We start from the raw sequence: 115,343 nt of genomic DNA, 5'->3' as shown, positions 1-115,343 counted from the left end.
TCGAGGAACTCTCAGACTATCTTGGAATTAGCTCCAGTTACTTCTGTCTACTGTTTAAGAACCATGTGGGTATCACTTTTGTTGAGTACCTAACGAAGCAGCGTATGGAAGCAGCCAAGTTTCTTCTAACGAACAGCGATAAAAATATCGCACAGATAGGTGCATTTGTCGGTTATCATGAACGGCGCTATTTCACAAAAGTGTTTCAGAAGGCTACCGGAATGACGCCATCCGAGTTCAGAGAAGTATGCGGCAGCTCTACTGCGTTGTAAGATGTTGTTTGTATCAATTATTAATGAAGAAGGTAGGTTTTTATGTTATGAATTGGAAGGTCTCAGATTTAACCCTAGAACAAAAGATCGGTCAGATGTTTATTTGTGGATTTAATGCACTAACACCTGATGAGCATGCTAAAAAATTGATCCAGGAGCATCATGTAGGTGGTATCGTATACTTCCGCAGAAACGTACAGAAACTCTCGCAATTATCTGAGCTGTCTTCATCCCTCCAGCAACTAGCTGCTTCTAGCGGTGAGCCGCCACTTATCGTTTCTATCGACCAAGAAGGTGGTATGGTTGCAAGAATTGATCATGAAGGGATCAACCGAATTCCAGGCAATATGGCACTAGGGGCGGCAGGAAGCACGGATTATACTTACGAGGTTGGAAAGATTGGAGCTAAGGAACTTAGAGCTCTTGGTGTTAATATGAATTTTGCTCCTTGTATCGATGTAAACAACAATCCATTAAATCCAGTAATAGGCGTTCGATCCTTTGGAGAAGATCCCAAAACGGTTGCTGCTCATGGTGTAGCTGCAATTAAGGGTTATCAGGAAGAGGGTGTTTCCGCGACGGCTAAGCATTTTCCAGGTCACGGAGATACAAGTGTAGACTCCCATCTAGGTCTAGCTTCTGTGCCTCATGATCGTACTAGACTTGAACAAGTGGAGTTATATCCATTCAAAGAAGCTATAGCAGGTAACGTAGATGCCATTATGACTGCACATGTTAGCTTCCCGGCAATTGAACCAGATCCTATTCCAGCTACGTTGTCGTATGCTGTATTAACGGGACTGCTCCGTGAAGAGCTAGGCTTCGATGGCCTAATTATTACGGACTGTCTAGAGATGCATGCGATAGCTAAAGAGTTCGGAATACCAGAAGGCGCTGTTCGTTCAATTGAGGCAGGTGCAGATTGTGTGCTTGTCAGTCATAGATTGGAACTACAAGAATCAGCAATCAAAGCAGTTGTTGAAGCTGTCAAGAATGGACGTATAACGGAAGAGCGTATTGATTCCTCTGTTGAACGGATTCTCTCTCTTAAGATGCGAAATGCAGAGAAGGCAGCGAACTTACCAGCTGTTGATATTGCAGAAATAAGCAGTAGTGCTGAAGCATTATTGTCTGAAATTGCAGCTAAAGGAATTACGCTTGTACGAGATGAGCAGCAGCTACCTTTAGACCGTGAAGTGTCGACACTTGTATACTGGCCGGAGTTATTAAAAGCGACCGAGGTAGATGAAGCTTGGAGTCGTTCCTATACGTTAGGTGACGCAATAGCTGCTAACCAAGGTAAGGTAGAGGAAATCCGCATCGGTACTGACTTGACGGATGAGGAAGTTGAGGCGGCTGTCCAAGAAGCGAAACATTATAAGCAGGTTGTCGTAGCGACTTATACTTCTGAGAGCAAGCTTTCTTCAGGTCAACGTAAGTTGGTCGAGAAACTAATGCAGCTTGGATCAGTGAAATTGATTGTTGCTTCAACACGTAATCCTTATGATTTGAATGAGATTTCTCAGGTCCCTACATATCTATGTTGTTATGAGAACACACCATTTTATATGGATGCACTCTCAGGAGTATTGTATGGAGAAGTGATACCGGAAGGGAAACTTCCGGTAAGTTTGAATGATGTTCAGGAATCAGGTTCGAAAGCGTAGATTGTTGAAATAATTCATAGATTTATAGAGTCGGGAGCCCTGTCAACAGAGGGAAATCTCCCGGCTTTTTCTTTTTTGGAAGAAATATAGCAACTTTTACCGGAAGTGGGCGTCTAATACTATGATGTTTAGATAGAGAGAATCAAAATCACACAGGAGTTGAAGGAGCAGAAATGAAACTTAAGAGAATGTCCATCATCACTGTACTTGTCATGGCACAGATATTATCTGTTGTGCCTGTGAGTGCGCAGTCTTCTGCTGTCATCGTACCCGGTCAAGATATGGTTCAATCCGAGGCGACGAACAGCGGACAATTAGAACAACAGCAATCTCTAAAGTTGCAATCACAAGAGGCAGATGCCTCAAGCCATGCGACTAAGTCACCATTGACACCAAATAACCCGTCGGAAGCCGTTGAAGATACTTCATCAGATAACATCAATAATAATGAAATGAATGACAAGGATAACAAACAAGAAGAAGTTGAACAACAAGAGCAATTGGAACAAGAACCGAATCAGCAAGATGAACCGGTAGTCGGTGAAGTAGAAGAGGATAAAGAAGATAGCGAGAAATCAGAGGACCTAAAGGGTCAGGATGAGAATGAATCTAAAAATACGGATAAACAGGAAACGAATACGTTAGCTGTGTCCAGTAATGAGCTTGTACTACTCATGAATAGTGCCGATATGTACCACAATGGCAAATACTATAAGGCGGCTCAGCCAATGGCTGTCAAGAGTGGGGTATCATATATTTCGATTCGAGCTATGGTTGAGCGGGCTGGTCTGAAACTTACATATGATAATTCTACGAAAGAAACTATTATTATTAAAGACGGCAATGAGCTTCGTTTTAAAACGGATAGCAGTATTTATAAGGTTAATGGAGAGTCACGGCAAATGAAGGGGCCTTCATATCAATACAAGAATACATTTATGGTGCCTCTCACTTCAATTACACAAGCATTAGGTATACCTTATAAAGTAAATCAGCCCGAGAAGAAGATCATTCTAGACCTTTCTTCTATAACCAGCGGAAGTGGAAACGGTGGTGGAGTAGTAGAACCTGAGCCGCCTATCCCGAATGAACCAGGTCTCATCCTTATGATGAACAGCGATAAAATGTACCACAATGGAAAGCTTTATATTGCAGGACAGCCGATGGCTGTGAAGAATGGTGTATCCTATGTGGCCATTCGTTCACTAGTTGAGCGTGTTGGGCTGAAACTGGCCTATGACAGTTCCACGAAAGAAACAGTAATTACTCGTGGGGCAGATACATTACGTTTTAAGACGGATAGCAAAGTGTATACCGTGAATGGTGTGAAAACTACGATGAAAGGTGCAGCTTATCAGTCCAACAATGTATTTATGGTACCGCTGACCTCAATTACACAAGCCCTAGATATCCCATATAAAGTGGATCAGACGAATAAACGGATTATTCTTTCTTTGAGTACTAAGCCAGTTGCTTCCTTCACTATCGAGAATGATGAGATTTTTGCAGGACAGACAAAGGTGAGGTATAAGACAAGTCCTTACTCTCCATCCGGCCTCCCAATTATTGATGAGAAGTGGGAAGGTAGAGAGGAAATTTTTGCAGAGCCTGGTGTGCGGACGATTACATATTCCGTTCAGGACTCAAGTGGTGAGTGGAGTGATCCATATTCGGTAACCATCGAGGTATTAGCTCCTAACGAACCGCCGGTTGCTATGTTTATCACGGATAAAGATGAGTATAAGATGGGTGAGAGAATCACCTATACCGATCAAAGTACGGATGACGAGAATGCGATTGTAAAATGGGATTGGGATAATAATGCTGAAGCATTTTTTACACCTGGACCCGTAAAAGTTGGATTGACTGTAACCGATAAACATGGTGCTACGAACTATTATGAGAAGACGCTTATCATTACATCTGAAACGTTATACACACGTGAAGAATTCAGTCAGCTATTCTCAAAAATCGGTGAAAAATACATCTTTGACGGCTCTAAGGTTCCGTCGATGGAGGAGTTTCCTTATTCAAGAACTTCTGAACCTACCACGCTCATCCGTAGTAATAGTCCAGAAACGGTATACACTGAAGGAATCGTATATCGCGAAACAGGTATCGGATCAACTAGATTTATGATCCATCATTTGAATGCTACAGGTAAACGGATGAAAATGTATGTCGTTGCGACTAATATTAATGACACCAACGCCTTGTTAACGACACAATATGTAGGATTTGGCGGTCCAATTAATATTCCTACAGCGACGGGTAAGGCATCTGTACAGAGATACTTAGAATCCATGCAGTCCGGTAAGGATTATCAGTCGATCTACCTAAAACCAGGTGAGAGCAGAGTCATTTTACAGGAACTGAGTGCGACCCCGATGAAGAATGAACAAGTAATTTCGATGTTCGCAGATCTTTATACGGATTCACCTGTTCGTTATAATATTGTCATGATTGAAGAGAACAAAGACCCTATTCAAAAGCTTCCTTTCTTAAGACTACATCCGAGTGACGGAGTCCATAACCGGGGTACTTATTCGGATGCTACACGTATTATTGAATCGAATGAACTAATTGGTAACACGCCTTCTCGTCTTGCAATTGGTGATAAGGTAAGTGATCCGAATCTAGTTGGTCATGACGGCATAACAGGTTATCAGACCTCTAATGCGGGTAACTTTGGTGTTGTCTATCGCATTAAGTTGAATCGAGTAGCTCCTAATACATTGATTTCATTTAATCCCCGTGGAGGTAAATACATGGGTGTTGTTATGGTCAATGGAAATATCGTAGGTGCACCTAACTCCGCTGCGTCTTCTGCGCCTAACGAGGCAAGTATTCTATATCGTACGGGCACCTATGAGCAGTCTGTAGAAATTACGTTTACAGCTGCACCTGGTAGCAGCTTACCAATCAACTTCCTATTCACGCCTTTGCCAGAATTGAAATCGAATTAAGGTTAAACCTGGCCCCAAGTGTCCGATTAAGAGGAACTTGGGGTTTTTTATGTCTATTGATCAGTTCCTTTGAGATGATTTTGAATTCGGGCGATGTCTACCTTAGACTTGTCTCGTTGACTAGGCACATTTTTTCATGCATTATTAATAGATGACATGAAAGATCTAGACATTTAAGCTATCAGGAGGTTAACTGCGTATGCTGACGACGGAACAGATCATAAACGGCATGTCCGAGAACGGGCTGCGCATTACCGATCAGCGTAAGACACTTGCCAAATTATTTGGAGAACATCCAGGGTATTTAACAGCTAAGGATGTATACGAATATATGGGTAAGAAATATAGTGGTCTCAGTTTTGATACGGTTTATCGTAATCTTAGAGTATTATATGATCTTGGTGTGCTAGAACAGGTTGTGTTTGAAGAAGGTATTAAATTTCGAGCGAGCTGTAATGAAGAACACCATCATCATCACATGATTTGTCTTCAGTGTCAGAAAACATATCCGATCAAGTTTTGTCCGATGCAAGTGACCGATGGACCAGAGGATTTCCAAGTGGTTCAGCATAAATTTGAAGTATTCGGATATTGTAAAGAGTGTGCCAAGGATACGACAGCGCTGAAGAAAAACACATCACCAAATAAGACAAATTCGTGTGAAGATGGAAAGACGGAATCTTTATCATGAGTAAAATTACGGCTAGTCGTGTTGTAAAGGTGCCTATCCACATATACCGTAAGTTCATCTCACCCTTGAAACCGGCTACATGTCGTTTTTATCCGACGTGTTCCGCATACGCCCTTGAAGCTATCGAAGTGCACGGAGCACTAAGAGGATCTTGGTTAGCAGCCAAGCGCATTGCACGTTGTCATCCTTTTAACCCGGGAGGAATTGATCTGGTTCCACCACGCAAGGGGGCTTCGAATGATGTGGAAGTTCAAGGACCGTGACAAGTAACCTTGACACCCTAAGGGTTCGTTGATTATATTGAAGTTATATATGCATTTCCGAGGAAGAGATAAGTACGAAAATCAAATCTTGTACAGAGAGCCGGGGGAGCTGAAAGCCGGTCAAGGTTATTTTTGGAAAATGGTCTTGGAGGAACCACTTTTGAGCGATCTAGTTCATCTGGACGTAAAGGAGTGGCGTGATCCAGCGTTAATGGACGGTCGTCTTTGAATAGGCGGTCGGTGAGCCTGTTGCCCGTAAGGGTACAGGGAATTTGGGTGGTAACACGTGAGATAACTCTCGTCCCATAGGGGTGAGGGTTTTTTGTTGTGTTTTCACAGACCAGAATAAACGATAAATTAATGAAAAGGATGGGTTAATCATGACAGACAAGAAGACATTTTATATTACGACACCGATCTATTATCCAAGCGACAAGCTGCATATCGGTCACGCTTATACGACTGTAGCAGGTGATGCTCTGGCACGTTACAAACGTCTGCGCGGTTTTGATGTTCGCTATTTGACAGGAACGGATGAGCATGGTCAGAAGATTGAACGAAAAGCAGCTGAAGCGGGTAAGACACCACAACAATTCGTTGACGACATTGTAGCGGGCATTAAAGATCTGTGGAAGAAGCTTGATATTTCGAACGAGGACTTTATCCGTACGACAGAAAAGCGTCACACGCAAGTTGTTCAAGATGTATTTGAACGACTGCTTGCCCAAGGCGATATTTACAAAGGGGATTATGAAGGTTGGTATTGTACACCATGCGAGTCGTTCTTCCTTGAGCGCCAGCTCGTAAATGGTAACTGTCCAGATTGTGGACGTCCTGTTGAATTGGTAAAAGAGGAAAGTTACTTCTTCCGTATGAGCAAATACGTAGACCGTCTCCTTCAGTTCTATGAAGAGAATCCGGACTTTATCCAGCCGATCTCCCGTAAGAACGAAATGATTAACAACTTTATTAAGCCGGGTCTTGAGGATCTTGCAGTTTCCCGTACTACGTATGAGTGGGGAGTTAAGGTGAAGAGCGATCCGAAGCATGTTATTTATGTATGGATCGACGCGCTTTTGAATTATATCACCGCGCTTGGCTATGGAACCGAAGATCGTTCTCTGTTTGATAAATACTGGCCGGCAGATGTACATCTGATGAGTAAAGAGATCGTCCGCTTCCATACGATTTACTGGCCGATCATTCTCATGGCTCTAGACCTTCCACTTCCTAAGAAAGTGTTCGCCCATGGCTGGCTCTTGATGAAGGATGGCAAAATGTCAAAATCCAAAGGGAATGTGGTCGATCCGGTAACCATGATTGATCGTTATGGCCTCGATGCACTCCGTTATTATTTGCTTCGTGAAGTTCCTTTCGGAGCTGATGGAACATTCACACCGGAAAGTTTTGTGGAGCGTGTTAACTCCGATCTTGCGAATGACCTTGGTAATCTGTTAAATCGTACGGTTGCGATGGTTGACAAGTATTTCGGGGGAGAGGTGCCAGCTTATCAGACCGGTGTAACAGCATTTGATGCAGCTTTGGAAGAAGCGGCAAAGGAAGTTTACGACAAGGTAGAAGAATCGATGGAGAATATGGAGTTTTCGGTTGCACTAACAGCTATCGGTCAATTCGTTAGCCGTAGCAACAAGTACATCGACGAAACACAGCCTTGGGGACTCGCTAAGGATGACAGCAAGCGTGAAGAATTAGCTTCGGTGATGAGCCATCTGGTTGAATCACTTCGGATTGCCTCGATCTTGCTACAACCATTCCTTACACGTACTCCTCAGAAAATCTGGCAGCAGCTTGGTATTCAAGAAGGTGAGCTGACAGCTTGGGATAGTGGACGTGAACTTGGAAGCATTCCTGCGGGCACGAAGCTTGTTAAAGGAGATCCGATTTTCCCTCGTCTGGATGTTCCACAAGAGGTTGCCTACATCGCTGAGGCTATGACAGGTGGCACGAAAGCTGCAGAAGAAGCACCGAAGCCTGAGGCACCTGCAGAGGATGAAGTGATTGAGCATAAAGAGGAGATCGGTATCGAAGATTTTGCTAAAGTTGAGCTTCGTGTAGCACAAGTTATTTCCGCTGAACCGGTTAAAAAAGCAGATAAACTGCTTAAGCTTCAATTGGATCTCGGTTATGAGCAGCGTCAGGTTGTATCTGGTATTGCAAAGTTCTATAAGCCGGAAGACCTCGTTGGTCGCAAAGTCATCTGTGTAACGAACTTGAAACCAGTCAAGCTTAGAGGAGAATTGTCTCAAGGTATGGTACTGGCGGCTTCAAAAGGTAGCGAGCTTACGCTCGCAACAGTACCGGATAGCATGCCTAACGGTGCGATCGTAAAATAAACCATCTCTTACTTGAATGGTTCATTTCAGAACGGTATACCCTGTTAATGGGGTGTACCGTTCTTTTTACATATTTAAAAGTATAAGAACATACTCTTAATAGTAATTTTTACGATTTAGTTGACAAGATCTTTCAGATGCTCTTATAATCTTGTTAGTAATCATTACGATTAAAACAATAGATCGGAGAGTAAACATAAGATGAAACATAGAATTAAAGCAGGTTACGGAATACTGATGTTAGCATTAATAATGGGTCTAACCGCTTGTGGAAGCCAAACAGATGGCGTTGTAGAGGGGAAAGTGAATGTCGTAACGACGATATATCCAATCTATGAGTTTACAAAAGAGATTGGTGGAGACGAAGTGAATGTTATCAATCTCCTTCCGACTGGGGTAGAGCCTCATGACTGGACACCGAAAAGTCAGGATATTATCAATACCTCGAAATCTCAGTTGTTCCTTTATAATGGTGCTGGTCTTGAAGGATGGGCTCCTTCATTTTTGAAAGGACTCAATAAAGATACGCAGGTTAAGCCGGTAGAAACTAGTCAAGGAATTGAGCTTATTGATTCAGAAGGGGACGACGGTCACGGACACGGAGAAGAAGGGGATCGTGGTCACCATGTAGACCCTCACACTTGGGTGAGTCCAAAGTCTGCTCTAGTTATGGCACATAATATTCATCAAAGTCTTGTAGAAGTCGATCCAGATCATGCGGCATATTATGATGAGCGTTATGCTGGACTTAAGGAAAAGTTAGAAAAATTAGATGAATCATTTACAACACAATTATCAGGACTTCCTAAACATGAAATTGTTGTGTCTCATCAGGCATTTGGGTATCTTGCACGGGATTATAACCTAGAGCAATATGCTATTATGGGCTTGTCTCCAGATGCTGAGCCTCGTGCACAGGACCTTGTTAAGCTGACTAAGACAGTGAAAGAGAAAGGTATACGCTATATTTTCTTTGAGGAACTCGTATCGGATAAACTAGCTAAAACTTTAGCTTCTGAGACCGGTGTGGAAACGCTCGTACTTAACCCTGTAGAAGGCTTAACGAAAGAACAAGAACAGAATGGTGATAACTACTTCACATTAATGGAGAAAAATTTGCAAAATCTCACTAAGGCTTTACAATAGTAAGGTGGATCACAAGGTTTTGAGAAATCTTATGTTTATTAGCAAAATAATGAGAAAGGCGGCCAAGGTATGATACCAGCACCACAGGATTGTCACGAATCGATTATACAACTGAGAAATATATCATTTTCCTACCGGGAGCAGCAGGTCATCAAAGATCTTGATTTTGCCGTCAAAGAACGCGATTTTGTCGGAATTGTGGGTTCCAACGGAGCGGGGAAAACGACCTTACTGCGAATGATCGTGGGTTTATTGCCAGCGACTGAGGGCAGTGTTGAATTATTCGGTCAGAAGGTACGTAAGTTCAGGGATTGGGAGCGAATTGGCTATGTTCCGCAGAAGAACGCCTTTAATCCACTGTTCCCAGCAACAGTGCGTGAAGTCATTATGTCAGGACTTTATTACCGAAAAAATATGTTCCGCCGCATCAGCAAAGAGCAGCAGCAGAAATGTGATGATGCACTTGAAGTCATGCGTATACAAGATATAGCACACAAACGGATTGGTCAGCTTTCAGGTGGACAGCAGCAACGTGTCTTTCTTGCGAGAGCGCTAATTAACCGTCCGGATTTACTCATTTTGGATGAGCCTACGAAAGGAATCGATTCGGAGACACAAGCAAGTTTTTTTGAATTGATCACCCATATGCACGCACATCACAATATGACCTTTTTGATGGTGACACATGATCTGGATATGGTAAATGGCTATTTAGGCACTTCGCCAGTGCAGCAGAATGGGAAAATTCAATTTTTTGTACGTCACTCACATGATATTGAAAATTGTACAAAACAAGATCTGCAACACTCACTCGTTTAATAAAATAAGATGATGTAAAGCTAAAGCTGCGAAGGAGACGTTTTCATTGCTTGATATAATACAAAGTGATTTTTTTCAGCGGGCACTCCTCGGCGGTATTCTCATCGGTGTTACAGCGCCGCTGATTGGTATCTTTTTGGTGCTGCGAAGATTGTCCATGATTGGGGATACACTCTCTCATGTAACGATTGCCGGTGTGGCTCTCGGTTTTCTTATTGAAGTATATCCGCTGGCTGCGGGACTTGTATTTGCCGTGCTAGCTTCATTCGCGATAGAGAAGCTTAGGAAAGCTTATAAAAGTTATGCCGAACTATCGATCGCCATTATCATGTCCGGCGGGGTTGCACTGGCATCTCTCTTTTTCACATTAGGAATGGGTTATAATACCGATGTAATGAGTTATTTATTTGGAAGCATCTATACACTTGATACGACAGATCTATATATGGTAGGCGGAGTTACAGTAATCGTTATCGTTGTTGTGAGCTTGTTCTTCAAAGAGTTCTTTCTGCTTAGCTTTGAGGAAGATGCAGCAAGTGTGAGTGGTTTACCAGTTAAACTGATGAATATGCTGATCACTGTGCTGACAGCGCTTGTGGTGAGTACCGCGATTAAGATTGTAGGCGCCCTGCTTGTATCAGCCCTGTTAACGATTCCAGTGGCGATTAGCTTGCTTGTGGCAAGAAGCTTTAAATCCTCTATGATTCTCTCGGTTATCATTTCTGAGATTGCTGTTATAGGAGGTCTTATACTGGCAGGAGGGTTCAACTTAGCACCGGGAGCGACTATTGTTTTGCTATTAATTGCTTTACTTGTAGTAACGTTGCTTGGTAAAAAGGGTTTTACAACATAAAGGGGGAGAAGATTGGCTGATATTAATGTCGGTATTGCGTTCGCCGCGGGTCTGGCTTCTTTTATATCTCCATGCTGTCTGCCGTTATACCCGTCTTACTTGTCTATTATTACAGGAATGTCTGTTAATGAACTCAAGACAGAACAGAACCGGAAGGAGGTGCGCACGCGTACACTTACGCATACGCTTGCGTTCATCCTTGGGTTCTCTGCTGTTTATTATTCACTTGGCTGGGGAGCTGGCATATTTGGTGAAATATTTATAGAATACCAGGATTTAATTAGACAGCTTTCTGCTCTTTTAATCATTTTAATGGGTTTAATGCTTGTAGGAATTTTTCAACCAAGATTTCTAATGAAAGACCGGAAATTTGATTTCAAATCAAAACCGACAGGATACATAGGCACATTTTTGTTTGGCATAGGATTTGCTGCAGGTTGGTCACCTTGTGTTGGCCCAATTCTTATGGCTATTATAGCGCTTGCCGCTACTGAACCAGGAACATGGTTCCCTTTAATCACATCATATTCTTTAGGCTTTGCCGTTCCATTCTTCGTACTTGCATTCTTCATCGGCTCTACTCGCTGGATCTTGAAATATTCAAGTGTTTTAATGAAAATTGGTGGCGTGCTTATGATTATTATGGGAATTCTGCTCTTCACGAATCAAATGTTCAAAATCACAATTTGGCTGCAGTCATTGACTCCAGATTGGTTGAAATTTTAAGTAAAGTAATCAATCTTAGCTTTAGGAAAATGTTCAAAAATCCGCTCTGTAATGAATTCACGCAGGGCGGTTTGTTGTTCTTGGGGATATACATATTTATATTGACCCCAGCGGCCCCATTTCTGTTTTCGCTTTGCAATATCCATCTCCAGCTTAGATTTCGGATATCTTTGTTCAATTAGATTTTTGGCTGTTTTGGTGAAACGGTGTTGAATCATCTCAAATGTTAAACCATCTGTTGCATCTTTCGGCAGTTTCATTGCCAGCCGCTCTAGAAGCTCAGCATAGCCCTTTTCCCAGCCGTCATACCATATAATTGGAGCTATGATGAATCCTAGTGGATATCCAGCGTGAGCGATCTTAGCAGCGGCTTCAATGCGTTCATCGAATCGGGAAGTGGCTGGTTCAAATTGACGTATAACATAGTCAGCATTGATGCTGAATCGAATTCTTGTATGATTGTTATGCTTAAGGTCAAGCAAAGGGCCAACATGATGAAACTTAGTGACGAATCTTAATCGGCCGAACTCTTCACCTGCCATGAATGTAATCAATTCTTGAAGGGAGTGGGTAATGTGCTCAAGCCCTACAGGATCCGAAGTACAAGCCGCTTCAAATGTTGTTATTTCAGGTGCTCGTTCCTCGATATATTGTTTAGCTGTGCGAAGAATATCTTCCGTATTAACATAAACACGAATGTAAGGTTTTGCCCCGAGTGTTGTCTGTAAGTAACAATAATGGCAATGTCCCATGCAACCTGTTGAAATGGGAATGGCATAGTCTGCTGAAGGCTTTGATTGATCGAATTTTAATGTTTTTCGCACACCCACAACAAGAGTTCGCTTTGCAATCCGGTATTTTTCTTGCTCGGTTTCACCTGGGAGATTTGTAATACGATTGTGGGATGTCGTCATACGATGCTCAATCCCTCTTGCTTTAACAAACTCCATAATTTCTTTACCTTTTGGATACTCTAAAGCTCCTGGTTCAAAATAAACAAGGTCTGGAATAAAAGCTTTAGTACTCTTTAAAGAGCGAGCAGGGCGTTCGATTGTTTTTACCGTCACGGCAAGCCATCCTTTCAACTCAGAGGTACATTTAGTCTGCTCACGCATAAGAGGTTCAACACGTGCCAATTATTCGAAGGAATCGGGCCAGGACTTGCCAAGTACTCTCTGAAACATGTATCATAACATGTGCAGGTAATAAGGTTTTTTAGTAAGACGTAATTTTTAGAAAAGAGGGAAAAAGATGCCGACACCCAGTATGGAGGATTATTTGGAGCGCATCTACAAGCTGATCGACGAGAAGGGATATGCGCGCGTTTCGGATATTGCCGAAGGCTTGGAAGTACATCCCTCATCCGTCACGAAAATGATTCAGAAGCTTGATAAAGATGAATATTTGATTTACGAGAAATACCGTGGTCTCGTGCTTACGAGTAAAGGTAAGAAGATGGGCAAGCGGTTAATGGCACGACATCAGCTTCTGGAAGAGTTCCTCGGATTAATTGGTGTTCTTGAAGAGAATATTTACAAGGACGTTGAAGGAATCGAGCATCATTTAAGCTGGGATTCCATTACTCGAATTGAAACGCTCGTTGAATTTTTCAAGCGAGATGAAAATCGCATTCAGGAATTACGTGACATTCATAATGAATTAGTCAGCGAATCTTAACAGGGCATCTGTCCGCTGGTGACAGATGCTTTTTTGCTTTTGTATGTTTACCTGCAAATCTATCAATGCTGGAGGATATGTGGAATGAAGTTTCGTAGATGGTTGCTTTTGTTGTTCATATCAGTACTATGTCTCCCGTCCTTTGCCCCCCCTGCCCAGGCCAAAAGCCCAGAGATTAGCATTATTCTGGATGGACAAAAATTAAACAGCGATATTTCACCATACATATTGTCCAAGGTAAACGTGACGATGGTCCCTACCCGTGTAATAAGTGAGGGACTCGGGGCATCGGTTCATTGGAATCAAAAAGAAAAAACCGTAACGGTTTCGAAAGATGGCTCAAAACTTGCAATGACTTCTGGGCGAAGCACTGCTCTAGTCAATGGCATTTCTATTCCTTTGGATGCCTCTGTTCAGATCAAAAATGGCAGAGTGATGGTGCCTCTTCGGTTTATTAGTGAAAATCTTGGTTTGACGGTAAACTGGAATCAGGCTGCACAGCAAATTACGCTAACTAGTGTACAGATTATTCCTCCACTAGAGCCTGAGAATCCACCTGTTCACAATGACAATAAGGTGCGTGGCGCATGGATCTCTACTGTATTTAATCTGGATTGGCCAACGACCAAGAACAACATGCTGAAGCAGCAACAAGAGTATACAGCGCTACTTGATAAGCTACAGGATACCGGGATTAATGCTGTGTTCGTTCAAGTTCGTCCTGCTGGGGATGCGTTATATCCATCAGCATTAGTTCCGTGGTCTAAGGTGCTTACGGGTAAGCAAGGTGTAGACCCCGGATATGATCCATTAGCATTCATGGTAGAGGAAACCCACCGAAGAGGAATGGAGTTTCACGCTTGGTTCAATCCATTCCGAGCGAACTCCGATTTATCAACGGCTACACTAGCTCCTAATCATGTTGCTCTGTTATACCCTGAATGGATGATTAAGGTTAACAACCAATTGATGATCAATCCTGGTATCCCAGAAGCTCGTCAACACATCATTGATACAATTATGGAAGTTGTAAATGGGTATGACATTGATGGAATACATCTGGATGACTATTTCTATCCTTCAAATACAACGATTAATGATTCAGCCGCTTATAAATTGTATAATATCGGAAAATACAAGAACGTGGGGGACTGGCGCAGAGCGAACATTAACACATTTGTGCAGATGCTTGGAGAACGTATCCACCTAGCAAAACCGAATGTTGAGTTCGGTATTAGTCCATTCGGTGTATGGCGGAATAAGTCGGTGGATCCGAGTGGGTCAGATACAACTGCTGGAGTGACGGCTTACGATAGTATGTATGCTGATGTACGGGCATGGATTCAGAACGGATGGATAGACTATGTGGCACCACAGATCTATTGGAGCATGAACTATGCGCCAGCGGATTATGACAAGCTTGTAGACTGGTGGGTAAAAGAAGTCAGTGGTACCACAGTAGATCTGTTAATCGGTCACGCTGCGTATAAGGTTGGAGATCTCACTCAAGAGAAGAGTTGGCAAAATGCATCTGAGATTATCGCTCAATTAAAGTATAATGAACAATACAGCGAAATTGGTGGAAGTATCTTTTTTAGAGCTAAAAACTTAATAAACAATCCTCTAGGCTTACTTGATCAATTGAAATTATATTATCAATCCTAAACCGCAAGTCCTAGAGGAATGAATGATCCCCTGCTTACATACATAGTCAGTAGACCATGTGAGCGGGGGATTTATTTATGCACATCAATGCCGTATTTGAAGGTGGAGGAGTCAAAGGAATCTCACTAGCAGGAGCTGTGAAAGCAGCAGAATTGGCTGGTGTACATTTCAGTAGAGTGGCTGGCACATCATCAGGATCTATAATTGCGGCAGTTCTTGCAGCAGGCTATACGGCAGATGAAATGAAAAAGATTATCGAAGAGACACCGTTTCAATCTTTGCTGAAGCGAGCACCAATCTTTAATGCTCGGGTGGTTGGGCCTGCACTTCGAGTGTTGATTAAGAAAGGTCTATACTCTGGGGAGGCGCTTGAGAATTGGGTTCGTCAAATATTACTGGATAAAGGAATCTTTACTTTCTCTGATATTCCTGCCGGAAAGCTGCATATAGTGGCCTCGGATATTACCAATAGCAAGCTGCTCGTCCTTCCGGATGATCTTCGGCAATATGGAATTAATCCACTTACATTTCCAGTCGCGAAGGCAGTGCGAATGAGCTGTAGTATTCCTTATTTTTTTGACCCTGTCATATTACGTTTAATCGGTGCACCCGCCCGAGGCAAATCCTTCAGTGAGCAGTTTGTTTACATTGTGGATGGTGGATTGCTTAGTAACTTTCCTCTGTGGCTATTTGATCGACACTCCAAAGAAGGACCAAGCTCGCTTCCTGTTGTTGGGTTTCAAATGGTGGGGAAGAATAAGAACGAACCTCATCAGATTGATGGTGCGTTTAGTATGTTGACAGCGATGGTTGAAACCATGTTGTCTGCTCATGATGAACGATATATTGAGCAGCACAACCGGGAACGTACGATTAAGATTCCTACGCTTGGTATCAGTACAACTCATTTCAATTTGACATTAGAGGAGAGTATGAGCCTATATGAATCGGGATTGTCAGCCGGGAAAGCATTCTTTTCTTCTTGGAAGCCAGATTGTGGTCATTAGTTATTTAATCTTCGAAAAAAAACCGCCCAAGTAAGCGCTAAGCGCTGACTGGACGGTTTTTTTAATGATATTTTGGCAAGTCATCAGACGAGTCATTCTTTCCTTTTTGACCGTCGATCACTTGAAATGGATATTGCTTACGTTTGGTTGGTGAGCTGCTTTTACGAATGCCATTAGGCTTCGCTGCCATTTTTGCTGCGGTTCTCTTTGAAGGTTTTACTTTAGGCCGTTTCGCTGTGCGATAACGAGTTGGTGGGAACTTATACAGCAGGAATACGATGCCAATAACGGCCAGCGGAATCAAAAAAACAGGAGAGAACAAGTTTCTCACAATTCCTAATACAGCTAGTGCAATCATAATCCAAAATACAATGTATTGAATTCTCAGCCTTTTCATGGCTTACTCATCCTTTCGCGGGATCCAAAACACTTCCTGCCAGAGGCTGTTGAACTGATACCTTTTCATATTGAGCATCCAGTTCACGCATCCGATTGAAGGAGGCAATGGATACTTCCACTTGATCATCGCTTGGTTCTTTTGTTGTCAAGAGTTGAAGCCAAAGTCCAGGATAACCCAAGTATCGGAGTACAGGCACTTCTCTAAGTGAATTCGTAAGCTTCAAGAACTCAAAGGATATGCCTAGCACAACCGGCAGAAGAGCAATCCTCTGGATGATCCGCTCTGTCATGGTATCCCAAGGAACGACAGAGTAAATCACGACGCCAAGAACAATGGTGAGCATCATAAAACTGCTTCCGCAGCGGTAATGAAGGCGAGTGTACTTTTGCACATTCTTAACGGTTAGCTCTTCGCCAGCTTCAAATGCTGATATTACTTTATGCTCCGCACCATGGTATTGGAATAGACGCTTGATGACAGGCGTAAGGGAAATCCCCCATAGATAAACCAAGAGTAAGATCAGTTTAATGACGCCTTCCACTAGATTATGAAGAACATAATGATCAAATGAGTCACCGAACAAAAAATCTTCTACAAATACAGGAACAAGTGTGAACAATAGCTTACCAAATATGAAAGATAATACGCTGACTGCCGCAACGCCAATAATCATGCTTAGACTCCAGCCGGACTCTTCCTTTTCTTTCTGCTGCGCACGTTCCTCTGGTTCAAGAGTATCATCAGCATAGGCATCTGCCGAAAAATTCAGATGTTTGGAGCCCTTAATACTCGAATCTATAAGGCTGACGATGCCGCGAAGAAGCGGAATTTTACGTAATTTACGAATCCAGGACTTGTCTTCACGCGGCACCTCTAGAAACTTAATTTCGTGGTTTTTTCTCCGTACAGCTGTAACGTTGACATGCTTTCCGCCGAACATAACGCCTTCAATAACAGCTTGACCACCGTAGCTAACCGGAGCTGATTTTTGGGACAACCATTTCACCTTCCTGTCTAATAGTAAGAACTTTAATCCTATTGTATCGAATTTTTGAAGTAATTTCTAGTTGGATTAGGCTTTCAAGAACGGAGCATAATAATGACATAAGAAGAAGCTTCTAAATTTAACATGGAATCTAATACCACTGAGAGGAGCTCTGGTAAGTATGAGTCAATCACATAAACAATCACAGAGAATCCATACCAATCGATTTTTCTTCGCTTTGGAGCTAGGATTCTACGCTGGATTTATCTGGGGAGGTATCCGTTGGATTTTTTATGCATTCCACTTTACCTCCATACTTCCTGGTTTTTTGTTAGAGCCGTTTTTTAAACATTCTTTTCTAGAGAGCACGGCAGGGCAAGTAGCTGGCTGGCTATCTTTTATTGCATTGTCTATCATTGCGTCGTTGTTATATGTGTATGTATTCCGCAGAGCTAAAGGGCCTTGGCCTGGGATTGCTTATGGAGTTGTATGGTGGGTTGTGCTTATGATTGTGATCGCACCGTTGCTGAATATGAGTTCGCCTATGAAACAACTATCTTGGGATACTCACATATCCGAAGCTTGCTTGTTTTTGCTGTGGGGATTGTTTATTGGCTATACAACAGCAGAGGAATACACGGATGAGAAAACACGCGAACCAGAAGAAGCATTGAGCTGATGCAAAAAAACTTCTCAAGAAGATACCGCCTATGGTAAAATAGCATTTGGTTATTTGACGAAAAGGTGGGGAACCCCATGAAATCCATATGGGTGATTAACGGACCGAACTTGAACTTGCTAGGCATCCGTGAGCCGGGGATCTATGGTTCGCTTAGCCTGCAGGGTATTGAAGATCGTTTACGCAAGGTGGCAGACAATGCCGGAATTGAAATTACCTTCTTTCAATCGAATCATGAGGGTGCCATTATTGATCGGATTCACGAGGCCATGGGACAGGCAGATGGGATTTTATTAAATCCTGGTGCACTAACTCATTACAGCTATGCGGTTCGCGATGCGATAAGCTCTGTGAAAGTTCCTACTGTTGAAGTGCATCTTTCTAACATTCATGCTAGAGAAGCTTTCCGTCATACCTCGGTCATTGCGCCGGTGTGTGTGGGTCAGATCTCTGGGTTTAGTGCTACTAGTTATGAGCTAGGTATACATGCACTTTTGGATGTATTGGAGCAGCCGAATTCGTAAAGTAATGTTTTGTTTTGAACGGGAGAGGAGACTGAAGTAAATGGCTAACAAACGGGTTGAACAATTGCGTGTAAAGTTACAGGAACAAGGCCTGTCGGCAATGCTAGTAGCAAGTCCGATCAACCGACGCTATTTGACCGGCTTTACTGGGTCAGCTGGGTATGTACTCATTACTCGCGATCAATCTTACCTCCTGACTGATTTTCGTTACATGACGCAGGCTCCGGAGCAAGCGATTGGTTATCAAGTCGTTGAGCATGGACCTAAATTGATGGACACGGTAAAAGAACTACTAGCATCTGAGGGAATTACGTCCCTTGGATTTGAGCAAGAGCATGTTACATATGCGGTGTTTACCAGCTATACGGAACAGCTTAAGCCGGTAAGTCTAGTGCCGGTTTCAGGTCTTGTAGAACAACTTCGTATATTTAAGGATCATGAGGAACTGCAAGTGATGCAGCGTGCTGCTGACCTCGCAGATGCAACCTTCAGTCATCTCTTAAATATTGTGGGTACAGGTAAGACCGAACGGGAAATCGATCTTCAGATGGAAATGTTCATGCGCAGTCACGGCGCGACTTCGTCTTCGTTTGATACGATTGTTGCATCTGGTGAGCGTTCAGCCTTGCCTCATGGTGTAGCTAGTGAACGAGTCATCCAAGGCAATGAATTTATCACATTTGATTTCGGTGCTCTTCTGGACGGATATTGCTCGGATCTAACAAGAACTATTGCCATCGGTACACCTGATCCGAAATTAAAGGAAATCTATGATATTGTTCTTGAAGCTCAACTGCATGCGCTCGATCATATCAAACCTGGTATGACTGGACGCGAAGCTGATGCGTTGTGCCGCGATATCATAACGAAGTATGGATACGGCGAGTACTTTGGCCACAGCACAGGTCACGGTCTTGGTATGGAGGTTCACGAATCTCCTAGATTATCTAAGGCTAGCGACGATGTGCTTAAGCCTGGTATGGTTGTTACAGTTGAGCCAGGTATTTATTTGCCAGGGCTTGGCGGAGTTCGCATTGAGGATGATATTGTGATTACCGAAACGGGTATTCATATTTTGACAAGCTCAAGCAAAAAGTACACCGTTCTTTAGAAACAACTTGTAAAGACATCAATGAACTTATTTTAGGAGGGAATCGAATGATTTCAGTCAACGATTTTAAAACAGGATTAACCGTAGAAGTGGATGGAGATATATTTACCGTTTTGGATTTCCAGCACGTTAAACCAGGTAAGGGTGCTGCGTTTGTTCGTTCCAAATTGAAGAACCTTCGTAACGGTAATACCGTAGAGAAAACATTCCGTGCTGGTGAAACCATTGGTCGTGCACAGATTGAGAACCGTGGAGTTCAATATCTGTATGCTAGTGGTCAAGAGCATGTATTCATGGATAACGAAACTTATGATCAGTTCAGCTTGACTAGCGAGCAGCTGGAGTGGGAACTGAACTTCTTGAAAGAGAACATGAACGTTAACATCATCAGCTATCAAGGGGAGATCCTTGGGATCAACCTGCCTAACAGCGTTGAATTGAAAGTTGTAGAAACAGAGCCAGGCGTTAAAGGAAATACGGCTCAAGGTGCTACAAAAACAGCTAAAGTTGAAACTGGACTGAACGTACAAGTTCCTCTCTTTATTAATGAAGAGGATGTTCTTCTGGTCGATACTCGTGAAGGTAAATATATTTCCCGCGCGTAATCTGCTTAGGAAATGCTAAGGAACTGCCTCAACAGTTGAAATTAACTGTTGAGGCAGTTTTTTTGTGGACTTTTTTTCCAATATAGTTATAAAAATAGTTATAATGCATGATATCTATATGTTTTTTGTCGAATTTTCAGATGTTATCTGAAAATTCTTGACGCAACCAAGCATTTTCGTATTATACTGTTTTAAAGCGAGAAACCAAAAGATACATAATTGAATAACTAGTGGGGAGTGAAGGAAGCGTTGTCACTGTATGTCATGAAATTCGGAGGCAGTTCTGTAGGAGATACGGAACGGATGCAGCGCGTCGCCCGAAGAATCGTTGAGAAGCAAGATGAAGGTCACCAATGTGTAGTTGTTGTATCGGCAATGGGAGATACAACGGATGATTTAATCGACCAATCTAAAGTATTGAATCCAAATCCTCCGGCTCGTGAGATGGATATGTTAATGACAACAGGTGAACAGATTTCGATGTCCCTGCTGTCGATGGCTATTCATGGATTAGGACGTGAGGCGGTATCATATACGGGTTGGCAGGCTGGTTTCCGTACGGAGCCGGTGCATGGCAAAGCTAGAATCACTGATATCTCTCCAATTCGTGTGAACAATGCGCTTGATGAGGGGAAAATTGTCATCGTTGCAGGTTTTCAAGGGATGTCAGACGATGGCGAGATCACAACACTCGGTCGTGGCGGCTCCGATACCACAGCTGTTGCACTCGCGGCAGCTATTAATGCAGACGTATGTGAAATCTATACGGATGTGGATGGTATCTATTCGACAGATCCACGTGTAGTGAAATGTGCGCGTAAGCTGAAAGAGATTTCCTATGATGAAATGCTGGAGCTTGCGAATCTTGGTGCTGCTGTTTTGCATCCTCGTGCTGTAGAGTATGCGAAGCATAACCAAGTTAAGCTTGTTGTTAGATCCAGCTTTAATTATAACGAGGGTACGGTTGTTAAGGAGGAAGCAAGCATGGAACAAGGTGTAGTTGTAAGTGGTATTGCTTACGATAAGAACGTTGCGAGAATCAGTATTTTGGGAGTAGGCGATTATCCGGGTGTCTTGGCTAAGATGTTCGGAGAACTAGCTAAAGAAGGCATTGATGTAGATATTATCGTTCAAAGTGGTGTAATGAATGGTGAGGCTGATTTCTCCTTTACCGTGTCTCTCAGCGATCGTGAGCGTGCACTTTCTGTCATTCATGGTATTCGTAATGATCTTCCTTTCCGTGATGTGACATCAGAGGATAACTTGGTGAAAGTATCCATCGTTGGTGCTGGTATGGTCAGCCACCCTGGTGTAGCTGCACAAATGTTTGAAGTGATCTCGAAAGAAGATGTCAGTATCAAGATGGTTAGTACATCTGAAATTAAAGTGTCTTGTGTCATTGAAGGGTCCAACCTGCAAAAAGTTGTTCAAGCTCTTCACACAGCTTACGGTCTGGATACAGATCAACAGGCAATGGTTGGTGGACCACAAGATCGTAGATAAACAACATAAACTATCGTTAAATCCTGGTCTTTCATAGGCCAGGATTTTTTGCGTTCTTTTTCTATGAGAATTAAAAAAAGTAGAGATAAATCAAGAGAGGGATGCATATTTTATCACATCACGTAAAAAAGGAGGTTTCAGCATGTTGGACAAGTTTGTAGCCGGGATGGCGTCACTTCGGATCTTCTCTGGTAGTTTAGAGATCATAGCTGCGCTAATCATGCTCAGGCTTAATCAAGTCGACAAGGCGCTTGCGGTTAATTCAGCATTGGCTTTTACAGGTCCTCTTATTCTGATCTTGACAACAACAATAGGTCTTGTAGGCATGGCTGATAAATTGTCTTGGGGAAAGATAGGCTGGGTATTGTGCGGCGTCGCATTTCTTTTATACGGGATATTAAAAAAATGATAGATTCGCTGCATAAATTCGGAGTACAAGCATACATATGTGAATAAGAAGTACTTCAAGAAAAGGACAGCTTGGGGGAAATTGAAATGACAATGAATTGGTTGGAGCTGTTTCCCGAAAACGTAAAACGGCTTCTGCTACATCTGCCGAAAGGTGTTCTTGAAAGGTTGGAAGAAGTTCGGATTCGTGAGGACCGTCCGCTAGAAATAAATGCAGGAGGCAAATTTCACTTCGTGAGTCCTGACGGAGAGCTGACTCAAAGGCCTCAAGAAGCGTACAAGCCGAGCCGGGAAGATGGTCACAGACTGCTGGATCTGATAAGTAATCACTCTCTCTACACGATGGAAGAAGAACTCAGAAAAGGATTCATCACAATACCTGGGGGACATCGGATCGGTCTGACTGGACGAACCGTGCTTAGTGGTGGAAGAGTTGAACACATCCGGGATATCAGCGGGTTTAATGTCAGAATTGCTAAAGAGATAAGAGGAGCAGCAGACGAGATATTACCATACCTGCTTGATATCAAGCGGAAAAGATTGTTCCACACACTCATCATGTCACCACCTCAACATGGAAAGACAACTCTTGTTCGTGACTTGGCAAGGCAGGTTAGCTCAGGGTTATGGGGAAGATCGAACGTTCACTGGCCAGGGCTAAAGGTTGGGATTGTTGATGAGCGTTCTGAAATTGCTGGCTGCAAGCGCGGTGTACCTGGGTTTGATGTTGGTCCGAGAACGGACGTGCTAGACGGTTGTCCGAAAGCAGAAGGCATGATGATGATGCTGCGTTCGATGTCTCCAGATGTCTTAATTGTGGACGAGATTGGCAGACCAGAGGATGCAGAAGCTGTCATAGAGGCACTTCATGCTGGAATCAGTGTCATTGCAACAGCTCACGGCTCCTCTCTCCAGGATATGAGGGGACGGCCTGCACTGGCTGCTCTAGTGGATAACCGGATGTTTGAAATGTATGCCGTGCTTATACGTGCTGGAGATGAGAGATCATTTAGACTTCACGATAGTGGACAGCGTACACTGCAGACAACAAGGGGTAGTCGATTGGATGGTGATGCATTTGCTTAAATTGATCGGGGCGGCGATTGTGCTAGTCGCTGGAACATTAGCAGGATTCTTTCAAGCCCAGCAGTTTGCGGCAAGACCCAGACAGATTCGTGAACTCATCTTAGCTCTACAGAGATTAGAGACAGAGATAAGCTACGGATTCACTCCGTTACCCGAAGCACTTCAGAGAATTGGAAACGGTCTGCGTGAGCCGCTAAAATCATTATTTACAGCTGCAGCGAGGTATATGAGTCCTGAATATGGTCTATCTGCTCAAGATAGCATACGAAGAGCATTAGATGCTTATTGGAGACGAACTAGCATGAAATCCGCCGAACGGGATGCGTTGGAGCAGCTAAGTGGTGTACTTGGCACCAGCGACCGGCAGGATCAAATGAAGCATATTGCACTCACCGCTAGCCAGCTCAAACATGAGGAAGCTGCGGCTAGAGAGGACCAAGCGAAGTATGAAAAAATGAGCAAAAGCTTGGGACTGCTTGTTGGAGCGTTGATCGTCATTTTGATCTTTTAGCGAGGTGCCAAGGAATGAATATAGAAGTGAATGCCATTTTCCAGATTGCAGGCATCGGCATCATCATTGCGATGATCCATACTGTGCTGAAACAAATGGGAAAAGAGGATATGGCTCACTGGGTTACGCTCATCGGGTTTGTTGTTGTCCTGTTTATGGTTGTGCGGCTGCTGGATGATTTACTCCAGGAAATAAAAACGATTTTCCTCTTTCAGTAGGTGGACTATGGAAATCATCCAAGTCGTAGGTTTTGGCTTATTAGCCACCATACTCATACTGGTTGTTAAGGAACAGAAACCACTTTTCGCCTTTCTCATCGCAGTAGCGGCAAGTGTAATGATCTTTTTGTTCCTTGTTGGGAAGATTGGGAATGTCATTCAGATGCTGGAGAACCTTGCAGAGAGCTCCGGTGTGCAGATGATTTACCTGAAAACGGTACTGAAAATAATAGGGATAGCTTACATTGCCGAAATGGGGGCACAGGTCGTAAGAGATGCTGGACAAGAATCCATTGCCTCCAAAATTGAAATGGCGGGAAAAGTACTGATTCTTGTTCTCGCTGTGCCGATCATCAGCATCATTATCGAAACGGTTTTGGAGCTCCTGCCGGCTTGAGAAAGCGGGGGATGACATGAATGAGCGACTGCATAATTGCAGGAGGCCCCTAATCAGAATACTGCTGGCCCTGTTTGTACTTTTGATAACTGGTTTAGGCTGTTATACGGTCAGTGCAGATTCACCTGCTGATCAATTTATTGAAGAGCAGACGAAAGTGCTTCCCACAAGTCAGGTTGAGCAGTATTGGGATCAGTTGATGAAGGACTACGGAGGTTTTTTTCCAGAAGGTAGGACCCCTGCACTGATGGATATGCTGCTTCCAGGGGGCGATGGATTAGGCTTTAAGAGCGTTCTGTCCGCAATTGGTAAGTTTATGTGGCATGAGGTGCTCTATAACGGCAAGCTGCTAGCTACCATTGTGATGCTAAGTATCATGAGTCTCATCTTAGAAAATTTACAGACAGCCTTCGAAAAAAGCACGATTAGTCAAGTGGCTTACACGATCTGCTACATGGTCGTCCTTGTTATAGCAGTCAACAGCTTTAACATTGCGATCGGATATGCACGAGAAGCGATCGACAGGATGATTGATTTTATGATGGCGATGTTGCCATTGTTGTTCGCGCTGCTCGCCTCTATGGGGAATATTGTTACTGTTTCAGTAACCCACCCTCTTATCATATTTATGGTTCATACCGTAGGGACGTTAATCAGTACAATCGTGTTCCCGTTGTTATTCTTCTCGGCATTGCTTCACTTAGTAAGTTCACTGTCCGAGAAGTACAAGCTGACACAACTTGGAAATCTGCTGAGGGGCATCGGAATGGGAGTGCTTGGGGTTCTGCTAACCGTGTTTCTTGGCGTCATATCTGTACAAGGCATCACGAGCTCGGTAACAGATGGTGTGACGATTCGGACAGCCAAGTATGTGACGGGGAATTTTGTCCCGGTTGTAGGTAAAATGTTCGCAGATGCGACAGACACCGTTATCTCCGCATCACTGCTTGTGAAGAATTCGATTGGACTTGCCGGAGTCATTATCATTTTATTCCTTTGTGCCTTTCCAGCCATCAAAATACTCACCTTGGCGCTCATTTACAACCTTGCTGGAGCGGTCATGCAGCCACTAGGAGACTCTCCAATTGTCACTTGCTTGCAAACGATTGGTAAGACGATGCTATTCGTATTTGCAGCTTTGGCAGCGGTCAGCATGATGTTCTTCCTAGCCATTACAATCATTTTAACAGCCGCAAATGTCACGGTTATGATGAGGTAGCGATGACTGAAAGGAGGAGATCGTAAGTGGAGTGGCTTGGCGAATGGTTAAAAAGCGTGATTATGATCGTCTTGTTCGCTGCCTTCGTCGATCTCATCCTTCCAGGAAAGTCAATGCAGCGCTATGCAAGATTAGTGCTGAGCATGCTGATCCTCCTGGCCCTGCTTCGTCCGGTCATCAATTTGCTGACCGTTTCTCCTGAGAAGCAGCTTGCATATGAGCTTGAGCGATTGGATAAAGGGAGAGATCTTCCTAAGGAAGCGGAGCTTGAGTATATTTTAGCCGAGGCCGAGAAGCTCAAGAACGTACAACAGAGCCAAAGTCTACAATGGGCTGGAGAAGAGGTTGCTAGGCAGATGAAGGATCAAATAGCTGCAGAGACGAAAGAGCAGGTTGGTGAGGTGAAAGTCGTTCTAGCCGCACCTAGTGAAGCTACGGGCAGTGCAGTTATCACATCTGTTCTAGTGAGCCTTAGAGAAACAGAAGACCCGAGTATTAATGCAGATACGACAACGAGAGACGAATCTAAAGGTGTAAAGCCGATTGATGCGGTTCGGGTAACTGTGGAGATGAACTCGAGTAGTTCCAAGAACGACAAAGCCAGGACGGAAGATTCCATAGAAGCAAACAAAGTCATGGAAGCGAGAGCGGGTCCAGTAAGGGATCTTTTAAGCAGTCGCTGGAATTTGAATCCTGATCAAATAGAGGTACAAACTTTAGGGAGTGACCCAAATACCAAATTATAACGGGGGTGATGAGGTTGGGGAAGTGGCTGAAGAAGGTTGAGCATTGGCTTGGTGGTGGTGCTGGCGGAATCAAGAGAATGCAAACATTCCGTTGGTTAATTATTTTAGGATTGGTTGGCGTAGCCATCATGCTGTTTAACTCCTTCGTTCATGTAAAGAAGCTTGATAATGAGAACATTGGCCGTGAACCGCCAGATACAGCAATGACAACGTCTGTCCAGTCACCTGCTGGAAACGGAGTCAGTGAGTTTGGGACGATCGAGCAGGAATTCGAAGAAAGAACGAAATCCATGCTTGAACAGATTGTTGGGGTTGGCGATGTGCATGTCATGGTGACAGTGGAATCGACAGAAGAGATTGTGGTGCAGCGCGATGTGAAAGACACCCAGGAACTTACGGAGGAAAACGATGCTAATGGCGGAAAGCGACATGTAACAAGCTACACTCGAGACGGAAGAATCGTTACTTATGATTCTGCAGGGGATCAGACACCTATCGTTACGAAAAAAGTAAAACCGCAAGTGCGCGGTGTGATGGTAGTCGCCAAAGGGGCAGAGAATGAGACAGTTCGCAATCTAATTATTGACGCTGTCCAAAGAGGTCTCAACGTTCCAAGCTACAAGATATCCGTTGTTCCTAGGAAGCAGGAATAGAATATCAATAGCGAGCCGATCGTTATTCATGCGTTTATTTAAAGGAGGAAGTATTCTAAATGAATAACAAAAGACAAACAATTTGGTTAGTTTCGATGTTAAGCCTAATGGTCATTCTCTCCGCGTATTACCTGTTTACTGACGACTCTGGTAAAGCGACGCCACCTGTTGCGGATAGTACACAAGCGAGCAACCAAAAGTCAGGAACAACTACAAGTACAATGGATGAACTGGTATTGAATGAAGTTACACCTGAGGGTATGGTGGGAGATTCCGGCGCAAGTGAAGTAACGGATAGTGTGGCAAATGATGAAGGCAAGAAGGATTCAAGTGAAGGCAAGAAAGATCAAACAACGAATGAAAAAGAAAACGAAAAAACGACAGAACCAAAAGAATCAAAAGAATCAAAAGAACCTAAAGGTGATGCAAAAGCAGGTGAATCAACAGGCGCTGAGGATACAGCCAAGACTGAAGAAGATATCCTTGGGGAAGTAGCTGCACAAGCGAATTCAGCAGGTAGCAAGATTGAAGCTTATCAGCTCGATCGTGCGAATAAAAATATGAAGTTGTATGATGAGTTGATGACAAAGCTTGGAAATCAAGAGAACACTGCGGAAGAGACAGCTCAAGTGACAGAACAATTGAAAACTTTGGAAGAAAGAGAGCAAATCCTTCTAAGTCTTGAAGAAGAGCTGCAACAACAATACGAAAAAGCAGTGGTAAAAGAAGAAAATAATAGATATAACGTTGTTGTTCTAGGTGATCAATTAGATGCCAAAGGAGCAGCTGTCATCGTAAATAAAGTGATGAGCGAATTGAAGGTTAGCCAAGATAAAGTAAGTGTGCAAATCGTTAAACAATAACATTTGAGAGCGTGTAAAGAGGATACTGTCTCCCTTCAGCCTTCAATATGAATGAGTCCGGGGAAACTCTGGACTCTTTCCATTTCTTTGGATTGTGATATAATACTCTAAGCTATTGACTGACTGTCCGAAGTAGGGCTTCTAAGAAAGTGAAGGAGTGAGAGTCTAACATGTTTAAATTAAGCGAGATTAAGGAACTGATTAAGCTAGTGGATCAAACCACTGTACAAGAATTAGAAATTGAAAGTGAAGGTACACGTTTATCCATCAAGAAACCTGGTACACCAGAGGTGGTTAGCTTCCAGCAAGCTCCACAAGCGGTTATACCTGCACCTCAGGTTCAATATCAGGCTGCCCAGCCGATTGCTACAGGAAATCAGCCAGAGACGGCTAGCAATGCTGCACCAGCTGCGGATGCATCAAGTTCACTACATAAAATTGTATCTCCGATGGTAGGAACTTTTTATCGTTCTCCATCTCCTGAAGCTGCTTCTTTTGTAAGCTCTGGTGATAAAGTGGATGAAAAAACAACGGTTTGCATTATCGAAGCTATGAAGCTTATGAATGAGCTTGAGGCGGAGATCAAGGGAGAAATCGTGGAAGTTCTAGCCCAAAATGGGCAATTAGTCGAATTCGGACAGCCTCTTTTCTTGGTGAGACCGGATTGATTTCCATACTCGCAGAGAATCAGAGCTAACTTGAGTCCGAAGGAGGTTACTTGCATGACATTTCAAAAAGTGCTAATCGCGAACCGTGGAGAAATCGCCGTTCGTATAATCAGAGCTTGCCATGAGCTTGGCATATCTACAGTAGCAGTTTATTCGGAGCCAGACCGTGAATCTCTTCATGTTCGCCTTGCGGATGAAGCTTATTGCATTGGTCCAACTCTATCGAAAGACAGCTACTTGAACTTTACTAATATTATGAGTGTTGCAACCTTAACTGAATGTGATGCAATTCACCCAGGATACGGATTTCTCGCAGAAAATGCAGATTTCGCTGAAATTTGTGAATCATGCAACATTACTTTTATCGGACCTTCCGCAGATGCGATAACGCGCATGGGCGACAAAGCCGTAGCTAAGCAGACGATGAAAGACGCAGGAGTTCCGGTTATTCCGGGATCTGACGGGCTTGTTGAGGATTTAAATGACGCGATTATCGTTGCGCAAGAAATAGGATATCCTATAATTATCAAAGCTACCGCAGGTGGTGGAGGTAAAGGAATACGGATCGCTGAAGATGAGGAATCACTCGTTAAACAGATTACAGCTGCCCAGCAGGAAGCACAGAAGTCTTTCGGTAATGCAGGAGTATATCTGGAGAAATTTTTAACTGGCATGAAGCATGTTGAAATTCAGATCATTGCTGACAAGCACGGGAATGCTGTTCATTTAGGCGAGCGTGATTGTTCAGTACAGCGTCGTCGCCAGAAGCTTGTTGAGGAAGCACCATGCCCGGTGTTGACTGAAGAAGTACGTGAGCGCATGGGAGCGGCGGCTGTTCGCGCAGCTGAAGCGGTTAATTATTCCGGCGCGGGTACGCTTGAATTTTTGCTAGGTCCTGATGGACAGTTCTACTTCATGGAGATGAATACTAGGATCCAAGTTGAACACCCAGTAACTGAGATGGTTACCGGTGTTGATCTCATTAAAGAAATGATATCGGTAGCAGAAGGTCATCCATTGTCCTTTACACAAGAAGAGGTCGTTATTAACGGATGGTCGATCGAATGTCGAATTAATGCCGAGAATCCAGATAAGGGCTTTATGCCTGCACCGGGAACGATTCAATTTTATCTGCCTCCAGGTGGTCCGGGCGTTCGTGTTGATAGTGCGGCTTATCCGGGATATACAATTTCTCCGTATTATGATTCCATGATCGCGAAGCTAATCGTGTGGGCTCCAACTCGTGAGGAAGCGATTTCCAAAATGAAACGTGCCCTAATGGAGTTTGATATTGAGGGAATTTATACAACGATACCATTCCATCAGAAGCTAATGAATCATCCTACTTTTTTGAAGGGTGACTTCGACATTAAGTTTCTAGAAGAAAATGAGATTTAATATGTCTTTTATCGTTTGTCATTAGCATGGGCAGATGATATAGTAAGTTTAATAATAAGAAGCGCATGCCTTGTATCGTCCTATGCATCCGCAAACTTATTTTGAAAGGTGTGTTGAGACATGGTAGATTCTTTACCGACAGAATTTGATCGTACGGATATTGGTCAGATTCAAATCGCTCCGGAAGTTATTGAAGTTATTGCAGGGCTTGCGACGGTTGAAGTTCGGGGCGTTGCTGGAATGAGCGGTGGATTTGCTGGCGGGATCGTTGAATTATTAGGACGTAAGAACTTGTCCAAAGGCGTTACCGTTGAAGTAGGCCAGCGCGAAGCGGCTGTAGATGTATCGGTTATTGTGGAATACGGCCACCGTCTTCCTGAAGTAGCTGGTGAAATTCAGCGTAACGTGAAACGCTCAATTGAGAATATGACAGGACTTACGGTTGTGGAAGTCAACGTACATATTCATGACGTTCATTTCGTAAAGGCTGCCGAGAAGAACGAAGAGATTGATATGATTCAGCGAGTGAAATAAAGCTATACCTTAGCCCCCGACAGATATGTCGAGGGTTTAATCTAATTTTAAGGAGGCTGTGCTGTTCGTGGCTAAAATAGTGGACAGACTTTTGCTGTTTATTTACAGCTTAAGTATCGGCGTGATTTCTGTAGTTGCCATCCTCCTCTTGAGCGGCGCTATACCTTATGAATTAACGTTTGCCCAAGAGCAGCGTTTCTTCTTAATAGCTATTATTGTGGCTGCTGTCCTGTTTCTGATCAGTATTCGTTTCTTCTATATCTCAATTCGCCGCGACCGTACAGTTACGAATTCGATCGATCAGCGAACTGAATTCGGAGATATCCAAATTTCGGTAGAGACAATAGAGAATCTGTGTCTTAAGGCTGCCTCAAGAGTACGTGGGGTAAAGGATCTAAAATCTCGTATCAAGGTATCCCAATCAGGGTTAGAGATTGCTATTCGTGCTGTGGTAGATGGTGAGGAATCTATTCCGACCTTGACTACGGACGTCCAGAAGCAGGTACATGACTTCGTTGAGGATACGACAGGAATTCCTGTTTCAAGTGTATCCGTATATATTGCTAACGTGGTACAGGCACCGAGCTTCAAGAGCAGAGTGGAATAGAGGTGAGTTTCCCAAAATGCCATGGAAACAAGTGTGGGAGAGTCACGGCGGACGTATATTTGGTGTTATAAGCGGCATTATATGCGGTGTGATTTATTTATTATCAGGTTTTTGGGATATGCTGTTCTTTGCATTAGTGGTATTTATCGGTTATACCTTCGGTAAACGAAGGGACTTACAGCAGGGCTCCCTGTTTCATTGGCAGGAGTGGGGGCGCTGGCTGTTTGAGCGTTGGCGGCCGTTTAAATGAACCCTGTGATATGCTTTCTCCGGAAAAATGCCGAGACATGCTGTATCTCGCCCGTTTTTGCGGAGAGAGCCGCTCACAGGTTTTTTTTTGCCGTAAATTATTACTCTTTGATCATACTAAACACAAAATGGATTTCAGACAGGATCCACAGGAGGAACATAATGAAAAGACGTGTACTAAGAGAAATTGCAGTTCAATGTTTGTACCAAATGGAGATGAACGAGGTGGACAGCGCAGAAGCTGTATCTATGCTTCTCTCTGAAGCTGCGGAGGAGAACGAAACCGAACGAGTGATTGGTGACGAAGCTAAAGTTAAAGAAATAGTACTTGAGCTTGTTAATGGTTCCTGGGCGGCTAAAGAAGACATTGACGCGGTGTTGACACATTATTTGAAAGGCTGGCAGGTTAGTCGTTTGTCTCGTGTAGACCGTCAAATCCTGCGTCTCGCTGCTTATGAGTTGGCGTTCCGTGAAGATGTTCCAGGAAAGGTAGCTGTTAACGAGGCGATTGAACTTGCTAAACATTTTGGTACAGATGAATCCGGTAAATTCGTTAATGGTGTTCTTGGACGCATGCTTCAGGAAGTGGACGATGTGAAAGCTAAGCTTAAGAAAGCTTAGGATAGATATCTTAACTTTTATGGATTCAATTCAAGTGTAACCATTACTTTCGGCTTAAGGGAGAGGTTGAAATGACAGCAGAAATCATCAGCGGCAAAATGGTATCAGAAGAAATTCGGGGAACGATTTCACAAGAAGTTCAAGAGCTTTTGAGCAAAGGGGTTCGTCCAGGTTTAGCGGTGGTATTAGTCGGTGAAGATCCTGCTTCTCATGTTTATGTGCGTAACAAGGAGAAAGCTTGTCATGATCTCGGTTTTTACTCGGAAGTACATCGTTTGCCTGAAACTGCAAGCCAAGAGGAAATTTTGATACTTGTGGACAAGCTTAACGCTCAAGAAAATATTCATGGGATTCTCGTTCAGCTGCCACTACCTAAACATATTGATGAAAAAGCAGTGATAAATGCGATATCAGTTGAAAAAGATGTGGATGGTTTTCATCCGATTAATGTAGGTAACCTTGTAATTGGTGATGACAGCTTACTCCCGTGTACTCCTGCAGGTGTTATTGAACTTATCAAACGAACAGGTATAGAGATGTCTGGGAAACATGCAGTTGTGATCGGACGTTCCAATATTGTAGGTAAGCCGGTTTCACTGCTCCTTCAAAGAGAGAATGCCACGGTAACGATGTGTCATTCCCGGACGGCCAACATGGATGAGATTGCTCGTATGGCTGATATTCTAGTCGTTGCAATCGGCAGAGCCAAGATGATTGATGCAAGTTATGTTAAACCTGGAGCTGTCGTGATTGATGTCGGTATGAATCGTCTAGAAAACGGTAAGCTTGCTGGAGATGTGGATTATGACAGTGCGAGGGAAGTAGCGGGCTATATCACGCCTGTCCCAGGCGGTGTAGGGCCGATGACAATTACGATGCTGATGCAGAATACACTGCTGGCTGCTAAGCGTCTGAATGGACTCGTCTAAGATGAAAACCTCAGATCAGCAGCATGTCTTATCCGTTAAGGATTTGAACCGATATATCCGTATGAAAATGGAAGGCGATACGAGACTGTCTGACGTGTGGATACGCGGTGAAATTTCTAATTTCACTCATCATTCCAGTGGACATATGTATTTTACGCTAAAGGATGAGGGAAGCCGAATTCGAGCGATTATGTTTGCTACTCATAACCAGAGGCTACCCTTTATGCCCAAAGAAGGCGCCAGAGTTATAGCCAGAGGTAACGTCTCGGTATATGAAAGGGACGGGCAATATCAATTCTATGCCGTTTCTATGCAGCCTGACGGAATTGGAAGTCTTTATCTTGCATATGAGCAGCTTAAGAAGAAACTGGAAGAAGAAGGCTTGTTTGCTATTGAACGCAAACGTCCTCTTCCACATTTTCCTCGAACAGTTGGTGTGATCACGTCCCCTACAGGAGCTGCAGTTCGCGATATTATGATTACAATCAAGAGACGCTTTCCTCAAGTGCGAGTTATTCTATATCCTGTACTGGTACAAGGTAAAGGAGCGGCACCATCCATCGTTAAAGCTATAAGGTCAATGAATGAAATGGCCGAAGCTGATGTACTCATTGTAGGTCGTGGTGGAGGTTCACTTGAGGAACTTTGGGCATTCAATGAAGAAATGGTAGCACGGGCTATCTATCAGTCTGATATACCAGTTATCTCGGCGGTTGGGCATGAAACAGACTTTACGATTGCTGATTTTGCCGCTGATGTGCGGGCAGCGACGCCTACGGCGGCGGCTGAGATTGCTGTGCCGAGTGCGATCGAGTTGAAATCGCGTATACTGCAGCGTGAGCGTCAGCTTAGACAAGGACTAGAACACAAGCTTCGCCGGAGTAGTGAACGTCTGCAATCATTACAGCGGTCCCCTGTACTGGTGTACCCTCGTCGATATATGCTACAGCACGCTGAACGCTTAGATATGTTGAAAATGCGCCTTCAGGGGGCAGTTAAAAATCAGGTTTCCAGAAATCATCAAAAGCAGATTACTTTGAAACATGGTTTAATGCGTCTTAGTCCGCATGTACAAGTTCAAATGGCATCTCGTAGGCATGAAAGTGCTCATCGTCAATTAACAGGCGCGATGCAAACGATGATGCGTGAGAAGTTACAGCATCTCCAGTCGGAAATGAGACATTTGGATGCTCTAAGCCCGCTCAAAGTTATGTCACGTGGGTATAGTCTTGTCTATGACGAACAGGAATCCAGACTTATTAAGACTCTGAGTGATGTCCAGCCAGGAGATCTGGTTAATGTGTTAGTTAGCGATGGGCGATTACAGTGTCAAGTGTGGGGAATGAAGGAGGATGACAATCGTGGCGAATGAAACGGAAATGAGTTTTGAGGAAGCATTGGCTCAGCTCGAAACGATCGTAGGCCAACTGGAAGATGGAGATGTTCCTCTTGAGAAAGCGATCGATCTTTTTCAAAAAGGAATGCATCTATCTCAAATGTGTAGTCAGAAGCTTGAGCAAGTAGAACAAAAAATCGAGATGATTGTAGAAGAGGGCGGAGAATTAAAGCGTCGTCCTTTCGGAAATATGCTCGAAGAAACGGGTGATACCAGTGAATAACACATACCCGCTTGATCAATATATGAATGAGATTAATGACCTGATCTCAACCGAATTGTCTGTAATGATGCCTGAGGAATGGGATGTTCCGTCTAATCTTAAGGAATCTATGCTCTATTCTTTAATGGCAGGTGGAAAAAGAATGCGCCCACTGTTAGTGATCGCAGCATGTGAGGCTGGTGGTGGAAAGCGAGAGGCGGCATTACCGGTAGCGTGTGCTGTTGAAATGGTACATACGTATTCTTTAGTACATGATGATCTTCCAGCCATGGATAACGATGATTATCGACGTGGTAAGCTAACCAATCATAAAGTGTACGGTGAAGCAGCTGCAATATTGGCAGGTGACGCTCTACTAACACATGCTTTTTATAAAGTTGTTCAGACAAGCCGTAAATATGGAATTCCAGCAGAACGAGTTCTTTCAATTGTGGAAGATCTAGCCGAATATGCAGGTCCACGTGGTATGGTTGGTGGACAAGTTGCTGATATGGAAGGCGAACAGGGATTGACTAGTCTTAAGCAGTTGGAATATATCCATCTACACAAGACAAGTGATTTGATTATGTTCTCTCTCATGGCTGGCGGAAGAGTAGCTGGAGTGACGGATGCGCAACTGGACGCACTTAGAACCTATGGACATCACATCGGTTTGGCGTTTCAAATTCAGGATGATATCCTTGATCTAACCGGAGATGAAGCCAAACTCGGGAAGAAGACACAGAGTGATGTTAAACAACAAAAGGTAACCTATCCTTATTTCATCGGTCTTGAGGCCTCTAAGCAGGAGGTCGAACGGCTGACAGCTGAGGCAAAGGCCGTTATTATGCAGGGTGGATTCTCGGATCCTCAGCGGCTTATCGAAATTGCAGATTTTCTAATGTCACGGGATCACTAATCCCGATATTACTTGTGGGCTGTTTTTTTATGATATAATGTCTAAGATAAATAAAAGCTATGAAGCTCAGAAGAAATGGTGGGCTGTACATGAATGACAAATCTAAACAAGGAAAGCGGGGAGATTCTTCGTGCTGCTTCCGAACATACAACAACCAGAACATTTAAAAAATCTATCAGTTGATGAATTAGCTGATCTTGCAGGAGAAATCCGGCAGTTTTTAATTGAGAAGCTGTCTGTAACTGGTGGACATCTCGCATCGAATTTGGGAGTGGTTGAACTCACGCTAGCCTTGCATTATTGTTTCGATAGTCCTCGGGACAAAATGATATACGACGTGGGTCATCAAGCTTATGTTCATAAAATATTAACAGGACGTATGGATCAATTTGATACATTACGCAAGTATAAAGGATTGTGCGGGTTTATAAAACGTAACGAGAGTGAGCATGATGTCTGGGAAGCTGGGCATAGTAGCACATCCTTGTCAGCGGCTATGGGCATGGCTTTAGCGCGTGATTTGAAAGGTGAGGATAATCGGGTTATTGCCATGATTGGTGATGGTGCATTAACCGGGGGAATGGCTTTTGAAGCACTCAACCATATCGGACATGAACAGAAGAAACTTATTGTTATTCTTAATGATAACGAAATGTCCATTGCTCCGAATGTGGGTGCAATGCACAATTACTTAAGTAAAATCCGTTCTGATCGTCACTACCTACGAGCTAAGGACGAAGTTGAAAGTCTGCTTAAGAAAATTCCAGCCATTGGTGGAAAACTGGCTAAGACAGCTGAGAAGATGAAGGATAGCTTGAAGTACATGATGGTCCCTGGCATTCTTTTTGAAGAGCTAGGATTCACTTATTTAGGACCCGTTGATGGTCATGATTTGAATAAATTGATTGACACGTTGCGTCAAGCAGATAATGTGGATGGTCCCGTACTTATTCATGCCGTGACAACGAAGGGTAAGGGCTACCGTCCAGCGGAATCGGATTCCCATAAATGGCACGGAATCTCACCGTATAAGATTGAATCGGGACAGGTACTTAAGGCAGTTGGCAATCCAATGTATACTGAGATTTTTGGCCAGACACTCATTGAACTCGGTGAGCAAGATGAACGTATTGTCGCTGTGACGCCTGCAATGCCAAGTGGATCTGGATTAATACCGTTTAGTGAAAGATTCCCTGATCGTATGATTGATGTGGGAATTGCTGAACAACATGCTGCAACCATGTGCGCAGCGCTTGCCATGGAGGGAATGAAGCCGGTATTTGCCGTCTATTCTACTTTTATGCAGCGTGCTTACGATCAGATAGTACATGATATTTGTCGTCACAATGCTAACGTCATGTTTGCGATTGACCGAGCAGGATTTGTCGGTGCTGATGGAGAAACGCATCAAGGCGTTTACGATATCGCATTTATGCGGCATATCCCCAATATTGTGTTGATGATGCCGAAAGATGAGAATGAATTGAGACATATGATGAAGACAGCGCTTGAATATAATGATGGTCCAATTGCATACCGATATCCGCGTATCAACGTCACGGGTGTTGCTATGGATCAAGAGTTATTACCTATCCCAATCGGAAAATGGGAGATGGTCCGGTCCGGAGAGGGATGTGCGATTCTTGCGATGGGTCCTATGGTTCAGGTTGCAGAAGAAGCAGCAGATATGCTTAAGCGTGAAGGAATTCAAGTTCAGATTGTAAATGCACGGTTCCTGAAGCCGCTAGATGAAGATATGCTTAATGAACTGGCTTCATCAGGTACAGCTATGATTGTGCTTGAAGAGGCATGTCAAGCAGGAAGTCTTGGAAGTGCGGTACTTGAATATTTTGCAGCTCAAGGCATGCACGAGGCTGTTGTATCCTTAATGGGCATTGAAGACCGTTTCATTGAGCATGGTAGCATCAAAGAACAACGAGCAGAGGTAGGCTTGACCACAGAAGCGGTATGTGCTGAAATTCGTGGGCTAATCTCATCCAGTTCTGCTCCGGCAGGTAAGAGAAGTTTCTCGTCCTAATGACAGATCAGGAGACCAAGATGGATTCAATACAAAAAGAACGCATTGATGTCCTGCTTGTGGAGCAGGGGTTTTATGAAAGTCGTGAGAAAGCCAAGGCGGCCATTATGGCCGGCCTTGTATACTCTGGAAGTGAGCGGATTGAGAAGGCAGGTATGAAAATACCACGATCCACCGAACTTAGAGTAAAGGGATCTGTTCACCCTTATGTTGGTCGAGGTGGATTGAAGCTTGAGAAGGCTCTCAAAACATTCGATATCGATATGACGGGACGAACGATGCTCGATATTGGGTCATCCACTGGTGGTTTTACAGATTGTGCGCTACAGCACGGGGCTGACTATGTCTATGCCATTGATGTTGGCTATAACCAGCTAGACTGGTCTCTCCGTAACGATGAGCGTGTCTGTGTAATGGAGCGAACGAACTTCCGTTATGTAACGCCTGAGGACCTGAACGGACCTCGCCCTAATTTTGCAAGTATTGATGTATCATTCATCTCCTTGCGAATTATATTGCCACCACTGCTTGCTTTACTCGATAGACCTGCGGATGTTGCTGCTCTTATTAAGCCACAATTCGAAGCAGGCCGTGAGAAAGTGGGTAAATCGGGGGTTGTAAGAGATCCTAAAGTGCATAAGGAAGTCCTTACTCAAGTACTCACTTTTGCGCATCAATTAGGTTTTGAACTAAAAGGTTTAACCTTCTCTCCCATAACTGGAGGAGAAGGAAATATCGAATTTCTGGCTCACTGGCAAGTCATGCCGGAGAGACTAGTCCAATCGGAAGAACCGGGGATGGATTCACAACAAGTTCCGGATCAGTTGGGCGAGTGGATTGACAGCACTGTACAGCAGGCAGCTCATACATTTACGGGAAACTCATCGAAATGATGGGTTTCTTTTGCTGAAAAAAAGGAGTTATTACTTGTATCTCGAATACAAAGTTCGAGGTGAATAGGGATGAATGAGCGTTATGATGGGTTTCTCATGATTCTAATCGGGGTTGTTGTCATTATACTGCTTGTATGGCGACTTAATCGCTGGCTTATATCACCAGGAATCAGTCAACTACCGGGTGTGCCCATCAATGAACGTGTTCAAGATCATCCTGCAATTGAGCTTATGGAACGTGAAGGATATGATGTAATTGGGGGGAAGGTAAAGATAAACCTGACCTTTGATTCAGACGAACTTACGTTACAAAGCCGACTTTTTATCGATTATGTTGTATCAGATGACAATGGAGATTTGTATTTGGTCAAGCTTTCACGTGACCGTTTGCCAATGGACTTTACAGGAAGTGGTATCAGAGACCGGTTAATGCCTTTTATGGTGATGTACCCGGAATGTGCCGGATTACTGTACATTGACCTGAATGAAAATGCTGTCCGGCGAGTGACCATGGAATGGTCAGACGAGGAATGGACCTTAAACGACGATTAAATCAGCTTAATAAATTCGGGAGGCTTCTTAATGAAGGGACAACGACACATAAAAATTCGGGATATTATTACCCATAGAGAAATTGAAACACAAGATGAATTAGTTGAAGCACTTAGATCAGAAGGCTTCCAAGTGACTCAGGCAACTGTTTCGAGAGACATTAAAGAATTATTACTTATCAAAGTTCCGATGGATGATGGACGTTACAAATACTCCATGCCGACGGATCAACGCTATAATCCAGTTCAAAAGTTAAAACGAGCACTTGTGGACAATTTCGTTCATATAGATCGGACTGGAAATTTGGTTGTCATGAAGTGTCTACCGGGTACAGCCAACTCTGTTGCTGTGTTACTCGATAATATGGAGTGGTCTCATATCATGGGTACAATTTGTGGAGATGATACCATTTTATTGATCTGTCGAACAGATCGTGACAGTGAGCAAGTCGTATCGCAGATTATGGGATTCATTTCATAACCCTACGGTTATTGAACAGTTAAGTCGGAGGTGCTGCATATGTTAGTGACGTTATCGATTCGAAATCTGGCGGTTGTAGAGGCAGTAGATGTGCATTTTTTTCCTGGATTTCATGTACTCACCGGTGAGACGGGTGCGGGTAAATCGATTATTATTGATGCACTTGGACTTGTTGCAGGTGGACGTGGGTCAGCGGATTTGATTCGTTACGGTTGCGAGAAGTCAGAAATTGAAGCTTTGTTTGATTTGCCAAGTGCACATCCCGTGTGGGGAACACTGGAGAGATTGGGTATTGAAGGTGCACCAGAAGAACATTTGTTAATACGAAGAGAACTGACATCTCAAGGGAAGAGCACTTCACGGATAAATGGTCAATTGGTTAATTTAAGCATGCTTCGTGAAATTGGTGAGCAGCTTATTAACATACACGGGCAACATGAACACCAGAGCTTACTTCGTTCGGACAGGCACCTCAGCCTTCTTGATACTTATGGTGACCAATTGATTGGACCGATTAAGCGAAAGTATCAGGACCATTATAGTCAATTTATCAAGGTAGAGAAGGAATTAAATGACTTGCTTGAATCCAGTCAAAAAGCATATCAGATGCTTGATATGTACCGTTTTCAATTAGAGGAGATTGCTGCAGCAGAATTGAAACCTGGGGAAGACGAAGTGCTTGCAGAAGAGAGAAACAAGCTTTCTCATAGCGAGAAAATGATGGATTCTGTGGGAAGTGCATATGAGCTTCTATATGGATCTCAGGGACTTGAATCAATTAGCCGCGCTTTAACGCGAATCGATGATGTATCTGGTTTTGATGAGAAAGGGTTGAAGCCCCTTGCAGAGCAGCTTCAATCGGCTTATTACCAGCTGGAAGATGCAGTTTTTCAATTGCGGGATTACCGAGATCAGATTGAATTCAATCCAGATCGATTGGATGAAATAGAACAGCGTCTAAATATGATATCCGGACTGCGCCGGAAATATGGGGATAATGTAGAGCAGATTTTGGAATACTACAAACGCATTGAACAGGAGACAGATCTGCTTGAGAATAAAGATGAGCATATTGAAGCGCTTAGAAATCGCAGAGATAAGCTCTTAGAAGGGTTATTAATACTTGCCAAAGATCTGAGCGCCATAAGAAAACAATGTGCCAATGATTTAGCGAGACAAGTGGAGCGGGAACTGAAGGATCTCCAGATGGAGAGAACTTCACTTGAAGTACGGCTGGATCTTCAAGATGACGCTAACGGTTATGAATACGAAGGAAGACGTGTCCGTCTCAGCAGACAGGGTCTGGATACTGCTGAATTTTTAATATCCCCCAATCCGGGAGAACCATTAAGGCCGCTTGCAAAGATCGCTTCCGGTGGTGAACTTTCGCGAATCATGCTTGCCATGAAGAGTATCTTTGCTCGTCACGACCAAATCCCAGTTCTCATATTCGATGAGGTTGATACGGGTGTCAGTGGACGAGCGGCACAATCGATTGCTGAAAAGCTGTATATCCTGGCCAAGACATGCCAAGTCTTCTCAATAACCCACTTGCCACAGGTCGCTTGTATGGCTGATCATCAGTATTTAATTGAGAAGAAGCTGTATGATGGAAGAACAATGACACAAGTTGAGTCTTTAAATGAAGATGGACGTGTAAAGGAACTAGCAAGGATGCTCGGTGGTGTCGAGATCACAGAAAAAACACTGCATCATGCCCAGGAAATGCTCAATTTGGCGGAAGCGCAAAAAGCATCCAGAACAGCATTGGGTCAATGATTGACAGTTATAAAAGCCTGAGGGCAGGGTTAACTTAAAGGTACGCAATTGGCGACCAACCTTTTCGTCAAGCGGAAGAAGAAAAAGGGAGCGTGACAGCCATTGAACCCCAACCTCAGGAAAAAACTGCTCGGTTTTATTCTTGCCTTCTTTCTTTGTTTCGTAGGAACTGCTGAACCTGTACAGTCTTTAGCCGCGTTACCTAATGAAATGAGGTTGTTTACTGGACAACAGGCGAATTTGAACTTGGCTGTGCCGGTTCAGGCACTCGCTTCTGTAGACCGTCCTGATGTGCTCCAATTGAACGGTTCCTCAGAGTCAGCGTTAAATATTTCTCTGAACCGTCCATTGCAGTTGAACCCTCAACAAAGTGGTAAGGCCGAGGTTACCCTGAAATTATTCGGTACAATTCCCCTAAAGACGGTGCATGTTAAAGTCATGCCTGAGCTCAAAGTATACCCTGGTGGCCAAACGATTGGTGTTAAAGTAAAGTCAGCGGGTATATTGGTTGTTGGTCATCATCTTGTGCATTCGAATGGAGCGAAGACTTCACCAGGAGAAGCCGCAGGTCTAAAATTGGGAGATCTGTTGACCGAGATGGATGGTACGTTACTTAGTGATGTAACTAAAGTAGCTCAAATCGTTGAAAAAGCTGGCACTAGCAAAAGACCTCTTGATATCACTTTTAAGCGAAATGGTAAGGAGTTTAGAACAAAACTAACACCGTCTTACGACGATGAAGATCGTTCTTGGCGTCTTGGTTTGTACATTAGGGATTCAGCAGCTGGTGTGGGTACTTTAACCTTTTATGCGCCGCACCAGAAGGTGTATGGAGCTTTAGGACATGTTATCACTGACATGAACACACAAACGCCAATCGAAGTAGGAAGTGGACAAATTTTACAGTCTAATGTAACTTCAATTTCACGAAGTGAACAAGGTGAGCCTGGTGAAAAGCGAGCGCATTTCCTAAAAGATAGCCGTATTCTCGGTAATGTAGAGCGTAATACACACTTTGGCATATTCGGTAAAATGCATGAGAAACCAACTCATAGTCTGTATCCAGAACCTATACCGGTTGCATTTGCTGATGAGGTTAAGACGGGGCCTGCAGAAATATTGACTGTGGTTGAGGGACAAGAAGTTGAACGTTTTAAAGTTGAAGTCATTCATGTATCACACCAGGATGCTCCCGCAACAAAAGGAATGGTAATTCGCATTACGGATCCTGAACTAATTAAGAAGACCGGTGGTATTGTGCAAGGGATGAGTGGAAGTCCAATTGTTCAGAATGGTAAGCTAATTGGGGCAGTTACTCATGTATTTGTGAACGATCCGAAATCAGGCTACGGATGCTTTATCGAATGGATGCTCCAGGATTCTGGAGTGCTTCCTTCGAGTCATAGTAAATCACACAATCTTAAGGCAGGTTAATGCCTTAAGATTTTTTTGTCGCAAAAAGCCGAAATATTAATGAATTTGAAATAAAATATTCATTATAAATCAAGATTAAAAAAAAATAAAGAAAAATAATTTTCGACAGAAGGAATTTAAATGACTGTGTCGAAAACTTTATTTACAAGAAATTTAACAAAAACAATTGATTTGATAAAGGAGGAGCACGAATTGCAAAAAAATTGAGGTTTTATTGGCAGACGACAACCGTGAGTTTACTAACCTGCTTGGAGAATATATTACGGACCAACCTGATATGGTGGTTTCCGGGATTGCCTACAATGGCGAGGAAGTTCTAAGTATGATTGAGGAAACCGGGAAGGTACCTGATGTGTTAATTCTTGACATTATTATGCCTCATTTAGACGGCTTAGGTGTTCTTGAGCGCCTGCGTGATATGAATTTATCTCCACAGCCAAAGATTATTATGCTTACAGCATTTGGTCAGGAGAACATTACTCAGCGTGCCGTGCAGTTAGGTGCTTCTTATTACATTTTGAAACCATTTGATATGGAAGTACTCGCCAGCCGTATTCGTCAGTTGGTAGGGGCACCTAACAGTATGTCCGCAAGTGCTTCATTTAGTACCATGAAATCAAATGTTGTTCCGATGGGCAAAGGCAAGAATCTGGATGCTAATATAACTTCTATTATTCATGAAATTGGAGTTCCTGCTCATATTAAAGGGTATCAGTACTTACGTGAAGCCATTACGATGGTTTATAATAACATCGAAATTTTGGGAGCGATTACGAAGACGTTGTATCCAGCAATTGCTGAAAAATTCAAAACGACTCCATCGCGTGTGGAGCGTGCAATTCGTCATGCGATCGAGGTGGCTTGGACACGTGGAAATATAGACAGTATCAGTCACTTGTTTGGGTACACAATCAATATTTCCAAGTCTAAGCCGACGAATAGTGAATTTATTGCTATGGTAGCTGACAAGCTTAGAATCGAACATAAGGTTTCTTGAAAGGGTTAGGAGTATTGAGTCTTCTTCAATATTAGGTGACCAATGCGTCACTTCTTTAGTGGATGATGAGTAGTCATCGATTCATTAAAGAAGTGACGTATTATTTTATAATATGCTCATTTTTGAATGGGCAGGGAATTACATAATCAATGAAGAAAAGAAGATATGGTGGCATTTAAGCCAGAGTATGACGTATGAATTAACCATTTCTTTCAGGGGGAAAAAGACAATGAAGAAAGTATTGGTACTTGGGGGTACCCGTTTTTTCGGAAAAAGATTGGTAGCGAACCTGATTGGCAGCGGAGCTGAGGTGACCATATTAACAAGGGGAAACAGTAAGGATGAGTTTGGTGAATCTGTGAAAAGGCTTTCAGCTGATCGTAAAGACTTTGATAGTTTGAAAAAGGCAGTCCAAAGTAGCGATTTTGATATCGTATATGATAATATTTGTTATACTCCAGAAGAAGCGGATTATACGGCTAAACTTTTGGCTGGGCGAGTAGGTCAATATGTACTAACGTCTACACTATCGGTTTATGATTTTGCAGATCATCCATTGAGGGAACAGGATTTTGATCCTTATCGGTACCCGATCATTACGAATGATCAAAGGGAGTACAGTTATAAAGAAGGGAAACGTCAGGCAGAAGCAGTACTCTTCAGTCGGCATGATCTGAATGTGGCAGCCGTACGTTTTCCAATCGTTTTAGGGATTGATGATTATACAAAGAGGCTGTTATTCCATATCGAACATGCGCTGAAAGGCGAACCAATTGGCCTACCTGCACCTGATGCGCGTATTTCCTTTATCCATGCGGAAGAAGCAGCGCAGTTTATGCAGTGGGCAGGGGAAGTTCGGTTCGAAGGTCCTGTTAATGCGTGCTCTAACGGAGAAATCTCAGTACGTGAAATCATGGATCTCATCTTACAGGAAACGGGAAGAACCTCCACATTGCAGAGCTCAGCGGGAGTGGATCATATGTCACCGTTCGGCATTCCTGGAGATTGGACAATGGATAACAGCCTAGCAGAAGCTGCAGGATTTTCGTTCTGGAGCTTGAAGGAATGGATGCCAGAACTTATTAAAGGGTATATGAAGATGATAAATTCGTAGTGTATAACAGCAGATTTATTAGAAAGGAAGATCAACATGAATGACACCATCGTAAATTTGACGAATCAGGCAAGAAAACTGCAGGAAGAAGGACAATTAAGTCTTGAAGCTGCAAAGCTCGTCGAGCAGTTGCTGGAGGAACTCGAAATCATAACCCGTCAAAATGTGAACCTACGGAAGGCGGCACTGAAATCCTCCTCGAAGCAGGCTCGAATGTCTAGTAAATTGAAGGATGCTCTGATGGAATAGCAGTTATAAGGTCTATATAGTGCCAGAGTGATGTATCTATGCGAAAACAAACACCGGAGGTTATGACCCCCGGTGTTTGTTTATGAATGGTGATACCAGTAAATTAAGTTTGCGCAGGTGTATCGGGTTTAGCCGGACGTTTCTTCTTGAATCTAGGACCTACGTAATTACGCTTCCGGTCGCGGAATAAAATCCATCCTCCCAAAAAGCTAATACCAATTCCAAATAGAAGAAGTCCACCGCCGAAATGGAGCCATTCAAATGAAGGATTTGTAACTTGATCGTCACCATGCACAGCGATATATGAGAAAAAGGCGTCTTTCATCATTAAAAAACCAATCATTGCCAAGAAGCCGGGTATAACCAAAATAATGATGGCAATGAATCGAGAGATCATAATTTTCATACAGGGTTCCTTCCTCTGTTGTAATATGAAAAATCTACTACTTATCATACCTTTTTCCACGGATGATGTCTATTTAAGAAGCTGAATCCGATTTGTAATACATAAAAAAGAGAGTACAATAATAGAGAAAAGAAGTACATAATGCGGAGGTGCCAACTATGGCGATTACATGTGATGTGGCGATTCTCGGTGGCGGTACCGGCGGCTATGTGGCTGCCATCCGAGCGGCTCAATTAGGAAAGAACGTAGTTATTATAGAGCAGGACAAACTAGGTGGAACATGTCTCCACCGTGGCTGTATTCCAAGTAAATCATTGCTGCGAAGTGCAGAACTATATGCAGATATGAAGGAAAGCGAGAGCTATGGTATAGAGGCGGATGGTGTTCGTTTGGCATTCGATAAGGTTCAGAAGCGAAAAGATAATATTGTGGAAAAACTCCATCAAGGCGTACAGTATTTGATGCGTAAAAATAAAATACAAGTTATTCATGGTGTTGGACGTGTAATCGGGCCTTCCATATTTTCTCCACGGAGTGGTGCTGTAGCTGTAGAATTAGCGGATGGTGAGATGGAAACGATTGTTTCTACACATCTTATTATTGCTACAGGATCGCGTCCTCGCCATTTGCCGGGGTTAGAGCCGGACGGTAAGTATGTAATGACTAGTGATCATGCATTGCTTATGGAAGAGCTGCCAGCTTCGATCATTATTGTTGGTGGAGGCGTAATCGGTGTGGAATGGGCGTCCATGCTTCATGATTTTGGTGTGGATGTTACGATAATCGAATCTTCTTCACAGATTCTTCCTGCTGAAGATGAAGAGATAGGCAAGGAAATGAACAGACTTCTTACGGGTCGAGGTATTAAGATCATGACGGGAGCAGAACTCCTAACAGAGTCATATGAGGTGAAGGACAATCAAGTTACGCTTCGTGTTAATTACGAAGGGCAGGAGCACCAGCTGAATTCGGATAAATTGTTGGTTTCTATAGGCCGAATAGGTAATGCTGAGAATATTGGACTTGAGAATACGGATGTGCGTGTTGACCGTGGACTGATCGTTGTTAACAAGTTTATGCAGACAACGGAACCGCATATTTATGCGATCGGAGATGTGATTGGTGGTCTTCAACTCGCTCACGCTGCGAGTCACGAAGGATTGGCTGCTGTACATCATCTTGCAGGTGAACAAGAAATGGCGTATCGCAAAGAATGGACACCTCGTTGTGTCTATACTAGACCGGAGGCTGCGAGTGTTGGCCTTACGGAGAAGCAGGCGCTGGCTCAAGGCTACGAGGTTAAGAGTGGTAAGTATCCGTTCTCGGCAAATGGGAAGGCGCTTGTATTCGGTATGAGTGATGGATTCGTTAAAGTAATTGCAGATAAAGCGACGAACGACATACTAGGTGTTCATATGATCGGGCCTCATGTAACTGAACTCATCGGTTCTGCCGCACTTGCTCAGGTACTTGATGCAACCCCTTGGGAGATTGGTTCTATGGCTCACGCACACCCAACATTGTCGGAAATATTAGGTGAAGCTAGTCTGGCTGTAGACGGAAAAGCAACAGGTATTTAAACTGCGAGAACCTATAATGAGCAATCCCTCATTTCTTTTTCGGGAAAAAGGGATTATAATAACATTAAGCCAAGTCTTAGTACCAGGTTTTAATACTAGATCCGTAAAAGGGGTTTTAGATCTGTATTTGAACGAAAGGTATGATTCGACGGACGGTTGGTGTGATGAATTAAGGAGGGATCTCCATGAAAGAGCGGGAAACAATACTCAAGAAAAACAGGCATGAGCAGCTTGGATTGACAGACGGTCAAGTACTGGACATGTACAAATATATGGTGCTGGCGCGAAAATTTGATGAGCGCAACATGCTTTTGCAGCGTGCAGGAAAAATTAATTTCCACGTTTCAGGAATTGGGCAAGAGACATGCCAAGTAGCGGCAGCTTATGCCCTGGACCGGGAGAAAGATTACTTTCTCCCTTATTATCGGGACTACGGGTTCGTACTAACTGTGGGCATGACGCTAAAGGAACTTATGCTCTCTGCATTTGCAAAAGCAGAAGATCCGAATAGTGGCGGCCGTCAAATGCCAGGACACTTCGGAAGCAAGAAGCTTCGTATTGTAACGGGTTCAAGCCCTGTAACGACTCAAGTTCCTCATGCTGTCGGATTTGCTTTAGCGGCAAAAATGCAGAAGAAGGACTTTGTTTCTTTTGTTACGTTTGGAGAAGGTTCGAGTAATCAAGGTGATTTTCATGAAGGCTGTAATTTTGCTGGCGTGAATAAGCTACCTGTCATTATTATGTGCGAGAACAACCAGTACGCGATTTCCGTTCCACTTCACAAACAGCTTAGTGGTAAGGTAAGTGATCGTGCACTCGGATATGGTTTCCCTGGAATCCGTGTAGATGGTAACGATGCACTGGAAGTGTACGCAGCTGTTAAAGAAGCTCGTGAACGGGCAGTGCGAGGCGAAGGTCCGACATTGATCGAAGCGATGATGTATCGTTTGTCTCCACACTCGACCTCTGATAATGATCTGGCTTACCGTACGAAAGAAGAAGTCGAGGAGAATTGGAAGAATGACGGCGTAGCTCGTTTCAGACAATACTTGACGGACTTAGGTTTGTGGGATGATAACAAAGAGCAGGATCTATTAGCTCAGCTGAACCTAGAAATTAAAGAAGCGACGGAATATGCTGACCGTGCTCCTTTCCCGAAGCCGGAGGATACACTTCGTCATGTGTACGCCGAGAACGAAGGAGGAGTATAAGATGGCTCAAATGGAATATATCGATGCGATTCGTTTAGCGATGAAGGAAGAGATGGAGCGGGATGAATCTGTATTTGTTCTTGGGGAGGACGTTGGCGTAAAGGGCGGCGTGTTCACGACAACAAAAGGGCTTATCGAACAGTTTGGTGAGATGCGTGTGATGGATACCCCACTTGCGGAGTCAGCGATTGCTGGTGTTGCCATTGGAGCTGCGATGTATGGAATGAAACCTATTGCGGAGATGCAGTATTCTGATTTCATGCTGCCTGCAACCAATCAAATTATTAGCGAAGCAGCCAAAATCCGCTATCGTTCCAATAATGATTGGAGCTGTCCAATTGTCGTTCGCGCGCCTATTGGTGGCGGGATTTTCGGTGGGTTGTATCACTCTCAGTGCCCGGAATCGATCTTCTTTGGTACACCAGGTCTTAAGATCGTGGCTCCGTTTACAGCCTATGATGCCAAAGGATTGTTAAAGGCTGCTGTGCGTGACCCAGATCCTGTTCTGTTTTTTGAGAACAAGAAGTGCTATAAGCTCATTAAAGGTGAAGTGCCTGAGGATGATTATATTGTGCCTATTGGTAAAGCGAACTTGCTTAGAGAAGGTGCAGACATCACCGTTATAGGATATAGCCAGCCACTGCATTTTGTACTCCAAGCTGCTGAAGAGCTTGAGAAAGAAGAAGGAATTACTGCACATGTACTAGATCTCAGAACACTGCAGCCACTTGATCAGGAAGCGATCATTGAGGCAGCTCGCATGACTGGAAAAGTTATGATTGTTCACGAAGATAATAAAACCGGCGGCATTGGAGCCGAGGTAGCAGCAATTATATCAGAGCATTGTTTGTATGATTTGGATGCTCCTATCATGCGTTTATGTGCTCCGGATGTGCCTGCGATGCCAATCAGTCCTCCGATGGAGAAATTTTATATGCTGAACAAGGACAAAGTGAAAGAATCAATGCGTCAGTTGGCGCTCTATTAAGATACAAGGAGTTGTGAGCATGTCTGAAAATGGGAAAATGACCGATGTGGCGATGCCGCAGCTGGCGGAATCACTCGTGTCCGCTACGATTGGTAAATGGTTAAAACAACCTGGAGATCAAATTGAGCAGTATGAGCCTATTTGTGAAGTGATTACCGATAAAGTAAACGCTGAAATACCATCAACGATGGACGGCTTCATGGGAGAGATTTTAGCGGAGGAAGGTCAGACGGTGGCTGTAGGAGAAATCATCTGCCGTATATCTTCTACTTCAGGGGGTACAGTTGTTGACACGGCAGCTCAGGTAGTTCATGAGCCCACGTCCAGTCAACAGGCTCCTTCAACGGATCAATCAATGCGCAGTCGGTATTCACCTGCAGTACAAACACTTGCTGCGGAGCATGGAGTTGATCTTAACCAAGTCGTTGGAACAGGGATGGGTGGACGTATAACTAGGAAAGATATTCTCTCGTATATTGAGCAAGGAGGGACAGCTAAACCTGCAGCAGAAGCAACTGCTGTTCCTTCAACATCAAACAATGCGTCCTCTACATCATCTTCTTCGCCATTTATAGGAATGGTAAGTCCACCTCAGGCTGAACCAAGTCCTCCTGTAGGAACGGCTATTCCGAATGTTAGACACTCGGGTCTCCATTTAACAGAAATGCCGAAGATTCCTACCATAGAAGTAGAGGGAGCCGGAAATGGTCGATCAGATTATTTTGTTGACGTGACTCCGCTTCGGAATACGATTGCACGCAATATGCGTCAAAGTGTATCGGAAATTCCTCATGCGTGGACCATGATTGAGGTTGATGTGACCAATCTTGTGCTGATCCGGAACAAATTGAAGGATGAGTTCAAGCGTAATGAAGGTGTAAACCTAACGTATCTTGCTTTTCTGTTAAAAGCGGTAGTGAACGCAATCAAAGATTATCCGATCATCAATTCATTCTGGGCTGTTGACAAAATCGTTGTAAAACGGGACATTAACATCTCTCTTGCCGTTGGAACCGAAGATTCGGTCATTACGCCGGTAATTAAGCGAGCGGATCAGAAGAACATTGCTGGTTTAGCCCGTGAAATTGATGAGTTGGCTCGAAAAACTCGTGAAGGTAAATTGAAGTTTGACGATTTACAAGATGGTACCTTCACTGTGAATAATACCGGTTCATTCGGGTCTATTTTGTCGTATCCAATCATTAATTATCCACAAGCAGCTATTCTAACTTTCGAATCCATTGTGAAGAAACCTGTTGTCATTAATGATATGATTGCGGTTCGGTCGATGGCTAACCTTTGTCTTTCATTGGATCACAGAATTCTTGATGGGGTCATTTGTGGTCGGTTCTTGCAACGTGTGAAGGATAACTTGGAAGGATACACACTTGATACTAAGCTGTATTAATGACTAACATCTAAGAAATGCATACACTCGCTCGTCTAAGGATTCTTAAGTAAAGTGATCTTTTTAGGGTATTCTAAGAAAGAAGGCGTAGTAAGATGATAAAAGCATTAGATGTGTCGTATACGCCACTGCTTGATTATGGAACAGCCTGGGATATACAAAAAGAGCGGGTGAAAAATATTGATCTGGGGGAGCGTAATGAATGTCTGATGCTCCTTCAGCATCCCCCAACGTATACGATAGGCTCGCAGAGGCATCCAGAGCATCTCCTTCTCAGCCGCGAACAGTTAGAATCCAAGGGGATTGGCCTGTTCGAAATTGACCGTGGTGGAGATATTACATATCATGGACCTGGACAATTGGTAGGATACCCACTGCTCCTTCTGGATGGTGGTAAGAATCTGGATCTTCATGGGTTCTTAAGAAATGTGGAACAGGTCATTATTGATTATCTTCTCCAATTCGGCATTGAATCCGGTCGCAAACCGGAGTATACCGGGGTTTGGGTTGGGGATAAGAAAATATGTGCGATTGGTATGAAGTTCAATAAATGTCGTCATCATCGTGGATTCGTAACAAGTCATGGATTTGCGCTGAATGTAAAAGCCGGTATCGAAAAGGAAGGGTTTACAGGCATTATTCCGTGTGGAATTCAAGAGTATGGCGTAACTTCATTAGAGGAATGTACGGGTAAGGAATTTCAAATAGAGGAAGTTGCCCGGGGGATTATTCCCTATTTCACCCGGGTTTTTCCCTATGAGATACAGCTGCAAGCAGCTGATGCCTAGTTCGGCCATATGTTAAGTTTTAGCGTAAGAGTAAAGGCTCTAAGACAATAAATAAAGTGGAACCGATCATAGCAGCGAGCATGAGATAAATAACGATACGAAACCATTTTTTACGTTGCATTGTGTTACTCCTTTGGTTTAAGTTTAAATGATGTACATAAGGACTTAGTCCTTTATACATTAATCGTACAAGCACATTGTAACTCATCTAAGAAGGAGAGGGAAGTCCAATGATTTCACAAGACCGTATTATAAATGAGTTTATGGAATTGGTTCAAGTGGATAGCGAGACTAGACATGAAGAGCAGATTTCTGCTGTGTTGAAAGAGAAATTTGCTAGTCTTGGACTGAACGTATTCGAGGACGATACCAAGGAGAAGACCGGTCATGGGGCTGGCAACTTGATTATTACTTGGGATGCGGAACAGGCTGAGGAAGCAGCTAAGCTTTTATTTACATGTCATATGGATACTGTTACACCAGGCAATGGTATTAAGCCTATCCTTGGTGAAGATGGATGGATTCGTAGCGATGGTACGACAATTCTAGGATCTGATGATAAAGCTGGGATTGCAGCCCTTCTAGAAGCAATACGTGTCATTCAAGAGAATAATATCCCACATGGTAAGATCCAGTTTGTGATTACTGCGGGTGAAGAATCGGGTCTTGTAGGTGCTCGTGCACTTGATCCTAAACACTTGGATGCAGATCTCGGATATGCACTGGATTCGAACGGGGAAGTAGGGGCTATCGCTGTAGCAGCGCCGACTCAAGCCAAGGTGACGATGATCATTAACGGCAAATCTGCCCATGCTGGAGTGAATCCAGAAGACGGAATCAGTGCGATTCAAGTCGCGGCTAAGTCAATTGCGAAAATGAGTTTAGGTCGGATTGACGAAGAAACGACGGCTAATATTGGAAAATTCCAAGGTGGCGGCCCGACAAACATCGTGTGCGATTATGTACAGATTGATGCTGAAGCTAGAAGTATTGTACAGGAAAAAGTAGAGAAGCAGATTAATCAGATGCGTGAAGCTCTGGAAACTACGGTTCGTGATTTTGGAGCAAAATGTGAGTTCCGTAGTGAGATCATCTATCCTGCTTTCAGTTACAACGAGAAGGATGAAGTTGTTCAATTGGCACAACGGGCAATTGGTGGTTTAGGTATGCCAAGCCGAACCTTCCCTTCGGGTGGAGGAAGCGACGCTAATATTTTTAATGGTTTAGGTATTCCAACGGTAAACCTTGCCGTAGGCTATGAAGAAATTCATACAACAAACGAGCGAATTAAAGCTTCAGATTTGGTCAAAGCAGCTCAAGTTGTTGTAGCCATTATCCAAGAAGCAGCTAAGGTTGATTCAAAATAACAAGCATTACGGTACGAAATCTTTAGTAAATCTTTTAATAGATCTTTATAAACAAAAAAAGCACCTCTTAGGACGGACATTGGAATAAACGTACAGTTTATCCAACGAAATCTAAGAGGTTCTTTTTATAGGGTCAATGAAGTGAGAATATTAGTTAAGTATGGATGATTGATCTAAACCGTACTTTCTACGCTTCTGGGCAGGTGTCCAGCTCGTATGCCACTTCGTGTTCTCAACAATATGAAGTGCAGCATTGATACTATGCATGTATTCCAATGACTGTTCTTTTACTGTTCTTGTGCTTTCAATACGAGTCATTCGTGATGAAAGGGAGAGGAGGGCTGAATGTAAGTAGCAGGCAGCTTCTCCAAACCTCGCATTCGTATGCTCGGCTTGAGATAATCGTAAATTTTCAAATATCGCAGAAGCTTTATCATATTCCCTCTGATCATATAATCGTTCAGCAGCGATAAAGTGAAGTTGATTACTATATGAAGTTGAGTTAATCCTTGGTAGTTCAACTATTTGCTTCAGAAGTGAATCAACGAGATCGATGTAACCTTCTGTATATAACATACAGATGAGGTTGTGTTTCTCGAGATCACCTTCCATGGATAGCATATAATCTGCTTCTGTTACCATTCCTACTGATAATGCAGCCTTGGCTATCTGAATGCGTTCTGAATCAGATGGAGGTAAATAGGGGAGTGTACCACTTAGTCTCCAGTTGCACAGAAAAATAGTATGGTTAATAAAACAGCGATCCCCTTCTGAGGGCCAATGAAGAATCGTACACTCATACTGTAGACGAGTCAATAATGTTAATGCTTCATTGAGACGACCATCGTTAATCAGACAGCGGGCATGTTTGATGCCTGATTCAGTGTCATTGTATTCGGCCATGTTAAAGCAGTGTACAGCCTCTTTGTAGGCTCCGATTTCTGTCAGTGCATTCCCAAGCTCTGAAGGTGGAATGGAATGTGTTGATAATTCAGCAAGGAGACGTGTGAGTATGTCCTCATCATTGATCCCTTGTTTGTGGAGCATAATAGCCCATTCTCTTAATGACGAAGAAGTGTAAGGTACACCGAAGCATAGTGCTTGTCTAAAAGAAGTTGTGGCTTCATCGCATTTATTCATTCTGGCGCTTAGACGCCCGTATTCAATCCAACTTAATGCGGAGCCGTTCTTTTCGGTTGGTGATGAAGGATTTACTTGGATGGCATTAATTGCTCCTTGTTTGAAGTACTTCAACGCTTCTTCAAAGTGACCACGAGACTCGTGCCATTTCCCAAGCTCATAATCTTCTGATGGTGGTTCTGTATGATGTTCGGGTTCTCTATTTATTAGATGTCGCATTTCGAAACCTCCCAATAATAGAACACATAAACAGGCATATTAGTCATGGTTCTTATACGAAAAAAATAGAAAAAAGTCGAATTTTGAGTCTAAAGACCTAGTTTGTTGCTCGTTTTTTGCATTATTTATTGGATTGAAGAAGTTCAGCAATCGTGACTTCTGGCCCCCACTGCTTTTGCCATTGTTTCAACATGACTTTAATCTGCCAAGCTTGTCCAACCATATGTATGGATTTTGTACCTTGATAGCTTTTCATTGTCACATACCTTCTCTCACATGAAGTTTGATATAATACACCTTATGCACTAGCATGGACAGACATGCCGTTTTTAAACAAAGGAGGCCATAATATGAGTGATCTTGGGAATAAAGAGCTCCATTCAATTAATAAATCTTTAGAAGAGACAACGGTATCTACAGAGCAGATTTTTGAAGGGAAGATTATCTCTTTACAAGTTGATACAGTGACACTTCCTGATGGCAACCAAGCAACAAGAGAAGTGGTTCGGCATCCGGGAGCTGTAGCAGTTCTTGCGCTGCACGGTGATAAAATGCTGGTCGTGGATCAGTACAGACAACCTTTAGGGCGTTGTGAAGTGGAGATTCCTGCTGGGAAATTAGAACGTGGGGAAGATCCTCTGGAAGCTGCTAAACGTGAGCTGCAGGAAGAAACGGGATATACTTGTGGTAAGATTCGAAAACTACATTCTTTCTATACTTCGCCTGGGTTTGCAGATGAGATCATCCACCTCTACTTGGCCGAGGATTTGGAGTTAGGGGAGATGAATCCGGATGAGGATGAATTTCTTGAAATGTCAGAAATCACGTTGGAAGAAGCATATCAACTTATAAAAGAAGAACGCATCAGTGATGCGAAGACAATCATGGCTGTTTATGCGTGGAATATGTACAAGCTTACAGGAGTTATCTAATATGGATAATACGTCTCATCAGGAAGTAACCGCGGACTTGCGAGAGTATTACTGTGATATGCACATTCATATCGGACGGACAGAAAGCGGCCAAGCTGTAAAGATCAGCGGGAGCAAAAACTTGACCTTTGAGAACATAGCTAAGGAAGCAGCAGAACGCAAGGGAATAGAAATGATTGGAATTATAGATTGCCATTCTCCATCGGTACAAGATGATATACGTGCATGTCTTGATGAGGGTTTAATGAAGGAACTTGGTGGCGGAGGAATCGCTTATCAGAATACGGTTATTTTGCTGGGCAGTGAAATAGAGATTAGGGGTACAGGGAAAGGGGCAGCTCATGTATTGGCATTCTTCAGAGACTTGGATACCATTCAAGATTTCACGAAGTGGATGTCACGTTACATGAAAAATGTCCAACTTAGCTCCCAGCGAATATACGTGGAGCCAAGAGAGTTACAACAGGAAATATTGGTACGGGATGGTATTCTCATTCCAGCACACGTATTCACCCCACACAAAGGTCTTTATGGCAGTATGGCAGATCGAATGTCTGAGGTCTTCGATTTAAATGGGATTGCTGCTATCGAGCTTGGACTTAGTGCCGATTCAAGCATGGCAGGTTATATTTCTGAGATGGATAACTATTCGTTTCTAACGAACTCAGACGCTCACTCTCTTGGTAAAATCGGGCGGGAATACAATTCGATCCAGATGGCTTCCCCCTCTTTTGATGAGTTTAGAAAAGCACTTGCACGCCAGGATGGAAGGTATATTGCAGCGAACTATGGACTTAACCCGCGTCTTGGAAAATACCACCGAACGTACTGTTCAAACTGTAATAGCATTTTGGATGAAGTGATGATTGTATCTTCGAAGGATAGATGTCCGCTCTGTGGAAGTTTAAAGACGGTACAAGGGGTCTTCGACCGGATCATGTCTATTGCAGATAGAGAAGAGCCTTACTATCCTCCTCACCGGCCTTCTTACCACTACCAGGTACCGCTAGAGTTTATTCCGGGTCTAGGTAAAGCAGTGATGTCCAAGTTACTTGCTGCGTTCGGTACAGAAATGGCAATTCTACATCGAACATCTGCTGCTGATCTTGCTTCCGTTGTGGGTGAGGGAATTGCTAATCGTATTGTTGAGGCGAGAAATGGAATCCTCGAACTTTCATCTGGAGGCGGAGGAAGCTATGGAAAAGTTGTTCGGGATTCGAAAACTATGAAATCTATTCGATAGTCATAGACGGTATCAAACTCACATAGTGTAGAAATAGGGACAGGAAAGGAGACTCTATTTCATGCATTCATTAAGGCAAAGTTTTAAGGAACAGATGCCACTATATGTTTTTGTTGCCGTTCTTTTTTTAGTTGGAGTTCTTTTTGGAGCTTTAATGGTTAATGCATTGTCACTAGAGCAGCAACAGGATCTTGCCAGCTATTTAGATCATTTTTTTCTGACAATGCATGAAGGGGCTGAAGGCCAAAGCGCACCTTCTTTTGGTAGTATCGCAGCACTTCACCTGAAATGGATCGGTTTAATCTGGATTTTGGGGTTATCTGTCATCGGTCTTCCGGGAATACTAATTCTGGATTTTCTCAAAGGGGTATTGGTTGGTTTTACAGTAGGGTACCTTGTAGGTCAATATTCTTGGAAAGGATTGCTGTTTGCTTTAGTTTCAATTGCACCACAGAATATGCTTATCATTCCCGTATTAATGATGAGTAGTGTAGCAGCAATAACCTTTTCTTTATATATCATCCGAAATCGACTTCTAGCACAGCGTGCGGGAAGTGTGACAAAACCATTTGTATCCTATGTCGGATTAACTTTTGTCATGGTTATGCTCATGTTGGGCATTTCTTCATTTGAAACATGGATTACTCCAAGTATGATGCGTTGGGTAGCGCCTATGTTACTTCCTGCAAGCGGCTTGTAGGATGTAGCAAAACCGTTTGACTTTGTTTGCAAAGTCCCCCTATAATGAAAGAAGTGAACAATTACGTGCAGTGATTTCCAAGGGGGAGGGAAACGATGGAAGCACGGATCGACAAAATCAAACAGCAGTTACAATCCCAAGGCTATAAATTAACGCCCCAAAGGGAAGCCACCGTCAGCGTATTGTTAGAGAATGAGGATGATCATCTCAGCGCAGAGGATGTTTTTATGCTCGTTAAAGAAAAAGCTCCCGAGATCGGTCTGGCAACCGTATACCGTACCCTCGAGCTTCTGAGCGAGCTGCATGTGGTGGAGAAGATTAACTTCGGCGACGGCGTTGCCCGTTATGATTTGCGGACAGATACGTCTAAGCACCATCATCATCACTTAATATGTACCCAATGCGGAAGCATGGATGAGATACGTGAAGACTGGCTCGGACCACTCGAAGAGCGGCTTGAGAGGGAATTTAATTTCACGGTTCATGACCATCGTCTTGATTTCCATGGCATCTGTTATCGGTGCAAAGAAAAGGGAAAGCAAGATAATAACGAAACTTAAAGCAATAGCAATAATCTGTGTTTGATTACGCAGGTAGCCCTCTTACGGAGATACAAGTCTCCGGGAGGGTTTTTTCAACTTTGAAGGTTCAGTTACATAGGATTGGTTTACTGTTTCTATACAGCAGCTATATAACATTTATACATTTTCAGAGTTAATTCATGTGATCAGCTTTTTCACGGGCGTCATAATACATGGAATAAGCTCATAGGCTTGGGTGACAGAACTTTTTCAAGTTATCTCATGAAAGAGAGGCGCCTTGCTTATGATTATTTCTATAAGAAGAGTTGGAGCTTTTATAAGGTTTATCCTTATGTTTAGTGTTCTGACATTGTTTTTTTACTATACTCTTGCTCTCGTTAATGAATGGGTGATGCCGCATGATCCATATCGAGTGCCAGTGGGGCATGCTGTAAAGGCTTTTCAACCTGAAAATTCAATGGACACTTGGGTAACACCTCGAGACAGACTTCGCTTATACTATTGGTATGGTGAATAAATGTCTGCTGAGGATGGAAAAGCAGTGATAAGGAGCAGAAAATCTCATGAAGCAGTATTTGGACGATTATATCTCTTTCTTAACGGAGGAGAGAGGGTTGTCACGCAGTACTACAGAGTCTTATCGCAAAGATATCGCGTTGTTGATCGAGTTTGCCGAGCAGCGTGGTGTGATTGAAGCGGCGGATGTGAATCGTACGCTTCTTAGTTTATACCTTGGAAATCTGAGGCAACGAGGTAGAGCTCCGTCCACGATGATGCGATGCACCGTTTCCATACGATCTTTTTTTCAATATTTGATGCGTCGTTCTATTATTGTGCAAGATCCTTCAATTCATCTTGAAGCCCCGAAGCCGGAGCGTAAGGTTCCTAAAGGACTTTCTATTGATCAAGTAGACAAGTTGTTGAATGCACCAGATGGGTCTACTCCTCAAGGAGCTAGAGATAAAGCAATGCTGGAGCTGCTGTATGCGGCAGGTATTCGTGTCTCAGAACTGGTGAATCTGGGTGTAAATGATGTGAATACAGACATGAAGTTTGTACGATGCACCGGAAGCTCGGGTAGAGAGCGAATCTTGCCTATTAGTCCACTTGCTGCACAAAGTGTGGAATGGTATGTAAACGGGATGAGGCAGAAGCTACTAAAGAAAGATGAAGAAGAAGAGGGACTATTTCTGAATTCATTAGGAACTACGCTAACCCGTCAAGGTTTTTGGAAGATCATTAAGAAATATGGTAGAGAAGCAGGGATTACAGAAGATATTACACCGCATACCCTTCGACATTCCTTTGCTATCCACATGCTTGATAATGGTGCGGATCTTCGTTCCGTACAAGAAATGCTTGGACACTCTGACATTTCTACAACACAGATGTACCAGACGCCGAGGAAAAGTATGAAAGAAGTATATGAATCTCACCATCCACGAGCAGGAAATTAATGAATATATAAGTTTCCGTCGTAATGGTAGTCCTAGAATCAAAACTAGATGAGTTCCTACCAATAATCAAGGAGTGATCAACATGTCAGACAACACCAAACATCGTTTCGAGCGAATCTGTTTTATTGTACTTGACAGTGTGGGGATCGGAGAAGCACCGGATGCTGCAAAATTCGGAGATATTGGGGCTCATACCCTTGGGCATATTTTGGAACATAATCCTGATTTGACTTTATCAAATCTTCAGAAGCTTGGTCTAGGTAACATCACTTCTTTACCGTCTGTTGCTCCTATGGACGCACCACTAGCTTATTATGGTAAAATGCAAGAGCAGTCCGTAGGTAAGGATACGATGACGGGCCACTGGGAATTGATGGGTCTGAGGATCAATTCACCTTTTAATTCGTATCCGCAAGGCTTTCCATCTGCACTTATAGCTCAGTTTGAACAACAGACTGGACGTAGAGTCATTGGGAATAAACCCGCCTCTGGAACAGAGATCATTGAAGAGCTTGGGGAAGAACAGAAGAAGACTGGAGCATGGATTGTATATACCTCTGCTGATAGCGTGTTTCAAATTGCAGCTCATGAAGAGGTAATACCACTCGATGAGCTTTACGCAGCTTGTGAAATCGCGCGCCGGCTTACGCTACAGCCTGAATTCTCTGTTGGGAGAGTCATTGCCCGTCCTTATATTGGACAACCTGGGAAGTATATTCGCACATCGAATCGTCGTGATTACGCTGTGAAACCTCCAGAGCCAAGCGTGATGAATGCACTTGAGCATCATGGGTTGGATGTGATATCCATTGGTAAGGTGAATGATATATTTACAGGAGAAGGCATTACGAAATCGTATCCGACCAAAAGTAATGAACATGGTATTGAAGTAACGCTTGCAGAACTAAGTCAAGATTTTAAAGGCTTGCTGTTTGCAAATCTGGTTGAGTTTGATTCGCTCTATGGACATCGGCGTGATCCGATGGGATATGGACAGGCATTAAAAGTCTTTGATCAAGCACTTCCGGATATCATGGAGCGATTGAATGAGAACGACTTGCTTATAATTTCAGCAGACCATGGTAATGATCCGACACATAAAGGCACGGATCATACTCGGGAGTTTGTGCCTTTACTTGCTTATAGTCCGGGTCTTAAAGCCCCAGGAAGCCTAGGAGTGCGGACGACCTTTTCAGATGTTGGTGCAACCATTGCAGACAATTTCGGGTCGAAACCGCCGGAATACGGCAAAAGCTTTTTATCACAACTTAAATAATGATGAATTGGGAGAGGTGCTTGAATGAGTACATTAAATCAGGGGATTATTGAAGAAGCAGCAGCTTTTATTCGTGGAAAAGGCGGTGTGAAGCCAGAGGTTGGACTTATTCTAGGTTCTGGGCTTGGGGTATTAGCTGAACTCATGGAAGATGCCGTTTCTATTCCATATACGGATATTCCACATTTTCCAGTTTCAACGGTAGAAGGTCATGAGGGAGAATTGTTACTTGGGAATATCAAGGGCCGTCCTGTTGTTCTCATGAAAGGGCGCTTCCATATGTACGAAGGATACGGTCCGGAGTTGACTGCATTTCCAGTGCGAGTGATGAAACAACTTGGTGTCAAAAGTCTGCTAGTTACGAATGCAGCAGGTGGAGTCAATACAGATTTCGAACCAGGTGACTTGATGCTCATCACAGATCACCTTAATATGACGGGGCAAAACCCTCTAATTGGACCGAATGATCCGGCGCTAGGTGTACGTTTCCCGGATATGTCAGAAGCTTATAGCCGTCGGCTGCGCAAACTGGCTTTGGATACTGCAGAGAGCCAAGGCATCACTCTTCAGCAAGGTGTGTACGCAGGTTTACTCGGTCCTACATATGAAACGCCTGCTGAAATTGTAATGCTGCGTACTATTGGTGCAGATGCAGTTGGAATGTCCACGGTATCAGAAGTCATCGTTGCGCGTCATTCGGGATTGGAAGTGCTTGGTATATCCTGCATTAGTAATATGGCAGCAGGTATACTAGACCAACCTTTGTCTCATGATGAGGTGATGGAAACGGCTGAGAAAGTGCGGGAGAAGTTCCTGGGTCTTGTGATGGCCATTATTCCAGGTATGTAAAGATCATAAGATCACGATTGAGGTATTGATGGATGAGGTCACTTCCGGGCATGCTAGTTGTAAACAACTTGGGAGTGAAGCTAATGGCAAGAAGAAATAGAAGATATGTGGTGCCCGGGGCAGCTAAGCAGATGGGAGCCTTTAAAGCAGAAGTTATGAAACATGAGGGCTATGTGACGGACCCAGGACATCCTGATGATGTAAAGTATGAGGTAGCCAAAGAACTTGGAATACCTCTAAAGCCCGGTGCAAATGGTGATCTGACAACAGAAGAAGTAGGCCAGATCGGTGGGAGAATCGGCGGTTCCATGGTCCGTGAAATGATCCGTCTTGCTCAGCAGGAGCTGGTGGACCGTGAGACCCACAAATGACTGGATTCATTTGAATGGGTATCTAGTCGAGTACATGTAAATTAACAAATAGAGAATGGTTACTCCATATGACAGCCATTTTCCGTAACTTTTATCCTGAGCAGTTGGCACTAAGCACTTCCATAATTTCTCTATTCATAAGAAATGGATATAATCACCATATGAAGAGTAGTACTTTTGGATAGACCCCAAATATCTGTAAATACAAGTGAGCCCGTCCTTTAAGGATATGGGCTCATCTTTTTTTTGATTATCAATGCTATAATTAACCCCGTTTACTACAGGAGGATACGAAAACCTCACTGGGGAATGGAGGGAGATTATGATTACTAGAACATACAAAATGAATGCTGGAATGTTGTTTGTGGTTGCTTTGCTTTTAATAGGATTTCAGTCTCCGGCTTATGGAGAATCGACAGGGAAAAAGGCAACATGGCTGTGGCAAACAGAATTAATATCGGATGGTGGGGAACAAATACTTAATTTCGCTCGTGAAGAAGGCATTAATCTGATTTATTTACAAATCAATCGAAAGTTACCGAAGGAACTATACGAAACATTTATTGAGCGTGCTCATAATGCACAAGTGGCTGTACACGCATTGGGGGGGGACCCGCGTTGGGCTTTACGAGAACATCAGGAGGATATGTATGGTCTTGCTAACTGGGTTGTTGATTATAATGCTAGTGTATCATCTGAGGGGCGATTTGATGGTATCCATCTTGATATAGAGCCTTATGTCCTTAACAGATGGGCAACAGAGCAGGGAGAGATCATCTCATCTTGGAAGGAGAACATTGAAGTCTTCCTGAGTATTGTGTCAGGGTCAGATTTAGAGCTTGGGATCGATATCCCATTTTGGTTTGATTCGATTCAAATGGCTGATGGACAATATTTAAATGAGTGGATGATCAGGTCGTTTGACCATATAACGGTGCTTGCATATCGAAATCAAGCGGATACCGATCACGGAATCATTGCTCAATCGAAACATGAACTCGAACTTGCAGATCGTCTGGGAAAGCAAGTTATTATTGGTGTAAATACGATGGAAATGCCAGGTGAGAAACATACAACATTTTATGAAGCTGGCAAAGAACGAATGGATCAGACACTTGAGTATGTAGCAGAGGCACTGAGTTCACACCCTTCTTTTGCAGGTCTGGCAGTGCATGATGTACTTCACTGGCAGAACATGCCCTCTAATGGGGATGGGGAAGATACAGGCCCTGGGGAAGAGGTTCCACCTGTTGAACCTGACCCAGATCCGGGTGAACGTGTCCCAGATGCTAATCCGGTTGCACGTGATTCTATGGTAAGAGGGACTTACATATGGGAAGCAAAAGAGGTTATCAATAACAGCGAAGAAATACTCCAATTCGCCGAAGAGAAAAATTTAAATTGGCTTTATGTTCGATTGGATTTAGAGCAACCATTTAGTGCGTACCGTGCATTTGTTAAGCAAGCAGCTGAATCAGGGGTTGAAGTTCATGCTATGGGTGGACACCCGATATGGGCGCTTCAAGAGAATCGTGCAAAGATGTTAAGACTTGTAAAGTATGTGAAAGACTACAATAGATCGGTTCAAGGTAATGAAAGGTTTCATGGTATCCATTTGGATATTGAACCTTATGTTTTGCCAGAATGGAGAATGGATTCACAAAGGGTCATCTCAGAATGGACCTCAAATATGGAGGTTTTTGTGCAAGAGCTTAAAAAAGATTCTAATCTGCAAGCAAGTATGGATATGGCGGTATGGCTCGATAAGTACACCGTTCCAGGTACCGAAACGTCTCTAAGTAAATGGATGATTGATCAAATGGATCACATCTCTCTCATGGCATTTAGAGATACAGCGGAAGGTTCCAACGGGATTGTTAAAGTGACAAAGGAAGAGATCGCTTTTGCAGAGGAATTGAATAAACCACTCATCATTTCTGTGGAGATGAAAGAAAGTCATGAAGGAAATCATATTACGTTTTATGAAGAAGGTTCAGCTTACATGGAGGGTGAACTTGCGAAGCTCCAAGACATCCTGAAGGAATCTACCTCTTATACGGGAAATGTAGTACACGCATATGAATATTGGAAGAATGGTAAGCCTTAATCTAAATATCTCTTTTTTTTATTAAGTATAGGAGATATCCGTTATAATCTGGAATAATTTACTTCCAACCTGACAACAATGGGAACAGACCCGTTTATTGAGAAGCGGGATATGTCATTACGATTGTCAGGAGGGGACGGAGTTGAAAAAGGCGTTTATTGCCGGGATACTATCACTTAGTATCGTGTTTTCACTGGCGTCAGCAGGCTATGCTGATGAGAAGAAACCTAGCGGGGCATCTGATAGTGAGCTTGCGCCAAGCGCTAGGTCTGCAATTTTGCTGGATGCGGATACCGGAACTATCATTTATGAGAAAAACAGCCATGATAAGTTGCCTCCGGCCAGCATCACGAAGATTATGACGATGCTGCTTACGATGGAGGCTATTGAGGACGGCAGGCTGAAAATGACGGACAAGGTGCGGACTAGTGATCGTGCCGCTTCGATGGGAGGATCCCAAATATTCCTTGAACCGGGTGAAGAGATGACGGTCGATGACATGCTCAAGGGCATCGCAATGGCCTCTGGTAACGATGCATCCGTAGCCATGGCAGAGAAACTGGCTGGTTCTGAGGAAGAGTTCGTGAAGATGATGAATGAGAGAGCTGCCGAACTTGGGATGAAGAACACTCATTTTGCTAACTGTAATGGACTCCCGGTTGAGAACCACTACAGCACAGCTCATGACATTGCATTGATGAGCCGTGAACTGCTGAAGCACGAACAGATTACGAAATATACAGGAGCATATCAGGATTATCTACGTAAGGAGACGCCGAAGCCCTTCTGGTTGGTAAATACAAATAAGCTGGTTCGCTTTTATCCTGGAGCAGACGGACTTAAGACCGGTTATACTTCGGAAGCAAAATTCTGTCTTTCTGCAACGGCAACTAGGGACGGCCTTCGAACGGTAGCTGTTGTACTTGGGGCCCCAGATACGAAAAATCGTAACAATGAAATCTCTCGCATGTTCGATTACGGCTTTGCTCAATACAGCAAGCATGCAATTTATAAAAAAGGTGAAATGTTAGGCAATATCCAGATCTCCAAAGGGACTGTGCCACAAATGCAGCTTCAAGCCGAAGAGAACTACAGTGTTCTCGTTAAAAAAGGTGGAAAAACGGCGGATTTACGTCATGAGGTGACCATTCCTAAGAGCATTAAGGCACCTGTAACGGCTGGACAGGTCGTAGGTAAGCTGTCCGTTTATCAAGGAGATCTGCTGGTGAAGGAATTTGATCTCAAAGCACCTGCAGATGTGAAGAAAGCAGGATGGTGGAAACTATTTAAAAGAACGACAGGAAAGTTGTTTCATGTAGATTGATAGGAGTTTTCTTCTAGTTTTGTCGGGGGGCAGGAATGTCTTTCGCAGGTGTAGAAATCTTTGTTCATGTAGGGAGGAGAGTGAGCAAACATGAATCTGCATGTTGAAATGGAGCACCAGCGGCATGTGTTGATCGTCAGACTATCAGGGGAACTGGATCATCACACGGCTGATCACGTCCGGATGCAGCTGGATGAAGCCATCCAGCGTCGCCAGACGGAGCATCTTGTGCTCAGCCTTAAAGATCTTGAGTTTATGGACAGTTCGGGGCTGGGTGTTATTCTCGGGCGGTATAAGTTCATCAAGCAAAAAGGTGGGAAAATGGCTGTATGTGATGTTAACCCACCTGTGTATCGTTTGTTAGAAATGTCAGGGTTGTTTAAAATCATGCCCATTTATGAGAACGAGGGTACTGCACTCTCGGGTTTGGAGGTTGTGTCATGAGTGAAGGGAAAACGCAGCATAATTTCATGACTCTGGAGTTTGCCGCAAGATCGGAGAACGAATCCTTTGCCCGAGTGGCTGTGGCTGCGTTTATATCTCAGCTTGATCCGACGATGGATGAACTCAGTGATTTGAAGACTGTTGTCTCAGAAGCAGTTACTAACTGCATTATTCATGGTTATGATAGTAATCCGGATGGTGTAGTAAAGATTGAGGCTGAGATTGACGGTGATATGATTTCTCTTGTCATTCAAGACAATGGACACGGCATTGAGGATCTGGAAATGGCCAAACAGCCGCTCTACACATCAAAGCCTGAGCTTGAACGCTCCGGAATGGGATTTACGATTATGGAGAACTTTATGGACGAATTTGATGTCATTAGTGAGCCGGGAACCGGCACATCGATCAAAATGAAAAAAAGGATCGAATCCAAGAAAGCTTTATATAATTAGGGGTTGGACAAATGGATGCCGATGTGAAGAAGACTTCGCAGACTTATTTGGACGACGCGGAGGTTAAACGTTTAATAGCACTTAGCCAAAGCGGAGACACAGTTGCCCGGGATACGCTCGTTAACTGTAATATTCGTCTTGTCTGGTCGGTTGTGCAGCGGTTCATGAACCGGGGGTACGAGCCGGAGGATTTATTTCAGATCGGTTGTATCGGTCTTCTGAAATCCGTAGACAAATTCGATCTCAGTTATGACGTGAAGTTCTCGACGTATGCCGTACCGATGATTATTGGGGAAATTCAGCGTTTTTTAAGAGATGATGGAACACTTAAGGTAAGCCGTTCTTTGAAAGAAATGGCTAACAAAGTAAGGAAAAAACGGGACGAGCTATCCAAGACGCTTGACCGTTTACCAACGATTAAGGAAGTTGCTGAACAGCTAGGAGTAACCCCCGAAGAAGTGGTATTTGCCCAAGAAGCGAATAAACCTCCAACTTCCATTCATGAAACGGTATTTGAGAACGATGGAGATCCGATCACTTTGATGGATCAGATAGCTGATGAGTCACAAGAACGATGGTTTGATAAGCTGGCTCTGAATGAAGCTATCGGTGGCTTGTCTGAACGTGAACGACTCATCGTATACTTACGTTATTATCGAGACCAGACCCAGTCTGAGGTAGCAAGTCGTCTCGGCATATCACAGGTTCAGGTTTCCAGATTGGAGAAAAAAATACTTCAAAGCATTCGTAATCAGATTGCGCAGTAGCACAATCTTTACCGAATCGTCTAAAACGTCGTCCCTTTAGGGACGGCGTTTTTGCATTGCTTGAATTCGGATCTAAAGAGAGATTGTAATAACTACTCCCTGCATATGGAAAGGTAAATAAGAGTAAGGAGAGCTTTTATTTCCCATACTAACGGTAATTTAGCAGTAAAGGAGTGTTCCGGATGAAGGTTAGTCCCACTCCGACGGTGTTTCTGCAATTAAGGAGCCGTATTCGCCTACCCAGAGATCAGACCGTCAAACTCGGAGATGTTGCTTTTATTATTTGTGATCCTGAATGGGAAGATCCATTGCGTAGCCTACCTCTTGTTCACCCAAAGGATGGGGATGGTAACCGGCTTCTGATGGATTTAATTCTGATCATTCCAAAGATCCGTCAATTGATTCCGAACGTTCAGATTGAGCCAATGGGAAATCACCATACTTTAGTGGAGTTAGTTGGTCCCTCAGCTAAACCGTCCCGCTTTTGGTTTCCGATTGTTTGGTTGCTGTTGTTCTTTGGATCAGCTTTAACGATTATGAACTTTCATGCCGATGTCAACATGCTGGAGGTGCAAATTCGAATCGTTGAGATGGTCACAGGGCACAGGGATGAGCATCCCTATTTGTTCCAGATTGCCTATTCACTTGGGCTCGGTTTTGGGATGACCGTATTTTTTAATCACCTGTTCAAAAAGAAATGGAACGAGGAACCCACTCCACTTGAGGTTGAGATGTATTTGTATCAAGAAAATCTCGATCAATTCGTTGTCGCAGAAGAATATCGAAAGATGAAAGTGGCAGAGAGTCTTTCGCAGGTATCGAATGTGAAATCGAAGGGGAAAACATGATTACGATCGTGCAGCAAATGATTTCCATCCTTCTCGGAATAGCTGGTGGAATTGCCGTAGGTGGGGGTGTCATTGCGCTCATTATTGTACTCGATATTATTCCGAGGCTATCCCAGTTGACCTGGACCTATGACAAAGTCCACTGGTATGAAGGCGCTCTGATTGCAGGTTCCCTCATAGGGACAATCGCTGATTTCTGGATGTGGAAAACATCCTTAGGTCCTGTAGTAAGCACACTTATTGGTTTGTTCTGCGGTGTGTTCATTGGAATGCTTGCAGCAGCTTTAACTGAAGTGTTAAACGTTCTACCGATTTTGTCCAAGCGGCTTAAGCTGACGCAATATCTGTTTGGCTTGTTGATGGCTATGGTCGCTGGAAAGGTCGCTGGTTCTTTGTTCGATTGGTTTATTTATCGACAGTAGACTAGCGAGGGTAGCGAGAATTAAAGGGGGTAAAGTAGATGGATGATAAGACGGAGCTTACTGGAAATAAAGTAGAAGATATACCAGCCGTTCCACCTTCCGAGATAAAGAAGTTGGATGAGGAAGCTTTGATTAAGAAAAGAGACAGTGAAACTTCGGACAGTACCTATGAGTCTATTTTGTATTGGCAAGGTTCAGATGAAATTCCGGGACGAATGAAGGATCTGAAAGCCATATTAGGTGAAGTCATGGGGCTTGGAGTTTCCTTTGATATTGTATTTAGAGAAATGACCATCGGAGGAAAAGAGACCGGTCTTTTATTTATGAATGGCTTTATTAACTCAGGGGTAGGAACAGAGATCCTAAAGCGGTTAACTTATTTAACACCTGAGGATATCGAAAATCATGCTTTTTCAAGCATCAAGAATAAGTACATTCCATATGTACAAGTGGAGTCTACTTCAAAGCTGAGTGAAGCAATTAGTAAGGTCATGACCGGAATGAGTGCCTTTTTCATTGAAGGCGAGCAATCGGTCATTATGCTCGATACAAGGGTGTATCCTTCTCGAAGTCCGGACGAACCGGATACGGAGAAGGTCGTAAGGGGAGCCAGAGATGGTTTCACTGAAACATTGCTTACCAACATCAACCTGGTACGGCGGCGTGTTCGTGACCCGGGGCTTCATAGTGAAATCATGCAGGTCGGAAGACGTACTCAGACGGATGTCAGTATCTTATTCATTGATGACATTGCGGATCGTGAACAGGTTGAGGCGGTAAGGCATAAAATTCAAGAGCTTGATCTTGAAGGTTTACCTCTAGGAGATAAGCAGCTTGAAGAAGCAATCGTAAATAAAGGCTGGCATCCTTATCCTCTTGTACGATACTCGGAGCGGCCGGACGTTGTTGCATCCCACTTACTTGAAGGAAGAATTGTTGTAATGGTAGATACCTCGCCAAGTGTGATGATTATGCCATCAACGTTTTTTGATTTGTGTCAGCATGCGGAGGAGAATCGGCAAACGCCTTTTATGGGCACCTATCTGCGTTGGGTTCGATTTGGGGGCATATTTGCTTCCATGTTCCTTTTGCCGTTGTGGATGCTTCTGGTTATACATCCTGAACTGAAACCGCCGTATTTAGACATTCTTGGTCCTCAGGAAAATGCAAAAATTCCGATCATCGCTCAATTCTTGATCGTCGAATTTGGGGTTGACTTGATGCGTCTGGCGGCTGTCCACACACCTACGCCACTAGCCTCTGCGATGGGTTTGATTGCGGCTATCCTTATCGGGGATATAGCCGTAAAGACCGGGCTGTTTGTAAACGAAGTGGTACTTTATATGGCTGTTGCGGCAATTGGTATGTTTGCAACGCCAAGTTATGAGCTGGGGCTTGCTAACCGAGTTGTTCGACTTGTGCTCTTAATCGCAGTCGCGTTGTTCGGAGTCAAAGGTCTAGTGATCGGTACAACGATGCTCATCTTGATACTGACCACCCATAGATCCTATAACTCGTCCTATCTATGGCCGTTCATACCATTTAGTGCAAAGGCTATGGGCGAAGTATTATTCCGTAAGCCAGTACTGTATTCCAGAAGACGCCCAGCTTTAAACAAGACTCGTGACAGCAGTAAAATGGGTCCTGAAATGAATCCTAAACGAAAACAATAATAAATAACACAAAGGTTATGTTGAAAAATCCATTTTATTACGATTCGTTGTCTGCTATACTGTGAACAATTATTCGATTATCAAACTTTTTAAATATCGATCGGAGGAATTGTGAGCATGTTTTTACACGGTACTAGCAGAATTAATGATCTCGGACATCTTGAAATTGGTGGGTGCGATACAGCTGATCTTAAAGCTCAATATGGAACCCCTCTTTATATTGTAGACGAGCAATCGGTAAGAACCCGTTGTCGTGAATACATCGATGCTTTTAAAGCCTCAGGTCTTAAGTATCAAGTTGCTTATGCAAGTAAAGCTTTTTGTGTCATGGCTATGTGTCGTCTTGCTGAAGAAGAAGGTATGTCTCTTGATGTCGTGTCTGATGGCGAGCTGTATACAGCACTGGAAGCAGGTTTCCCAGCTGAACGTATTCATTTTCATGGCAATAACAAGACCCTGGATGAAATCGAAATGGCATTGAATGCTAACATTGGTTGCTTCGTTGTGGACAATGAGATAGAGCTCCATTTGCTTCAAGCTGTAGCAGCTGAGAAAGGCCGTCAAGTGAAGATCTTGCTTCGTGTAACCCCTGGGGTAGAAGCACATACCCATGAATACATTTCAACGGGTCAGACGGACTCTAAATTTGGATTCGATATTGGAAATGGTTCTGCATTTGAAGCTGTTAAGTTAGCAGCAGCACAACCCAATCTTGAACTTCTTGGATTGCATTCACACATTGGATCACAGATTTTTGAGGTTGAAGGTTTCCAGATGGCCGTGCAGCGTGTTGCAGAATTTGCACGTTCGGTGAAAGAGGAACTTGGTGTAACATTTAGTGTTGTGAATCTTGGAGGCGGATTTGGTATCCGTTATGTCGAAGGAGATACACCTCTTCAAGTATCCCAGTATGTTAAAGCCATTACAGATTCTGTGAAGACTCATTTCGCAGGGATCAGCGCTGAACTTCCAGAAATCTGGGTTGAGCCAGGTCGGAGTATTGTGGGTGATGCAGGAACAACACTTTACACCGTGGGAACTAGTAAGGATATTCCTGGTGTGCGTAAGTATGTTGCTGTAGATGGCGGGATGACCGATAACCCACGTCCTGCCTTGTACGAGTCCCAGTATGAAGCCATTCTAGCTAACCGTGCGAATGAGCAGAATGAAGAGAAGGTATCTATTGCAGGTAAATGTTGTGAGAGTGGCGATATGTTGATCTGGGATGTAGAGTTGCCTAAGGTGAAATCAGGTGATTTGCTCGCAGTTGCATGTACAGGTGCTTACAACTATTCCATGGCTAGCAACTATAACCGTATTCGTAAACCAGCGGTTGTGTTTGTTAAAGATGGTGTAAGTGATTTGGTTGTTCGTCGTGAAAGTCTAGAAGATATTGTTAGACATGATGTTGTTCCTCAGCGAATCCAGAATAAGCAGACAGTATTGAGCTAAGGTTAATATTAGGGCAAGGGTCGCACCTATACTTCGGTATTAGGCTGAGACCCTTTTTTCTTGTTATCTTTGTTTGCATGAGATGTTGCAAATGAGATACAATGGGAACGTAATCAAGACATGGAAATGTAATGGATTGTATATCAGACATTTCGATTAATCGACTAAGGAAGTGAAGAGAAAATGAAAAAAGGTACAATTGAATTAGAAAACGGCGGTATTGTGGAAATCGACTTTTTCCCTGAAGAAGCACCGAACACTGTTGCCAACTTTGAGAAATTGGCGAATAGCGGTTTTTATAACGGACTAAGCTTTCACCGTGTAATTCCAGGCTTCGTAGCTCAAGGCGGATGCCCTACTGGCAACGGTACTGGCGGTCCTGGGTACACGATCAAATGTGAAACTTCTACAAACACAACGAAGCACGATGTAGGTGTGTTGTCCATGGCTCATGCAGGTCCTAACACTGGCGGAAGTCAGTTCTTTATCTGTTATGGTCCTCAGCCTCACCTTGATGGCGTTCATACTGTATTTGGTAAAGTAACGAGCGGTATGGAGCATATTAACAATGTGAAGCAAGGCGACAAAATGAAAGAAGTTAAAGTATTCGAAGCGTAATACTTTAATATAGGACAACCTTCTCTCGTTATCTTGATAACGAGAGAAGGTTGTTTTTTATTATGAAATCAATGATTTAAATGGTATACATTAGAACGATTCGTAAGTGAGTGTGTATTATTCACTTGCTTTTTGTTTTTCTATTTGTTAATATGCCATTAACTTAATACAGCAAGATCCTTCGGGGCAGGGTGAAATTCCCTACCGGCGGTGATGGACGTGATGAGATAGTCGAAACAAGCTATTCGTCACGTACTTAGTCCGTGACCCGGATATACGCTAGAGGCATTTTGATAATGCTGAGTATATACGGTGGACCTGGTGCAAATCCGGGACCGACAGTATAGTCTGGATGGGAGAAGGAGAGAAGACATATCATTTTATGTGGTAGGTCTGATAGAAGTAAAGTTTATTTGGTGTGCGTGCATATTTTCACAAAGGATTACAGCTGATTAGAGCCAGCTTTTTTTGGCTTATAGTCAGATTCTGTTTCTTTGGTAATATTCGGCATATCTTGTTTGCTTCTGTCTGCAATATTTAATCTCCCAATTTAAGTTAAGCCCTGTTTGGATTTAATCATCCAGGCAGGGCTTTTTTGTGCCGAATGAAGCGATCCGCAAGGAGGTTTCATGTTCGATTCTGATCTCAGCATTTAAAGCGGAATGTAAGATCTTGAGGAGGGGAGATTTTACTTGAGAGAAATAATGGATGATGAATTTTATATGTCATTAGCGCTTGATTTGGCTGAGCGTGCACAAGGTCAGACTGGAATCAACCCGGTTGTCGGCTCTGTCGTAGTGAAAGATGGCATGCTGGTTGGTATGGGTTCCCACCTTGAAAGAGGAACACCTCATGCGGAAATTCATGCAATGCAAATGGCTGGCAATAAAGCACATGGTAGCACAGTATATATTACACTCGAGCCTTGTAGTCATTATGGAAAGACACCACCATGTAGTGAGAGATTGATTGCAGAGCGAGTTAAACGAGTTGTTATCGCAACTGAGGATCCTAATCCACTTGTTTCTGGCAAAGGAGTTCAGATGCTAAGAGAGGCTGGCATTCAAGTCGATGTAGGAGTACTAAAGAATCGTGCTAACAAGCTTAATGAACCGTTCAGAAAGTTTATAACTACGGGTAAACCCTATATCACACTAAAAACCGCTAGTACCCTAGATGGCAGGATCGCAACAAAAGCGGGGGATAGCAAATGGATTTCTAATGAAGCGGCAAGAGCAAGAGTGCATACGCTTCGCCATCGCCATCAAGGTATTATGGTTGGAGTATCGACCGTAATCGCTGATGATCCTCTCCTAACGACCAGGCTTACTGTAGATGGACTGAATCCGATTCGGATTGTGGTTGACTCTAGGCTAAGAATACCTTTGGACAGCAAGATGATACAGGATCATGCCGCTTCGGTCATTATTTTGACGACAAGTCATGGGGATAAGATTAAGCGAATTGAGCTTGAGAAGAAGGGGATTGAAGTTATTACTTGCGGTGATGGCCCTCAAGTTGACCTGCAGCTTGCAATGACCTTGTTAGGTCAAAAAGAGATTGGATCCATTCTTTTGGAAGGGGGAGGCACGCTAAACGGGTCTATGCTAAAGGAAAGGCTTGTGGATTGTATTGTTCTCTTTCTGGCTCCGAAAATCGTAGGTAGTATGGGTGCCCCTTCAAGTTTTAACTTTAGTGGTGCGGAGCTAATGAGTGAAGCGTTAACTTTGACAGACTTAGAGATTGAACAACTTGACAATAATTTATGTATTCGTGGAATACCGGTCTATTCATAATCGTATTCTTTTAAGTCGATTTCCTATTTGAATCAAGCTAAGGAGAAGAGGTGTTATATGTTCACAGGACTGGTAGAAGAAATCGGTGAGATTCGACGGATTAGTCGAAAAGGTGAAGCTATGGTTCTTAGCATCTCAGCATCTTTCATTATGGATGACCTAAAGCTCGGGGATAGCGTGGCTGTAAACGGCGTTTGTTTGACGGCAACGTCGATCATAGATAAGAAGCAATTCACCGTAGATGTGATGCCGGAAACATTTCGAAGTACCAATCTAAACGAGCTTAAGGGGGGGAGCAAAGTCAACCTGGAGCGGGCGATGGCTGCTAGTGCAAGATTTGGTGGTCATATTGTCCAAGGACATGTTGATGGCACTGGAGTGATCCGCAGTGTTCAGAGAGACCAAAACGCGGTTGTCTACGAGATTGCTCCTTCGAACACAAACTTGTTTAAATACATTATTCCTAAAGGTTCGGTCACTTTAGATGGCATTAGTCTCACCATAGTTAAGGTTTATGAAACTTCTTTTACCGTATCGATTATTCCACATACGCTTGCTGAAACAGTTCTTTCATTCAAGCTGGCTGGTGATACGGTGAACATAGAGAATGACATTTTAGGTAAGTATGTGGACCATCTTTTACATTATGGTTCACCAGAGACAGATGATAAGAGATCAAATCGTGGAATAAGTCATGAATACTTGTCTGAGCATGGTTTTGCATAAGGGAGAATGTAGGCTCCATGAGAATGAAGGAGGATGAGCTATGGATGATCAATTCGAGTTTAGCAGGGTTGAAGACGCGATTAACGACCTAATGCTTGGAAAAGTTGTTATCGTTGTTGATGATGAGGACCGCGAAAACGAAGGAGATTTTATTGCTCTGGCGGATAAAGCAACACCAGAAGTCATCAACTTCATGATTACAGAAGGTCGAGGCTTAGTATGTGTGCCGATCACACAGGCGAGAGCACTGGAATTAGATTTGAAACCGATGGTAACTCAGAATACAGATGCTCACGGAACAGCTTTTACGGTATCTGTTGATCACAAGGATACGACAACGGGTATATCCGCTTTTGAGCGTGCACTTACCATTCAAGGGATATTGGACCCGAACGCCGTGCCGACAGATTTTCGAAGACCAGGGCATATGTTCCCACTGGTGGCGAAAGATGGTGGTGTTCTCCGCCGTGCTGGCCATACCGAAGCAGCTGTGGATCTGGCCAGATTATGTGGTTCTTATCCAGCAGGCGTGATCTGTGAGATCATTAAAGAAGATGGTACGATGGCACGTTTGCCTGATCTAGTTCAAATCGCCAGAAAAAATGACCTGAAGTTGATTAGTATTAAAGATCTAATTCATTATCGTAACGAAAAGGAAATGCTGGTCAATCGTGAGGTTTCCGTGCGTATGCCTACCGATTTTGGGGAGTTTCAAGCGATCGCTTATACCAATGAGGTGGATAACAAAGAGCATATTGCACTTGTTAAAGGTTCGATCAATGGTGATAAACCTATTCTCGTACGCGTCCACTCCGAATGTTTAACGGGAGATGTGTTTCATTCGCATCGTTGTGACTGCGGTCCTCAGTTCGAGGCAGCGCTTCGACAGATTCAAGAAGCGGGAGAAGGCGTTCTTTTATATATGAGACAAGAGGGGCGAGGGATTGGACTTATTAATAAATTGAAAGCCTATAAGCTTCAGGAAGAGGGACTAGATACAGTTGATGCTAATTTGAAGTTAGGTTTTCCAGCAGATCTGCGGGATTATGGGATAGGTGCACAGATTCTGAAGGATCTAGGTATTCGTCAAATTCGTCTCTTAACCAATAATCCACGTAAGATTAAAGGACTTGAGGGATATGGTCTTGAGGTTGTAGAACGTGTACCGATACAAATGCAGGAGAATAAAGACAATTCGGGTTATCTTCATACGAAGCAAACCAAACTTGGTCATATGCTGAAATTTTAAATACTACTATTCCAATTTGAAAGGTTGATGATTTAGCATGGCACATTATTTTGAAGGAAATCTTGTATCCGAGGGTTTGAAGTATGGAGTCGTTGTTGGGCGCTTTAATGAATTCATTACAAGTAAGCTATTAGGAGGAGCGCTTGATGCACTGAAGCGTCATGGTGTTCAGGACGATGAGGTAGATGTGGCTTGGGTACCAGGAGCTTTTGAAATCCCGTTGATTGCCCAAAAAATGGCGGAAAGCGGGAAATACGATGCAATAATTACACTAGGTACTGTGATTCGAGGATCTACCACACATTATGACTATGTATGTAATGAGGTCGCTAAGGGAGTATCTGCGATTAACTTGAAATCGGGTGTACCTACCATTTTTGGAGTTGTGACTACAGAGAATATTGAGCAAGCGATTGAGCGGGCAGGGACGAAAGCGGGCAACAAGGGTTGGGATTCCGCAATGGCAGCGATTGAGATGGCAAACTTGACGAAACAGCTAAAATAGTGCTTATTTAATGTAGTGCCCTTTTTTTCAGGGCACTACATTTTATTTTTTGTGGCGGGAGGATTCACCGTGACCGTATTATACAAGCTGGAGACGTTTGAAGGACCGCTCGATCTATTGCTTCATCTTATAGATAAAGCGGAAATTGACATCCAGGATATCCCCGTCAGTGAGATTACCGAACAGTACATGGCTTATCTACAGAATATGCAGGAGTTGGAGCTGGAGATTACAAGCGAGTTTTTAGTTATGGCTGCCACACTGCTTTCGATTAAGAGTAAACTATTACTGCCAAAACCACCGGTTATTGAAATGGACGAGTTTGACTATTATGAAGAAGATGATGTTGACCCACGAGCGGAACTCATTCAGCGATTGATTGAATACCGGAAATATAAAGGGATCGCAGAGCACCTTCACGAACGTGAATGGGAGCGAAGTCTCATCTATTCGAAGGAGCCTGAAGACTTAACGCCATTCATGCCTGTGATGGAAGAGAATCCAGTTCTGGGATTGCATACTTCGGATCTAATTGCCGCCTTCCAAAAGGCGCTTAGCAAAGCGGTCAAGCGTACTTCATATGCCCGCATACAAAGGGATGAAATATCGGTAAAAGACCGGATTGGACAGGTGATACATACTCTGGAAAGCGCTGGCCCAGGCGGAAGAGTATTGTTCTCCAAGCTGCTGCATGAAGAGATGGTAAGACATGAAATTGTCGTTACTTTTTTGGCGATTCTGGAGTTAATGAAGATGAAACAAATATGGTGTTTTCAAGAAAAGTTATTTGATGACATCGTAATGGAGTGGAGAGGGGAAGTAAAGTTTGATGGATTTTCCGAAGCTGAAATCGATTATTGAGGGACTGTTATTCTTATCTGGCGAGGAGGGATTGTCGGTAAAGCAGATGACAGAAATTACAGAGCAACCGGCCGACATCATATTGGACGCTCTGAACGAGATGAAGAGAAACTGTGAAGAGGAGCATCGGGGAATTCAAATTATTCAAATTGCAGGTAGCTATAAACTAGCAACTTTGCCTGATCATGCGCCGTACTTTGAAAGGCTGGCCTATTCTCCTTCTCGTTCGTCTCTATCGCAAGCCGCGCTCGAGACATTATCTATCGTCGCTTACAGGCAGCCAATTACACGCGTCGAGATTGAGGAAATTCGCGGTGTAAAAGCTGAACGAGCCATTCATACGTTAACAAATAAGGGACTCATTGAAGAAGTTGGCCGTGCAGAAGCGATCGGGAGACCGATCCTGTATGGTACGACCAAAGCATTTTTGGACTATTTCGGATTGGCAAATATTAAGGATCTTCCAGAGCCTTCACAATTTGAAGCGGATGCGGATAGCTTGGAAGAAGAGACACAGATGCTATTTGATAAGTTGGATAATAAACAGCTAACATTTGACGATGTGAATTAGAATGAGATGAAGAAGCCGAAGGGGGATCCCTAGGCTTCTTTTTTGTTATCCATTCTTTTTCGAATCATTTTACGGATTATTTGCCATACTAAGCCAGAGAGTTGTTTACCAACGTTTTTGGGGGTTACAGTGTGGGGATATGGCTTATTCTATTAATATTGGTCGTGCTTATACTGGTTACTCTGCTGATTCTCGTCTTGGCGTCCACCGTTACATTTCGAATACACATCATACTTCGGAGCAAAGAATATAGGATGATGGTAAACATTCGATTGTTGTACGGAATGATAAATGTTCAGTATGAAGTACCTTTTAAACTGACGGATAAGGGTGTGCGATATACAGATAAATCACTTTCATCTGACCGATCGAAAGGAAGAATCGACGAACCGGAAGAGGAGTCAGAGAATAAGAGAGAGTTCAGTTTCAGTAATTACCAAGTCTTGGTTCAAGCGACGAAAGGTCTCAAAAACTGGTTTCTCAACACACTTTCCATTGTTAGGTTATCTGAAGTACACTGGGCAACATCGCTCGCCTTAGATAATGCAGCGGAATCAGCAGTAGCAGCCGGTATGGTTTGGGGAATCAAACATACCATTCTAGGTCTGTTGTCCTTTCACTTAAAATTAACGAATACACCGAAATTACAAGTGCATCCGGACTTTAATGGACCGCCCCAAGTTTCTACAGATCTAAGCTTTGTTATTCGAATCACCTGTGCAAGAGCTATATTTGCAGGGCTAATGTTAATGGTTAGGATCGTATCGATTAAAGGTGGAATGAAGATTTGGAGGAGGACCTTGTTCCGTGCATGATATGGTCAGGATATGTGTGGCTTAAGGAAAGATAAAAGACATACATATTACATGCACCATCCGAGCAAACTGAACATAGTGCAGGGATGCCCTTATTTTTATAAACAGCAGAGGAGGAGTCATCATGTCAGATCACCCCATTCAAGGGTTAATGCAAACCGCAATGGAAAATATTAAGGCGATGGTGGATGTTAACACCATTGTCGGCGATCCTGTAAATACACCGGATGGAACCGTCATTCTTCCGATCAGTAAAGTCGCTTTCGGCTTTGCAGCGGGGGGGAGCGATTATAACGCCGATCATGGCGGTGGACGTTCAGGGGATACTCAAAACAACAATCCACGTTCACTTCCTTTTGGTGGTGGTAGTGGTGGTGGTGTTTCCATTCGCCCAATCGCATTTCTTGTCGTTGCTAAAGAAGGCGTTCATATCGTTCCACTTGATAATCAGACACATCTGTTCGAACGTATGATCGATGCTACACCTTACTTGCTTGAACAAATTCAATCCATGTTTCAAAGCGGAACGGGTGCTTCCAATTCAAGCCAAAACGGAACACAGCCATCACATTGATCTGCTTATGAGATCCCTTCCGGTTTACCGGAAGGGATCTTTACTTTGCTGTTGGTTGCTTATTAATGAGCTAATAATGAACTCTGACAACGGAAGGGACATACCCTCAAGCTTTTCCGCATATACTTGTACAAGATTTTAAGATCACCGGAGGCTAAAATCATGAATCGATATTACCGCTTCACCTTAATTGGATGTATTACCGCTTTTCTGATGGTATTTAATTCAGTGTTACCTGTTCAAGCTGAGCCTCAAAATGAACCTTCTGGCGGACCTTCTAACCACGCACAAGCGGCAGCTTTGATTGATGTAACATCAGGCCGGTTGCTCTATAGTAAGCGTGGAGATGAACGTATGAGAATTGCAAGTTTAACCAAAATCATGACAGCTATCGTAGCCATTGAGCGAGGGGATTTGAAAGATTCAGTCAAAGTTACCAAGAACTCATTCGCCAAAGAAGGGTCATCTTTGTTCTTGAAGCTGGGTGAAGAAATGTCACTGGAGAACTTACTCTATGGTTTGATGCTTCGCTCAGGGAATGATGCGGCCTCAGCCATTGCTGAGCATGTAGGGGGATCTGAGGAAGGCTTTGTGCTCATGATGAATGAGAAAGCTGCAGCTCTTGGGCTAAGTAACTCTCACTTCATGAATCCACATGGATTAGATCATGACGAACACTATTCATCGGCTAACGATTTAGCCAAGTTAACAGCATACGCGTTGAAGAATCCAACATTTAAGGAGATTGTAAAGACACCGGTTAAAAAGGCACCGAATCCGAATGAGAAATGGGATTACAAATGGGATAACAAAAATAAAATGCTCCGTTTCTATGAAGGCGCAGATGGTGTTAAAACCGGCTATACGAAAAAAGCTTTCCGCTGTCTAGTCAGCTCAGCTACAAGAAATGGACAGCAGATTGCAGCTGTTACTTTAAATGATGGTAATGACTGGAATGATCATTCCAATATGCTCGACTACGGATTTGACAATTTCCCACTCCATCAGATCGCCGCAAAAGGGCAAAAGCTGCAGGGTTACTCACTTGTAACGGGTACAGGTTTTTCATATGCCCTTGCAAAAGGTGAAGAAGAACGCGTATATAAAAAGCTTGTCCTAGACAAACCAAGAAATCCAGATTTGAGTTTTGGTCTTAGAGGTTTTGTAGAAATATCACTTGACGGTAAAAAGATTGGACAGGTTCCGGTGTTTGTAGAAGGAAGTCGTTTACCGGAGGATACCCTTCAGGATCAGCCCGAGAAGACGACGTTCTCACATCAAACCGACAATGAAACCCTATGGCAGTCAGCTGGGCATATATTAAGGCATATGTTTGGTGGTGCTAAATAATCGTATAAGCTTTTGGGAGAGAGCCTTGGGCGAGGAGAACAGGGGGAAGAAAGATGATCAATGTGATTTGGATGGGAATGATTCTGATTGGCTTTGTATTCGCGGCTGTGAGCGGAAATATCGACAGCGTGACCAAAGCGGCATTTGATGGCGCCCAGACTGGTGTGACTGTCTCGTTTGGGCTGATCAGTGTACTAGTATTCTGGCTTGGAATGATGCGACTTGCAGAAGATTCAGGCATGCTAGCTAAGGTAGCTAAGTTAATGGGGCCTGTAGTTCGATTTTTATTCCCAGATGTACCTAAGAACCATCCAGCAATGGGATATATATTGTCCAATATGAGTGCTAACCTGTTCGGATTAGGAAATGCAGCCACTCCAATGGGGATAAAAGCGATGCAGGAACTTCAGAAACTTAATCCAAATAAAGATACAGCGACACCGGCGATGTGTACTTTACTTGCATTAAATACGGCTAGCATTACGATCATTCCTACCACACTTATAGCGATTCGGATGAATTTTCAATCGGCTAGCCCGACGGAGATTGTAGGTACAACGCTTTTAGCCACTGCGGTAGCAACAATGGCTGCTATTCTAGCTGACCGGTGGTATAGAGCACGAACAATACGTAAGAACAAACCACCTGGTGCAGGTAAAGGGCTAAGTAGTACCACGGTAAGCGGGGAAGGGTGAGTTATAGGTGCTGACGTGGATTAACACGATATCCGCATGGTCAATTCCGATCATAATCGCTTTTATTCCGCTTTTTGCCTACACCAAAAAAGTGCCTGTGTACGAGTCTTTTGTAGATGGAGCCAAAGACGGATTTTCTACGGCAATATCCATCATCCCTCATTTAGTTGGCATGATGGTCGCTATCAGTGTCTTTCGCGCTTCTGGTGCATTGGAGTTTATGGTGGGGTGGACGGCTCCTTTCCTGCAATGGCTCGGTGTTCCGAGTGAAGTATTACCCTTAGGGATTCTAAGGCCATTGACGGGAACTGGCTCTTTAGCTTATACCACCGAGCTGATACGTGCCTATGGTCCTGATTCTATGATTGGCCGGATTGCTTCTACCATTCAGGGAAGTACGGACACTACACTTTACGTATTGACTGTATATTTTGGAGCAGTAGGTATTCGGAATGGTCGGTATGCGTTAAAGGTGGGGCTTTTTTCAGATGTAGTTGGTTTCATCGCGGCTATTGCTGTATGCTTGTTTGTCTTCGGATAAACGAGCTTTTTTATTTTTTGTAGGACAAATGACCATATCCATAGTAAGACACATGCATATACTGTTGCATTCAGGGTACATCAATTCGAGGTGATGATATGGTGTTTGAAGGCTTTGTGATCCATGATACTGCATGTGATAAGGAGACGAAACCGGAAACCGTAGATTTTACGATTCAAAAAGATGGATCGGTATCCGCTGCACCTGTATTACTTGAATCGGAGTTTATCCACATATGTCTTGTAGGGAATTTCAACCGTGACTATGATGCCATGAGTAAGGAACAGAAAATGCAGCTTTTTGCTGCTAGTAAAATCATTTCAGAGTTGTCCAGACGCTACTCTATCTCCCCGCTTTACTTATTTCCACATTCTGAAACTTGCCCGGGAGAACATTTTCCATGGAACGAGCTTGTGATTTATCCTGTAGGTGGGTATCATTAGACTTGAGGTGACCTATCGAACATGGAGAGATTACAAAAAATTATGGCACAGGCTGGGATAGCTTCCCGTCGCAAGTGCGAAGAATTGATTTTGCAAGGAAAGGTGCAGGTAAACGGGGAGGTCGTAACCGAGCTCGGTACAAAAGCGGATCCCGATCAAGATATGATCACGGTTGCAGGCAAACCGATCAAGAATGAGAAAAAAGTTTACATTATGCTAAACAAACCAAAAGGTGTTATCACGAGTGCTTCCGATCCGGAAGGCCGTAAAATCGTGTCGGATTATCTAAAAGGCGTGAAAGAACGCGTATATCCGATCGGACGGCTTGACTATGATACGGAAGGTCTTTTGTTGCTTACGAACGATGGTGAATTTGCGAATCTGCTTAGTCACCCGAGGTTTCATGTACCAAAGACGTATCTTGCAACCGTTAAAGGTGTTCCTCATGGAACAGAGCTGGACAAGCTACGTCAAGGTATTATGCTGGAAGACGGTATGACCTCGCCTGCAGAGGTGGAGTATAAGGATGTTGATCCGGATAATAAGCAATCCGTTATTGCGATTACAATACATGAAGGACGTAACCGTCAGGTTCGTCGTATGTTTGAAGCGATATCACATCCAGTTACCCGCCTAAAACGTGTTTCTTATGGAGACTTGTTACTTCAGAACTTGAAACGTGGTTTGTTCCGTCATTTAACTGCAGATGAAATTAACACACTCAAGCAGCAGGCGAAATCAGCTAAGCCTGAAGGAAGTCCGCGCAAAAAACGTTAAAACCTGACACATAATATTCAAATTGGAACGCAGCATTTATGGCAAATATCGTTATAATTGTTCATAGGATGTTCACACCTCCTTCGAACAATATGATGGATGTCATAGAAAGGATGCTGCTTCTTTTATGGGCAAATCAAAAAAAACAGTTCAAATCATCATACTGTTAATTGTTGTTCTATTAGGTGCTTATGCTGTGGCAACCGTTGTTATGGGCAATGACGGGATCCCCAGAGAAGGCGATAAAGCCCCTGACTTTCAATTGCTTGGATTGGACGGTAAGGTACATACCATGAAGGAATACGAAGGTAAAGCCAAAGTTATAAACTTCTGGGGTACTTACTGTCCACCATGCGTGAGAGAGATGCCAGCTCTTCAAGCTCAGCGGGAAAAATGGAAGAGTCAAGGAGTCGAAGTTATTGGCATTAACGCCGGCGAAGATAAAATGACCGTCGAGAATTTTGTTGCTCAGACTGGCGTGGAGTTCCCAATCCTAATGGATCCGGATCGAGATGCGGTAGGAGCTTACAAAGTTGGCGCAATGCCGGCAACCTATTTTGTGTCGTCTAAAGGCGAAATCGTTCACATCAAGATTGGAGAACTAGATTTAAGTACCTTAGACAAACAAATTGAACAGTTGGTGAATGCAAAATGAGTCAAGGATCACAACCTTTAATAACGAACACGAAATGTGAGTGCGGACATCAAAACCCTACAGGTACGGTATTATGTGAAGCCTGTGGTAAACCGTTGACCGAGGACGCAGAATCTCAGACCGTTTTGGAAATGCGATATGATGGCATAGCTCGTCGTTCGCAGAAAAGTAATCCAGGATTTATTGACCGAATATGGAACTTTTTTTCGTCTGTAAAAGTAGCCATCTACTTAATTATTCTGACGTTAGTTGGTTCGATGCTCGGGACAATTTTCCCTCAGGAAAGCACCTTTTTGAACATTGATGCATCCACTTACTACAAACAAGAATACGGGAAATTAGGACATGTATATTATTTACTAGGTCTTTCCCATACATACACATCATGGTGGTTCGTTCTTCTTCTCGTTATGATCGGTGCGTCGCTAGTTATTTGTAGCTTAGACCGGGTTCTGCCGCTTTATAAAGCTCTAAGCAGACAACGGATTCCCAAACATATGTCCTTTCTAACTCGTCAGAAGGTAACCTATCAGACATCGATTGCTGAAGATGGGGCGAAGTGGGTGGAGCAGATAACCCCGCTTATACGCAAAAAAGGTTATCGAGTTCGGACTGATGGTGGTACGCTGCTTGCTGAGAAACAGCGATTTAGTCGCTGGGGACCCTATGTGCTTCACATTGGACTTATCGTATTTTTGCTTGCAGTGCTTGCAAGAGGATTGCCCGGAATGCATATGGATAAGCATATCGGCTTCCCTGAAGGTGAGATTAAGAAAATTCCGAATACAAGTTATTATTTGAAAAATGATGGTTTTCGGGTGGAGTTTTATACCGAAGATGATATGCCAAATGAATTTAAGAACAAAGGTAAAGTGCTGCCTAAATTGTTCGAAACTAAAGCCATTCTGTATATGTGTGAAGCAGATTGTGATGATTTGACGAAGGAGCCGAAGTTAGTCGAAGTCGATCGTCATAATATTCAAGTGAATGATCCTATGAATTACAAAGGACTTATGGCGTATCAGTTCGACTATGATCTGAATCCCGTAATTCGCTCTGTCTCACCCGTATTGGTAAATGCGAAGAGCGGTGAAGAATATGGCAAGTTCACCTTGAACATAAGGGATCCAGAACGGGAGTATAAGGTTGGAGATTATACGCTCAAGTTAACAGAGAAGTACTCTGATTTTGGGTTGAATGATCAAGGCCAACCGGCTAATTTATCCTCAAGTCCCAATGCACCAGCCTTTTTATTCCAGATTTTTGGGCCTGATCTGCCAGAGACTGGCGTTCAGTATTTTTACTTCCCGAAACAAATTGACAAGGAACGTTTTCAGCAGGATGCACTTAATGCACAGTTAGCTGGAGGCACGGTCCCTCTCAATCTGGATGTGACGAGTATGGAAGATGTCGATTTGTCCAAATCAACCACCTACTTGAACATACGTGTTGATAAGGTTATGCCTTTCATATGGATCGGAGCCGCAATAGGTATGCTTGGTCTGATCATGGGCTTCTATTTCCAGCATCGCCGGATCTGGCTTCGGATCGATAATGAGATGTTAACTTTGGGAGCGCATACGAACAAGAATTGGTTCGGATTGCGACGGGAAATATCGGCTGTACTCAAGCAAATGAACATCGAAGTAGATGAGAAGTCACTGGAGAATAATAGGGGGAGTAAGCCATGACGTTAGTGGATTTTAGTAGCGATGTGTTTATTGCTGCGTTCTTACTTTATTGTTTATCGTTTAGCTTTTATGGTTTGGCGGTGTGGGGTAAACGTTTTAGAAAGACGAATCCTGAAGCTCATGTAGCGAAATGGGGTAAAATTGCTTTCGTTACGGCGGCTATCGGCTTAGTCTGTCATCTAGTTTATTTCTTTACACGCTGGGCAGGTTCTGGACATGTACCTGTCAGCAATATGTATGAATTTATGACGTTCTTATCAATGGCTATCATGATTGCATTTCTGGTCTTATTCTTTCTCTATAAAAAATCAATGCTTGGTTTATTTGCACTTCCACTAGCCATTATAATCATGGCGTATGCAGCGGTGTTTCCTCAAGAAGTTCAACCGCTTATTCCATCCTTGAAATCATACTGGCTTGGAATTCATGTAACAATGGCTGCACTAGGTGATGCGTTCTTTGCTATTGGTTTTGTAGCCGGGTTTATGCACTTGCTGAGAACGGTTGATTTCAATAATAAGGACAAGCAGTCTAGCCGTGAACAAAGATGGCTTGAATTATGTATGTTTGCTGTTGTCGTATTAATTGGTTTTATCGTATCGGTCTACAGTTTCCGTGCTGCGGGGTATCATGCTGAATTCAATCAGACGAATGTTGACCCTAAAACAGAAATTAGTAAAATAGTTAAAGTGGATTATAATATGCCTCCACTTGTTGCACCATATAACAGTGAAACTGTTGAAATGCAGTCTTTTCTGGGAATGAAATCCCCACTTTTTGAAGCACCATCTTGGATGCATGGTATCAATGCAGGACGTAAATTGAATACCGTTATATGGTCTCTCGTGAGTGGTTTGATCTTATACGGATTAATTAGACTTGTGTTACGTAGACCTATAGCGAAAGTGATTCAACCCGCTCTCAACCGACTTGACCCGGATGACTTGGATGAAATCAGTTACCGTGCAATTGCAATCGGTTTTCCGATCTTTACGCTAGGTGCACTCATCTTCGCTATGATCTGGGCACAAATTGCATGGGGCCGTTTCTGGGGTTGGGATCCAAAAGAAGTTTGGGCACTCATTACATGGTTATTCTATAGTGTGTACCTTCACCTACGGTTATCCAAAGGATGGCAGGGCAAGAAATCATCATGGCTTACAGTGATCGGCTTTATCGTCGTTATGTTTACACTCGTTGGCGTGAATTTGATTATTGCAGGTCTCCATTCCTATGCCGGAACAGAATAATATGATAATGTTATACAAGTAAATTAGATTTTGATAAAAATCAGAAGGGTCCTCGAACGAAATGGATGAGGGCCGTTCTGATTTTCCCTAGAATGAAGGAGATGTTACCGATGACAGAGCATGGAAATCGCATCCTCGTGGTAGATGATGAAGAACGCATTAGGCGACTACTCAAAATGTATCTGGAGAAAGAAGGATATGAAATCGATGAGGCAGAAGATGGAGAAACAGCGCTTCGGAAGGCGACGACCGAAGATTATGGGCTGGTTCTTCTTGATGTTATGTTGCCTGGAATTGATGGCGTAGAGGTGTGTTCGCGCTTGCGTCAGGTGAAATCAACACCGATCCTTATGCTGACTGCAAAGGGTGAGGAGATTAATCGAGTACAGGGTTTTGAGGTTGGTGCTGACGATTATGTTGTGAAGCCATTTAGCCCACGTGAAGTTATTTATCGGGTGAAAGCAATTCTTCGCCGTTCTTCTGCGACTGCTTATTTATCGAAGGAAACTACACCAACGAATAGCATTGTATTTCCTCATCTTGTTATTGAGCATGATGCTCACCGTGTCACTGCGGGTGGACAAGAAATTAGTCTTACACCTAAGGAATATGAGCTGTTGCATTATTTGGCATCTTCCCCGGATAAAGTTTTCTCGAGAGAAGAACTTCTGAAAGATGTATGGAACTATGAATTTTTTGGTGATCTCCGTACTGTAGATACACATGTAAAACGTTTACGTGAGAAATTGAACAAGGTATCGGGCGAAGCAGCGGCTATGATTACAACCGTATGGGGAGTAGGTTACAAGCTGGAGGTTCCTAAGTAAGTGAACTTTTGGAGATCGCTTGTCGGAAAGCTGTGGATAACGATAACCTGCCTTGTAGCATGTGTCCTACTGACACTTGGCCTGTTTCTGCTTCCTTATATCGATACTGTATTTACGAATTCCGGAGATATTAAACGGTTATTTACCTATGCGTCGATTATCGGATTTTCGATGACGACTTTCTTTGGTTTATTTCTTCTTACAAAGATCACACAACCGATGCAGAAACTTATCCAAGCAGCGAATGCGATCCGTAAAGGGAAATATGGAACACGACTCGATCTCGTTACAAGTGATGAGATTGGTGAGTTGGCTAATACTTTCAATCATATGGCAGCGGAGCTCGAAACAACGATCCGAAGTCTGAATCATGAGAAAGAGCATTTGGCTAGCGTGCTACGCAGTATGAGCGATGCTGTAATTACTTTTGATAATAATGGTGATGTTGTACTAGCCAATCCCCCCGGTCAAGATGTGATGAAGACATGGCAGGGGTTACATTGGGATGATGATTTAGAAGGTGGGGGCTGGGCAGCTGATGTGATGCCAGAACCTCTAAGTGCATTGTTCTATAAAACGATGCATGAAGGTAAAGATCAGAGTGCCGACTTACATGTTAAACAAGGGGTCTGGGAGGCCCATATGGCCCCCCTCTACTCGGATGATGTTATTCGAGGTGCCGTTGTAGTTCTGCGTAATATAACGGAACAAGTGAAGCTAGAGAAGATGCGGACAGACTTTATCGCGAACGTCTCCCATGAAATACGTACCCCGCTGTCCATGATGCAAGGCTATAGTGAAGCGCTTCTTGATGGAATGGCTGCGTCTCCTGAAGAGAGTGAGGAGCTTATACAGGTGATCCATGAAGAGTCGCTTCGAATGGGTAGATTAGTCAAAGACCTTCTGGACCTAACAAGAATGGAAGCGGGACATTCTGAACTCATGTGTCGTAGTGTGGACGCCGAAGATTTGTGTGAGCGGGTTTACCGTAAGTTCACAGTTCGGGCAAAAGAGCGGGACATCGACCTTCGACTAACGAAATTGAATTCGAATCTCTTACTTGCTTCAGCAGATGAAGATAAGTTAGAGCAAGTGATGACGAATTTGCTCGATAATGCTTTTAGACATACGCCTTCTGGAAAGGTTATAGAAATTACAGCGGATCGTGTTCAGAATCAACTTGGACCTGCCGTTAAAATCGTTATATCCGATCAGGGGGTAGGCATTCCGTCAGAGGATCTGCCGTTTGTGTTTGACCGTTTTTACAAAGCCGACAAGGCCCGTGTACGCGGCGAATCCGTTGGTACGGGGATTGGTCTTGCCATTGTTAAAAACATCGTAGAAGCACATAAAGGTGCGATCTCCGTTCATAGTGTTGTTGGTGAAGGTACTGATTTCACCTTCTACATACCGGCGGAATGAGTAAAATAACAGCAAATATTTACAAAATACAAAAAACACCTTCGATGAAGAAGGTGTTTTTTGTTGAACGATAAACATTAATCTTGTTCTACGTGGAACAAAAGCCCCCGAGTTCGGCACTAGCAGCTGCTAGTACTTGGTACTCGGAGGCTTCATTATTTATGATATGAATTAAGGAAGTACGATTTCTTGAGCTGTGTTCAGATCAGTGAGTCCCGTAAGCTTAACAAGAACATCCTTTGGAACGTCCTTATCAACAGTTAGGAACATGATCGCTTCACCGCCGATAACTTTACGGCCCACCTGCATGGATGCGATATTGACATTGTTCTCACCCAGAAGGGTTCCGACGCGTCCGATAATACCTGGCTTATCGTTATGGGAGATTAGGATCTGGTGTCCTTCCGGTGCAATATCAACTGGGAATTTGTCCAGACGTACAATTCGCTCGCCATAACCGTGAAGTAGTGTTCCGGCAATCAGACGTTCGCTTCCGTTTTGAGATTTCAATGTAACCGTCACGAGGTTCGTGAAGCCTTTTGTCTTAGGTGTTTGTGAAACCACCACATGAAGATCACGGCTCTTCGCAAGGTGCATTGCATTAACAATGTTCACTTCATTACCAAGATGACGCTCGAGGATTCCTTTTACGATGTAACGAGTCAGGGCTTGTGTATCCACTTCCGCAAGATCGCCAGCGTAATCAACATGAATCTCGTTTACGGCATGGGCTGTAATTTGTGCTACTGCACTACCAAGTTTCTCACCAAGTGGGAAGTAAGGTTGAAGTTTATTCATTACATTAGCTGCCACGAGAGGGAAGTTAACCGCATTCTTAAACGGCTCATTCCGCAGAATGTGGAGAACCTGTTCAGATACATCGATCGCTACATTTTCTTGAGCTTCCACAGTGGATGCGCCCAAATGAGGAGTAACAATAACTTTTGGATGCTTCAGGAAAGGGTGATCCTCTTGTGGTGGTTCATGTTCAAATACGTCAAATGCAGCTCCAGCTACAATTCCTTCGTCAATCGCTTCAACGAGTGCTTGTTCGTCGATGATTCCACCGCGAGCGCAGTTAACGATACGCATACCAGGCTTCATGATTTCGAATTGCGGCTTTGCAATCATATGACGAGTTTCAGGAGTGAGTGGTGTATGCACAGTTATGAAATCTGCATTCCGGATAATCGTGTCTACGGAAGCAAGTTTTACTTCAAGTTTATCAGCACGCTCCTCAGTGAGGAAGGGGTCGAAAGCAAGGATGTTCATGCCGAATGCTTTTGCACGCTTAGCAACTTCGCTACCAATGCGGCCCATCCCCATAACGCCAAGAGTCTTGTTACGCAGCTCTACACCTAGGAAGGATTTACGATCCCAAGTACCAGATACTGTCTTCGCATAAGCTTGAGGAATATGGCGCGCTAATGCAATCATCATAGCAAAAGTATGTTCAGCCGTTGTGATTGTATTACCATCTGGAGCATTGATAACAACAATACCGCGCTTAGTAGCTGCTTCTAGGTCGATGTTATCTACACCAACACCAGCGCGGCCGACAACTTTAAGATTTTTACCTGCATTCATAATATTTTCTGTTACACGAGTCTGACTTCTTACGAGAAGTCCGTCATACTCACCAATAATAGCAATAAGCTCATCTTCTGTAAGACCTGTCTTTTTGTCTACTTGTACGTCAGGTGCATCCATAAGCTGCTGGATACCCAAGTCACTAATCGGATCCGATACCAAAACTTTAAACATGGTTTCTCTTCCTCCTCAGTACTCTCTAATTATAGTTTGCTAGTTAATATAGAATAAGGACTGTGCTGAAGCACATTCCGTTACACCCAACTTAAGCGACGCGGTAATGCAGCAAAGGGAATAGGATATAAAAAAAACCCCGATCCGCATACTACTTCCGTAGTAAGGGACGAGAGTTATTCGTGGTACCACCCTTATTCACTGCCATATAGGCAGCCTCAAACGGCCTATCTAGGCCTTGATTGGTAACGGATATCATCCGATTACGCCTACTGAAATTCAGCGGAATATCTCAGGATCGCTCAAGCACACTTTTCGCCGCCGATTTGCACCCACCATCGGCTCTCTGTAGACGTAAGAAGCGTCTTTTTTCCATCATCGGTTTTAGTCGATTAATTTTTTCATAATGTATCATGGCTTTTACGATCATGTCAATAGGTATTTAGGGATGTATCTAAAGTTATGATCAGTGCTTTATCAAGGCGTTAGCCTTGTAATACGGGCATTTTTTTTGCTATGATGCTTATGCCCACCTATTTTATGACTGCCCATAGACTTAAGGTTAGTATCATAATTTTCACTTCAGCATTTTGCATAATGCTCACTTATAAACTTTTATTTTTTTAAAGAATAAAGAGACAGGCAGGCTAACATGAAAAAATTCAAAATCAAAATCAGGAAGATTGAGCCGCATCAACTAAATGACCGGCTGCTGTTGATTAATCTATATTTAACCCAAGGATTGACACTGATCATCGGCCTAATCTGGATTCTGTTCCAGAAGCAGAATCCCATTCAATTGCTTACTCTACCACCCAATAACCATTTTATTCTTTGGGGGTTAGGTCTTGCTTTAACAATGTTAGCCATTGATTTTGTTCTATCCCGCATTGTACCGGAGAGCAGCATGGACGATGGTGGAATCAACGAAATGCTGTTCAGTAAAAGGCCCGTATGGCATATCATTCTTATTGCATTCATCGTAGCAGTATGTGAAGAACTGTTATTCCGAGGAGCTATTCAACATGCTTTTGGTCCTTATTGGACGAGTATATTGTTTGCCGTTATTCATGTTCGTTATTTGAGGCATTGGATTCCTACGGGTTGGGTGTTTTTGAGCAGTTATGGTCTTGGGTACATCTATATAGAGTCTGGATCATTATGGGCACCGATTATTTGTCATTTTGTCATTGATTTAATATCAGGTATGATGATTCGTTTTCGGAGGAAGGAAGATAATGAACGAGCTTAGCAGAATGGATAGACATCGGAGCCGAAATAAAGGCCGGAAAAATAATAAGGCTGCATCGAAGGATTCAGTTTTTCGTTCAAAAGAAAACAAAGAAAATCTAAATTCAAGGTTGGATTCAAGATCACAGCATAGAGCCCCTGAGGATGATGTGCTGCGTAGATCAAGATCTAGAAGAGAGAACAATGATGCTCAGTTAGATGAGGAATCAGCACCGTCTAGAAGCAGCACACATCCATCACAAAAGGTTAGAATGAGCAAATGGTTTGTTAATTCACTTATTATTATTTTTATCCTGTTGATGGCCGGTCTCCTCATTTGGGGACTGATCGGTGCACCACCCCTGGAGGAAATACTTTGATCTTATGGATAAGTTTAATCCTACTGATTCTTGCTTTATCTACTTTGCTATGGATGAGAATGGAAGCGACAGGGTACCGTGTAAGAAATGAAACTGTTGAATCCCAGTCGATCCCTGGATGCTTTGATGGCTATAAGATTCTACTCATTACTGATATTCATCGTCGTAAGTTAACAGATGAGAAGTTACTAGAACTCAATCTTAAACCGGACTGCATCTTGCTTGGTGGCGATATTACGGAGAAGGGTGTCCCTTGGGAACGTGTGAGTTCAAATCTAGAGTCTTTAAGCCGAATTGCACCTGTCTACGGGGTTTTAGGTAATCATGATCTGTATGCAGGTAAAGAGAAGCTTGAAGCTTTATTTAATAAATTTGGACTTACGCTACTTAAAGACAAGACGGTTAGATTAGAGAAAAATGGGCTTTCCATCGCATTAAGCGGTGTTATGCAGCCTGCAACACGCAAACATCCATATAGCAATTTTAAAGGTCATGCCAAAAAAGATCAGTACCACATCATGTTAGTTCATGATCCGATTTGGGTGATGGGGAAGTGGAATATTTCCGCAGACCTCGTCTTAGCTGGGCACACTCATGGAGGACAAATTGTTCTCCCTCTATTTGGAGCGGTTCGCTTAGAAGGTTTTTATAAGAAATATAGTGCAGGTTGGTACAATTTAATTCAAAAATCTTCTGCCGCGGTACCGCTGCTTATTAGCCGAGGATTTGGTACTTCTCATATTCCTTTACGTTTAGGCTCTCCATCTGAACTACACCTTATCACGCTTCGAAAAAAACCTTGATCCAATCCGCATATGCGGAGGAGGGTCAAGGCTTTTTTGCATCATATTAATGCCCAGCAATACCTGTTATGTAAGCAGCGATTAATTTATCTCATCTTTAGCTCAATATTCTGCGGATCCACAAATTGATAACCTTTTTTCTCAAGTTTGGTTAAAAGTTTGTCTAAAGCTTCGACTGTCCATGGAAGCTCATGCATGAGGATATTACTACCCGGATGAAGTTGATCCATGACGTTGTTGATTACGGCTTCAGGGTTGTTTTTACTTTTACTTTCCCAATCTAATGAACCATTAGACCATGTCATGAACAACAGATTATTATCATTGGCGATTTGCTTAACATGATCTCCGGCGGAACCGAAGGGAGGTCTGAAGAACTTAGGCTTTTCTCCGATTGTATCCATAACAATCTTCTGGACATCTTCAATTTGTTTTTTGGCTTCTACTTGACTTTCTTTCTTGAGATCGATATGGTCCCAGCTATGATTTCCAATAATCTGTCCACGCTCATGAATTAATTTTAATAAATCCGGGTTTTGTTTAACGCGATATCCATTCACAAAAAAGATGGCTTTAGCTTCATGCTTTTCCAGTGTATCGATCAAACTATTAATCATCTTTTCATCTTTAGGTCCGTCGTCGAATGTTAGCAACACGACCTTTTCTTCAGTAGCTTTATCATTAGGTACAATATTAAACACTTTGTTCATGTGATACTGTGGCTGAACAGGAGTTTGTTTGGATGGTTGTTTTTCCTTTGTATCTTCTTTACTTGTATCTTCTTTGTCATTTGAAGAGTCAGATGAACCGTTACTATTTGTTGAGTTATTGGCGTCCGGAGTGACTTCTTCCTGATTGGGGTCTTTGACGCTTTGGTCTCCATTTGTGGGTGTCTCAGTCTGAGAGCCTGTTTCCGGAGCTGGATTAGCCCCTTCTTGATTTTGTCCGCAAGCGCTTAGTAGTAAACTTGCCGCGAGTAATAACGTAGTTGTCTTTTTAACCATGATTCCATCTCACTTTCCTGTTTTTATGCCGCATGAGTTGTTACTTACCCGAGAACACTACATATGAGTTTATCATAGAAGGAGGTAATATTTGTGAGAACTTCGTCGTTTATATACGGAGCTATTGTCGGTATTGCTGTCTACCGTATGTTCTCCAGTAAGGGCATTATGTCATTCTCTTCAATGGTGAAGGGCGCAGATATTGGCCAGCTGGCAAGTACTGCGAAAGACATGATGAAAGACTATAACGGTAGTTCAAGTAATTCAAGCCGCTCAAGCCATTCGTACAGCACAAACCAAGGCAATAAAAGCCAAGAAAGCGTGCGTCCCAGTTCAAGCGGGGCTGCCATATCTAATCAATCCACTGGAAATCAACATGGGGAGCAGGCATCGTCTAATTCGAAGGCTGCCAACTTAAAGCAGCTGAAAGAGTTTATTCGCACGAACCCAGATATTAAACAAGAAGTTGAACAAATACTAAAAGAAACTCATACGGTCATACCGGGTTTGTAAACATTTGAACCGGATTCGAATCATTCTAAGGAAGTCTATTCCTTAGAATGATTCTTTTTTTTATAGGTACATATTTACGTGCATTTGTGGGTATTAAATGATAAAATCATTGTATAAAACTATTTTTGGAACGTCATCATCCAAGAATCATAAATTGTTATAACTTTTTTTGTTTATAGAGGAGGATCCTGTCATGAAAATAGAACGCTTGAGCCAAGATAAGATACGGATTTTCCTCACGTTTGACGATCTGAGTGAGCGTGGGATCCAGAAGGAAGAAATGTGGCAGGAAATACCCAAAGTGTATGACCTGTTTACAGAAATGATGGATCAGGCTTACAGTGAACTCGGATTCGATGCCACAGGTCCTTTAGCGGTTGAAGTGTTCGCTCTACCCGCACAAGGTATGGTGGTCATTGTAACGAGAGGAAAGTACGATCACCATTTCGGCGGCTTATCTGAAGATGAGATGCCAGATGAGATTTATGAAATGGAAGTAACATTAGAACAAAGCGGCAGCATCGTTTATTCATTTAACGACTTCGAGATGCTAATTGAAGCCGCCCATATGTTGAACGATTTAGTCGACGGGGCAGGCACGCTCTATCACTATTTGGATAAATGGTTTTTATGGATGGATCCCGATCAACTGAACAGTGAGAAGCAGGCAGCTGTTATTGCCTTGCTTGCTGAATTTGGTCAGTCATCTCCGGTAACAGACGCCGTTCTAGAGGAATATGGGAAGACAATCATGCCGCAACAAGCGGTAGAAAACATCTGCCTCCATTTTGATCGCAGTAAATAAGCAAGTGTGGGCATGTGAGGGCGGTGGCCGGACTACAGGCCCGCAATTAACAGAGGGGGAATTCGGTGCTGGTGTTCTCGATCATTGCGTCTGCTTTGGCGCCGGGTCTCGCTTTGCTCACATATTTTTACCTGAAGGATAGGTATGATCAAGAACCGTTGCATATGGTTGTCAAAGTGTTTTTGCTCGGATTTCTGATCGTGTTTCCCGTGATGATCTTACAGCGGGGAATGATATTATGGCTTGGCGATAACCCGGTGGTTGAATCTTTGATCATTTCAGCGGGTGTAGAAGAGTTGTTGAAGTGGTTTGTATTATATCACCTTATATTTAATCATACGGAGTTTGATGAACCGTACGATGGCATACTGTACGCAACAGCAATATCACTTGGTTTTGCAACGGTAGAGAATATCATGTACGCCTGGTACAGCCAAGCAGCTTTCGGACCCATGTTGATCCGAGCGTTACTGCCGGTGTCCGGACATGCAATGTTCGGCATTATAATGGGGTATTATTTCGGGCATGCTAAGTTCCCAGGAACTAAATCAAATCGAGTCTTCTTGGTACTATCCTTGCTTCTACCATGGATGTGGCACGGACTTTACGACTTGATCCTCAATATGATGACTAACTATTGGTTGTGGTTTATTATTCCTTTGATGGTTCTCTTATGGTATGGAGGAATGGGTAAAATCTCACGCGCAAACAACCGCTCTCCTTTTCGCTTTATTAAGCGAGATGAAGAGGTTAAGACTTAACAATATGGGACACACTTCATCGTAGAGCCCCTTGACTGTCAGTCAGGGAATGAACGATGGAGGTGTCTTTTTTGTTGCGTGTAAAAGTGAAAATACGTTGTAAAGCATGTGGGGAGAGATACATATTACGGGGGCGTAAAGAACATGGACGTATAGAAACAGGCTTTAAACAATGCCTTTGCGATAATCAGAGCCAATTTGAAATTGAGGAAGATTTGTAAAGGAAAACTGTAATAGGTATGTTTTATAAACAATGCATAAGACTTCTTTCTTCTACTCAAACTAACGTCAGTGAATAGAAGAAAGGAGATTTAGCCACATGTATAAACGTATTAGTGCCGTATTGTTCCCGGTGGTCACTATTCTATTGGTTGGCTCACTTATGTGGGGGAACCAGGTTAAGGAAGATCGGAACAGTATTCAGATTAAAGCGGAGAATCAGTATCAACGAGCTTTCCATGATTTGTCTTTTCATATGGACCGAATTCACGGAGAAATTGGTAATACATTGGCGGTAAATTCAGCATCTCAGGGCATGCATCGTAAGGGCTTGATGAATGTCTGGAGACTTGCTAGTGAAGCCCAAAGTGAGATAAACCAACTTCCACTTACGATGCTTCCTTTTAGCAAAACGGAGGAGTTTCTTTCACGGATCGCAAACTTTACTTATAAAGCTGGCGTTCGTGACATGACCAAGGAACCACTTAACGAGAATGAGGTTAAGACATTAAAGTCGTTGTATGCGAATTGTGGTGAGATTACGAAGGATTTGGAGAACGTACGTAATACTGTTCTGGCAAAGAACCTTCGCTGGCTTGATGTAGATACTACAATGGCTAAAAATCATCAGCAGGCAGGCAATGCGATTATTGATGGGCTAAGTTCCGTTAATAAGAAGGTCGAGACATACCCTGAACTTGATTGGGGGCCATCGGTCACTAGCATGTATGAGACACGTTCTGTAAAGATGCTCTCTGGAGTGCCTGTAACGGAAAAAGATATTACCCGTAAAGCGTTGAAATTCGCAGATGCCGGGTCAAATGCGAGTTGTAAGGTCATAGAGAACGGGAAGGGGACCGATTGGGAGTCCTATACTGCGACTGTGCAAGCACCAAAAGGAAGTCCACTAACGATGGATTTTACTCGTAAAGGTGGCTTACTCACTTCTTACAGAGATGATCGTCAAGTGGGGCCCAAAAAAGTATCTATAAATGATGCTATGAATAAAGCTGAAGAATTTCTAGCGAAGAAGGGTTACCGAAATATGAAGGCAGTTAATGCTGATCCATATGATAACCTGGTAAACTTCACCTTTGTTCGGAAACAGGATGATGTGCTCATCTATCCAGAGAAGATGACAGTTAGATCTGCACTTGATAACGGTGATGTTGTTGGTTTCCAAGCGAATGAATTTGTGTACGAGCACAAGGATAATCGTGATATTCCAGAACCTAAGCTGAGCCTCTCTGAAGCTAGAAAAACATTGAATACAGATTTTGAGGAAGTGTACAATCGCAAAGCTTTGATTAAAAATGATCGCTCTGAAGATACTCTCTGCTATGAGATAGGTGGAAAAATCAATGGTGCCCAGTATCGTCTCTACATTAACGCAGATACCGGCCTTGAGGAAAGCGTTGAGATTATTAGAGATGCTGAAGCAGATGTACACTAAAATTTGATTATTCACTTGAAACGAGTCTCCAAATTGGAGGCTCGTTCTTTCGTTCTCTGAAGATTTTATATCTTTAGCAACTAAACTGCGTGGTATAATGATTTTTGTTGATATTATCTAGGTAGAAGGTGGAAGGTTTGTATCTTAAAATTAATGATATCTTGTTTATCCAGATGGATACGGGAGACGAAAAAGAATCAAAAATTGTTTACAAATCAAGAATTTGCGAAATTACCGAAGACGCTATTTTTATGGAGGTACCGATCCAGGAAGGCACAAATCGTCTGAAAAAACTGTACATAGGTGACGAACTATCCACTTATTTTTTGACAGAGGGTGGTATTAAAAATTATTTTAATACGTATGTTTTGGGTTTTCATGAGGATGTCATTCGTCAAGTTAGGATTCGAAAGCCTGATCCAGAGGAAATAACGAAAATTCAAAGGCGCAGTTTTCTACGGGTTCAAGCCGAATTAGAAATAGCAGTTAGTCATAAGGATGGCAGACGCTATGTATCCACAACAGAGGATGTTGGAGGTGGCGGAGTATCTTTTTATGCAGGGCCTGATGAAATGATTAAAGAATCAGACCTGTTATCCTGCTGGCTGCTAGTTCCTTATAAAAACGGTTCAGTTGAGCATGTTCCTTTCGAAAGTGAAGTTGTACGGGTCAAAGAACTTCTTAATGGTCGAAAACTAATTATGCTTAAGTTTAACAGCATTGTAGATATGGAGAGGCAGAAGTTGATTCGTTTTTGTTTTGAAAGACAATTCGACTTCAGAAATCGATAGAATAAATTAGAAGTGAGAATGCCATCCTAACCGGAAAAGATAAAAGGTGGTTATGTCTCATGACTAGAGTAGATGTGAGAGAGATTGAGGATGGGACTTTAACTGAGGTTAAGTTAGATCCATTAATAGAGCGTGTAGACTTTCTTGGCAACCTAATATTGAGGATTCTGAAGTGGTTGGGAATCAGTCTCCTTGTGATACAGATGCTGTTACATATTGATGGAATTCGGCCTTATCTCTCACCAGTCTATCGAATGGAAGGAGTACCCATAGATACACGGAATGTAAAGGATTGGATGGATGTAAAAAAGCCTTCTTTTTTGCATCACTCTAGTTAGTGTGGTATAATTTTCACGTCGCAGGCAATGCCTGCTTTTTTCTTGAGGCTCATGTTTGAGGAGGAATGCCCCGTTGGTTATGCAGGGTACTGAGAAGAATGACAGAATAAATATTGCCATCGACGGACCTGCAGGGGCGGGCAAAAGCACGGTTGCCCGGATGGTGGCGAACAAGCTCCAGTATATTTATGTAGACACCGGAGCCATGTATCGGGCTGTCACTTGGTATATGCTGAATGAAGGAATTTCTTCAGAAAATCCCGATAAGGTGCTTCAAATCGCGCAAAATATGGTGATTGAATTACAACCGCATGAAAATGGACAGTTGGTTCTGTTGAACGGGGAGGATGTAACACCATATATCCGCTCTCATCAGGTCAGCTCAGAAGTATCTCGTTATGCTCAAATCGAAGGCCTTCGTAATCAGCTCGTTGATTTACAGCGACAAATGGCATTGCGTAAAGGTGTCGTAATGGATGGACGAGATATCGGAACAACTGTATTGCCTGATGCAGAGGTCAAAATTTTCATGACGGCAAGTGTCAAGGAACGTGCTCTCCGCCGATTCAATGAATTGGGTACTGCGGAAGGAGTATCTTTAGAACAACTTGAATTGGATATCGCGACGCGCGATCGCTTGGATCAGGAACGCGAAGTGTCGCCACTGCGCTGTGCCGAGGATGCTATTGTTCTGGACACAACACAGATGAGCATTGATCAGGTTGTAGAAGCGATACTTTCTTACTGCACAACTCAAAAGGATGGGGAGAATTAGACATGATCTATGTGTTCTGCAGAGCGGTAGTTCGCGGGTTGTTCGCCGTGTTGTACCGGTTTGAATCCGTTGGCGTACATAACATTCCTGCGGAAGGCGGCGTGATGATCTGCTCCAATCATATCAGCCTTAGAGATCCAATATCTGTAGGCATACATGTGAAGCGACAGGTCAAATTCATGGCCAAAGCCGAATTATTTAAGATTCCGGTATTCGGCTGGTTAATTCATAAGCTAGGAGCGTTTCCTGTGAAACGCGGTGGTGTAAGTAAAGAATCAATTAAGACATCACTAAACATCCTACGCCAAGGTGAAATAATGGGAATCTTCCCTGAAGGTACGCGGAATTCGGATGCAGAAGCTGCCAAGCGTGGTGCCGCAAGCTTTGCGCTACGTAGTGACGCTACAGTAATTCCGGCTGCTATTATTGGGGATTATAAGCTTTTCCGAAAAACAAAGATTATTTACGGAGCTCCTGTAGATTTATCGCGATTTAAAGGGGATAAATCACCTGAGGCTTTGAATGAAGCCACTGCACTTATTATGAAAAGTATTAATGAAATGCGGGCTACAGGAAAACCTACCGTAAATTGATGTTTTTAACAAGTCATGTATAAAATACATGAACATTATGGAAAGCTATAACAGCAATTATGTTTTGAACTTCGCATAAGCGGGTTTAAATAAATGGGGTTTGAATTGAGGAGGTTATTGACATGTCGGAAGAAACAAAAAATGTTGAAACACAAAGCCAAGATCAGCTGGACCAAATCGTATCCTTGAAAAAAGGGGACACCGTGAAAGGGACGATCGTCAAACTGGAGGATAACCAAGCTTATGTAAGCATTGGATATAAATATGACGGAGTAATTCCTGTTCGCGAATTGTCTGCTGTTCAATTGGATAACGCATCTGATGCGGTTCAAATTGGCCAAGAAGTAGAATGCAAAGTTGTCAGCATTAACGACGACAAGGAAAGCTTGGTTCTTTCCAAACGTGCGATTGATTCTGAAAGCGCATGGGATGCACTTGAGAAGCATTTTGCAGATCAAGATGTTATTGAAGTTGTTGTAGCTGATGTTGTAAAAGGCGGTTTGGTTGCTGACGTAGGTGCTCGTGGATTTATCCCGGCTTCTATGGTTGAGCGTCATTTCGTTGAAGACTTCAGCGATTATAAAGGTCGCACTCTTCGTGTGAAAGTTAAAGAACTGGATCGCGAGAACAACAAAGTTATCCTTTCCCAGAAGGATGTTTTGGAAGCTGAATTCGAAGCTAACAAGCAAAAAGTTATGGCTGAGCTTCAAGAAGGTCAAGTGCTTGAAGGAACGGTTCAACGTTTGACTCAATTTGGTGCATTTGTTGATGTAGGTGGCGTGGACGGATTGGTTCATGTATCCGAAATCGCATGGAGCCATGTTGAGAAACCAGCTGATGCTCTTTCCGAAGGCGATAAAGTGACTGTTAAAGTTCTGAAAGTTGATCCTGAAAAAGGAAAAATCAGCCTCAGCATTAAAGCAGCTCAACCAGGTCCTTGGGAAACAGCTGCTGAAAAATTCCAAACAGGTGACGTTGTTACGGGTCAAGTTAGACGTCTCGTGAACTTTGGTGCATTTGTAGAGTTGGCTCCAGGGGTTGAAGGTCTGGTGCATATCTCTCAAATCTCTCATAAACATATCGGAACTCCACAAGAAGTTCTAAAAGAAGGTCAAGAGGTTCAAGTTAAGATTCTCGACATCAACGCTGACGAGAAGCGTGTAAGCTTGAGCATTAAAGAGACTGAAGAAGCACCTGCTACTCCATCTCCAAGACCTGAAAAGCAGTCAAAAGGTCCTAAAATCGACCTGAAAGACAATCCTAACGTATCTTTGAATAACCAAGGTATGAGTGTAACGCTCGGAGAACGTTTCGGCGATAAACTAAGCAAATTCAAGTAAGGCCCCGAAACGAATGACCGGTCAAATGACCTATCATAATTAAGTCGGCGGACCCAGTATTGGGTTCGCCGTTTGTTTTTTAAGACTTACTGCATACAGATGCAGTAAATTGGGAATGAAACTATTAGAAACTGAAGATGAAACGTTAGCCAATTGTAACGTTTTTTGCTATGATGATAATCGTAAGCATTGACAGGAGGAGTGAATATGGCAAGACCCGTAGTGGCTATTGTCGGCAGGCCGAATGTCGGTAAATCGACAATCTTTAATCGCCTCATTGGCGATCGGCTAGCCATCGTTGAAGATAAACCCGGGATTACACGTGATCGAATATATGGCGGTGCTGATTGGAATGGCAAGCTATTCAGTGTGATCGATACCGGTGGAATCGAGATTGACGGCGATGATATGATTTTGAGATCTATTCGCGTACAAGCGGAATTGGCTATTGAAGAAGCCGATGTAATTGTGTTCATGTGTGACGCGAAGTCGGGAGTTACCGGCTCCGATGAAGAAGTTGCACAAATATTGTTCCGCTCTGGGAAGCCAGTCATTCTGGCAGTAAACAAAGTGGATAATATGAAGAGAGCAGAAGATATTTATGAATTCTATAGCCTTGGTTTCGGGGATCCTATAGGTATTTCAGGAAGCCACGGTACCGGTATAGGGGATTTACTCGATGCTGTTGTTGAGAACTTACCTGATTTAACAGATGATGAGTATGATGATGATGTTATCAAGGTAGCTCTAATCGGGAGACCGAACGTTGGTAAATCCTCACTCGTAAATGCTATTCTCGGTGAAGAGCGGGTAATTGTAAGTGATATCGCGGGTACAACCCGTGATGCGATTGATACTCCCTTCGAGAAGGACGGTCAGCGTTACGTATTAATCGATACTGCGGGTATGCGTAAACGTGGTAAAGTTTATGAGACAACGGAGAAGTACAGTGTTATGCGTGCAATGCGTGCGATTGAGCGTGCAGATGTAGTTCTTGTGCTTATTAATGGAGAAGAGGGCATTATCGAACAGGACAAACATATTGCAGGATATGCTTATGAAGCGGGTAAAGCTTCATTGTTTGTTGTGAATAAATGGGATGTCGTGGAGAAAGACGACAAGACGATGCAGAATTTTGAGAATAAAATTCGCGATCATTTCCTATTTATGACTTATGCTCCAGTTGTGTTTCTATCTGCTAAGACAAAACAACGTTTACAGAAATTGCTGCCTGTAGTGAAGCATGTTGCTGAGCAGCATACGCTTCGTGTACAGACTCACTTGCTTAACGATGTTGTTTCTGATGCAGTAGCGATTAATCCTCCACCAACAGATAAAGGACGGAGATTGCGAATTAACTATGTAACTCAGGTTGCCGTTAAACCACCAACAATGGTTGTATTCGTAAATGATCCTGAAATGATGCACTTTTCATACGAACGGTACTTAGAGAATAAGATACGTGCAGCATTCAACTTTGAAGGGACACCTATTCGTATATTCACAAGACGAAAGTCTGATGAGAGTTAGGGGAGAGTAGCTTGATTCTTAAGATCGTAGCGATTATTTTATGTTACCTGCTGGGCTCGGTGAGCTTTAGTGTACTGCTAGCGAAGATTCTTAAAGGAATCGATATTCGTCAGCACGGCAGTGGAAACGCCGGAGCAACGAATACGCTCCGCGTTCTCGGTAAAGGTCCAGCTATTCTTGTACTAGTACTCGACGTTCTAAAGGGTGTTGCAGCTGTTTGGATTGGTAAGTGGCTTGGTGGGGACAATGTATGGATGCCTGGATTATGCGGTATTGCAGCGATAGCTGGACATAATTGGCCTTTATACTTCCGTTTTCGTGGCGGCAAAGGCATAGCAACTGCTATTGGTGTGTTAGTGTCGCTATGTTTCCTACCGGCTCTGTATGCAGGAATTATTGCGATTCTATCTATCGTATTTACTCGCTATGTTTCGCTGGGATCGCTCATTTTTGTAGTGTTGACACCTGTTTTCATCATGATTATGAATTTTCCTTGGTCTGTATTCTGGACAAGCCTGATCATATGCATTTTTGCTATTTGGCGCCACCGCACTAACATTGAGAAACTTGTGCAGGGACGGGAAAACAAACTTGGATCTGGTGGTAGCAGAAAAGGGGGGAAACGCGTTGTCTGACAAGGTGGCTGTTTTGGTCGCTGGCAGTTGGGGAACGGCCCTAGCCAGTGTGCTGGCTTATAATAATTTAGAAGTGGTTGTATGGACGCGTAGCGCAGAACAGGCTAGAGAAATTAACGAGGAGCATACGAACAACCGTTATTTACCGGGTGTGGAGTTATCGCATCGTTTACGAGCAACAACCGATATGAGCGACGCGGTTGCTAATGCAATGGCAGTATTGATTGTTGCTCCCTCATCGGCTATGCGCGAAGTTTCCAAGCAACTCAAGACCTGCTGGACTGAAGAAATGCTAATCATTCATGCAACAAAAGGTTTTGAGACAGAATCTTTGAAACGAATGTCTACCGTCATCTCTGAGGAGCTTGGGTGTAATGAAGGGGACATCGTTGTTCTTTCGGGTCCGAGCCATGCTGAGGAAGTGATTAGGAAGTGTCCTACAACTGTCGTGGTGGCTTCTTCAAGTGGTAGAGCTGCAGCAGCACAAGATTTGTTCATGAACGCTTATTTCCGCGTTTATACAAACCGAGATATGATTGGTGTGGAACTAGCAGGTGCTCTGAAGAACATCATTGCACTTGGTGCGGGCATGTCTGATGGATTGGGCTTTGGAGATAACGCCAAAGCAGCACTGTTAACACGTGGTCTTGCCGAAATCTCTCGTATAGGTGTGGAGATGGGGGCGAATCCTCTTACCTTTGCTGGTCTTGCAGGGATTGGTGACTTAGTTGTAACAGCAACGAGCCGGCATAGTCGTAACTGGCGCGCAGGATCACTCCTAGGTCAAGGTAAAGGACTGGATGAAGTATTGGAGTCGATGGGCATGGTTGTAGAAGGAATTCGAACGACCAAGGCGGCATATGCGATCTCTGATAAGCTTGGTGTTCAGATGCCGATCGTTAATCAGCTATATCATGTGTTGTTTGAGGATAGAGATCCGAGGGTTGCAGTTGAAGCCCTTATGGGTCGTGATCCAAAGACAGAAATGGAAATGATGCCTCAAGAAATATGGGAGCAGTGGCATACCTAGCTTATTCACCATTCAACCTTCTACCTCATATATTGATGTGAGGATTGCTGGAGGAGGGGTGGAAATGAGCAAAAACTTTCCCAAAGATGTACTGAACGCTATCAATAAAAAAAGCGGCAAACAGATATCATCAGGGGCTGTCAAGAAGCTAGCTGGAACGGTTAAGCCGTCTACGATGCAGAACGAAGCCCAGCTCCGTCAACTGATTAAGCAAGTATCAGCTATGGCTAATGTGCCAGTTAGCGAAGAGACTGTTCAAGAAATTGTCAGTGCCGTTAAGAAAAGCGGTATGAATCCAAGCAACATGGAAGCACTGATGAAGATGATGATGAACAAGTAGGACATTACCTGTCCTGCAATTAGAACAAAAGGTGTATTCCTTCTTGGAATACGATCTTTTGTTCTTTTTTTTGATGTGAGAGATAGATGAATTCGTGATATAATGGGTTGAAATATTTTGTCGATAGATTGGAGCGGGTTGTCGTATGGATCCAATGCAAAAAATGTGGTTGTCTATGATTGCTTTGTTGATTATGGGAGTATCTGTCGTCATAGTGACCTTTGCTCGAAGTAAGACGAAAGGTGCTATACGGATGGGGTTATCCACCGTTGCTTTTTTCATGATGATCATTGGTTTTATTGCTGGGCTAGCCTCTATCACCTAGTTGACTATTCATCAAATTGATCCGTTGTGGTTTAAAAGAAGAGGTGGAGCATGATACATAACTTATTGCCCGAAGATTTAAGAAAGTCACTTGTCATGACAGGGAAATCATTGAATAGAACTGATTTATTCTGGCTGTTAGGCGGAAGCTGTGGTCTATTTCTGCAAGGCGTTAATCTGAATAAGGATCCGCGTGACATAGATGTGTATACCGATATCGATGCTGTATCAGCGTTGCATCAGGAACTTGCACTATGGGCGGAGGATGCGCCTCATATCGATGAAGAGGGAATATATAAATCTGTACTAAGTCATTATGAAATTGATGGGTACACGACTGAATTAGTAGGTGGATTTAGGGTTACTTCCCAGGAATCGGTTTATCAAGTTAAGGTTAAGGATTTACTCTATGCTTATGCTCCAGAAGTGTCAATAGATGATACATCATTTCGGTTAATGCCACTGTCTCATGAGCTTGTGTTTAACATTTTAAGGAACAGAAGTGAACGGTACGAAGCGATTGCAGAAGTGATAAGGCAGCAACCAGAGACTCATGAAGAGCTATTAAAAAAGATCGTGTCACAGACTCAATGGAGCAGTTCGCATCTATCCTTAATTAAGCAATTGACGAGAATATCACTATAGAGACTTATTTATAATATCATCCGGAAGGAGTGGATACGGTGGACTATGAAGTTACTTTTCAACCCGAAGGTAAAAAAATAAAGGTTCGCCCGAATACGCATGTTCTGGATGCTGCACGACGGGCTGGAGTGAGGATTCCAACGCGATGCGGTGGTAAGATGGGGTGTCTGATGTGTAAGGTACACATTGGAGATGAAGAGAAGTCTAATTGTATTCCCCCAACAGAAGCAGAGCGTAGAAAGCTTGGTTCGCTTATTGATCAAGGCACAAGACTATCCTGTCAGACTGTAGTTACAGGTGATCTCGTGGTTAGTGTTCCCGAAGATCCACTTAAAGCTGCGGTTAGAAAGAAACTTGAGGCTGCCAGAAGAGGGGAAGCTGACGATTTTATTTAATGTAGATAAGGATGATGTGAATTGAAGTCGATTTTCTCTAATGATAAGAAGAGGCCGGTAAGAAGAAGTAAAGTTATATTTTCATCTTTCCTTCTCAGTATTTTGACTATTATTATGTCGGGATGTATGTATCAGAGTGAGGCAGAACAGGAGAATCCGGTTTCCTATCGTGAAAGCGTTAAGCGTATACAATCAGCAGTTGATGACTTTTATAAAGAACAATCGATTCTTCCCATTATAACGGCAGATGAGCAAGTTCCAAGGTATGAGAAATACAGAATTGACCTTAATAGGCTTAATAAGCTGGGCTACATAGACGAAATTCCGAAGACAGCTTTCGAGAATGGCGGCGACGGGTATTTTCTCATTATTAACGAGGAAGAAGATCCTAGTGTTAAAGTGATGGACTTGAATACACAACAAAAGGTGAACGAGGTCCAAATGTCTGTTAATAGGTATAAGACGGCGAATAACGGGGAGCTTCCGAAAGGAACTGAGCTGTATCCTGGATTCTCAACAGTAGATCTATCCAAGACCGATGCTAAGAATGTGAAACTAAAAAGTGTATTTTCAGGTCAGGAAGTTACTTTTATGATGGATAACAATGGAGTAGTTTATATCGATTATGCTTTTGATATCATGCAAGCCATTCAGAAAGAAGAGTCAGAGCCTACCAAAGATGAAGATTTAAGAATCTATCTTGAGCATGCCTCTTATTTTGTTCCTGTGAAGTCAGTTCCTTATTCCTGGCAGGATAACCAACCTGTAGCTAAATTATAAAACTAGCAAAACCCGCTGAGAAGCGGGTTTTTTGGTGTCTATATTCTGTCAAAATAACTTGTAGGCATATTAGAATGTTTCGGAGCATATCCATAACCGGAAAGCACAGTTCGGGTTTCACTGGGTGCCCGGCGGGTTTTACAAAAAAAAGGACGGACATATCCGGGCAACCGTCATATTTTGATTCCCGGTACATATGATGTTACTAGTCCAAATGCATGTACGAGTTACGCCGCTTTGCCGTTTCCATGTCAATCGGATACCGGCGGCGGACTGCTGGCGGCGTGGTAAAGGCTGCTCAATTGTTGCAATGGCTTTGGCTGTGAGATGGAACACGAAGCGGATGCTCTTAAAGCATTTTTCCTTCGGAGTAATTTGAGGAGGGGATCTCTTTTGGAAAAAGTGGACATTTTTAAGGACATAGCCGAACGAACTGGAGGGGACATATACTTAGGTGTCGTCGGTGCTGTCCGGACGGGAAAATCAACCTTCATCAAGCGGTTCATGGAAACGGTCGTGCTTCCGAACATAACGAACGAAGCTGACCGAGTAAGGGCTGTCGACGAGCTGCCGCAAAGCGCTGCCGGCAAGACGATCATGACAACAGAACCGAAATTTGTACCAAACAATGCGGTACAGATCAAAGTAACGGAAGGCCTTGAAGTAAATGTACGTCTCGTGGACTGTGTAGGATACGCAGTTGAGGGCGCGAAGGGTTATGAGGATGAGAATGGTCCTCGTATGATTTCTACACCTTGGTTTGAAGAGCCTATTCCTTTTCAAGAGGCTGCAGAAATCGGGACTCGCAAAGTTATTCAAGAACATTCGACGCTCGGTGTTGTTGTAACAACGGATGGCACGATTGCAGAGATTCCACGCAGCTCCTATGTGGAAGCGGAAGAGCGTGTTATTGCAGAGCTTAAAGAAGTAGGTAAGCCGTTTGTAGTCGTCATTAACTCCACTCGTCCAAGAGGGGAGGAGGCACTGCAGCTTCGAAGTGAGCTCGCGGCGAAATATGATATTCCGGTTATGACTTTAAGTGCAGCGACGATGACTGAGGATGATGTGACGGGTGTTCTCCGTGAAGTTCTCTATGAATTCCCAGTTCATGAAGTCAACGTAAACTTGCCGAGCTGGGTAATGGTGCTTAACGAAAACCACTGGCTCCGCAGCAACTATGAAAATTCCGTGCGCGACACGGTGAAAGATATTCGCCGTCTGCGTGATGTGGATCGTGTAGTCAGTCAATTCATGGAATATGACTTTATCGATCGCGCTGGACTAAGCGGTATGAACATGGGGCAAGGTGTTGCTGAGATTGATCTCTTTGCACCCGATGAGCTGTATGATCGGATTCTCATGGAAGTGGTTGGCGTGGAGATCAGGGGCAAGGACCATCTGTTGCAGCTCATGCAGGAGTTCTCTCATGCGAAACGTGAGTATGACAGGTTTGCTGAAGCACTCGAAATGGTCAAAACAACAGGTTATGGTATTGCCGCGCCATCACTCGCTGAAATGGCTCTCGATGAACCAGAATTGATTCGTCAAGGGACTAGGTTCGGCGTTCGATTGAAAGCTACGGCTCCGTCCATTCATATGATCCGTGTGGATGTTGAATCGGAGTTCTCACCAATCATCGGTACAGAGAAGCAGAGCGAAGAATTAGTTCGTTATTTGATGCAGGACTTCGAGAACGATCCTATCAAAATCTGGGAGTCTGATATCTTTGGTCGTTCGCTTCATTCCATCGTACGAGAAGGTATTCAAGGCAAAATTGCTATGATGCCAGATAATGCACGCTATAAGCTCCAAGAAACGCTAGGGCGTATTATTAACGAGGGTTCAGGCGGATTAATTGCGATTATCCTATAATTCATAGAATTTGAGCTAAGAACAACTATAAGTCGGCTGATAAAGCCGATTTATGGTTGTTTTTTACTGTTTTGAAGGTGAACAGATGTAAAACGCTTGAAATTATGATTTGGCTGTATTACTATAAGTTTGTTCCGCGTCATGCATCAGAATGCAGCGAAGGGTGAAAAATGCCCGGTGTACGTATATTTTGCGGTAAAACGGAAACAGTGAATACCAAGTGAAGTACATCCTTATTAGGGAGGTGAAAGAATGAACAAATCAGATCTGATTACTCAGGTGGCTGAATCCACAGAGCTTTCCAAGAAGGACGCAACTAAAGCGGTTGATGCTGTTTTTGATGCTATTTCACAAGCACTGCAAAATGGAGATAAAGTCCAATTGGTAGGTTTCGGAAACTTCGAGGTCCGCGAGCGTTCCGCACGTAAAGGCCGTAACCCGCAAACAGGTGAAGAAATCGAAATCCCTTCGAGCAAAATTCCTGCATTTAAACCTGGTAAAGCGCTCAAAGACGGAATCAAATAAAGATTTCTACATAATACCTAAAAAGCAAAGGTCCGTGAATTCGTTCACGGCCTTTTCTTTTCAATAGCATTGGGGGAGAATACGGTTATGGAAGATGTAAAAAACGGTGATTATTTTGTCGTTAAGGCTCTGGAAAATGGAGTTCAGGTGATCGGGTTGACCCGTGGACAGGATACTCGTTTTCACCATACCGAAAAGCTCGACAAAGGTGAGGTTATTATTGCTCAGTTCACAGACCATACCTCCGCTGTCAAAATCCGTGGAAAAGCGGAAGTCATGACAAAGCACGGTAAGGTTGAATCAGGTTCTTAAAAGACTAAATAGACAAAAAAGATGGGCAGCCACAGGTCAATTCGACCAAGGGGCTGCCCATCTTGTTATTACACCAATTACACCAATTTCAGATAATCAACGATCGTTAACAAACCAAGATCAAAATTCTCTAAGTTAAAATGCTCGTTAGGTGCATGAAGATTCTCATCCGGTAACCCGAAGCCCATCATAACGGCAGGGGCATTTAATGTACTTGAAAGCTTCTCCACGATCGGAATAGAACCACCGTCTTTAGTGAAAAGTGCGCGAGTTCCGTACACATTCTCAAAAGCATCAGCTGCTTTTTGAAGCATAGGGTGAGAAGGATCGATATTGAAAGCGAACGCCTTTTCCTTAGGTTCAAATGTTAACTTTGCTCCGACAGGTGTATGTGCGTGTAAATGCGCTTCAATGGCATCGAGTACAGCTTGAGGGTCTTGATCAGCGACCAAGCGGCACGTGATTTTTGCATGAGCTTCCTTTGGAATGACAGTCTTACTGCCTTCGCCTTGGAATCCACCGTACACCCCGTTTAGCTCGAGTGTTGGACGAGCGCCGACGCGTTCCACAAAAGAGAATCCTTCTTCACCGAACAACGCTTCTAGATTAAGGTCCTTTTTGAGCTGTTCCTCATCAAACTGTTGCTTCGCGAATTCTTCTCGCATCTCAGGAGATAGTTCCTGAACACCATCATAGAATCCATTGACACTTACCCGGCCGTTCTCATCATGTAGTGAAGCTAGCAGGGTGACCATAGCATGGAGCGCGTTAGGTACGCCTCCACCAAATGATCCGGAGTGCAGGTCAGTATTAGCTGTGTCAATCGTTAGCTCCATAGAGCATAGACCGCGGAGTCCTGTCGATATAGCAGGTTTACCAGGGGATAGCAGTGAGGTATCAGAAATCAAAATAGCATCGGCTGCTAGCTTGTCCTTGTTCTGCTCCAAAAAAAGCGGCAGGTTAGGACTCGAAACTTCTTCTTCCCCTTCAATACAGAACTTAATGTTGACTGGTAACTCTTTTTCTTGCTTTAGGATTGCTTCCACCGCTTTAACATGAAGAAACAATTGGCCTTTATCATCAGTAGCACCGCGAGCATACAGCTTGCCGTTCCGAATAGAAGGTTCAAACGGTGGGGTTTCCCACAAGTGAAGTGGATCCACAGGTTGGACATCGTAGTGACCATATACTAGCACTGTCGGTTTACCTTCTGCATGCAAGTAATCAGCTGTAATGATTGGGTGTCCCTCAGTTGGATGGACCTCCACATGCTCAAGTCCAGCTTCTACTAGCTTTTCAGCAAGCCAATTTGCAGCCTTGGTAACGTCACCCTTATGATCCGATATAGCTGAAATACTTGGAATGGATAACCACTCTTTAAGTTCATTCAGGTGTGTTTCGCGATGTTCAGCAAAATATGCTTTATAATCAACGCTCATAGTTCATAAATCCTCCTTCAAAAATATAACCAAGATAACAGCATCAGTTTATGCAGTTCTTTATTATTCTATCGCTTATTAAGAAAATACGAAATAACGAACATAAAATCGTTCCATAGTCAACGAATGGCATAGCTTGCTCTATTTATTTGTACAATAAGGTATGGGGGTGGCGTAGGTGGATGAAAATAAGTGTAAGGAGGTCTTAAGATGAAATTTTTCACGCGTTCTTCTGGATTGTGGGCACCGGTATTTATTACAATCTTATTCCTTGTACTACTCACTGGGCTGCATTCCGGCATTAGTTCACAGGAACTACGCAGTGTCAGCGCCTTTCAACCTCACTCTGGAACAGAACTATCAGATGAAAATCTTGTGGATGGACTCAGAGCACTACCTCTTAACCTAAGAATTGGTCAGGCTGATTGGGATAACGGCGCATTGTATCTCGACATGAGGATAACGGGGGAACCGTTGTCAATTGAGACACTATACAAGGATCTGGCAACGATTCTTTCTTTCACCTTTGAGGATAATATGAACGTGAATCGGCTCTTTCTTAGGTTTGAAGCCGTTGACCCTTGGTCGCAATCCCGTTATTTGATACTTGCTGCGAACGCGAGAAGATCTGAATGGGATCACGGCATGTTGGAAGAGTTAAAACAATTGAAGAATGAACCATTTTCCGAGAGATTGGTGCAGGGGCTTCATCTTACATTAACAAATCTCTGGAAGAAGCAGTTCATTCGTAGTTGAAAGGGGTAAAATAGTACATGTCAGGCGTTTACGTGCTTGCATGATGTGTTATAATAGATTGGATTATGATCACGACTGGACTAAAGAACATCAAGTGCACGGAGGCTGAGGATGAAACCGTATCGCGTTCCCGAGTTAGCAAGAAAGTATTTAAATTACGACATGATTCAAAAACACACGGAGCTTCCTGTTTTCCCGGATGCTCGCGTTCATTTGTTATACATATTTTTACAACATTCTGGTAGGAATGTATCGGAACGTGATGAGCTGTACGCGCTGGTTACTTCATTGGTTCAGGTAGGACTGGATACACATGAAAGTATTGATACAACAGCTGGGAACCAAGGTGAATCAATGATGCGTGACAGGCAGCTTAAAGTGCTAGCAGGCGATTATTATAGCAGCCGGTTCTATAATCTGCTCGCAATGAGCGGGGAGATCGAAGCTATCGCACTGTTAAGCAAAGCTGTTAGTGACGTCAATGTTTTGAAAATGAAATTGTACGGAAAGATGAAAGACATGCTTCTGTCAGCAGAAGAATACTTGAAGTACATGGTACAGCTGAACATGCAGCTGTTTCTTTCTTTTACTCCACTGATTGAGCCTTCCATTCAAGGGAACTGGAAGACATTGATGAACGAGTTAACATTGTGCGAGACCATTGAAAGAGAAGTTGATCGCTGTATCTCACCGGATGACGGCAAGCATGGATATGCATTTTGGTACGTTCTTGAACGGGCCAATGAAGAAGAGAAGAAGATGATGATCTTGAAACGGGTAGATTCGAGGGATTGGAAAAAACTGATGCTGAAATATAAAACGACGGATGATTTACTCGAAAAATTACGTAATTCTGTCAAAGCCATTCAATCAGCAGTGCCAGTCTTGAACGACGAAGTACCTTCTGCTCAGATTGGTCAGATTCTCGAACCATTTATTCAAAGACTGAGCAGATATCGAGCTGCTGTTAGGGAAGGATAGGTGACTGAGTTGGGGAATGATACGGTGAAGTCCGTAGTGAAGCATGATGAAAGCAATAAACCGAAAGAGGATTATGTTCATTCAGTGTTTGAGAGCATCGCAAGTAAATATGACATGATGAATGATATCAACAGTTTCAGGCAGCACAAACTATGGCGAAAGTTTGCAATGAAGAAGATGCACATAAAACCAGGCAATACAGCCATTGATTTATGTTGCGGTACTTGCGATTGGACAATTAGTATAGCAAATGCAAGTGAAACTGGACACATAGTTGGACTTGATTTCAGTCAAGAGATGTTAAATGTTGGTCGTCAAAAAGTTGAGAAGAATGGCTTAGACAAGCAAATTACACTCGTACAAGGCAATGCGATGAGTCTTCCTTATGAAGATAACTCTTTTGATTATGCGACCATCGGATTCGGTCTTCGTAATGTTCCGGATTACACACAGGTATTAACTGAAATGAAACGAGTTGTAAAGCCAGGAGGAATGGTTGTTTGTCTTGAACTTTCCAAACCTACGTGGCAGCCCTTTAAAGGTTTATATTATTTTTATTTTCAAAATATTATGCCATTAATGAGTAAATTGATTGCGAAGAAATATGAGCAGTACAAATGGTTACCCGAGTCATTGGCACTTTTTCCGGGCAGGAAGGAGCTCGCTGAAGTATTCCGTAGCATCGGGCTGACCCGTGTAGAAGACCATCCCTTGACCGGAGGAATCGTAGCCTTACATATTGGGATCAAGGAGAATCAGGATGTTTAAAAAAATAGGCACTTATCTTGAAATGATAAAAGTGGAGCATACCTTATTCGCTCTGCCTTTTGCGTTTATGGGAGCGATACTGGGATCAGTAGTCGTATTCAATCATTTACCTTCATGGGGAGACATTGGATGGATCTTTCTTGCTATGTTTGGAGCTCGGAGTGCTGCATTTGGCTTAAACCGTCTGACGGACCAATACATTGATGCGAAGAACCCACGAACCGTTGGACGAGCGATTCCTGCAGGTTTACTCAAGCCGATTGAAGTTATACTATTTATTATCTTATCATTTGGCGTATTTTTCTGGGCAACGGCAGAGCTGGACTCATTTGCATTTCGATTACTTCCTATTGCTATTTTTATGCTTATATTTTATTCCTATACAAAACGCTTTACATGGCTTTGTCATGTAGTTTTAGGACTCACCACCGCTCTTGCACCTCTAGGTGGATGGGTGGCTGTCACAGGGCAAGTGGATTATAAAGCGATCATCTTCTATATCGCACTTGCATTCTGGACCGCCGGTTTTGATGTGATCTATGCTTGTCAGGATCAAGATTTTGACAGCGATGAAGGACTGTACTCTATTCCTTCGCGATTCGGGTTGAATAAGGCATTGTGGTTCGCTCGTGGGTTTCATGTGATTACAGCAGCCGGATTTATTATCTTGTTCGTCGTGACACCACTCAGCTGGTGGTACTTGATGGGTATGATTATCGCGTGTGGTATCTTATTTTATCAACATTACATTTTATCACCTAGAGATATGAGCAAGCTTCAGACGGCATTTTTTACGATGAACAGTACTTTAAGTATTGTATTATTTGCGTTTACTTTGGTTGATCTGGTGGTGAAATACCTTTAATGGATACAAACCGGAGAAAAAGCTGGGTTGTAGGTATTACGGGGGCGAGTGGGAGTATTTACGGTGTGCGTTTGACTGAATGTTTATTAAAATTAGGTTTTGACGTACACTTGATTATTACGAATGCAGGCTGGCGTGTGCTGAAAGAGGAGTTGGACTGGCAGGCAAGCAATCGTGAGACTATTCTTGAAGATAAGTTTGGTGATATGGGAGGCAGCGTTCATTATCATCCGATATCGGATATCGGTGCGAGTATTGCCAGTGGCTCGTATCTTGTGGAAGGCATGGTTATTATGCCGTGTTCGATGGGAACATTATCGTCAGTAGCTCACGGATCATCAGATAACTTAATGGCACGAGCTGCCGATGTTATGCTGAAGGAAGGAAGAACTTTAGTACTTGTACCTAGAGAAACACCTCTGCATGCGATCCATTTGGAAAATATGCTGAAGCTTACTCAGTTAGGTGTTAAGATGATTCCTGCGATGCCTGCCTTCTATTTTAAACCGCAAAGCTTGGATGATATTGTGAATTTTCTAGTGGGGAAAGTACTGGATAATCTTCGAATCGAACATCAATTGTTTAAAAGATGGGGTGACTAGCATGCCGGGATCAGACACGAAGACCGTGATCGGCAAGATCAGTTATACCAATGCTTGGCCTTTATTTTATTATGTGGATCCAGAATCCCTACGTACACCAGCTCATGTGGTGGTTGAGGTACCGGCCATTCTAAATGAAGGTATGAAAAAAGGGGATATCCACATTGGTGCTTTATCCTCTTTTGCATATGCTGAGGCAGCGGATAAATTGCAACTGCTACCTGATTTATCGGTAAGTTCTGACGGAGCAGTGAAATCGATTTTATTGTTCTCCCGTGAACCAGTGGAAACACTGAAGAACGGTACGATTGCGTTGACCAACACTTCAGCGACATCGGTTAATCTTCTTAAGATATTAATGCAAAAA

Annotated in this window: 128 protein-coding genes, 1 riboswitch and 2 other annotated features (2 of these 131 cut by a window edge); of the genes, 118 read left to right on the top strand and 10 right to left on the bottom strand. The window is 43.3% G+C overall.

Going from position 1 to position 115,343, the window contains the following annotated elements:
* The 10 genes from AC3WJJ_RS05530 to AC3WJJ_RS05485 all read left to right on the top strand — a co-directional run.
* Positions 1-272, top strand: the 3' portion of a protein-coding gene (locus AC3WJJ_RS05530; RefSeq protein WP_492538680.1) for a response regulator transcription factor. 517 nt of this gene lie to the left of the window's left edge; 272 of the gene's 789 nt are visible here — the last part of the coding sequence; the start codon falls outside the window, past its left edge; the stop codon is at positions 270-272.
* A gap of 47 nt (positions 273-319) precedes the next feature.
* Positions 320-1,939 (top strand): beta-N-acetylhexosaminidase, encoded by a 1,620-nt coding sequence (gene nagZ, locus AC3WJJ_RS05525; RefSeq protein WP_492538677.1) that lies wholly within the window; start codon positions 320-322, stop codon positions 1,937-1,939.
* A gap of 173 nt (positions 1,940-2,112) precedes the next feature.
* Positions 2,113-4,905, top strand: coding sequence for a stalk domain-containing protein (locus AC3WJJ_RS05520; protein ID WP_492538675.1), 2,793 nt, complete (start codon positions 2,113-2,115; stop codon positions 4,903-4,905).
* 199 nt (positions 4,906-5,104) lie between these two features.
* Positions 5,105-5,596 (top strand): Fur family transcriptional regulator, encoded by a 492-nt coding sequence (locus AC3WJJ_RS05515; protein WP_492538673.1) that lies wholly within the window; start codon positions 5,105-5,107, stop codon positions 5,594-5,596.
* Positions 5,593-5,859 (top strand): membrane protein insertion efficiency factor YidD, encoded by a 267-nt coding sequence (gene yidD, locus AC3WJJ_RS05510; RefSeq protein ID WP_492538671.1) that lies wholly within the window; start codon positions 5,593-5,595, stop codon positions 5,857-5,859. Before AC3WJJ_RS05515 ends, yidD begins: the two co-directional genes overlap by 4 nt.
* 51 nt (positions 5,860-5,910) lie before the next feature.
* Positions 5,911-6,168, top strand: a binding site (T-box leader).
* Positions 6,169-6,239: 71 nt separating this feature from the next.
* Entirely contained in the window at positions 6,240-8,213 is a 1,974-nt protein-coding gene (gene metG, locus AC3WJJ_RS05505; protein ID WP_492538669.1) for a methionine--tRNA ligase, read from the top strand.
* Positions 8,214-8,414: 201 nt separating this feature from the next.
* On the top strand, positions 8,415-9,359 hold the full coding sequence (locus tag AC3WJJ_RS05500) for a metal ABC transporter substrate-binding protein (protein WP_492538667.1): 945 nt from the start codon (positions 8,415-8,417) through the stop codon (positions 9,357-9,359).
* A 69-nt stretch (positions 9,360-9,428) separates the two neighbouring features.
* Complete coding sequence (locus AC3WJJ_RS05495) at positions 9,429-10,178, top strand: metal ABC transporter ATP-binding protein (protein WP_492538665.1); 750 nt, start codon at positions 9,429-9,431, stop codon at positions 10,176-10,178.
* A gap of 46 nt (positions 10,179-10,224) precedes the next feature.
* Positions 10,225-11,031, top strand: coding sequence for a metal ABC transporter permease (locus AC3WJJ_RS05490; RefSeq protein ID WP_492538663.1), 807 nt, complete (start codon positions 10,225-10,227; stop codon positions 11,029-11,031).
* Positions 11,032-11,043: 12 nt separating this feature from the next.
* The gene (locus AC3WJJ_RS05485) at positions 11,044-11,757 is read left to right on the top strand and encodes a cytochrome c biogenesis CcdA family protein (protein ID WP_422660689.1); all 714 of its coding nucleotides are present in this window, start codon (positions 11,044-11,046) and stop codon (positions 11,755-11,757) included.
* Here the strand turns inward: AC3WJJ_RS05485 and splB are convergent.
* Positions 11,754-12,872, bottom strand: a complete 1,119-nt coding sequence (splB, locus tag AC3WJJ_RS05480) for a spore photoproduct lyase (RefSeq protein WP_492539596.1) — start codon at positions 12,870-12,872, stop codon at positions 11,754-11,756. The genes AC3WJJ_RS05485 and splB overlap by 4 nt on opposite strands.
* Positions 12,873-13,008: 136 nt before the next feature.
* Between splB and mntR the strand changes: the two genes are divergently transcribed.
* The 3 genes from mntR to AC3WJJ_RS05465 all read left to right on the top strand — a co-directional run bounded on the left by mntR (position 13,009) and on the right by AC3WJJ_RS05465 (position 16,106).
* Positions 13,009-13,434, top strand: a complete 426-nt coding sequence (gene mntR / locus AC3WJJ_RS05475) for a transcriptional regulator MntR (protein ID WP_422660691.1) — start codon at positions 13,009-13,011, stop codon at positions 13,432-13,434.
* Between the two features lie 84 nt (positions 13,435-13,518).
* Positions 13,519-15,099 carry a family 10 glycosylhydrolase gene (locus AC3WJJ_RS05470; protein ID WP_492538660.1) on the top strand — a complete coding sequence of 527 codons (1,581 nt, stop codon included), beginning with the start codon at positions 13,519-13,521 and terminating at the stop codon, positions 15,097-15,099.
* Between the two features lie 77 nt (positions 15,100-15,176).
* The gene (locus AC3WJJ_RS05465) at positions 15,177-16,106 is read left to right on the top strand and encodes a patatin-like phospholipase family protein (protein ID WP_492538658.1); all 930 of its coding nucleotides are present in this window, start codon (positions 15,177-15,179) and stop codon (positions 16,104-16,106) included.
* Between the two features lie 61 nt (positions 16,107-16,167).
* Here AC3WJJ_RS05465 and AC3WJJ_RS05460 read toward each other — a convergent pair whose 3' ends face one another.
* Positions 16,168-16,503, bottom strand: coding sequence for a hypothetical protein (locus tag AC3WJJ_RS05460; RefSeq protein WP_422660694.1), 336 nt, complete (start codon positions 16,501-16,503; stop codon positions 16,168-16,170).
* Positions 16,504-16,510: 7 nt separating this feature from the next.
* The gene (locus AC3WJJ_RS05455) at positions 16,511-17,503 is read right to left on the bottom strand and encodes a DUF1385 domain-containing protein (RefSeq protein WP_492538655.1); all 993 of its coding nucleotides are present in this window, start codon (positions 17,501-17,503) and stop codon (positions 16,511-16,513) included.
* Positions 17,504-17,672: 169 nt separating this feature from the next.
* Here AC3WJJ_RS05455 and AC3WJJ_RS05450 point away from each other — a divergent pair, with 169 nt between their 5' ends.
* The 33 genes from AC3WJJ_RS05450 to AC3WJJ_RS05290 all read left to right on the top strand — a co-directional run bounded on the left by AC3WJJ_RS05450 (position 17,673) and on the right by AC3WJJ_RS05290 (position 45,073).
* Entirely contained in the window at positions 17,673-18,170 is a 498-nt protein-coding gene (locus AC3WJJ_RS05450) for a YqhR family membrane protein (RefSeq protein WP_492538653.1), read from the top strand.
* Positions 18,171-18,247: 77 nt separating this feature from the next.
* Positions 18,248-18,694 (top strand): type II 3-dehydroquinate dehydratase, encoded by a 447-nt coding sequence (gene aroQ / locus AC3WJJ_RS05445; RefSeq protein ID WP_492538651.1) that lies wholly within the window; start codon positions 18,248-18,250, stop codon positions 18,692-18,694.
* Between the two features lie 40 nt (positions 18,695-18,734).
* Positions 18,735-19,805, top strand: coding sequence for a M24 family metallopeptidase (locus AC3WJJ_RS05440; RefSeq protein ID WP_492538649.1), 1,071 nt, complete (start codon positions 18,735-18,737; stop codon positions 19,803-19,805).
* A 47-nt stretch (positions 19,806-19,852) separates the two neighbouring features.
* Positions 19,853-20,410: an elongation factor P gene (efp, locus tag AC3WJJ_RS05435; protein ID WP_422660699.1), complete on the top strand. Its 558-nt coding sequence runs from the start codon at positions 19,853-19,855 to the stop codon at positions 20,408-20,410.
* A gap of 249 nt (positions 20,411-20,659) precedes the next feature.
* Positions 20,660-21,913: an aspartate kinase gene (locus AC3WJJ_RS05430; RefSeq protein WP_492538646.1), complete on the top strand. Its 1,254-nt coding sequence runs from the start codon at positions 20,660-20,662 to the stop codon at positions 21,911-21,913.
* Between the two features lie 142 nt (positions 21,914-22,055).
* Positions 22,056-22,322, top strand: coding sequence for a YqhV family protein (locus AC3WJJ_RS05425; protein ID WP_422660700.1), 267 nt, complete (start codon positions 22,056-22,058; stop codon positions 22,320-22,322).
* Positions 22,323-22,408: 86 nt separating this feature from the next.
* Complete coding sequence (gene spoIIIAA, locus AC3WJJ_RS05420; RefSeq protein WP_492538644.1) at positions 22,409-23,407, top strand: stage III sporulation protein AA; 999 nt, start codon at positions 22,409-22,411, stop codon at positions 23,405-23,407.
* Positions 23,400-23,918, top strand: a complete 519-nt coding sequence (gene spoIIIAB, locus AC3WJJ_RS05415) for a stage III sporulation protein SpoIIIAB (RefSeq protein WP_422661426.1) — start codon at positions 23,400-23,402, stop codon at positions 23,916-23,918. Before spoIIIAA ends, spoIIIAB begins: the two co-directional genes overlap by 8 nt.
* A 14-nt stretch (positions 23,919-23,932) precedes the next feature.
* Positions 23,933-24,136: a stage III sporulation protein AC gene (gene spoIIIAC, locus AC3WJJ_RS05410; RefSeq protein WP_046680216.1), complete on the top strand. Its 204-nt coding sequence runs from the start codon at positions 23,933-23,935 to the stop codon at positions 24,134-24,136.
* Positions 24,137-24,143: 7 nt separating this feature from the next.
* Positions 24,144-24,533 (top strand): stage III sporulation protein AD, encoded by a 390-nt coding sequence (gene spoIIIAD, locus AC3WJJ_RS05405; protein WP_492538642.1) that lies wholly within the window; start codon positions 24,144-24,146, stop codon positions 24,531-24,533.
* 16 nt (positions 24,534-24,549) lie between these two features.
* Positions 24,550-25,752, top strand: coding sequence for a stage III sporulation protein AE (spoIIIAE, locus tag AC3WJJ_RS05400; protein WP_492538640.1), 1,203 nt, complete (start codon positions 24,550-24,552; stop codon positions 25,750-25,752).
* Between the two features lie 26 nt (positions 25,753-25,778).
* Positions 25,779-26,498, top strand: coding sequence for a stage III sporulation protein AF (gene spoIIIAF / locus AC3WJJ_RS05395; RefSeq protein WP_492538638.1), 720 nt, complete (start codon positions 25,779-25,781; stop codon positions 26,496-26,498).
* Between the two features lie 14 nt (positions 26,499-26,512).
* Positions 26,513-27,151, top strand: a complete 639-nt coding sequence (spoIIIAG, locus tag AC3WJJ_RS05390) for a stage III sporulation protein AG (RefSeq protein ID WP_492538636.1) — start codon at positions 26,513-26,515, stop codon at positions 27,149-27,151.
* Positions 27,152-27,210: 59 nt separating this feature from the next.
* Entirely contained in the window at positions 27,211-28,014 is an 804-nt protein-coding gene (locus AC3WJJ_RS05385; protein WP_492538634.1) for a SpoIIIAH-like family protein, read from the top strand.
* Between the two features lie 170 nt (positions 28,015-28,184).
* Positions 28,185-28,682, top strand: coding sequence for an acetyl-CoA carboxylase biotin carboxyl carrier protein (gene accB / locus AC3WJJ_RS05380; protein ID WP_422660707.1), 498 nt, complete (start codon positions 28,185-28,187; stop codon positions 28,680-28,682).
* Positions 28,683-28,736: 54 nt separating this feature from the next.
* The gene (gene accC / locus AC3WJJ_RS05375) at positions 28,737-30,080 is read left to right on the top strand and encodes an acetyl-CoA carboxylase biotin carboxylase subunit (protein WP_422660708.1); all 1,344 of its coding nucleotides are present in this window, start codon (positions 28,737-28,739) and stop codon (positions 30,078-30,080) included.
* Positions 30,081-30,200: 120 nt separating this feature from the next.
* Positions 30,201-30,614 (top strand): Asp23/Gls24 family envelope stress response protein, encoded by a 414-nt coding sequence (locus tag AC3WJJ_RS05370; RefSeq protein ID WP_422660709.1) that lies wholly within the window; start codon positions 30,201-30,203, stop codon positions 30,612-30,614.
* A 67-nt stretch (positions 30,615-30,681) separates the two neighbouring features.
* Positions 30,682-31,221, top strand: a complete 540-nt coding sequence (amaP, locus tag AC3WJJ_RS05365; RefSeq protein WP_422660710.1) for an alkaline shock response membrane anchor protein AmaP — start codon at positions 30,682-30,684, stop codon at positions 31,219-31,221.
* 16 nt (positions 31,222-31,237) lie between these two features.
* The gene (locus AC3WJJ_RS05360; protein WP_422660711.1) at positions 31,238-31,471 is read left to right on the top strand and encodes a DUF2273 domain-containing protein; all 234 of its coding nucleotides are present in this window, start codon (positions 31,238-31,240) and stop codon (positions 31,469-31,471) included.
* Between the two features lie 161 nt (positions 31,472-31,632).
* A complete protein-coding gene (nusB, locus tag AC3WJJ_RS05355; protein WP_492538630.1) occupies positions 31,633-32,091 on the top strand; it encodes a transcription antitermination factor NusB in 459 nt (152 codons plus the stop codon).
* Positions 32,092-32,162: 71 nt separating this feature from the next.
* A complete protein-coding gene (folD, locus tag AC3WJJ_RS05350) occupies positions 32,163-33,020 on the top strand; it encodes a bifunctional methylenetetrahydrofolate dehydrogenase/methenyltetrahydrofolate cyclohydrolase FolD (RefSeq protein WP_492538628.1) in 858 nt (285 codons plus the stop codon).
* Between the two features lies 1 nt (position 33,021).
* The gene (gene xseA / locus AC3WJJ_RS05345) at positions 33,022-34,392 is read left to right on the top strand and encodes an exodeoxyribonuclease VII large subunit (protein WP_492538627.1); all 1,371 of its coding nucleotides are present in this window, start codon (positions 33,022-33,024) and stop codon (positions 34,390-34,392) included.
* Positions 34,382-34,639 carry an exodeoxyribonuclease VII small subunit gene (xseB, locus tag AC3WJJ_RS05340; protein WP_492538625.1) on the top strand — a complete coding sequence of 86 codons (258 nt, stop codon included), beginning with the start codon at positions 34,382-34,384 and terminating at the stop codon, positions 34,637-34,639. Before xseA ends, xseB begins: the two co-directional genes overlap by 11 nt.
* Positions 34,632-35,537 carry a polyprenyl synthetase family protein gene (locus AC3WJJ_RS05335; RefSeq protein WP_492538624.1) on the top strand — a complete coding sequence of 302 codons (906 nt, stop codon included), beginning with the start codon at positions 34,632-34,634 and terminating at the stop codon, positions 35,535-35,537. Before xseB ends, AC3WJJ_RS05335 begins: the two co-directional genes overlap by 8 nt.
* A gap of 130 nt (positions 35,538-35,667) precedes the next feature.
* Positions 35,668-37,575 carry a 1-deoxy-D-xylulose-5-phosphate synthase gene (gene dxs, locus AC3WJJ_RS05330; protein ID WP_492538623.1) on the top strand — a complete coding sequence of 636 codons (1,908 nt, stop codon included), beginning with the start codon at positions 35,668-35,670 and terminating at the stop codon, positions 37,573-37,575.
* A gap of 20 nt (positions 37,576-37,595) precedes the next feature.
* The gene (locus tag AC3WJJ_RS05325) at positions 37,596-38,468 is read left to right on the top strand and encodes a TlyA family RNA methyltransferase (RefSeq protein WP_492538622.1); all 873 of its coding nucleotides are present in this window, start codon (positions 37,596-37,598) and stop codon (positions 38,466-38,468) included.
* A 69-nt stretch (positions 38,469-38,537) separates the two neighbouring features.
* Positions 38,538-39,020 (top strand): hypothetical protein, encoded by a 483-nt coding sequence (locus tag AC3WJJ_RS05320; RefSeq protein ID WP_492538621.1) that lies wholly within the window; start codon positions 38,538-38,540, stop codon positions 39,018-39,020.
* 30 nt (positions 39,021-39,050) lie between these two features.
* Entirely contained in the window at positions 39,051-39,500 is a 450-nt protein-coding gene (gene ahrC, locus AC3WJJ_RS05315; protein ID WP_422660720.1) for a transcriptional regulator AhrC/ArgR, read from the top strand.
* 39 nt (positions 39,501-39,539) lie between these two features.
* Positions 39,540-41,279 (top strand): DNA repair protein RecN, encoded by a 1,740-nt coding sequence (gene recN / locus AC3WJJ_RS05310; RefSeq protein WP_492538620.1) that lies wholly within the window; start codon positions 39,540-39,542, stop codon positions 41,277-41,279.
* 102 nt (positions 41,280-41,381) lie between these two features.
* Positions 41,382-42,713, top strand: a complete 1,332-nt coding sequence (gene spoIVB / locus AC3WJJ_RS05305) for a SpoIVB peptidase (protein WP_492538618.1) — start codon at positions 41,382-41,384, stop codon at positions 42,711-42,713.
* Between the two features lie 202 nt (positions 42,714-42,915).
* The gene (gene spo0A, locus AC3WJJ_RS05300) at positions 42,916-43,710 is read left to right on the top strand and encodes a sporulation transcription factor Spo0A (RefSeq protein ID WP_492539593.1); all 795 of its coding nucleotides are present in this window, start codon (positions 42,916-42,918) and stop codon (positions 43,708-43,710) included.
* A 229-nt stretch (positions 43,711-43,939) separates the two neighbouring features.
* A complete protein-coding gene (locus AC3WJJ_RS05295; RefSeq protein WP_492538616.1) occupies positions 43,940-44,824 on the top strand; it encodes an NAD-dependent epimerase/dehydratase family protein in 885 nt (294 codons plus the stop codon).
* Between the two features lie 36 nt (positions 44,825-44,860).
* Entirely contained in the window at positions 44,861-45,073 is a 213-nt protein-coding gene (locus AC3WJJ_RS05290) for a hypothetical protein (protein WP_492538614.1), read from the top strand.
* A 103-nt stretch (positions 45,074-45,176) separates the two neighbouring features.
* On the opposite strand, the gene AC3WJJ_RS05285 is transcribed toward AC3WJJ_RS05290, so the two are convergent.
* The gene (locus tag AC3WJJ_RS05285; RefSeq protein ID WP_492538612.1) at positions 45,177-45,479 is read right to left on the bottom strand and encodes a DUF2627 domain-containing protein; all 303 of its coding nucleotides are present in this window, start codon (positions 45,477-45,479) and stop codon (positions 45,177-45,179) included.
* A gap of 158 nt (positions 45,480-45,637) precedes the next feature.
* Between AC3WJJ_RS05285 and lpdA the strand changes: the two genes are divergently transcribed.
* From lpdA to lipB, 5 genes are all read left to right on the top strand, one after another.
* Positions 45,638-47,059: a dihydrolipoyl dehydrogenase gene (gene lpdA / locus AC3WJJ_RS05280; RefSeq protein WP_492538610.1), complete on the top strand. Its 1,422-nt coding sequence runs from the start codon at positions 45,638-45,640 to the stop codon at positions 47,057-47,059.
* Positions 47,060-47,244: 185 nt separating this feature from the next.
* Positions 47,245-48,270, top strand: a complete 1,026-nt coding sequence (locus AC3WJJ_RS05275; protein WP_492538608.1) for a thiamine pyrophosphate-dependent dehydrogenase E1 component subunit alpha — start codon at positions 47,245-47,247, stop codon at positions 48,268-48,270.
* A 1-nt stretch (position 48,271) separates the two neighbouring features.
* Positions 48,272-49,258: an alpha-ketoacid dehydrogenase subunit beta gene (locus tag AC3WJJ_RS05270; RefSeq protein WP_492538606.1), complete on the top strand. Its 987-nt coding sequence runs from the start codon at positions 48,272-48,274 to the stop codon at positions 49,256-49,258.
* A gap of 19 nt (positions 49,259-49,277) precedes the next feature.
* Entirely contained in the window at positions 49,278-50,666 is a 1,389-nt protein-coding gene (locus AC3WJJ_RS05265) for a dihydrolipoamide acetyltransferase family protein (RefSeq protein ID WP_492538604.1), read from the top strand.
* Positions 50,667-50,761: 95 nt separating this feature from the next.
* The gene (gene lipB, locus AC3WJJ_RS05260) at positions 50,762-51,454 is read left to right on the top strand and encodes a lipoyl(octanoyl) transferase LipB (protein ID WP_492538602.1); all 693 of its coding nucleotides are present in this window, start codon (positions 50,762-50,764) and stop codon (positions 51,452-51,454) included.
* A 19-nt stretch (positions 51,455-51,473) separates the two neighbouring features.
* Here lipB and prli42 read toward each other — a convergent pair whose 3' ends face one another.
* On the bottom strand, positions 51,474-51,575 hold the full coding sequence (gene prli42, locus AC3WJJ_RS05255) for a stressosome-associated protein Prli42 (RefSeq protein ID WP_156337212.1): 102 nt from the start codon (positions 51,573-51,575) through the stop codon (positions 51,474-51,476).
* A gap of 109 nt (positions 51,576-51,684) precedes the next feature.
* On the opposite strand from prli42, the gene AC3WJJ_RS05250 reads away from it, so the two are divergent.
* Complete coding sequence (locus AC3WJJ_RS05250; RefSeq protein WP_492538599.1) at positions 51,685-52,821, top strand: tripeptidase T; 1,137 nt, start codon at positions 51,685-51,687, stop codon at positions 52,819-52,821.
* Between the two features lie 150 nt (positions 52,822-52,971).
* Here AC3WJJ_RS05250 and AC3WJJ_RS05245 read toward each other — a convergent pair whose 3' ends face one another.
* Both AC3WJJ_RS05245 and mciZ read right to left on the bottom strand, forming a co-directional pair.
* The gene (locus AC3WJJ_RS05245) at positions 52,972-54,180 is read right to left on the bottom strand and encodes a tetratricopeptide repeat protein (protein WP_492538597.1); all 1,209 of its coding nucleotides are present in this window, start codon (positions 54,178-54,180) and stop codon (positions 52,972-52,974) included.
* Positions 54,181-54,301: 121 nt separating this feature from the next.
* Positions 54,302-54,436 carry a Z-ring formation inhibitor MciZ gene (gene mciZ / locus AC3WJJ_RS05240; RefSeq protein WP_422660734.1) on the bottom strand — a complete coding sequence of 45 codons (135 nt, stop codon included), beginning with the start codon at positions 54,434-54,436 and terminating at the stop codon, positions 54,302-54,304.
* 94 nt (positions 54,437-54,530) lie between these two features.
* Between mciZ and AC3WJJ_RS05235 the strand changes: the two genes are divergently transcribed.
* The 37 genes from AC3WJJ_RS05235 to AC3WJJ_RS05055 all read left to right on the top strand — a co-directional run bounded on the left by AC3WJJ_RS05235 (position 54,531) and on the right by AC3WJJ_RS05055 (position 88,408).
* Positions 54,531-55,112 (top strand): NUDIX domain-containing protein, encoded by a 582-nt coding sequence (locus AC3WJJ_RS05235; protein WP_492538595.1) that lies wholly within the window; start codon positions 54,531-54,533, stop codon positions 55,110-55,112.
* Position 55,113: 1 nt separating this feature from the next.
* Entirely contained in the window at positions 55,114-56,355 is a 1,242-nt protein-coding gene (locus tag AC3WJJ_RS05230; RefSeq protein ID WP_492538593.1) for an endonuclease Q family protein, read from the top strand.
* 61 nt (positions 56,356-56,416) lie between these two features.
* Positions 56,417-57,055, top strand: coding sequence for a stage II sporulation protein M (gene spoIIM / locus AC3WJJ_RS05225; protein WP_492538591.1), 639 nt, complete (start codon positions 56,417-56,419; stop codon positions 57,053-57,055).
* A 95-nt stretch (positions 57,056-57,150) separates the two neighbouring features.
* Positions 57,151-57,615 carry a ferric iron uptake transcriptional regulator gene (fur, locus tag AC3WJJ_RS05220; protein ID WP_492538589.1) on the top strand — a complete coding sequence of 155 codons (465 nt, stop codon included), beginning with the start codon at positions 57,151-57,153 and terminating at the stop codon, positions 57,613-57,615.
* Positions 57,616-57,880: 265 nt separating this feature from the next.
* Entirely contained in the window at positions 57,881-58,114 is a 234-nt protein-coding gene (locus AC3WJJ_RS05215; RefSeq protein ID WP_422660739.1) for a DUF4227 family protein, read from the top strand.
* Positions 58,115-58,160: 46 nt separating this feature from the next.
* Positions 58,161-59,054 (top strand): site-specific tyrosine recombinase XerD, encoded by an 894-nt coding sequence (gene xerD, locus AC3WJJ_RS05210; protein WP_492538586.1) that lies wholly within the window; start codon positions 58,161-58,163, stop codon positions 59,052-59,054.
* Positions 59,055-59,136: 82 nt separating this feature from the next.
* Positions 59,137-60,330 (top strand): phosphopentomutase, encoded by a 1,194-nt coding sequence (gene deoB, locus AC3WJJ_RS05205; protein ID WP_492538584.1) that lies wholly within the window; start codon positions 59,137-59,139, stop codon positions 60,328-60,330.
* 24 nt (positions 60,331-60,354) lie between these two features.
* The gene (locus AC3WJJ_RS05200; RefSeq protein WP_492538582.1) at positions 60,355-61,179 is read left to right on the top strand and encodes a purine-nucleoside phosphorylase; all 825 of its coding nucleotides are present in this window, start codon (positions 60,355-60,357) and stop codon (positions 61,177-61,179) included.
* A gap of 83 nt (positions 61,180-61,262) precedes the next feature.
* On the top strand, positions 61,263-61,550 hold the full coding sequence (locus AC3WJJ_RS05195) for an alpha/beta-type small acid-soluble spore protein (RefSeq protein ID WP_492538580.1): 288 nt from the start codon (positions 61,263-61,265) through the stop codon (positions 61,548-61,550).
* A 322-nt stretch (positions 61,551-61,872) separates the two neighbouring features.
* Positions 61,873-63,657 carry a hypothetical protein gene (locus AC3WJJ_RS05190; RefSeq protein ID WP_492538578.1) on the top strand — a complete coding sequence of 595 codons (1,785 nt, stop codon included), beginning with the start codon at positions 61,873-61,875 and terminating at the stop codon, positions 63,655-63,657.
* Between the two features lie 142 nt (positions 63,658-63,799).
* Complete coding sequence (locus AC3WJJ_RS05185; RefSeq protein WP_492538577.1) at positions 63,800-64,981, top strand: D-alanyl-D-alanine carboxypeptidase family protein; 1,182 nt, start codon at positions 63,800-63,802, stop codon at positions 64,979-64,981.
* Positions 64,982-65,071: 90 nt separating this feature from the next.
* Complete coding sequence (gene spoIIAA / locus AC3WJJ_RS05180; RefSeq protein ID WP_492538576.1) at positions 65,072-65,425, top strand: anti-sigma F factor antagonist; 354 nt, start codon at positions 65,072-65,074, stop codon at positions 65,423-65,425.
* Positions 65,422-65,880, top strand: a complete 459-nt coding sequence (gene spoIIAB / locus AC3WJJ_RS05175; protein ID WP_422660747.1) for an anti-sigma F factor — start codon at positions 65,422-65,424, stop codon at positions 65,878-65,880. The genes spoIIAA and spoIIAB overlap by 4 nt, the downstream gene beginning before the upstream one ends.
* A gap of 11 nt (positions 65,881-65,891) precedes the next feature.
* Positions 65,892-66,647: an RNA polymerase sporulation sigma factor SigF gene (sigF, locus tag AC3WJJ_RS05170; RefSeq protein WP_422660748.1), complete on the top strand. Its 756-nt coding sequence runs from the start codon at positions 65,892-65,894 to the stop codon at positions 66,645-66,647.
* A 182-nt stretch (positions 66,648-66,829) separates the two neighbouring features.
* On the top strand, positions 66,830-67,495 hold the full coding sequence (locus AC3WJJ_RS05165; RefSeq protein ID WP_492538573.1) for a stage V sporulation protein AA: 666 nt from the start codon (positions 66,830-66,832) through the stop codon (positions 67,493-67,495).
* Positions 67,492-67,917 (top strand): stage V sporulation protein AB, encoded by a 426-nt coding sequence (locus AC3WJJ_RS05160; protein ID WP_492538571.1) that lies wholly within the window; start codon positions 67,492-67,494, stop codon positions 67,915-67,917. Before AC3WJJ_RS05165 ends, AC3WJJ_RS05160 begins: the two co-directional genes overlap by 4 nt.
* Positions 67,918-67,955: 38 nt before the next feature.
* Entirely contained in the window at positions 67,956-69,590 is a 1,635-nt protein-coding gene (locus tag AC3WJJ_RS05155) for a spore germination protein (protein ID WP_492538569.1), read from the top strand.
* Between the two features lie 117 nt (positions 69,591-69,707).
* The gene (lysA, locus tag AC3WJJ_RS05150) at positions 69,708-71,042 is read left to right on the top strand and encodes a diaminopimelate decarboxylase (protein WP_492538567.1); all 1,335 of its coding nucleotides are present in this window, start codon (positions 69,708-69,710) and stop codon (positions 71,040-71,042) included.
* Positions 71,043-71,225: 183 nt separating this feature from the next.
* Complete coding sequence (locus tag AC3WJJ_RS05145) at positions 71,226-71,660, top strand: peptidylprolyl isomerase (RefSeq protein ID WP_422660753.1); 435 nt, start codon at positions 71,226-71,228, stop codon at positions 71,658-71,660.
* 173 nt (positions 71,661-71,833) lie between these two features.
* Positions 71,834-72,028: riboswitch (FMN riboswitch) on the top strand.
* Positions 72,029-72,364: 336 nt separating this feature from the next.
* On the top strand, positions 72,365-73,456 hold the full coding sequence (gene ribD / locus AC3WJJ_RS05140) for a bifunctional diaminohydroxyphosphoribosylaminopyrimidine deaminase/5-amino-6-(5-phosphoribosylamino)uracil reductase RibD (RefSeq protein WP_492539591.1): 1,092 nt from the start codon (positions 72,365-72,367) through the stop codon (positions 73,454-73,456).
* A gap of 57 nt (positions 73,457-73,513) precedes the next feature.
* Positions 73,514-74,182 (top strand): riboflavin synthase, encoded by a 669-nt coding sequence (gene ribE, locus AC3WJJ_RS05135; RefSeq protein ID WP_492538565.1) that lies wholly within the window; start codon positions 73,514-73,516, stop codon positions 74,180-74,182.
* Between the two features lie 40 nt (positions 74,183-74,222).
* Positions 74,223-75,431: a bifunctional 3,4-dihydroxy-2-butanone-4-phosphate synthase/GTP cyclohydrolase II gene (locus AC3WJJ_RS05130; RefSeq protein ID WP_492538563.1), complete on the top strand. Its 1,209-nt coding sequence runs from the start codon at positions 74,223-74,225 to the stop codon at positions 75,429-75,431.
* A gap of 37 nt (positions 75,432-75,468) precedes the next feature.
* A complete protein-coding gene (ribH, locus tag AC3WJJ_RS05125) occupies positions 75,469-75,936 on the top strand; it encodes a 6,7-dimethyl-8-ribityllumazine synthase (RefSeq protein WP_422660756.1) in 468 nt (155 codons plus the stop codon).
* A gap of 69 nt (positions 75,937-76,005) precedes the next feature.
* Positions 76,006-76,797 (top strand): segregation and condensation protein A, encoded by a 792-nt coding sequence (locus AC3WJJ_RS05120; RefSeq protein WP_422660757.1) that lies wholly within the window; start codon positions 76,006-76,008, stop codon positions 76,795-76,797.
* The gene (gene scpB / locus AC3WJJ_RS05115) at positions 76,766-77,368 is read left to right on the top strand and encodes an SMC-Scp complex subunit ScpB (protein ID WP_422660758.1); all 603 of its coding nucleotides are present in this window, start codon (positions 76,766-76,768) and stop codon (positions 77,366-77,368) included. Before AC3WJJ_RS05120 ends, scpB begins: the two co-directional genes overlap by 32 nt.
* Before the next feature lie 131 nt (positions 77,369-77,499).
* Positions 77,500-78,183 (top strand): DUF2953 domain-containing protein, encoded by a 684-nt coding sequence (locus tag AC3WJJ_RS05110; protein ID WP_492538559.1) that lies wholly within the window; start codon positions 77,500-77,502, stop codon positions 78,181-78,183.
* Between the two features lie 124 nt (positions 78,184-78,307).
* Positions 78,308-78,757, top strand: coding sequence for a GerW family sporulation protein (gene ytfJ / locus AC3WJJ_RS05105; RefSeq protein ID WP_492538557.1), 450 nt, complete (start codon positions 78,308-78,310; stop codon positions 78,755-78,757).
* A gap of 213 nt (positions 78,758-78,970) precedes the next feature.
* Entirely contained in the window at positions 78,971-80,107 is a 1,137-nt protein-coding gene (locus tag AC3WJJ_RS05100; RefSeq protein WP_492539589.1) for a D-alanyl-D-alanine carboxypeptidase family protein, read from the top strand.
* A gap of 53 nt (positions 80,108-80,160) precedes the next feature.
* Positions 80,161-80,802 carry a nucleoside recognition domain-containing protein gene (locus tag AC3WJJ_RS05095; RefSeq protein ID WP_492538555.1) on the top strand — a complete coding sequence of 214 codons (642 nt, stop codon included), beginning with the start codon at positions 80,161-80,163 and terminating at the stop codon, positions 80,800-80,802.
* A 7-nt stretch (positions 80,803-80,809) separates the two neighbouring features.
* Positions 80,810-81,343 carry a spore maturation protein gene (locus AC3WJJ_RS05090; RefSeq protein WP_492538553.1) on the top strand — a complete coding sequence of 178 codons (534 nt, stop codon included), beginning with the start codon at positions 80,810-80,812 and terminating at the stop codon, positions 81,341-81,343.
* A gap of 98 nt (positions 81,344-81,441) precedes the next feature.
* On the top strand, positions 81,442-81,786 hold the full coding sequence (locus AC3WJJ_RS05085) for a peptidoglycan recognition protein family protein (RefSeq protein WP_492538551.1): 345 nt from the start codon (positions 81,442-81,444) through the stop codon (positions 81,784-81,786).
* Positions 81,787-81,807: 21 nt separating this feature from the next.
* Positions 81,808-82,563 (top strand): pseudouridine synthase, encoded by a 756-nt coding sequence (locus tag AC3WJJ_RS05080; RefSeq protein ID WP_422660764.1) that lies wholly within the window; start codon positions 81,808-81,810, stop codon positions 82,561-82,563.
* A 127-nt stretch (positions 82,564-82,690) separates the two neighbouring features.
* Positions 82,691-83,218, top strand: coding sequence for a redoxin domain-containing protein (locus tag AC3WJJ_RS05075; RefSeq protein ID WP_492538549.1), 528 nt, complete (start codon positions 82,691-82,693; stop codon positions 83,216-83,218).
* On the top strand, positions 83,215-84,909 hold the full coding sequence (gene resB / locus AC3WJJ_RS05070) for a cytochrome c biogenesis protein ResB (protein ID WP_492538547.1): 1,695 nt from the start codon (positions 83,215-83,217) through the stop codon (positions 84,907-84,909). The genes AC3WJJ_RS05075 and resB overlap by 4 nt, the downstream gene beginning before the upstream one ends.
* Positions 84,906-86,159: a c-type cytochrome biogenesis protein CcsB gene (ccsB, locus tag AC3WJJ_RS05065; RefSeq protein WP_492538545.1), complete on the top strand. Its 1,254-nt coding sequence runs from the start codon at positions 84,906-84,908 to the stop codon at positions 86,157-86,159. Before resB ends, ccsB begins: the two co-directional genes overlap by 4 nt.
* A gap of 110 nt (positions 86,160-86,269) precedes the next feature.
* Entirely contained in the window at positions 86,270-86,986 is a 717-nt protein-coding gene (locus AC3WJJ_RS05060) for a response regulator transcription factor (protein WP_422660768.1), read from the top strand.
* The gene (locus AC3WJJ_RS05055) at positions 86,987-88,408 is read left to right on the top strand and encodes an ATP-binding protein (protein WP_492538543.1); all 1,422 of its coding nucleotides are present in this window, start codon (positions 86,987-86,989) and stop codon (positions 88,406-88,408) included.
* A 171-nt stretch (positions 88,409-88,579) separates the two neighbouring features.
* Here the strand turns inward: AC3WJJ_RS05055 and serA are convergent, their stop codons facing one another.
* Positions 88,580-90,172: a phosphoglycerate dehydrogenase gene (gene serA, locus AC3WJJ_RS05050; RefSeq protein WP_492538541.1), complete on the bottom strand. Its 1,593-nt coding sequence runs from the start codon at positions 90,170-90,172 to the stop codon at positions 88,580-88,582.
* A 162-nt stretch (positions 90,173-90,334) separates the two neighbouring features.
* Positions 90,335-90,560 (bottom strand) — a binding site (T-box leader).
* A gap of 264 nt (positions 90,561-90,824) precedes the next feature.
* On the opposite strand from serA, the gene AC3WJJ_RS05045 reads away from it, so the two are divergent.
* The 3 genes from AC3WJJ_RS05045 to AC3WJJ_RS05035 are packed head-to-tail and all read left to right on the top strand — an operon-like array spanning position 90,825 to position 92,585.
* On the top strand, positions 90,825-91,424 hold the full coding sequence (locus AC3WJJ_RS05045; protein WP_492538539.1) for a CPBP family glutamic-type intramembrane protease: 600 nt from the start codon (positions 90,825-90,827) through the stop codon (positions 91,422-91,424).
* Between the two features lie 4 nt (positions 91,425-91,428).
* The gene (locus AC3WJJ_RS05040; protein WP_492538537.1) at positions 91,429-91,782 is read left to right on the top strand and encodes a hypothetical protein; all 354 of its coding nucleotides are present in this window, start codon (positions 91,429-91,431) and stop codon (positions 91,780-91,782) included.
* A complete protein-coding gene (locus tag AC3WJJ_RS05035; protein ID WP_492538535.1) occupies positions 91,779-92,585 on the top strand; it encodes a metallophosphoesterase in 807 nt (268 codons plus the stop codon). Before AC3WJJ_RS05040 ends, AC3WJJ_RS05035 begins: the two co-directional genes overlap by 4 nt.
* A gap of 86 nt (positions 92,586-92,671) precedes the next feature.
* Here the strand turns inward: AC3WJJ_RS05035 and AC3WJJ_RS05030 are convergent, their stop codons facing one another.
* Positions 92,672-93,589 carry a polysaccharide deacetylase family protein gene (locus tag AC3WJJ_RS05030; protein WP_492538533.1) on the bottom strand — a complete coding sequence of 306 codons (918 nt, stop codon included), beginning with the start codon at positions 93,587-93,589 and terminating at the stop codon, positions 92,672-92,674.
* 93 nt (positions 93,590-93,682) lie between these two features.
* Between AC3WJJ_RS05030 and AC3WJJ_RS05025 the strand changes: the two genes are divergently transcribed.
* From AC3WJJ_RS05025 to mtrB, 20 genes are all read left to right on the top strand, one after another.
* Positions 93,683-94,102: a hypothetical protein gene (locus tag AC3WJJ_RS05025; protein WP_492538531.1), complete on the top strand. Its 420-nt coding sequence runs from the start codon at positions 93,683-93,685 to the stop codon at positions 94,100-94,102.
* Positions 94,103-94,295: 193 nt separating this feature from the next.
* Positions 94,296-94,907, top strand: a complete 612-nt coding sequence (locus AC3WJJ_RS05020) for a genetic competence negative regulator (protein ID WP_492538530.1) — start codon at positions 94,296-94,298, stop codon at positions 94,905-94,907.
* Positions 94,908-94,972: 65 nt separating this feature from the next.
* A complete protein-coding gene (prsW, locus tag AC3WJJ_RS05015; protein WP_492538528.1) occupies positions 94,973-95,668 on the top strand; it encodes a glutamic-type intramembrane protease PrsW in 696 nt (231 codons plus the stop codon).
* Between the two features lie 319 nt (positions 95,669-95,987).
* Complete coding sequence (gene ypeB / locus AC3WJJ_RS05010; protein ID WP_492538527.1) at positions 95,988-97,340, top strand: germination protein YpeB; 1,353 nt, start codon at positions 95,988-95,990, stop codon at positions 97,338-97,340.
* 137 nt (positions 97,341-97,477) lie between these two features.
* Positions 97,478-98,131 carry a flagellar brake protein gene (locus AC3WJJ_RS05005; RefSeq protein ID WP_492538526.1) on the top strand — a complete coding sequence of 218 codons (654 nt, stop codon included), beginning with the start codon at positions 97,478-97,480 and terminating at the stop codon, positions 98,129-98,131.
* Positions 98,132-98,190: 59 nt separating this feature from the next.
* Complete coding sequence (locus tag AC3WJJ_RS05000) at positions 98,191-98,469, top strand: DUF5359 family protein (RefSeq protein WP_492538524.1); 279 nt, start codon at positions 98,191-98,193, stop codon at positions 98,467-98,469.
* Positions 98,470-98,548: 79 nt separating this feature from the next.
* Positions 98,549-99,244: a (d)CMP kinase gene (gene cmk, locus AC3WJJ_RS04995; RefSeq protein WP_492539587.1), complete on the top strand. Its 696-nt coding sequence runs from the start codon at positions 98,549-98,551 to the stop codon at positions 99,242-99,244.
* Positions 99,245-99,246: 2 nt separating this feature from the next.
* Positions 99,247-99,837 (top strand): lysophospholipid acyltransferase family protein, encoded by a 591-nt coding sequence (locus AC3WJJ_RS04990; protein ID WP_492538522.1) that lies wholly within the window; start codon positions 99,247-99,249, stop codon positions 99,835-99,837.
* A gap of 122 nt (positions 99,838-99,959) precedes the next feature.
* A complete protein-coding gene (gene rpsA / locus AC3WJJ_RS04985; protein ID WP_422660782.1) occupies positions 99,960-101,177 on the top strand; it encodes a 30S ribosomal protein S1 in 1,218 nt (405 codons plus the stop codon).
* A gap of 207 nt (positions 101,178-101,384) precedes the next feature.
* Complete coding sequence (gene der, locus AC3WJJ_RS04980; RefSeq protein ID WP_422660783.1) at positions 101,385-102,707, top strand: ribosome biogenesis GTPase Der; 1,323 nt, start codon at positions 101,385-101,387, stop codon at positions 102,705-102,707.
* Positions 102,708-102,718: 11 nt separating this feature from the next.
* The gene (gene plsY / locus AC3WJJ_RS04975) at positions 102,719-103,342 is read left to right on the top strand and encodes a glycerol-3-phosphate 1-O-acyltransferase PlsY (protein WP_422660784.1); all 624 of its coding nucleotides are present in this window, start codon (positions 102,719-102,721) and stop codon (positions 103,340-103,342) included.
* Positions 103,335-104,372: an NAD(P)H-dependent glycerol-3-phosphate dehydrogenase gene (locus AC3WJJ_RS04970; protein ID WP_492538519.1), complete on the top strand. Its 1,038-nt coding sequence runs from the start codon at positions 103,335-103,337 to the stop codon at positions 104,370-104,372. Before plsY ends, AC3WJJ_RS04970 begins: the two co-directional genes overlap by 8 nt.
* Positions 104,373-104,436: 64 nt before the next feature.
* Entirely contained in the window at positions 104,437-104,712 is a 276-nt protein-coding gene (locus tag AC3WJJ_RS04965) for a stage VI sporulation protein F (protein ID WP_422660786.1), read from the top strand.
* A gap of 145 nt (positions 104,713-104,857) precedes the next feature.
* Complete coding sequence (locus AC3WJJ_RS04960) at positions 104,858-105,037, top strand: DUF2768 family protein (RefSeq protein ID WP_422660787.1); 180 nt, start codon at positions 104,858-104,860, stop codon at positions 105,035-105,037.
* 50 nt (positions 105,038-105,087) lie between these two features.
* Positions 105,088-105,681, top strand: coding sequence for a hypothetical protein (locus AC3WJJ_RS04955; protein WP_492538518.1), 594 nt, complete (start codon positions 105,088-105,090; stop codon positions 105,679-105,681).
* 38 nt (positions 105,682-105,719) lie between these two features.
* Positions 105,720-106,076, top strand: coding sequence for a 2Fe-2S iron-sulfur cluster-binding protein (locus AC3WJJ_RS04950; RefSeq protein ID WP_492538516.1), 357 nt, complete (start codon positions 105,720-105,722; stop codon positions 106,074-106,076).
* 102 nt (positions 106,077-106,178) lie between these two features.
* Positions 106,179-106,856, top strand: coding sequence for a YphF family lipoprotein (locus tag AC3WJJ_RS04945; protein WP_492538514.1), 678 nt, complete (start codon positions 106,179-106,181; stop codon positions 106,854-106,856).
* Between the two features lie 393 nt (positions 106,857-107,249).
* The gene (gene spoIVA, locus AC3WJJ_RS04940) at positions 107,250-108,728 is read left to right on the top strand and encodes a stage IV sporulation protein A (RefSeq protein WP_422660791.1); all 1,479 of its coding nucleotides are present in this window, start codon (positions 107,250-107,252) and stop codon (positions 108,726-108,728) included.
* 252 nt (positions 108,729-108,980) lie between these two features.
* Positions 108,981-109,253, top strand: a complete 273-nt coding sequence (locus tag AC3WJJ_RS04935) for an HU family DNA-binding protein (protein WP_379250805.1) — start codon at positions 108,981-108,983, stop codon at positions 109,251-109,253.
* An 87-nt stretch (positions 109,254-109,340) separates the two neighbouring features.
* Entirely contained in the window at positions 109,341-109,565 is a 225-nt protein-coding gene (mtrB, locus tag AC3WJJ_RS04930) for a trp RNA-binding attenuation protein MtrB (protein WP_422660792.1), read from the top strand.
* Between the two features lie 77 nt (positions 109,566-109,642).
* Here the strand turns inward: mtrB and AC3WJJ_RS04925 are convergent, their stop codons facing one another.
* Positions 109,643-111,004, bottom strand: coding sequence for a dipeptidase (locus AC3WJJ_RS04925; RefSeq protein WP_492538511.1), 1,362 nt, complete (start codon positions 111,002-111,004; stop codon positions 109,643-109,645).
* Between the two features lie 210 nt (positions 111,005-111,214).
* Between AC3WJJ_RS04925 and AC3WJJ_RS04920 the strand changes: the two genes are divergently transcribed.
* From AC3WJJ_RS04920 to AC3WJJ_RS04895, 6 genes are all read left to right on the top strand, one after another.
* Positions 111,215-111,760, top strand: coding sequence for a hypothetical protein (locus tag AC3WJJ_RS04920; RefSeq protein WP_492538509.1), 546 nt, complete (start codon positions 111,215-111,217; stop codon positions 111,758-111,760).
* 111 nt (positions 111,761-111,871) lie between these two features.
* Positions 111,872-112,741: a heptaprenyl diphosphate synthase component 1 gene (locus tag AC3WJJ_RS04915; RefSeq protein WP_492538507.1), complete on the top strand. Its 870-nt coding sequence runs from the start codon at positions 111,872-111,874 to the stop codon at positions 112,739-112,741.
* Positions 112,742-112,750: 9 nt separating this feature from the next.
* Entirely contained in the window at positions 112,751-113,509 is a 759-nt protein-coding gene (locus AC3WJJ_RS04910; RefSeq protein ID WP_492539585.1) for a demethylmenaquinone methyltransferase, read from the top strand.
* The gene (locus AC3WJJ_RS04905; RefSeq protein WP_492538506.1) at positions 113,502-114,374 is read left to right on the top strand and encodes a UbiA-like polyprenyltransferase; all 873 of its coding nucleotides are present in this window, start codon (positions 113,502-113,504) and stop codon (positions 114,372-114,374) included. The genes AC3WJJ_RS04910 and AC3WJJ_RS04905 overlap by 8 nt, the downstream gene beginning before the upstream one ends.
* The gene (locus AC3WJJ_RS04900; protein ID WP_492538504.1) at positions 114,374-114,976 is read left to right on the top strand and encodes a UbiX family flavin prenyltransferase; all 603 of its coding nucleotides are present in this window, start codon (positions 114,374-114,376) and stop codon (positions 114,974-114,976) included. Before AC3WJJ_RS04905 ends, AC3WJJ_RS04900 begins: the two co-directional genes overlap by 1 nt.
* A 1-nt stretch (position 114,977) precedes the next feature.
* Positions 114,978-115,343 carry the beginning of a menaquinone biosynthesis protein gene (locus AC3WJJ_RS04895; RefSeq protein ID WP_492538503.1) on the top strand. It continues 501 nt past the right edge of the window, so only the first 366 of its 867 coding nucleotides appear in the window; its start codon is at positions 114,978-114,980; its stop codon lies beyond the right edge, outside the window.

It is taken from the genome of Paenibacillus sp. FW507-14B1B, from assembly GCF_058781425.1.
This window is presented reverse-complemented; position numbering and strand designations above follow the sequence as displayed.

Bases quoted from the DNA above. Each gene is read 5' to 3' on its own strand.
- nagZ (WP_492538677.1), top strand. From the start codon at position 320: ATGAATTGGAAGGTCTCAGATTTAACCCTAGAACAAAAGATCGGTCAG.
- AC3WJJ_RS05520 (WP_492538675.1), top strand. From the start codon at position 2,113: ATGAAACTTAAGAGAATGTCCATCATCACTGTACTTGTCATGGCACAG.
- AC3WJJ_RS05515 (WP_492538673.1), top strand. From the start codon at position 5,105: ATGCTGACGACGGAACAGATCATAAACGGCATGTCCGAGAACGGGCTG.
- yidD (WP_492538671.1), top strand. From the start codon at position 5,593: ATGAGTAAAATTACGGCTAGTCGTGTTGTAAAGGTGCCTATCCACATA.
- metG (WP_492538669.1), top strand. From the start codon at position 6,240: ATGACAGACAAGAAGACATTTTATATTACGACACCGATCTATTATCCA.
- AC3WJJ_RS05500 (WP_492538667.1), top strand. From the start codon at position 8,415: ATGAAACATAGAATTAAAGCAGGTTACGGAATACTGATGTTAGCATTA.
- AC3WJJ_RS05495 (WP_492538665.1), top strand. From the start codon at position 9,429: ATGATACCAGCACCACAGGATTGTCACGAATCGATTATACAACTGAGA.
- splB (WP_492539596.1), bottom strand. From the start codon at position 12,872: ATGCGTGAGCAGACTAAATGTACCTCTGAGTTGAAAGGATGGCTTGCC.
- mntR (WP_422660691.1), top strand. From the start codon at position 13,009: ATGCCGACACCCAGTATGGAGGATTATTTGGAGCGCATCTACAAGCTG.
- AC3WJJ_RS05470 (WP_492538660.1), top strand. From the start codon at position 13,519: ATGAAGTTTCGTAGATGGTTGCTTTTGTTGTTCATATCAGTACTATGT.
- AC3WJJ_RS05465 (WP_492538658.1), top strand. From the start codon at position 15,177: ATGCACATCAATGCCGTATTTGAAGGTGGAGGAGTCAAAGGAATCTCA.
- AC3WJJ_RS05460 (WP_422660694.1), bottom strand. From the start codon at position 16,503: ATGAAAAGGCTGAGAATTCAATACATTGTATTTTGGATTATGATTGCA.
- AC3WJJ_RS05450 (WP_492538653.1), top strand. From the start codon at position 17,673: ATGAGTCAATCACATAAACAATCACAGAGAATCCATACCAATCGATTT.
- aroQ (WP_492538651.1), top strand. From the start codon at position 18,248: ATGAAATCCATATGGGTGATTAACGGACCGAACTTGAACTTGCTAGGC.
- AC3WJJ_RS05440 (WP_492538649.1), top strand. From the start codon at position 18,735: ATGGCTAACAAACGGGTTGAACAATTGCGTGTAAAGTTACAGGAACAA.
- efp (WP_422660699.1), top strand. From the start codon at position 19,853: ATGATTTCAGTCAACGATTTTAAAACAGGATTAACCGTAGAAGTGGAT.
- AC3WJJ_RS05425 (WP_422660700.1), top strand. From the start codon at position 22,056: ATGTTGGACAAGTTTGTAGCCGGGATGGCGTCACTTCGGATCTTCTCT.
- spoIIIAA (WP_492538644.1), top strand. From the start codon at position 22,409: ATGACAATGAATTGGTTGGAGCTGTTTCCCGAAAACGTAAAACGGCTT.
- spoIIIAC (WP_046680216.1), top strand. From the start codon at position 23,933: ATGAATATAGAAGTGAATGCCATTTTCCAGATTGCAGGCATCGGCATC.
- spoIIIAD (WP_492538642.1), top strand. From the start codon at position 24,144: ATGGAAATCATCCAAGTCGTAGGTTTTGGCTTATTAGCCACCATACTC.
- spoIIIAE (WP_492538640.1), top strand. From the start codon at position 24,550: ATGAATGAGCGACTGCATAATTGCAGGAGGCCCCTAATCAGAATACTG.
- AC3WJJ_RS05385 (WP_492538634.1), top strand. From the start codon at position 27,211: ATGAATAACAAAAGACAAACAATTTGGTTAGTTTCGATGTTAAGCCTA.
- accB (WP_422660707.1), top strand. From the start codon at position 28,185: ATGTTTAAATTAAGCGAGATTAAGGAACTGATTAAGCTAGTGGATCAA.
- accC (WP_422660708.1), top strand. From the start codon at position 28,737: ATGACATTTCAAAAAGTGCTAATCGCGAACCGTGGAGAAATCGCCGTT.
- AC3WJJ_RS05370 (WP_422660709.1), top strand. From the start codon at position 30,201: ATGGTAGATTCTTTACCGACAGAATTTGATCGTACGGATATTGGTCAG.
- AC3WJJ_RS05360 (WP_422660711.1), top strand. From the start codon at position 31,238: ATGCCATGGAAACAAGTGTGGGAGAGTCACGGCGGACGTATATTTGGT.
- nusB (WP_492538630.1), top strand. From the start codon at position 31,633: ATGAAAAGACGTGTACTAAGAGAAATTGCAGTTCAATGTTTGTACCAA.
- folD (WP_492538628.1), top strand. From the start codon at position 32,163: ATGACAGCAGAAATCATCAGCGGCAAAATGGTATCAGAAGAAATTCGG.
- xseA (WP_492538627.1), top strand. From the start codon at position 33,022: ATGAAAACCTCAGATCAGCAGCATGTCTTATCCGTTAAGGATTTGAAC.
- AC3WJJ_RS05325 (WP_492538622.1), top strand. From the start codon at position 37,596: ATGGATTCAATACAAAAAGAACGCATTGATGTCCTGCTTGTGGAGCAG.
- AC3WJJ_RS05320 (WP_492538621.1), top strand. From the start codon at position 38,538: ATGAATGAGCGTTATGATGGGTTTCTCATGATTCTAATCGGGGTTGTT.
- ahrC (WP_422660720.1), top strand. From the start codon at position 39,051: ATGAAGGGACAACGACACATAAAAATTCGGGATATTATTACCCATAGA.
- recN (WP_492538620.1), top strand. From the start codon at position 39,540: ATGTTAGTGACGTTATCGATTCGAAATCTGGCGGTTGTAGAGGCAGTA.
- AC3WJJ_RS05295 (WP_492538616.1), top strand. From the start codon at position 43,940: ATGAAGAAAGTATTGGTACTTGGGGGTACCCGTTTTTTCGGAAAAAGA.
- AC3WJJ_RS05290 (WP_492538614.1), top strand. From the start codon at position 44,861: ATGAATGACACCATCGTAAATTTGACGAATCAGGCAAGAAAACTGCAG.
- AC3WJJ_RS05285 (WP_492538612.1), bottom strand. From the start codon at position 45,479: ATGAAAATTATGATCTCTCGATTCATTGCCATCATTATTTTGGTTATA.
- lpdA (WP_492538610.1), top strand. From the start codon at position 45,638: ATGGCGATTACATGTGATGTGGCGATTCTCGGTGGCGGTACCGGCGGC.
- AC3WJJ_RS05275 (WP_492538608.1), top strand. From the start codon at position 47,245: ATGAAAGAGCGGGAAACAATACTCAAGAAAAACAGGCATGAGCAGCTT.
- AC3WJJ_RS05270 (WP_492538606.1), top strand. From the start codon at position 48,272: ATGGCTCAAATGGAATATATCGATGCGATTCGTTTAGCGATGAAGGAA.
- AC3WJJ_RS05265 (WP_492538604.1), top strand. From the start codon at position 49,278: ATGTCTGAAAATGGGAAAATGACCGATGTGGCGATGCCGCAGCTGGCG.
- lipB (WP_492538602.1), top strand. From the start codon at position 50,762: ATGATAAAAGCATTAGATGTGTCGTATACGCCACTGCTTGATTATGGA.
- prli42 (WP_156337212.1), bottom strand. From the start codon at position 51,575: ATGCAACGTAAAAAATGGTTTCGTATCGTTATTTATCTCATGCTCGCT.
- AC3WJJ_RS05250 (WP_492538599.1), top strand. From the start codon at position 51,685: ATGATTTCACAAGACCGTATTATAAATGAGTTTATGGAATTGGTTCAA.
- AC3WJJ_RS05245 (WP_492538597.1), bottom strand. From the start codon at position 54,180: ATGCGACATCTAATAAATAGAGAACCCGAACATCATACAGAACCACCA.
- mciZ (WP_422660734.1), bottom strand. From the start codon at position 54,436: ATGAAAAGCTATCAAGGTACAAAATCCATACATATGGTTGGACAAGCT.
- AC3WJJ_RS05235 (WP_492538595.1), top strand. From the start codon at position 54,531: ATGAGTGATCTTGGGAATAAAGAGCTCCATTCAATTAATAAATCTTTA.
- AC3WJJ_RS05230 (WP_492538593.1), top strand. From the start codon at position 55,114: ATGGATAATACGTCTCATCAGGAAGTAACCGCGGACTTGCGAGAGTAT.
- spoIIM (WP_492538591.1), top strand. From the start codon at position 56,417: ATGCATTCATTAAGGCAAAGTTTTAAGGAACAGATGCCACTATATGTT.
- fur (WP_492538589.1), top strand. From the start codon at position 57,151: ATGGAAGCACGGATCGACAAAATCAAACAGCAGTTACAATCCCAAGGC.
- AC3WJJ_RS05215 (WP_422660739.1), top strand. From the start codon at position 57,881: ATGATTATTTCTATAAGAAGAGTTGGAGCTTTTATAAGGTTTATCCTT.
- xerD (WP_492538586.1), top strand. From the start codon at position 58,161: ATGAAGCAGTATTTGGACGATTATATCTCTTTCTTAACGGAGGAGAGA.
- deoB (WP_492538584.1), top strand. From the start codon at position 59,137: ATGTCAGACAACACCAAACATCGTTTCGAGCGAATCTGTTTTATTGTA.
- AC3WJJ_RS05200 (WP_492538582.1), top strand. From the start codon at position 60,355: ATGAGTACATTAAATCAGGGGATTATTGAAGAAGCAGCAGCTTTTATT.
- AC3WJJ_RS05195 (WP_492538580.1), top strand. From the start codon at position 61,263: ATGGCAAGAAGAAATAGAAGATATGTGGTGCCCGGGGCAGCTAAGCAG.
- AC3WJJ_RS05190 (WP_492538578.1), top strand. From the start codon at position 61,873: ATGATTACTAGAACATACAAAATGAATGCTGGAATGTTGTTTGTGGTT.
- spoIIAA (WP_492538576.1), top strand. From the start codon at position 65,072: ATGAATCTGCATGTTGAAATGGAGCACCAGCGGCATGTGTTGATCGTC.
- spoIIAB (WP_422660747.1), top strand. From the start codon at position 65,422: ATGAGTGAAGGGAAAACGCAGCATAATTTCATGACTCTGGAGTTTGCC.
- sigF (WP_422660748.1), top strand. From the start codon at position 65,892: ATGGATGCCGATGTGAAGAAGACTTCGCAGACTTATTTGGACGACGCG.
- AC3WJJ_RS05165 (WP_492538573.1), top strand. From the start codon at position 66,830: ATGAAGGTTAGTCCCACTCCGACGGTGTTTCTGCAATTAAGGAGCCGT.
- AC3WJJ_RS05160 (WP_492538571.1), top strand. From the start codon at position 67,492: ATGATTACGATCGTGCAGCAAATGATTTCCATCCTTCTCGGAATAGCT.
- AC3WJJ_RS05155 (WP_492538569.1), top strand. From the start codon at position 67,956: ATGGATGATAAGACGGAGCTTACTGGAAATAAAGTAGAAGATATACCA.
- lysA (WP_492538567.1), top strand. From the start codon at position 69,708: ATGTTTTTACACGGTACTAGCAGAATTAATGATCTCGGACATCTTGAA.
- AC3WJJ_RS05145 (WP_422660753.1), top strand. From the start codon at position 71,226: ATGAAAAAAGGTACAATTGAATTAGAAAACGGCGGTATTGTGGAAATC.
- ribD (WP_492539591.1), top strand. From the start codon at position 72,365: ATGGATGATGAATTTTATATGTCATTAGCGCTTGATTTGGCTGAGCGT.
- ribE (WP_492538565.1), top strand. From the start codon at position 73,514: ATGTTCACAGGACTGGTAGAAGAAATCGGTGAGATTCGACGGATTAGT.
- AC3WJJ_RS05130 (WP_492538563.1), top strand. From the start codon at position 74,223: ATGGATGATCAATTCGAGTTTAGCAGGGTTGAAGACGCGATTAACGAC.
- ribH (WP_422660756.1), top strand. From the start codon at position 75,469: ATGGCACATTATTTTGAAGGAAATCTTGTATCCGAGGGTTTGAAGTAT.
- scpB (WP_422660758.1), top strand. From the start codon at position 76,766: ATGGATTTTCCGAAGCTGAAATCGATTATTGAGGGACTGTTATTCTTA.
- ytfJ (WP_492538557.1), top strand. From the start codon at position 78,308: ATGTCAGATCACCCCATTCAAGGGTTAATGCAAACCGCAATGGAAAAT.
- AC3WJJ_RS05100 (WP_492539589.1), top strand. From the start codon at position 78,971: ATGGTATTTAATTCAGTGTTACCTGTTCAAGCTGAGCCTCAAAATGAA.
- AC3WJJ_RS05095 (WP_492538555.1), top strand. From the start codon at position 80,161: ATGATCAATGTGATTTGGATGGGAATGATTCTGATTGGCTTTGTATTC.
- AC3WJJ_RS05085 (WP_492538551.1), top strand. From the start codon at position 81,442: ATGGTGTTTGAAGGCTTTGTGATCCATGATACTGCATGTGATAAGGAG.
- AC3WJJ_RS05080 (WP_422660764.1), top strand. From the start codon at position 81,808: ATGGAGAGATTACAAAAAATTATGGCACAGGCTGGGATAGCTTCCCGT.
- AC3WJJ_RS05075 (WP_492538549.1), top strand. From the start codon at position 82,691: ATGGGCAAATCAAAAAAAACAGTTCAAATCATCATACTGTTAATTGTT.
- resB (WP_492538547.1), top strand. From the start codon at position 83,215: ATGAGTCAAGGATCACAACCTTTAATAACGAACACGAAATGTGAGTGC.
- ccsB (WP_492538545.1), top strand. From the start codon at position 84,906: ATGACGTTAGTGGATTTTAGTAGCGATGTGTTTATTGCTGCGTTCTTA.
- AC3WJJ_RS05060 (WP_422660768.1), top strand. From the start codon at position 86,270: ATGACAGAGCATGGAAATCGCATCCTCGTGGTAGATGATGAAGAACGC.
- serA (WP_492538541.1), bottom strand. From the start codon at position 90,172: ATGTTTAAAGTTTTGGTATCGGATCCGATTAGTGACTTGGGTATCCAG.
- AC3WJJ_RS05045 (WP_492538539.1), top strand. From the start codon at position 90,825: ATGAAAAAATTCAAAATCAAAATCAGGAAGATTGAGCCGCATCAACTA.
- AC3WJJ_RS05040 (WP_492538537.1), top strand. From the start codon at position 91,429: ATGGATAGACATCGGAGCCGAAATAAAGGCCGGAAAAATAATAAGGCT.
- AC3WJJ_RS05030 (WP_492538533.1), bottom strand. From the start codon at position 93,589: ATGGTTAAAAAGACAACTACGTTATTACTCGCGGCAAGTTTACTACTA.
- AC3WJJ_RS05020 (WP_492538530.1), top strand. From the start codon at position 94,296: ATGAAAATAGAACGCTTGAGCCAAGATAAGATACGGATTTTCCTCACG.
- ypeB (WP_492538527.1), top strand. From the start codon at position 95,988: ATGTATAAACGTATTAGTGCCGTATTGTTCCCGGTGGTCACTATTCTA.
- AC3WJJ_RS05000 (WP_492538524.1), top strand. From the start codon at position 98,191: ATGACTAGAGTAGATGTGAGAGAGATTGAGGATGGGACTTTAACTGAG.
- cmk (WP_492539587.1), top strand. From the start codon at position 98,549: ATGCAGGGTACTGAGAAGAATGACAGAATAAATATTGCCATCGACGGA.
- AC3WJJ_RS04990 (WP_492538522.1), top strand. From the start codon at position 99,247: ATGATCTATGTGTTCTGCAGAGCGGTAGTTCGCGGGTTGTTCGCCGTG.
- rpsA (WP_422660782.1), top strand. From the start codon at position 99,960: ATGTCGGAAGAAACAAAAAATGTTGAAACACAAAGCCAAGATCAGCTG.
- der (WP_422660783.1), top strand. From the start codon at position 101,385: ATGGCAAGACCCGTAGTGGCTATTGTCGGCAGGCCGAATGTCGGTAAA.
- AC3WJJ_RS04965 (WP_422660786.1), top strand. From the start codon at position 104,437: ATGAGCAAAAACTTTCCCAAAGATGTACTGAACGCTATCAATAAAAAA.
- AC3WJJ_RS04960 (WP_422660787.1), top strand. From the start codon at position 104,858: ATGGATCCAATGCAAAAAATGTGGTTGTCTATGATTGCTTTGTTGATT.
- AC3WJJ_RS04955 (WP_492538518.1), top strand. From the start codon at position 105,088: ATGATACATAACTTATTGCCCGAAGATTTAAGAAAGTCACTTGTCATG.
- AC3WJJ_RS04935 (WP_379250805.1), top strand. From the start codon at position 108,981: ATGAACAAATCAGATCTGATTACTCAGGTGGCTGAATCCACAGAGCTT.
- mtrB (WP_422660792.1), top strand. From the start codon at position 109,341: ATGGAAGATGTAAAAAACGGTGATTATTTTGTCGTTAAGGCTCTGGAA.
- AC3WJJ_RS04925 (WP_492538511.1), bottom strand. From the start codon at position 111,004: ATGAGCGTTGATTATAAAGCATATTTTGCTGAACATCGCGAAACACAC.
- AC3WJJ_RS04920 (WP_492538509.1), top strand. From the start codon at position 111,215: ATGAAATTTTTCACGCGTTCTTCTGGATTGTGGGCACCGGTATTTATT.
- AC3WJJ_RS04915 (WP_492538507.1), top strand. From the start codon at position 111,872: ATGAAACCGTATCGCGTTCCCGAGTTAGCAAGAAAGTATTTAAATTAC.
- AC3WJJ_RS04905 (WP_492538506.1), top strand. From the start codon at position 113,502: ATGTTTAAAAAAATAGGCACTTATCTTGAAATGATAAAAGTGGAGCAT.
- AC3WJJ_RS04900 (WP_492538504.1), top strand. From the start codon at position 114,374: ATGGATACAAACCGGAGAAAAAGCTGGGTTGTAGGTATTACGGGGGCG.